General features: G+C 46.0%; 91 protein-coding genes and 7 pseudogenes (2 of these 98 only partly in view). 22 read left to right on the top strand and 76 right to left on the bottom strand.

Features of this window, described 5'->3' with window-relative positions:
• The 8 genes and pseudogenes from L6442_RS15015 to L6442_RS15050 form a co-directional block, all read right to left on the bottom strand.
• Nucleotides 1-137 carry the beginning of a class I SAM-dependent methyltransferase gene (locus L6442_RS15015; protein WP_212977987.1) on the bottom strand. It extends 625 nt beyond the left edge of the window, so the window shows 137 of its 762 coding nt (coding positions 1-137); its start codon is at nucleotides 135-137; its stop codon lies off the left edge, out of view.
• A 315-nt stretch (nucleotides 138-452) separates the two neighbouring features.
• Nucleotides 453-638: pseudogene (locus L6442_RS15020) on the bottom strand (GNAT family N-acetyltransferase); the annotation flags it as partial.
• Between the two features lie 319 nt (nucleotides 639-957).
• Complete coding sequence (locus L6442_RS15025; RefSeq protein ID WP_212977986.1) at nucleotides 958-2,733, bottom strand: glycoside hydrolase family 2 protein; 1,776 nt, start codon at nucleotides 2,731-2,733, stop codon at nucleotides 958-960.
• A gap of 118 nt (nucleotides 2,734-2,851) precedes the next feature.
• Nucleotides 2,852-4,855: an AbfB domain-containing protein gene (locus L6442_RS15030; protein WP_212977985.1), complete on the bottom strand. Its 2,004-nt coding sequence runs from the start codon at nucleotides 4,853-4,855 to the stop codon at nucleotides 2,852-2,854.
• Nucleotides 4,856-4,934: 79 nt separating this feature from the next.
• The gene (locus L6442_RS15035) at nucleotides 4,935-5,891 is read right to left on the bottom strand and encodes a glycoside hydrolase family 43 protein (RefSeq protein WP_212977984.1); all 957 of its coding nucleotides are present in this window, start codon (nucleotides 5,889-5,891) and stop codon (nucleotides 4,935-4,937) included.
• A gap of 44 nt (nucleotides 5,892-5,935) precedes the next feature.
• Nucleotides 5,936-6,178 carry a sugar ABC transporter permease gene (locus L6442_RS15040; protein WP_212977983.1) on the bottom strand — a complete coding sequence of 81 codons (243 nt, stop codon included), beginning with the start codon at nucleotides 6,176-6,178 and terminating at the stop codon, nucleotides 5,936-5,938.
• Between the two features lie 72 nt (nucleotides 6,179-6,250).
• Entirely contained in the window at nucleotides 6,251-7,597 is a 1,347-nt protein-coding gene (locus L6442_RS15045; RefSeq protein ID WP_228101287.1) for an ABC transporter substrate-binding protein, read from the bottom strand.
• A 178-nt stretch (nucleotides 7,598-7,775) separates the two neighbouring features.
• Nucleotides 7,776-8,609: a helix-turn-helix domain-containing protein gene (locus L6442_RS15050; RefSeq protein ID WP_212977982.1), complete on the bottom strand. Its 834-nt coding sequence runs from the start codon at nucleotides 8,607-8,609 to the stop codon at nucleotides 7,776-7,778.
• A 426-nt stretch (nucleotides 8,610-9,035) separates the two neighbouring features.
• Here L6442_RS15050 and L6442_RS15055 point away from each other — a divergent pair, with 426 nt between their 5' ends.
• Nucleotides 9,036-9,215 (top strand): hypothetical protein, encoded by a 180-nt coding sequence (locus L6442_RS15055; RefSeq protein WP_212977981.1) that lies wholly within the window; start codon nucleotides 9,036-9,038, stop codon nucleotides 9,213-9,215.
• Nucleotides 9,216-9,310: 95 nt separating this feature from the next.
• On the opposite strand, the gene L6442_RS15060 is transcribed toward L6442_RS15055, so the two are convergent.
• From L6442_RS15060 to L6442_RS15070, 3 genes are read right to left on the bottom strand one after another with little or no spacing between them, the layout of a single operon-like run.
• The gene (locus tag L6442_RS15060; RefSeq protein WP_212977980.1) at nucleotides 9,311-10,315 is read right to left on the bottom strand and encodes a proline racemase family protein; all 1,005 of its coding nucleotides are present in this window, start codon (nucleotides 10,313-10,315) and stop codon (nucleotides 9,311-9,313) included.
• Nucleotides 10,316-10,339: 24 nt separating this feature from the next.
• On the bottom strand, nucleotides 10,340-11,365 hold the full coding sequence (locus tag L6442_RS15065; RefSeq protein ID WP_212977979.1) for a proline racemase family protein: 1,026 nt from the start codon (nucleotides 11,363-11,365) through the stop codon (nucleotides 10,340-10,342).
• A complete protein-coding gene (locus L6442_RS15070; RefSeq protein WP_237100324.1) occupies nucleotides 11,362-12,579 on the bottom strand; it encodes an NAD(P)/FAD-dependent oxidoreductase in 1,218 nt (405 codons plus the stop codon). Before L6442_RS15070 ends, L6442_RS15065 begins: the two co-directional genes overlap by 4 nt.
• Nucleotides 12,580-12,729: 150 nt before the next feature.
• Between L6442_RS15070 and L6442_RS15075 the strand changes: the two genes are divergently transcribed.
• Nucleotides 12,730-14,478 carry a sigma-54 interaction domain-containing protein gene (locus L6442_RS15075; protein WP_212977978.1) on the top strand — a complete coding sequence of 583 codons (1,749 nt, stop codon included), beginning with the start codon at nucleotides 12,730-12,732 and terminating at the stop codon, nucleotides 14,476-14,478.
• 19 nt (nucleotides 14,479-14,497) lie between these two features.
• Here the strand turns inward: L6442_RS15075 and L6442_RS15080 are convergent, their stop codons facing one another.
• Entirely contained in the window at nucleotides 14,498-15,496 is a 999-nt protein-coding gene (locus L6442_RS15080) for an ornithine cyclodeaminase family protein (RefSeq protein WP_212978070.1), read from the bottom strand.
• A 257-nt stretch (nucleotides 15,497-15,753) separates the two neighbouring features.
• Here L6442_RS15080 and L6442_RS15085 point away from each other — a divergent pair, with 257 nt between their 5' ends.
• Both L6442_RS15085 and L6442_RS15090 read left to right on the top strand, forming a co-directional pair.
• Nucleotides 15,754-16,821, top strand: a complete 1,068-nt coding sequence (locus L6442_RS15085; RefSeq protein ID WP_272880341.1) for a M24 family metallopeptidase — start codon at nucleotides 15,754-15,756, stop codon at nucleotides 16,819-16,821.
• Between the two features lie 76 nt (nucleotides 16,822-16,897).
• Nucleotides 16,898-18,565 (top strand): peptide ABC transporter substrate-binding protein, encoded by a 1,668-nt coding sequence (locus L6442_RS15090; RefSeq protein WP_212977977.1) that lies wholly within the window; start codon nucleotides 16,898-16,900, stop codon nucleotides 18,563-18,565.
• A gap of 79 nt (nucleotides 18,566-18,644) precedes the next feature.
• On the opposite strand, the gene L6442_RS15095 is transcribed toward L6442_RS15090, so the two are convergent.
• From L6442_RS15095 to L6442_RS15125, 6 genes are all read right to left on the bottom strand, one after another.
• Nucleotides 18,645-21,557: a collagenase gene (locus L6442_RS15095; protein ID WP_212977976.1), complete on the bottom strand. Its 2,913-nt coding sequence runs from the start codon at nucleotides 21,555-21,557 to the stop codon at nucleotides 18,645-18,647.
• 540 nt (nucleotides 21,558-22,097) lie between these two features.
• Nucleotides 22,098-22,397 (bottom strand): DUF3899 domain-containing protein, encoded by a 300-nt coding sequence (locus L6442_RS15100; protein ID WP_212977975.1) that lies wholly within the window; start codon nucleotides 22,395-22,397, stop codon nucleotides 22,098-22,100.
• Nucleotides 22,398-22,409: 12 nt separating this feature from the next.
• Entirely contained in the window at nucleotides 22,410-24,404 is a 1,995-nt protein-coding gene (locus tag L6442_RS32845; protein ID WP_212977974.1) for an ABC transporter ATP-binding protein, read from the bottom strand.
• 12 nt (nucleotides 24,405-24,416) lie between these two features.
• Nucleotides 24,417-25,433, bottom strand: a complete 1,017-nt coding sequence (opp3C, locus tag L6442_RS15115) for an oligopeptide ABC transporter permease (protein ID WP_212978068.1) — start codon at nucleotides 25,431-25,433, stop codon at nucleotides 24,417-24,419.
• Nucleotides 25,433-26,359 (bottom strand): oligopeptide ABC transporter permease, encoded by a 927-nt coding sequence (opp3b, locus tag L6442_RS15120; protein WP_212977973.1) that lies wholly within the window; start codon nucleotides 26,357-26,359, stop codon nucleotides 25,433-25,435. The genes opp3C and opp3b overlap by 1 nt, the downstream gene beginning before the upstream one ends.
• A 75-nt stretch (nucleotides 26,360-26,434) precedes the next feature.
• Nucleotides 26,435-27,541, bottom strand: a complete 1,107-nt coding sequence (locus L6442_RS15125; RefSeq protein WP_212977972.1) for a M24 family metallopeptidase — start codon at nucleotides 27,539-27,541, stop codon at nucleotides 26,435-26,437.
• Nucleotides 27,542-27,928: 387 nt separating this feature from the next.
• Between L6442_RS15125 and L6442_RS15130 the strand changes: the two genes are divergently transcribed.
• The 3 genes from L6442_RS15130 to L6442_RS15140 are packed head-to-tail and all read left to right on the top strand — an operon-like array spanning nucleotide 27,929 to nucleotide 29,735.
• The gene (locus tag L6442_RS15130) at nucleotides 27,929-28,201 is read left to right on the top strand and encodes a (2Fe-2S)-binding protein (protein ID WP_160037803.1); all 273 of its coding nucleotides are present in this window, start codon (nucleotides 27,929-27,931) and stop codon (nucleotides 28,199-28,201) included.
• Nucleotides 28,198-28,530 (top strand): (2Fe-2S)-binding protein, encoded by a 333-nt coding sequence (locus L6442_RS15135; protein ID WP_194234282.1) that lies wholly within the window; start codon nucleotides 28,198-28,200, stop codon nucleotides 28,528-28,530. The genes L6442_RS15130 and L6442_RS15135 overlap by 4 nt, the downstream gene beginning before the upstream one ends.
• 2 nt (nucleotides 28,531-28,532) lie before the next feature.
• Nucleotides 28,533-29,735 carry an NAD(P)/FAD-dependent oxidoreductase gene (locus L6442_RS15140; RefSeq protein WP_212977971.1) on the top strand — a complete coding sequence of 401 codons (1,203 nt, stop codon included), beginning with the start codon at nucleotides 28,533-28,535 and terminating at the stop codon, nucleotides 29,733-29,735.
• 334 nt (nucleotides 29,736-30,069) lie between these two features.
• Here the strand turns inward: L6442_RS15140 and L6442_RS15145 are convergent, their stop codons facing one another.
• From L6442_RS15145 to L6442_RS15185, 9 genes and pseudogenes are all read right to left on the bottom strand, one after another.
• A complete protein-coding gene (locus L6442_RS15145) occupies nucleotides 30,070-31,509 on the bottom strand; it encodes an aldehyde dehydrogenase family protein (protein ID WP_212977970.1) in 1,440 nt (479 codons plus the stop codon).
• 21 nt (nucleotides 31,510-31,530) lie between these two features.
• A complete protein-coding gene (locus L6442_RS15150) occupies nucleotides 31,531-32,424 on the bottom strand; it encodes a dihydrodipicolinate synthase family protein (protein WP_212977969.1) in 894 nt (297 codons plus the stop codon).
• Nucleotides 32,425-32,498: 74 nt separating this feature from the next.
• Nucleotides 32,499-33,836 (bottom strand): RNA polymerase factor sigma-54, encoded by a 1,338-nt coding sequence (rpoN, locus tag L6442_RS15155; RefSeq protein ID WP_212977968.1) that lies wholly within the window; start codon nucleotides 33,834-33,836, stop codon nucleotides 32,499-32,501.
• A gap of 320 nt (nucleotides 33,837-34,156) precedes the next feature.
• Nucleotides 34,157-34,486, bottom strand: coding sequence for a hypothetical protein (locus L6442_RS15160; RefSeq protein WP_237100325.1), 330 nt, complete (start codon nucleotides 34,484-34,486; stop codon nucleotides 34,157-34,159).
• 17 nt (nucleotides 34,487-34,503) lie between these two features.
• Nucleotides 34,504-34,608: pseudogene (locus L6442_RS33085) on the bottom strand (anti-sigma factor); the annotation flags it as partial.
• 240 nt (nucleotides 34,609-34,848) lie between these two features.
• Entirely contained in the window at nucleotides 34,849-35,457 is a 609-nt protein-coding gene (locus L6442_RS15170; protein ID WP_212977967.1) for a DUF1989 domain-containing protein, read from the bottom strand.
• A 14-nt stretch (nucleotides 35,458-35,471) separates the two neighbouring features.
• Nucleotides 35,472-36,074 (bottom strand): MFS transporter, encoded by a 603-nt coding sequence (locus L6442_RS15175; RefSeq protein ID WP_212977966.1) that lies wholly within the window; start codon nucleotides 36,072-36,074, stop codon nucleotides 35,472-35,474.
• A 327-nt stretch (nucleotides 36,075-36,401) separates the two neighbouring features.
• A pseudogene (locus L6442_RS33090) lies at nucleotides 36,402-36,488 on the bottom strand (DJ-1/PfpI family protein); the annotation flags it as partial.
• A 163-nt stretch (nucleotides 36,489-36,651) separates the two neighbouring features.
• Nucleotides 36,652-37,071 (bottom strand): SRPBCC family protein, encoded by a 420-nt coding sequence (locus L6442_RS15185; protein WP_212951539.1) that lies wholly within the window; start codon nucleotides 37,069-37,071, stop codon nucleotides 36,652-36,654.
• 291 nt (nucleotides 37,072-37,362) lie between these two features.
• Between L6442_RS15185 and L6442_RS15190 the strand changes: the two genes are divergently transcribed.
• Entirely contained in the window at nucleotides 37,363-38,244 is an 882-nt protein-coding gene (locus tag L6442_RS15190; RefSeq protein WP_420538880.1) for an IS630 family transposase, read from the top strand.
• A gap of 44 nt (nucleotides 38,245-38,288) precedes the next feature.
• On the opposite strand, the gene L6442_RS15195 is transcribed toward L6442_RS15190, so the two are convergent.
• From L6442_RS15195 to L6442_RS15250, 12 genes and pseudogenes are all read right to left on the bottom strand, one after another.
• Entirely contained in the window at nucleotides 38,289-38,696 is a 408-nt protein-coding gene (locus tag L6442_RS15195) for a DUF2000 domain-containing protein (protein WP_212977965.1), read from the bottom strand.
• Nucleotides 38,697-38,752: 56 nt separating this feature from the next.
• Nucleotides 38,753-38,899 (bottom strand): annotated as a pseudogene (locus L6442_RS15200) (MFS transporter); the annotation flags it as partial.
• A gap of 144 nt (nucleotides 38,900-39,043) precedes the next feature.
• Nucleotides 39,044-39,625, bottom strand: coding sequence for a DJ-1/PfpI family protein (locus L6442_RS15205; protein WP_212977964.1), 582 nt, complete (start codon nucleotides 39,623-39,625; stop codon nucleotides 39,044-39,046).
• A 251-nt stretch (nucleotides 39,626-39,876) separates the two neighbouring features.
• A complete protein-coding gene (locus tag L6442_RS15210; protein ID WP_212977963.1) occupies nucleotides 39,877-40,443 on the bottom strand; it encodes a dihydrofolate reductase family protein in 567 nt (188 codons plus the stop codon).
• Nucleotides 40,444-40,639: 196 nt separating this feature from the next.
• Nucleotides 40,640-42,139, bottom strand: coding sequence for an alpha/beta hydrolase family protein (locus L6442_RS15215; protein ID WP_212977962.1), 1,500 nt, complete (start codon nucleotides 42,137-42,139; stop codon nucleotides 40,640-40,642).
• Nucleotides 42,140-42,175: 36 nt separating this feature from the next.
• Nucleotides 42,176-43,024 carry an NmrA family NAD(P)-binding protein gene (locus L6442_RS15220; RefSeq protein ID WP_212977961.1) on the bottom strand — a complete coding sequence of 283 codons (849 nt, stop codon included), beginning with the start codon at nucleotides 43,022-43,024 and terminating at the stop codon, nucleotides 42,176-42,178.
• Nucleotides 43,025-43,452: 428 nt separating this feature from the next.
• Nucleotides 43,453-44,160, bottom strand: coding sequence for a GNAT family N-acetyltransferase (locus L6442_RS15225; RefSeq protein WP_212977960.1), 708 nt, complete (start codon nucleotides 44,158-44,160; stop codon nucleotides 43,453-43,455).
• 315 nt (nucleotides 44,161-44,475) lie between these two features.
• On the bottom strand, nucleotides 44,476-45,000 hold the full coding sequence (locus tag L6442_RS15230) for an AAA family ATPase (protein ID WP_212977959.1): 525 nt from the start codon (nucleotides 44,998-45,000) through the stop codon (nucleotides 44,476-44,478).
• Between the two features lie 217 nt (nucleotides 45,001-45,217).
• Entirely contained in the window at nucleotides 45,218-46,039 is an 822-nt protein-coding gene (locus tag L6442_RS15235) for a nucleotidyltransferase domain-containing protein (RefSeq protein ID WP_212977958.1), read from the bottom strand.
• Between the two features lie 182 nt (nucleotides 46,040-46,221).
• Entirely contained in the window at nucleotides 46,222-46,485 is a 264-nt protein-coding gene (locus tag L6442_RS15240) for a CD3324 family protein (RefSeq protein ID WP_212977957.1), read from the bottom strand.
• A gap of 248 nt (nucleotides 46,486-46,733) precedes the next feature.
• Entirely contained in the window at nucleotides 46,734-47,159 is a 426-nt protein-coding gene (locus L6442_RS15245) for an IS630 family transposase (RefSeq protein ID WP_212977956.1), read from the bottom strand.
• Nucleotides 47,160-47,206: 47 nt separating this feature from the next.
• Nucleotides 47,207-49,573 (bottom strand): helix-turn-helix domain-containing protein, encoded by a 2,367-nt coding sequence (locus L6442_RS15250; protein ID WP_212977955.1) that lies wholly within the window; start codon nucleotides 49,571-49,573, stop codon nucleotides 47,207-47,209.
• Between the two features lie 240 nt (nucleotides 49,574-49,813).
• Between L6442_RS15250 and L6442_RS15255 the strand changes: the two genes are divergently transcribed.
• The 5 genes from L6442_RS15255 to L6442_RS15275 all read left to right on the top strand — a co-directional run bounded on the left by L6442_RS15255 (nucleotide 49,814) and on the right by L6442_RS15275 (nucleotide 57,055).
• Nucleotides 49,814-50,788, top strand: coding sequence for an ABC transporter permease (locus tag L6442_RS15255; RefSeq protein WP_212977954.1), 975 nt, complete (start codon nucleotides 49,814-49,816; stop codon nucleotides 50,786-50,788).
• Between the two features lie 211 nt (nucleotides 50,789-50,999).
• Entirely contained in the window at nucleotides 51,000-51,887 is an 888-nt protein-coding gene (locus L6442_RS15260) for a carbohydrate ABC transporter permease (RefSeq protein ID WP_212977953.1), read from the top strand.
• A gap of 52 nt (nucleotides 51,888-51,939) precedes the next feature.
• Entirely contained in the window at nucleotides 51,940-53,514 is a 1,575-nt protein-coding gene (locus L6442_RS15265) for an ABC transporter substrate-binding protein (protein ID WP_212977952.1), read from the top strand.
• Between the two features lie 88 nt (nucleotides 53,515-53,602).
• On the top strand, nucleotides 53,603-55,825 hold the full coding sequence (locus L6442_RS15270; protein WP_212977951.1) for a hypothetical protein: 2,223 nt from the start codon (nucleotides 53,603-53,605) through the stop codon (nucleotides 55,823-55,825).
• Nucleotides 55,826-55,840: 15 nt separating this feature from the next.
• The gene (locus tag L6442_RS15275) at nucleotides 55,841-57,055 is read left to right on the top strand and encodes a Gfo/Idh/MocA family protein (protein ID WP_212977950.1); all 1,215 of its coding nucleotides are present in this window, start codon (nucleotides 55,841-55,843) and stop codon (nucleotides 57,053-57,055) included.
• A gap of 402 nt (nucleotides 57,056-57,457) precedes the next feature.
• Here L6442_RS15275 and L6442_RS15280 read toward each other — a convergent pair whose 3' ends face one another.
• The 22 genes and pseudogenes from L6442_RS15280 to L6442_RS33100 all read right to left on the bottom strand — a co-directional run.
• On the bottom strand, nucleotides 57,458-58,486 hold the full coding sequence (locus L6442_RS15280; RefSeq protein ID WP_237100326.1) for a LacI family DNA-binding transcriptional regulator: 1,029 nt from the start codon (nucleotides 58,484-58,486) through the stop codon (nucleotides 57,458-57,460).
• 483 nt (nucleotides 58,487-58,969) lie between these two features.
• Nucleotides 58,970-59,353, bottom strand: a complete 384-nt coding sequence (locus L6442_RS15285) for a VOC family protein (protein ID WP_212977949.1) — start codon at nucleotides 59,351-59,353, stop codon at nucleotides 58,970-58,972.
• Nucleotides 59,354-59,452: 99 nt separating this feature from the next.
• On the bottom strand, nucleotides 59,453-59,731 hold the full coding sequence (locus L6442_RS15290) for an ArsR/SmtB family transcription factor (RefSeq protein ID WP_212977948.1): 279 nt from the start codon (nucleotides 59,729-59,731) through the stop codon (nucleotides 59,453-59,455).
• Nucleotides 59,732-60,055: 324 nt separating this feature from the next.
• Nucleotides 60,056-61,087 (bottom strand): LacI family DNA-binding transcriptional regulator, encoded by a 1,032-nt coding sequence (locus L6442_RS15295; RefSeq protein WP_237100327.1) that lies wholly within the window; start codon nucleotides 61,085-61,087, stop codon nucleotides 60,056-60,058.
• 18 nt (nucleotides 61,088-61,105) lie between these two features.
• The gene (locus L6442_RS15300) at nucleotides 61,106-62,467 is read right to left on the bottom strand and encodes a glucosidase family protein (RefSeq protein WP_212977947.1); all 1,362 of its coding nucleotides are present in this window, start codon (nucleotides 62,465-62,467) and stop codon (nucleotides 61,106-61,108) included.
• Between the two features lie 3 nt (nucleotides 62,468-62,470).
• A complete protein-coding gene (locus L6442_RS15305; protein WP_212977946.1) occupies nucleotides 62,471-64,267 on the bottom strand; it encodes a glycoside hydrolase family 36 protein in 1,797 nt (598 codons plus the stop codon).
• Between the two features lie 46 nt (nucleotides 64,268-64,313).
• Nucleotides 64,314-65,210: a carbohydrate ABC transporter permease gene (locus L6442_RS15310; protein WP_237100328.1), complete on the bottom strand. Its 897-nt coding sequence runs from the start codon at nucleotides 65,208-65,210 to the stop codon at nucleotides 64,314-64,316.
• Between the two features lie 14 nt (nucleotides 65,211-65,224).
• Nucleotides 65,225-66,178 (bottom strand): ABC transporter permease, encoded by a 954-nt coding sequence (locus L6442_RS15315; RefSeq protein ID WP_212977945.1) that lies wholly within the window; start codon nucleotides 66,176-66,178, stop codon nucleotides 65,225-65,227.
• Nucleotides 66,179-66,253: 75 nt separating this feature from the next.
• Nucleotides 66,254-67,924: a type 2 periplasmic-binding domain-containing protein gene (locus tag L6442_RS15320; protein WP_212977944.1), complete on the bottom strand. Its 1,671-nt coding sequence runs from the start codon at nucleotides 67,922-67,924 to the stop codon at nucleotides 66,254-66,256.
• Nucleotides 67,925-68,467: 543 nt separating this feature from the next.
• Nucleotides 68,468-68,644 (bottom strand): annotated as a pseudogene (locus L6442_RS33095) (NPCBM/NEW2 domain-containing protein); the annotation flags it as partial.
• A gap of 342 nt (nucleotides 68,645-68,986) precedes the next feature.
• Nucleotides 68,987-71,437 carry a glycoside hydrolase family 2 protein gene (locus L6442_RS15325; RefSeq protein WP_212977943.1) on the bottom strand — a complete coding sequence of 817 codons (2,451 nt, stop codon included), beginning with the start codon at nucleotides 71,435-71,437 and terminating at the stop codon, nucleotides 68,987-68,989.
• Between the two features lie 33 nt (nucleotides 71,438-71,470).
• On the bottom strand, nucleotides 71,471-73,822 hold the full coding sequence (locus L6442_RS15330; protein ID WP_212977942.1) for a M60 family metallopeptidase: 2,352 nt from the start codon (nucleotides 73,820-73,822) through the stop codon (nucleotides 71,471-71,473).
• Nucleotides 73,823-73,908: 86 nt separating this feature from the next.
• A complete protein-coding gene (locus L6442_RS15335) occupies nucleotides 73,909-75,342 on the bottom strand; it encodes an ABC transporter substrate-binding protein (protein ID WP_212977941.1) in 1,434 nt (477 codons plus the stop codon).
• Between the two features lie 108 nt (nucleotides 75,343-75,450).
• Complete coding sequence (locus L6442_RS15340) at nucleotides 75,451-76,452, bottom strand: carbohydrate ABC transporter permease (RefSeq protein WP_212977940.1); 1,002 nt, start codon at nucleotides 76,450-76,452, stop codon at nucleotides 75,451-75,453.
• Nucleotides 76,453-76,456: 4 nt separating this feature from the next.
• Nucleotides 76,457-77,329, bottom strand: a complete 873-nt coding sequence (locus L6442_RS15345; RefSeq protein ID WP_212977939.1) for a carbohydrate ABC transporter permease — start codon at nucleotides 77,327-77,329, stop codon at nucleotides 76,457-76,459.
• Between the two features lie 8 nt (nucleotides 77,330-77,337).
• Nucleotides 77,338-79,701, bottom strand: a complete 2,364-nt coding sequence (locus L6442_RS15350) for a DUF5696 domain-containing protein (RefSeq protein ID WP_212977938.1) — start codon at nucleotides 79,699-79,701, stop codon at nucleotides 77,338-77,340.
• Between the two features lie 17 nt (nucleotides 79,702-79,718).
• A complete protein-coding gene (locus tag L6442_RS15355) occupies nucleotides 79,719-80,327 on the bottom strand; it encodes a YIP1 family protein (protein WP_212977937.1) in 609 nt (202 codons plus the stop codon).
• Nucleotides 80,324-81,802, bottom strand: a complete 1,479-nt coding sequence (locus L6442_RS15360) for an NHL repeat-containing protein (RefSeq protein WP_212977936.1) — start codon at nucleotides 81,800-81,802, stop codon at nucleotides 80,324-80,326. Before L6442_RS15360 ends, L6442_RS15355 begins: the two co-directional genes overlap by 4 nt.
• Nucleotides 81,803-81,822: 20 nt before the next feature.
• Nucleotides 81,823-82,698: a carbohydrate ABC transporter permease gene (locus L6442_RS15365; protein ID WP_237100329.1), complete on the bottom strand. Its 876-nt coding sequence runs from the start codon at nucleotides 82,696-82,698 to the stop codon at nucleotides 81,823-81,825.
• 6 nt (nucleotides 82,699-82,704) lie between these two features.
• Complete coding sequence (locus L6442_RS15370) at nucleotides 82,705-83,667, bottom strand: carbohydrate ABC transporter permease (protein ID WP_212977935.1); 963 nt, start codon at nucleotides 83,665-83,667, stop codon at nucleotides 82,705-82,707.
• A complete protein-coding gene (locus tag L6442_RS15375; protein ID WP_212977934.1) occupies nucleotides 83,667-86,627 on the bottom strand; it encodes an extracellular solute-binding protein in 2,961 nt (986 codons plus the stop codon). The genes L6442_RS15370 and L6442_RS15375 overlap by 1 nt, the downstream gene beginning before the upstream one ends.
• Before the next feature lie 345 nt (nucleotides 86,628-86,972).
• Nucleotides 86,973-87,096: pseudogene (locus L6442_RS33100) on the bottom strand (hypothetical protein); the annotation flags it as partial.
• A 290-nt stretch (nucleotides 87,097-87,386) separates the two neighbouring features.
• Here L6442_RS33100 and L6442_RS15385 point away from each other — a divergent pair.
• Nucleotides 87,387-87,761: a BlaI/MecI/CopY family transcriptional regulator gene (locus tag L6442_RS15385; RefSeq protein ID WP_212977933.1), complete on the top strand. Its 375-nt coding sequence runs from the start codon at nucleotides 87,387-87,389 to the stop codon at nucleotides 87,759-87,761.
• A 9-nt stretch (nucleotides 87,762-87,770) separates the two neighbouring features.
• Nucleotides 87,771-89,231 (top strand): M56 family metallopeptidase, encoded by a 1,461-nt coding sequence (locus tag L6442_RS15390; RefSeq protein WP_212977932.1) that lies wholly within the window; start codon nucleotides 87,771-87,773, stop codon nucleotides 89,229-89,231.
• 325 nt (nucleotides 89,232-89,556) lie between these two features.
• Here L6442_RS15390 and L6442_RS15395 read toward each other — a convergent pair whose 3' ends face one another.
• A complete protein-coding gene (locus L6442_RS15395) occupies nucleotides 89,557-89,838 on the bottom strand; it encodes a ribosomal protein L7/L12 (RefSeq protein ID WP_212977931.1) in 282 nt (93 codons plus the stop codon).
• 263 nt (nucleotides 89,839-90,101) lie between these two features.
• Here L6442_RS15395 and rplK point away from each other — a divergent pair, with 263 nt between their 5' ends.
• Both rplK and L6442_RS15405 read left to right on the top strand, forming a co-directional pair.
• The gene (rplK, locus tag L6442_RS15400; protein WP_212977930.1) at nucleotides 90,102-90,530 is read left to right on the top strand and encodes a 50S ribosomal protein L11; all 429 of its coding nucleotides are present in this window, start codon (nucleotides 90,102-90,104) and stop codon (nucleotides 90,528-90,530) included.
• 13 nt (nucleotides 90,531-90,543) lie between these two features.
• Nucleotides 90,544-90,978 carry a MerR family transcriptional regulator gene (locus L6442_RS15405; RefSeq protein ID WP_212977929.1) on the top strand — a complete coding sequence of 145 codons (435 nt, stop codon included), beginning with the start codon at nucleotides 90,544-90,546 and terminating at the stop codon, nucleotides 90,976-90,978.
• A gap of 263 nt (nucleotides 90,979-91,241) precedes the next feature.
• Here the strand turns inward: L6442_RS15405 and L6442_RS15410 are convergent, their stop codons facing one another.
• Nucleotides 91,242-93,038, bottom strand: a complete 1,797-nt coding sequence (locus tag L6442_RS15410; protein WP_237100330.1) for a M60 family metallopeptidase — start codon at nucleotides 93,036-93,038, stop codon at nucleotides 91,242-91,244.
• A 346-nt stretch (nucleotides 93,039-93,384) separates the two neighbouring features.
• On the opposite strand from L6442_RS15410, the gene L6442_RS15415 reads away from it, so the two are divergent.
• The gene (locus tag L6442_RS15415; RefSeq protein WP_212977928.1) at nucleotides 93,385-94,281 is read left to right on the top strand and encodes a helix-turn-helix domain-containing protein; all 897 of its coding nucleotides are present in this window, start codon (nucleotides 93,385-93,387) and stop codon (nucleotides 94,279-94,281) included.
• A gap of 304 nt (nucleotides 94,282-94,585) precedes the next feature.
• Here L6442_RS15415 and L6442_RS15420 read toward each other — a convergent pair whose 3' ends face one another.
• The 9 genes and pseudogenes from L6442_RS15420 to L6442_RS15460 form a co-directional block, all read right to left on the bottom strand.
• A complete protein-coding gene (locus L6442_RS15420; protein ID WP_212977927.1) occupies nucleotides 94,586-96,340 on the bottom strand; it encodes a glycoside hydrolase family 35 protein in 1,755 nt (584 codons plus the stop codon).
• 113 nt (nucleotides 96,341-96,453) lie between these two features.
• Complete coding sequence (locus L6442_RS15425) at nucleotides 96,454-98,187, bottom strand: sensor histidine kinase (protein ID WP_212977926.1); 1,734 nt, start codon at nucleotides 98,185-98,187, stop codon at nucleotides 96,454-96,456.
• On the bottom strand, nucleotides 98,184-99,770 hold the full coding sequence (locus L6442_RS15430) for a response regulator (RefSeq protein ID WP_212977925.1): 1,587 nt from the start codon (nucleotides 99,768-99,770) through the stop codon (nucleotides 98,184-98,186). Before L6442_RS15430 ends, L6442_RS15425 begins: the two co-directional genes overlap by 4 nt.
• A gap of 127 nt (nucleotides 99,771-99,897) precedes the next feature.
• Nucleotides 99,898-102,225, bottom strand: a complete 2,328-nt coding sequence (locus L6442_RS15435; RefSeq protein ID WP_212977924.1) for a family 43 glycosylhydrolase — start codon at nucleotides 102,223-102,225, stop codon at nucleotides 99,898-99,900.
• A gap of 149 nt (nucleotides 102,226-102,374) precedes the next feature.
• Nucleotides 102,375-102,950 (bottom strand): annotated as a pseudogene (locus L6442_RS15440) (Gfo/Idh/MocA family protein); the annotation flags it as partial.
• Between the two features lie 98 nt (nucleotides 102,951-103,048).
• Complete coding sequence (locus tag L6442_RS15445; RefSeq protein ID WP_212977923.1) at nucleotides 103,049-104,677, bottom strand: extracellular solute-binding protein; 1,629 nt, start codon at nucleotides 104,675-104,677, stop codon at nucleotides 103,049-103,051.
• Nucleotides 104,678-104,741: 64 nt separating this feature from the next.
• A complete protein-coding gene (locus L6442_RS15450) occupies nucleotides 104,742-105,635 on the bottom strand; it encodes a carbohydrate ABC transporter permease (protein WP_212977922.1) in 894 nt (297 codons plus the stop codon).
• 24 nt (nucleotides 105,636-105,659) lie between these two features.
• A complete protein-coding gene (locus L6442_RS15455) occupies nucleotides 105,660-106,535 on the bottom strand; it encodes an ABC transporter permease (RefSeq protein WP_212977921.1) in 876 nt (291 codons plus the stop codon).
• 159 nt (nucleotides 106,536-106,694) lie between these two features.
• The gene (locus tag L6442_RS15460) at nucleotides 106,695-109,154 is read right to left on the bottom strand and encodes a glycoside hydrolase family 2 protein (RefSeq protein WP_212977920.1); all 2,460 of its coding nucleotides are present in this window, start codon (nucleotides 109,152-109,154) and stop codon (nucleotides 106,695-106,697) included.
• Between the two features lie 437 nt (nucleotides 109,155-109,591).
• Here L6442_RS15460 and L6442_RS15465 point away from each other — a divergent pair, with 437 nt between their 5' ends.
• The 4 genes from L6442_RS15465 to L6442_RS15480 all read left to right on the top strand — a co-directional run bounded on the left by L6442_RS15465 (nucleotide 109,592) and on the right by L6442_RS15480 (nucleotide 111,445).
• On the top strand, nucleotides 109,592-110,068 hold the full coding sequence (locus tag L6442_RS15465; protein WP_212977919.1) for a DUF2975 domain-containing protein: 477 nt from the start codon (nucleotides 109,592-109,594) through the stop codon (nucleotides 110,066-110,068).
• 9 nt (nucleotides 110,069-110,077) lie between these two features.
• Nucleotides 110,078-110,299 (top strand): helix-turn-helix domain-containing protein, encoded by a 222-nt coding sequence (locus L6442_RS15470; RefSeq protein WP_212977918.1) that lies wholly within the window; start codon nucleotides 110,078-110,080, stop codon nucleotides 110,297-110,299.
• A gap of 69 nt (nucleotides 110,300-110,368) precedes the next feature.
• Nucleotides 110,369-110,590: a DUF3955 domain-containing protein gene (locus L6442_RS15475; protein WP_212977917.1), complete on the top strand. Its 222-nt coding sequence runs from the start codon at nucleotides 110,369-110,371 to the stop codon at nucleotides 110,588-110,590.
• A 96-nt stretch (nucleotides 110,591-110,686) separates the two neighbouring features.
• Nucleotides 110,687-111,445: a DUF817 domain-containing protein gene (locus L6442_RS15480; protein ID WP_237100331.1), complete on the top strand. Its 759-nt coding sequence runs from the start codon at nucleotides 110,687-110,689 to the stop codon at nucleotides 111,443-111,445.
• Between the two features lie 347 nt (nucleotides 111,446-111,792).
• Here L6442_RS15480 and L6442_RS15485 read toward each other — a convergent pair whose 3' ends face one another.
• From L6442_RS15485 to L6442_RS15500, 4 genes are all read right to left on the bottom strand, one after another.
• Nucleotides 111,793-112,743, bottom strand: coding sequence for a sugar phosphate isomerase/epimerase family protein (locus L6442_RS15485; protein WP_212977915.1), 951 nt, complete (start codon nucleotides 112,741-112,743; stop codon nucleotides 111,793-111,795).
• Nucleotides 112,744-112,843: 100 nt separating this feature from the next.
• Nucleotides 112,844-113,593: an HAD family hydrolase gene (locus L6442_RS15490; protein WP_212977914.1), complete on the bottom strand. Its 750-nt coding sequence runs from the start codon at nucleotides 113,591-113,593 to the stop codon at nucleotides 112,844-112,846.
• Between the two features lie 42 nt (nucleotides 113,594-113,635).
• Nucleotides 113,636-114,427, bottom strand: a complete 792-nt coding sequence (locus L6442_RS15495) for a DeoR/GlpR family DNA-binding transcription regulator (protein ID WP_212977913.1) — start codon at nucleotides 114,425-114,427, stop codon at nucleotides 113,636-113,638.
• A 13-nt stretch (nucleotides 114,428-114,440) separates the two neighbouring features.
• Nucleotides 114,441-115,343, bottom strand: partial view of an ABC transporter ATP-binding protein gene (locus tag L6442_RS15500; protein WP_212977912.1) — the 3' portion only. The gene runs 123 nt beyond the window's last position; only the last 903 of its 1,026 coding nucleotides appear in the window; its start codon lies beyond the right edge, outside the window — the gene reads right to left on this strand; it ends in the stop codon at nucleotides 114,441-114,443.

Genomic DNA, 115,343 nt, shown 5'->3' on the forward strand with positions numbered 1-115,343 from the left:
GCCATACTTCCGAATGACCATGCCAAGCAGTCGCTATTCATTCGCCCCGTTTCCACAATATAAGAAAAATCCCATCCCGAGAACGGCTGGCTCGCTTGTCCGATCCAATGTTCAAATTGCTTGTCTTCTCTTCTCATCTACAAGTCCCTCCAATATCGTGGTCTACAAATCGAGTATTCTTCCATTTACAGATACCCGTCCGGTGGACCACGCGCATAAGGAGATAGGACTTAGTATTCGTGCTCGATCGATCGCATAGAAGTGCTCCTCTCATTTCATACAGTCACTACCTGCCTCCAACAATATGGACGATATTACCCTTCCCAGCCCTCCAACGAAGCATACACTCCGCCCTCGGCAATTTCAGCTTTTTGTGTAACGATTATATCATATTCGTGACCTCTTGCACCTGATAGATGAAAAGGAAACTATTACTTCAAATATTTTATTAATTAAACTCTATCTTGATTTGGTCCGTCATAGTTGGTGTTTAATTCAACACCATCAATTTTCTTATCTCCCTTTTCAATTTCAAAACCCATTTTAATATGGTAAGCAATCGATACTTTGTTAACAGGAGACGTTACACAACGGACAATATTACGGTCATTTTGTTTGACAACATTAAAAATATAGTTTCCCCAATAATCCCCTTCTGTTGATGAACTCCTAAATCTGTATTTGTCATAATGACAGCACCGTTCTCTAAATATGGATACGCCTACGCCCCAACCAGATGAGGAAATTTTGCGTCCACGGAATGCTATAAACAAATCCATGCAAATAATGACCCGTTGCTTCTTCCCGGTATGTTGATGAACCCCTCCATTCCATGGGAATTTTTATCCTCAAAACGGTTTGGAGGAAATAGCATAGGTATGCCCTGAATCATCAGCCTCCCTTTCCTCCTTCATACTTGATTCTCCTCCATCGGAAAGGCAAGTATATTAGGGAATCTCATTTTCCCATCATAATGTTTCGAATGGCCCCAAGCGGTGCTTTGGGTTCTCTATCATAAGTAAGCAAGCCATTGATTTCCTGCTCGACGTCCGTCAGCTGCGTATAGCAATATCCTTTGATCACCGGGGATGATAACATCGGATCAACCACTGCCTTGAGCTTGCGCAGAAAATCCTCTTCATTCTCTGCTCCTGAATAACCCCAGCCCTCCCATTCGCTCTTCTTGAATGCAATACCGCCAAACTCCGATACGAGTATGGGCTGACCTTGATAGGAGGCTCCGCCGACAAAAATTCGGCGGTTGGCAGGCATCGCATGCACCGCAGATTCTGCTGTAGCATATCTGTCTTCCAACACTTCTTGACGACTCTCGTAATCATGAATGGTTACCAGGTCAGTTGTCATCTGCTCCCATCCATCGTTATACACAACCGGTCTTGTCTCATCCAGGGACTTGGTCAGATGATACATGGCTAGTCCATGCTGTTGCTGACGCTTATCGACCTGAACATTCGGAATCCCCCAGCTTTCATTCAGCGGAACCCATGTAACAATACATGGATGGTTATAGTCACGCTCGATGATTTCCAGCCATTCTTTAGTGAAACGACCAACATATTCTTCCGAAAAATCGTATGCATTCGCCGCCTCGCTCCACAGTAGCAGGCCCAGTTTATCGCACCAATATAGAAACCGTGGATCCTCGGTCTTCTGATGCTTTCTCACTCCGTTAAATCCCATGTCCTTCGCCAGTTTAACATCGCGTTTCAATGCATCGTCCGTTGGTGCCGTTAGAATTCCTTCGGGGAAGTATCCTTGGTCCAGCACGAGTCTCTGAAAATATGGACGGTTATTCAGACAGAGCTTACCATCTTCAATCGAAACCTTCCGCATGCCAAAATAACTCACAACATCATCAATTACCTCTTGGTCCCGAATGAGTCGAAATTGAATGTCATACAGATTCGGATGCTCGGGACTCCATAAACGGCCAAGACCATGTTCCGTGAAATCATTCAATCCGATTGTTCGGAGCTCTTCCACATATCTGATCGTAAATTGATCCTTAGCAACCTGTTCACCCTTATACGATACCGTCATTTGCAGCTTAAGATTATCTGAGATCTTGAAGCCCTCTAAATAAGTCCGAATCCGAATTTCATTACGGTCAATATCCGGCGTGAGCGTTACCTTACTTAAATGCACAGTAGCCAGCGGCTCTAGCCAAACGCTCTGCCATATTCCAGTTGTGCGAGTATAGAAAATACTTGCGGAATTCTCAAGCCAATATTGCTTACCCCGCGGCAAGGTCACATCGCGGCTGAAATCTTCCGCCCGAAGTACTATAGTATTGCTGCCTTCTACGAGAGAAGGTGTAATATCTGCCTGGAACGGCGTATGTCCGCCCTCATGCATTGCCACAAGTTGGCCGTTAACCCAAACTTTTGCTGAATAGTCAACTGCGCCAAAATGAATCACAATCCTTTTTCCATTCCACTTCTCCGGGATTTCGAAGGTTCTGCGATACCATACGACATCGTGAAAAGAAGGGTCTTCTATGCCGCTTAATTTACTTTGAAACGTAAAAGGTACATTGATTTTCCGGGTGAATGGAGCGATGATATCCCCAAGATACCAACGTTCGTTTTCACCAACTACCTCATCATCAAAAGAAAAATCCCATTCTCCATTTAAACTTAACCATTCCTGGCGAACAAACTGAGGCCGCGGATATTCCGGACGCGGTGTGGGGATGCTGCTTAGCTCTGTCATATGTCGTTCACTCCTCTAATCGATCGTTGACTAAGTCTGATGCTCAGACCCTTTGACCAATGGAAACCTCATTATCTACTCCAATTACCGAACAAGTAGTGGAACTTTTTCATATATATTACTTTACGTAAAATGTAGCGTCTTTCTGATCCAAATCAGTCGAAACCGGAGAGATTTCTAACATACCGTCCCGGTGTCTAATAAATGTCCCGGTCATGTTAAACGACTCAAAGGAAGCCGCCCATGGGCTCGAGAAACCGGTACGCAATTTCCAAGTCGCATCCTGTTTGAACAAAGTGGTATTATTGTTTGGCTCAAGCCAAATCTTACCGTCACGATGCCTTAGATATTGGCCTGGAAAGGACACGGATTCGATGGAGACTGCGGATGGATCCGCCAGTCCTTTAACGATTCTCCATTGCGATTCGGCGCTGTACTGCCCTCCGTCAATCTTTCCTCGGCCATCATGATAACGAACAAAACTATTCCCGATGTTGAAACTTTCCAACTGATTAACGGGAATATCCACATCCGTACGTACCGTCTTCCAGTTCTGCGTATCCAAACCATTGGCCGTCCATTGGATCACTTGGGTGCCAGCTGGCGATCCGCCTCCCGCATTGTACAGCATCAATCCGCTGTGTTCGTTCATGCTGGTGTAGTATCCGTTGCCCTTGTACACAAATTTCCACCTCTGTGTGTCCAATTCATTATTCGTCCACATAATGACGTTCGCGCCCGGCGTCGTGGACCCGTTGGGATTATCCAGGATCAGGCTATTGTTTACATTCATGGCCCGGAAAAAGCCGCTGTTCCTGTAATCCAATCGCCACCACTGGGTATCCGCTCCGAGATCGTTCCACTGGATGACCTTGGTCCCGGCCGGCGAGCCGCCGCCGGCATTATCCAGAAGGAGCTGGTTGTTCTGATTGATCAGCTTATAGGTCCCACCGGAAACAATGGAGGATTCTTTGTCCACCTGGGCTACATTAGCACGGATTTCATTCCGATTCCCCACTTTTACGGTATTAACTTCCAGGAGCAATGACGGATTAAGCGGCAACAGCGTCCCGCTCCAGGCTGCCGGCGTGCTCTGGTTTGTCCCTTTTACGGTTAGTGGCGCGTCCATTTCTGTCCAGGTCGCTCCGTAATCTCCGCTCGTGAACATTTTGTTAGCAGAAGAAACCACGTCCGTCATGCCCCGAACGTAAAATCTGCCATTGGCTGTTCCATCATCGATGTAGGCAACCTCCGGGGTCTGGGATGCGCGATATATCCCCGTTCCTACAACGTTCCCCAGGTCCGTCGGACTTCCCCAGTTGATGCCGTCGGGTGAGGTTTTGAAGCGAACTGCAAAGTTAGGAGCTGCCCCCAGCATCTCAAAAAACATGAAATAGCTTCCATTCTTCGCTTGTAATACCCGGGGCATCCCCGGACGCCAGTTCCAATCTGCCTGATTTCCCACAATGATGCTGTAGTCCCCCCAAGTCAGACCGCCATCGCTGGAAATTTCCTGCGCGATCGCCTGGTTATAACCTGGCTTGCGTTCATCCGAGTAATAGCAGATCAATCGGCCATCATCTGTTACCGCAAACTCCGGTTCCCACGTACGCTGGGTTCCTGCGGTTCCCCTTGCCGCCAAGTTGCTGTGGAACTGCCATGTGGCGCCATTGTCTGTGCTTCTCCAGATATGAATCGTATACGATGCGGAGTTGTCCCAATCTGTAGATGCGAATAATAAGGTTCCTGCCGGATAATCTCCAACCTGCTGCGGCAATACATACAGTGTTGTCATACCTTGCTGACTCCGGTTCAGACCATAATCATTGGGATCAATTTCACTGAATAGGGACCAGGTTAATCCGCTGTCAGTGCTCTTGTAAAAGGGAAAGGGTTTCATTCCGCTCCATCCTGCGTTTCCGGGAAACCGGGGTGTGAAGGTGGTCAGAATATCGCCATTATCAAGCTTGACCGCTCTTACATAGTAAGGCTCCGGTTCAGCCGGATTACTAAATACGACCGAACCAGTTGCAGCCGCCTGTGCAAGCGGTACTGCCATAGATGACATGAGCAGCATAACGGTTACTGCAAGCAGCCCAATGCGTTTCAACCTATTTTTCATCTCGATCCCCCCAAAAATAAATAATTGGTGACTCGATGCAATCATGCTCATAGAATTCATTGATCACTGAATTCATTGATCACTCTCCTGATGGCACGGGGAGACGATGCGTATCGCTCCAAGGAATTCCGAAATCAGGCGTACCATCAGGATTCCAACCAAATTTCTGTATACGTGTCGAGCGGACGCTCGTATCGGAATCGGGTGCCGGAAGCGCATGGAATACGATCCAATCCTCAGTGTCATCCGGAGATCTCGTAAAGCTGTTGTGGCCGGTCGCATAGACTCCGTTCTCGCTACTTTTGCGAAATACAGGCTGCATCGATTTTTGCCATGAAGACGGATCCATCGGATCGGCATCTTCATCCATCGTCAGCATACCTAGAGCATAATCCTCAGACCAGGTGGTGCTGGCTGAATAAATCAAAAAAATGCGGCCGTTCCTATACAACGTGACGGGACCTTCATTTATTGCCATTCCGCCTTGTTTTTCCCAAGAAAGTGTTGGAGCCGTCAGCAAGTTGTGTTCCCCTGTCAATGTCCAAGGATCAGCCATTTGCGCAATATAGATAGCAGATCCATAATCGGGAAAATGCCCGTAACCGGCATACAGAAAATAAAGTTGGTTCCTTACCGTCATTACAGTGCCGTCCAATCCAGGGACAGGAGTTTTCAGCGCCCCTTTCCAAATCCACTCGCCTTCGAGCGGATCACTATTTTCATTCTCCAATACACATAAACGACGCGAATCGTCTCCTCCGCCGTCGTTAGCGGTATAGTAGATGTACCATTTGTTATTCAAATAATGTATTTCCGGTGCCCACATATTATAGCTGTAGGGACCTCCCGGTTCCGGAGACCAGATTGTCTTCTTTCGGCCCTCAGCAAGTCTGGTCAAGCTGGAAGATTTGGTAAGTTCCAGGAAACCCGGTTGTGTTGACATAAAGTAATAACAGCCATCTGTGTGCTTCAGCACCCAAGGATCGGCTGCGTTTGCTACGATTGGATTGCAAAACGTTGTAGTGTTGTTTAACATGTTCTCTCTCCTTTTATCCCTTCATTCCAGTCAAGGTAATGCCTTCAACGAAGTACTTTTGCGAAAAGAAAAATAACAGTATTCAGAAGCGTTTTCCAGAACAGTTCATCTTTGACGAGTTTCACATAGTTATCCCCGCCGTTAAATACGGGCGCTGTATAGCCGCTGTAATCTGTGAAACTCACATAGACGGAATAACTGAGCGGAATAAGCGCAAACAACATGAATCCGAGAATTGGCGCAGCCACGAATAAATACGCCCAAATATATTCTTTACGTTTCATCATTGTCCTCCGTTACGTAAAAACGAATGAAATGCGCGAGAATACCGGACTCTCCTTCGTCGGTTTCATTCAAGTTTATTTGAATAATTTGGGATTCCCTTCCTTAATGGCAGCATCAATTTTCGGCTTCAGCTCGTTTAATGTTTCCGCAGCGGTTTTTTTACCTTCACGCACAGGTGCCAGTCCTTGAGTGAGCATATCAAACCACTTCGCGTTCGGAAGACTTGTCCATGGACCCGCAACCTGCGTCTCAGCTGCCTTGATAAATACCTTTGCATGCTCCGGTTTTTGGTCAGGCTGCAAGAATACATCGGTGTTGGCCATTGATTTGAAGCTTGGGATGGAGAAGCCCATCAGTGACTGTTCTTTCTGGCCTTCCGGCCCGCCTAAAAATTCAACCAGTTTATAAGCAGCGTCCACCTGCTTGGTCTTGCTGTAAATGCCCAACCCCACAGAGCCGCTCGTTCCTCCCCAATGGTCGGCTGGCAACGGGGCAACGTCCCAATCAAAGCCCAGTTTACGGAATTCCGGCACCATCCACCGTCCGGTAATTATCATGGCCAGCTTGCCGCTTTTGAACATTTGACTGTCATTTAAGTCCTTTAAAGCTGCCGAACTTGGAACGACTCCGTGTTTATTCGTGAGATCTGATATATATTGCAGCGCATCGATCGTCTCCTGACTATTGCCGACAAATTCCTGCTTGTTATCGCTGAGGAACTTACCACCCTTCGCCAAGATGAAGCCCTCCCACCAAATCGGTCCCATGCCGTACTGCGTTGTTTTGCCATTGTTGCTGACGGTCAGTTTCCTTGCGGTGTCAAGCAGCTGCTCCGAATTCATGGGTGTTTCCGAATCAGGAAATGGGACGTTCATTTTCTTGAACAAATCTTTATTGTAAAAAAGCACGGTTGGCCCGATATCCTTAGGCAGTGCATAAAGCGGTCCTTTTCCATTAGCCGCGCCATTGTAACGATACCGGTCAAGACCCGAACTCCACATATCAGCAGTATCGATCTTGCTACTCTTCACGAAATCCTCAATGGGTAGCAGCAGATCCTGACTGACCCATCTTCCAAAATCTCCATCCGGCACATAGAACACATCCGGAGCATTTCCTCCTGCAAGAATGGTATTCATTTTACCGACATAATCACCTGGAATATGTAAGTAGTCGACTTTGATCGTCGGGTTTCTCTCTTCAAATGCTTTGATCAGTTTGGTGAATACTTCTTTTTCAGACGGATCTCCCCATCCTGCAAATTGGATCACGACATCCCTTTCTGACTTCGATTCACTGCCGGATCCTTGCGGCGCAGGTCCTGAGTCTCCTTTGGCGCATCCGATCAAACTGCCCATGAGCAGGGTGAAAGATATGAACATAAGAAAGCTTTTGCCGTATCTACTTTTGAACAGACTCATCTTTTCGACACTCCTTTTGGTTTATTTGTTTCTACCATCTCTAATTATCCGGGACTATTTCATGACAAACAATAATGAAAACGCTTTATCACACACGCGAAATAAAGCGTTATCAAGTCATTTTCGACGGTCGAAAAAAAGAACCGCCCTGTTGGACGGTCCTCATAAATCATTCTATTCATTGATTTTTCTTACGCCATTCGAGTGGTGTGACTCCAGTCGATTTGATAAAGAACTCGTAAAACCGACTGGAAGAGGTAAAGCCCACTTCGGCGGAAATCGATTCAATCGCTTTATTTGTTTGCTGTAATAACCGTTTTGACTCCATCAAACGAAGGCTGATGATATATTGCTTAGGAGAGACACCGAAAGATTCCGAGAACTTTTTGCGAAGGCTGCTTTCGGAAATAAAATGACGTGCTGCGAGTTCGTTTACCGTGATTTGAGTATGATATTTGCTATGAATTTCTTTTAATACCTCTTCTATTACTACATGATCGTTACCTGTTATTGGCATCCACGTTTCCCTATTACGTTGGAATAATAGCAGTGTTGTCTCAAAGGCAATCCTCATAAGGTTGTAGGAGTCGATGTCCTGTCTCTCGGATTTCCATTCTTTCTCCAACTGAAAAAAACTGATTTCCGCCCATCGCATATCGTCATCGTGGAGATGTGCGCTGCGGATCCGATGTGGTTCACACTCTGCTTCATGAAAGAGATATTGGCAATGGGCCGGAAGCTTATCGTGGAAGAAATGAACGGAAATCCCCTGCCAGGGTTTCGTACAAACGAAGCCGTGATGAAGACGGGGAGGTATAAGGATCAGATCGCCAGCAGCTACTTTGATATTCTGTTCAGAAGAGCTATAGTACCCTTCCCCTTCCAAAATAAGAGTCAACTCATCATATTCATGAGAATGTGACATGAAGAGGCCCTCACCCTGCTCTGCCTGAAATGTGTGAGGTTTAAAGCGATCCATACTGATCACAAAGCCCTTTTCACTGTTTTCCATGTTTTACATCCTCTTTCTTGACGATTCTTTCATAGACTCTTGGTGACAACTGACTGTCTCCCATTGAAGCAGTTCAGCAGGATGCGTAAACGCCTCTCTCGTTTCATTTTATGAAACCCTCAACCCTCCGTCAATAAATAACGAGGTCCAATGCTTATTTCGAGCCGAAGCGATCGTTTGGCCAATGTCATATTATATGACCAGCAGGAGTCATGGAAGAAGGAATATGATGTCGCCTGTTTCATACACCGTTTTGGTTTTCCCCAGGACCTGTTTCTCCTTGTCGGTGTTCGACACGTTCTCCTGCCTCCCTTAATTCGAATAGGGGTCCCGCCACATGCCCATCAAGCTAAAATAAATGTATATCCCCAAAACGGAAAAAAGCTATTCATTCTATAGAATCTTAATAAGGAAGGATAACGCTTCTTGACGAAACTTTCGATTTCAGATGATTTAAAGCTCCTGTTTGAAGAATTACTGCAGTGTTTATGTCCTCAGGCTCTTCGCCAGCTTGCCAAAGAAGTAGAAAGAGCGTCTTTGCCGGCAGGCGGAGGCGCTCTTTCTGTTGGTATGTTGTTTCAGTTCCCCGTCCTTGTACCGGTTTAGTCGCAATGTAGGGTAATTCGTTTGAGTACAGGGGGATTATGACCGAAATCTTTTAGGTCTCAATCAAAAATGCCCTGCATCTACTATTATGCTTTTCACCCTAAAAGAAATCCTTCTCCGAGCGGATCAGCAGGATCCACAATAAATTGGTGTGTGCCCGTGATGAAAGCTCTTCCTTTAATTTCGGGAATAACGGCTTCCTTATCGGCCACATACGTCTTCTCTAGGATTCGTCCGGTGAATTGGCTATTCACGATGCTTTCATGGACAAAATCATCGCCGATGTCGAGATCCCCACGGGCATACAATGCCGCCATTCGTGCGCAGGTACCCGTTCCGCAGGGGGACCGGTCGATTTGTGCATCCGCAAAAATCGTCACATTACGCAAATGCGAACCATCCTTACGTGGCGAATCGGAGACGATGACGCCGTAAATACCCTGCAGTTCCGGTTCCAATGGATGCCTTACTGTAAGCGTGCTTTCAATGTATGCTTTAATCACAGAGCCCCAATATTGAAGGTTCGGAAGTTCGGCAATATCGACCGATGTCCCAATGTCTTCCGCTTTGACAATCGCATAGAAGGCGCCTCCAAAGGCAATATCAACCGTAAAGGATTTGCCCGCAATTATAATTGGATAATTCTGAGCGAACACGAAAGAAGGAACGTTTTGGAACGATACCGACTTCACTTCCGTTCCTTCGCGATCTGCATGCGCAATCACTTTGCCGGCAGGGCTGTCGATGACAATTTGAGAGCGTTCTGCGGTTTCCGGGAGAAGCCCCAATTCGAGAGCTGCCGTCACAACGGCAATAATGCCATGGCCGCACATCGTGCTGAAGCCTTCGTTATGCATGAACAAGACGCCAAAATCGGCGTCATGACTCACCGGCGGAGTAACGACGCAACCATACATTCCATGATGTCCTCTCGGTTCATACATGAGCACTTTGCGAATGTAATCGTAATGTTCCCGGAAATACGCTCTTCTGGCAAGAATAGTATCGCCTTTTAATGGTGGAATGCCTCCCGTAATAATGCGCAGTGGTTCTCCGCCAGTATGCGCGTCAATCGTTGTATAGTACTGTTTCAGTTCCATTTTCGATGACCTCCTATGATTTGATTACCCATGGTCTTCCGCTGGCGGAATTAATAAAAATCCTTCCGGATGTTCGTCGTCCTCATGCACAAAAAATGTGTGCATTCCCATCAGCCAGGCGGAGCCTTCAATCTTCGTCGTCACTGCAGGAAAAGGGCCGACTTGCGTTGTGCTCACGATACGAGCCCGGAAGAGCGAGCCGACGATGCTTTCATGAACGAACTCTTCATTGATGCCTATTTCCCCGTTCGCAAACAAAACGGCAAGTTTCGCTGAAGTTCCCGTACCGCAGGGAGATCTATCAATGCCGCCAGGCGGGACAATGACGGTATTTTTTACGTCCGCTTCCGGGTGCGACGGGTCTGAATAAAATTCAACATGCGTTACTCCTTTCATGTACTGCGCTTCGGGATGCATGACCTCGATCGATTGATTGATTGCTTTGCGTATGCTCACCGCTTTGGCCACGATATCGTCCGCATTGGATGGAACCAACTCGATGCCCAATTTTCTGGCATCCGTTATCGCATAAAAATTGCCACCGTAGGCGATATCGCAATCAACGCCCCCTACTCCTTCCACTTCCACATTCAGTCGTTTGTATAAAAAAGCAGGGACATTCTGAAAAGCCACTTTCAGCACTTTTCCATCCTGCACCGAAAGTTCCGCTTCTACCAGTCCGGCTGGGGTGTCGAGTTTCACATACGTTATTGGTTCAGTAACGGTAATCATGCCGGTTTCAACCATCGCCGTGCATACACCAATGGTGTCGTGTCCGCACATCGGCAAATAGCCGCCAGTTTCGATATAGATGACCCCTATATCCGCATCCGGCCGACAAGGCTCCACGAGTACTGCGCCCGACATTACGCCGTGTCCTCTTGGCTCGTACATCAATATTTTTCGAATCCAATCGTGTTCGGTTTTCATATGAAGCATTTTTTCCGACATCGTTGCTCCAGACAGCTTGGGAATGCCGCTGATAATGGTTCTTGTCGGATTTCCTCCGGTATGCGAATCTACGGTCATAAACACTTTCCTGCTTTTCATGCGTGATTCACCTTCTTCCGAAATCTCTCGAATCTTAATGGCTCGGTTGGAATAACCGTATTCGACTGTTCCGTTAAAATTTGGGTCATCAATTTGCCCGTTACCGCAGCTAAACTGATGCCGTCTCCTTCATGACCTGCAGCAATATAAAATCCGGGAACCTCATCGACTGCCGACACGATCGGTAAATGATCCTGCGTCCATGGCCTGAGCCCTGTATAGGTACGGATGATCTGGAAATCGCCGATTTTTGGATAAAAGCGGAGCGCTCTTCTCGCCATCGTACGAATCGCTTCCATATTGACCGTCGTGTCAAAACCGACAAACTCCCTGCTGCTGCCGATCAGGAAATTTTGGCTCTCCGTGGGCTCAAATACGAGAGCTACGCCGTATTTCTCCGTTAATGGATCGACTTTACGCTCACCACCGAACTTGGAGATCAAATAGCCAAACTCCATCACTTTGCGCATACCGACGGGTACTTGGCGGGAAGCTACAATCAAATGTCCTTTACGCGGCACGATCGGGATATCTATGCCAACCATTTGTCCGATAACTGGAGCCCATACCCCCGCTGCGTTCACGATTTTTCGGGCCGAAAAATCACCCTGCGTTGTGCAAATCTTGAATTCTGCCGTCAATGGATTTCTCAAGATCGACTTAACCTCGGTATTTAAACAGACACGAACCCCATATTTCTTTTGCGCATCGTCAAATAGGGCAAAGGTAAGCAGGTACGGGTTAACGGTGGAGTCCGTTCCACACTCTAATCCTCCAGGAAGGTCGTCCGCAAGGTACGGCGATTCCTGCCGTATATCCCCACGATCCAGCATCCGGAATGAAAGCCCCAGCGCCTTCTGCCTGTTTACCCATAACTTAGCCGCCTCCATTTCCTCATCCGATTCACAGACGAGGATGCTGCCGGGCAATCTGTACTCGAACGGACTGCTGAGCTCCCGGCTTAGTTCATCGATAATGCGTTGGCTGGTAAGCGACATTTGGCTGTCAAATCCAGGGTCTTTGTCAATAGCGAGTATATTGCCGTCGCATCGCGATGAGGTTCCGCTGGCGAGTTCTCCTTTTTCAAGCACAATGACGTTCACCCCCTCCCTGCCCAAAAAGTATGCAATAGCTGCACCGATAATCCCGCCACCTATGATGACGACCTCGGTATGGTTCACACCCATAACCACGTTCCTTTCCAGTAGAATCATCAACTTCAAACTCATGTTCAAGTAGCAAGTTTTATGCCACACCAGAATGATCCGGTCTGATGTTTAAAGGAAGATCGCAAATTTACAAGTTATAGGGCGGCGTGTATAATTTAACCAACATGTTAACCCATATAAAGCGAGGTAAGCCCAATGAAGCACAAAGCTCCTGCCGTCACCGAACTTATCCGAACCAATTATTGTTTCATTGAAAATAATGACGATACCAGTCAGCATTTGGAGCGATATTTACCTTCCTTGCAATCGGACCGAGATATGATTCTATTTTTTAGGGATGGAAATCAGCTTTATGTTGATCCAGAAAGTGATGGGTCGAACGGAATGGACCTCGATCGCATCCCTTGGCAAACTGCAAGATCGGTCAGCAAAGAAGCGACGATGAATGACATCATTCCGCTCTTTCAAGAAAGCGATTACATCATGGTGACCGAATTGACAGGCCATCCTGTCGGTTATGTTACCGCCGCGGACGCACTTGCCGCTTGTTATCAGTCACACCAATACTTGGAAGCTTATTTTGAAGCCATGATCGAAACGATGGATGCCTCGGTTTCCATGATCGATGATCAGGAAAATACAGTCGTATGGACACCAGGAGCCGAACGAATTTTTTCAATTAAGGCGAAGGATATCTTAGGGAAACCGATGCCTGAATTTTTCCCCGTCGATATGCTGCAAATCTTAAAGACGCACAAGACCGGAGAAGGCGTCTTCCAAAAACTGCACCAGCCGCGGCCAGACATATATGTTCTGATCAACTCGAATCCGATTCGGCTCAATGGGAAAATTATCGGTTCCGTCGTTGCGGAAACCGACATCACCAGCGAGGTCAGATTGAATCAAGAATTGTTTAACGCAACATCCAAGGTTCATCAGCTCCAGCAGCAAATGGCTCACTTGAATCCCTCATCCGATCCGTTCAGCCAGATCAAAGGAACAAGCAAAGCTATCAAGCGCACAGTCGATATGTGCAGAAAAATCGGATCGACCAAGGCTACCGTGCTTATTCTCGGTGAAAGCGGAGTTGGCAAAGAGCTTTTTGCCAAGGCTATTCATGATATTCGGGAGAAACCTGACGCTCCTTTCATAGCCATCAATTGCGGTGCTATTCCGCCATCCCTGTTTGAAAGCGAGCTTTTCGGTTATGAAAAGGGAGCATTCTCCGGGGCTGATCTTAATGGCAAAAAGGGAAAAATCCAGCTGGCCGCAGGCGGTACCTTATTCTTGGACGAAATCGGTGAAATGCCTCTGGAGATGCAAGTCAAGCTTCTGCGTGTGCTTCAAGAGAAAAAGTTTTATGCGGTAGGCGGAACCAAGCAATTAAATGCCGACTTCCGGGTTATTGCCGCTACCAACCGCGATTTGGAAGAGCAGGTCAAAAAAGGAGACTTCCGCGAAGACTTGTATTATCGGTTGAATGTGGTTACATTAGTTGTCCCCCCGCTTCGGGAAAGAAGAGAGGACATAATCGAACTGACTCATTGTTTCCTTAACGAGTTTGCCTTAAGCTATAACCGATTGATCCAAGACATTCCGCAGGAAGTTCTCCTGGATTTGCTCCATTATCATTGGCCGGGCAATATCCGCGAGTTACGGAATACGATTGAGCGATTAGTCGTGTTTTCATCTGATGGCACGATAGAAAGGGATTATTTACCGTTATCGATCTTATCGAACAGAAACGGCAAGGATCTGCCGCAGGTTGTACCAACTACAGGAGCGTTTCAAACGTTGCAAGAGGAGCTCGAAGCGCATGAAAAGCAAATCATCCTGTATGCACTGAAAATGGAAAACGGAAACAAGCTGGCTGCCGCCAAACGGCTTGGCCTATCGCGGGCAACGCTGTACAACAAAATGAACAAGTTCGGTATATTCGATTAAGGTTCAAACTAACAAGTCCTTATGTCATGGGGATCTGCATGCCAACGCCAGCAGACAACGCCCGATCATAGATCGCTTTGGCAACGACGACATCCATAGCAGCCAGTCCTACTGATTTGAACACCGTTGTTTCGTCATGCCGCTCGCGGCCAGGCTTCAATCCGCAGACGATCTCCCCTAATTCTGCGTAAATAGAGGCCGGATCAAAGAGGCCCTGCTTTTCGGGGATAATGAAGTCGCCCGACTCCTCTAATGCCATTTCCCTGGATTCAACGACGATTTTGTCGGCATGGGCGATCAGATGAGTCGGCAGTTCTTGCATATCCGGACGGAAGGAACCGACCGCATTCACATGGACGCCCGATGGGACCGCTTCTTTGCTGAAAACAGGATGTATGGAGTTCGTAGCGGTGACGATAATATCGGCTTCCCTTATGGCCTGGTCTGCATCACTGGCAACCGTTATCTCCAGCATCCTTTGCTCCGCTTCGGCGGATTCCATCAGTTCGTGCGCCAATTCATAGGCTTTGTGCGCATGCCGATTATACAATCGTATTTCCTCGATGGGACGTACTTCTCTTATTGCTTGAATGATTCCTCTGGATTGCGCCCCGGTTCCAATGACGCTTAGCACTTTCGCATTTTCCTTCGCCATGAGTTTGCTGGCCAGCCCTGATGCGGCACCAGTCCGGATTACCGTCAAATAAGACGCCTCCAGGATGGCTAGCGGCTCCCCCGTTTCTGTGTCTGCAAGTACCATCAAACCGTAAATCGTCTTTTTTCCCATGGCTGTATTGTTCGGAAACACCGAAACGAACTTCACGCCCAAACTGTTTGCCGCTTCAACAAATGACGGCATAAATAACGAAGTTCCCTCCGATTTTTTCAAATAGAGTGCTGTACGGATGGGAGTGATAGCGCGCTGCCCTGAATACTCGGACAAAGCAACGCTGACCGCGTCAATGACTTCCCCCATTTTGATTACTTTGCGTTGATCATGCGAAGATAAAAATAGCATGGACATCTCCTTCCTCTCTGTTTATGAGTAGAGGGCTTTCCCCCTTTCCTTTCCTAATGCAAAGAACATTCCAACTCGTTTCGCGCTAATAAACGACATATCATGTCTAATTCTCTATACAAAACACGGCTGTCATTTCAAATTTTAGACACTGACATTCACAAATAATATTGTTTTGCGTTGGCATAAAGCTGGCATTTTTTTTGCAAGGAAAATAAATGTAGAAATCAATTTGAAACAGATTGGGAGGAATTGATGTGCAAACTAGGATTGAAAAGCTTAGGGAGGTTATGGAAACCCTCGAGCTGGACGGCATGCTGATCGAGAGCGCAAGCAACCGCCGTTATATCACCGGATTTACCGGTACCGCAGGCACTGTGCTGATCTCTAAAAATCAAGCGAAGCTGATCACTGATTTTCGTTACGTCGAGCAGGCCGGTGCTCAAGAAGCCGGATTTGAAATCGTTCGGGGGTCTAAAGCTTCGATGATCCAGCAAATTGCCGATGAAGCATCGAAGATGAACATGACCAAGTTGGGCTTCGAAAAAGAACATCTCACTTTTGGTACTTATCAGAAATTTCAAAATGAGATCGCTGCCGAGTTGGTCCCTGTTGCCGGAGTCTTAGAAAACCTGCGTATGGTTAAATCCGAAACTGAAATCGGCTTGCTGCGCACTGCCGCGCAAATCGCTGACACTTCTTTCGCCGAAATTCTTGAATATATCCGTCCCGGACTTACCGAAAAAGAAATAGCCAATACCTTGGAATCAACTTTGCGCAAGCATGGGGCTGACAGCTCCGCATTCAATTTAATCGTCGTTTCCGGCCACCGCTCCGCCCTTCCCCACGGCTTGGCCAGTGAGAAAATCATTGAAAACGGCGATATGCTTACGCTTGACTTCGGCGCATATTACAAAGGCTACCGCTCCGATATAACGAGAACGATCGCCATCGGTGAGCCCGATGCACAATTGCAAGATATTTATCAGATTGTGCTGGAAGCAGAGATGAAGTGTATCGCCCTACTGAAACCGGGGACATTATGCAGCGAAATAGACATCTTTACGCATCATTACATCGAATCGCTAGGATATGGCGATTACTTTGGTCACGGCACGGGTCATGGAATCGGATTGGATATTCACGAAGAACCATTCTTTTCGACAACTTCAGAAAAAATTCTGGCTCCAGGTATGGTCGTAACAGTCGAACCCGGGATTTACATCCCTAACCTCGGAGGCGTCAGAATCGAGGACGATGTATTGATCACCGACTCGGGACATGAAATAATCACAACCGCTTCAAGAGAGCTTATTGTTTTGTAGACAAAAATTGAAACCGCTGTCATCTTCACGGTCAGGCCCAATATTCATTCACAATGATGAGAAGGGTGATCGATTCATGAAAATAAAAAAATCATTATTGCTGGCTTTAAGCCTTGCAATCTTAATGACAACAGCGTGTACCTACAAGTCTGCTCCAACGACGGAGTCAAAAACAAATCCGCCAGTGAAAGCAACGGAAGATGCCCAAAAGGAGGAACAGACCCTTAATCTGGCGGCGGGACAAGAAATTACGACGCTCAACAGCCTCGGACTCATCGACAATCCTACGATCGCGATTCAGAACAACTTGTTTGAAGGCCTTTATCGGCTGGATAAGACAAGCAAGCCGACTCCAGGTATGGCCGAATCTTACGAAGTAAGTGAAGACGGGAAAGTGTATACCTTTCATCTGCGCGATGCCAAGTGGAGTAACGGAACACCGGTTACGGCCAAAGATTTTGATTATGCCTGGAGAAAAGCCCTCGATCCGGCAAATTTATCCCCCTATGCCTCCTTCTTTGACGATATCGTCAACGGCTTGGATATCCATAACAAAAAGAAGGGAATCGAAGAGCTTGGCGTAAAAGCCATTGACGATCATACGTTTCAAGTCGCGCTTTCCAAGAACGTCCCCTATTTTCTGGATTTGATAACAGCTCCTGTTTTCTTGCCGCAAAACAAAGAGTATGTGGAGGGCCAAGGAAAAGACTACGGACAGGAAGCGGATAAAGCGATTTATAACGGACCGTTCGTGCTGGATTCCTGGAAGCACGAAGAAGGCTACGTTCTCAAGAAAAACCCCGACTATTGGGATGCGCAGACGGTGAAATTGGAAACGATCAATTTTAAAATCGTCAAAGACAACAGCACTAGAATGAACCTTTATGAAGCCGGCCAACTGGATATGACCGGCTTAACATCCGAATATACCGAGCAGTACAAAGGGTCTCCCGAATACGTTGCCTATCCTGATCCTGGCATGCGCTTCTTGCGGATGAGCCAAAAAAATAAATATTTGAAAAACATCAATATACGCAAAGCATTGACGATGGGGTGGAACCGACAGGATATGACCGACGTCATCCTGAACAACGGCTCCACTCCGGCCAACTATCTTGTTCCGAAGAGTTTTGTTATGGGACCGGACGGCAAGGACTTCAGGGCCAAGCATGAAGAGGGTTTCAACACAGGCGGAATGGATGAAGCGAAGAAATATTGGGAGCAGGGTCTTAAAGAACTTGGCGAAACCAGCATCAAACTTGAATTGTTGAACTATGAAGGCGATGTATCCAAGACCATCGGCCAATACCTGAAAAATCAATGGGAGAAAAACCTTCCCGGTCTTACCGTTACGATCAACCAGCAGCCGCAAAAACAAAAACTCGCACTGGAAAAAAAGGCAGATTATGATGTAAGCTCTTCCGGCTGGGGACCGGATTACCCGGATCCAATGACATTCCTGGAGAACTTTACGTCAAACTCGCCCTACAACGAATCGGAGTACAAAAGCGCCAAATACGATCAACTTATTGATGATGTAAGAAATGCAACGGATCCTGCCGCACGCTGGACAACGATGCAAGAAGCAGAGCGCGTTCTCCTTGAAGAAGATGCGGCAATCATCCCGATGTATCAAGAAGCAATCGCCCGCTTGTCCAAATCTTATGTGAAAGATTATGTGACGCATCCCTTTGGCGTGTACTCCAGCTATAAATGGACCTATATCGAAGGCAAAAAGAAATAATAATACGCCGACAAAAAACAGCCATTTCCCTAAACTGAAATCAATTGGGGAAATGGCTGTTTTTCTTTTATGGGACTATTCAGTTGTTTTGCGTTTCAATTGGACTCGCTTCGTCAACGGATACCTTAATATTATATGCTCCGACATTGCTTGGCGTATTTGAATTCTTGTATACAAGCAGATAATATTTACCTGCAGGTGCATCGAATGTGTTCTCCTGAAGATTTCCATTCCTCCGCGAATCTTGCCAGTAGTTTTGAAGATCGCTCTCTTTATACAAAACCCAGGTTAAATCCATGCCGTTCGGTTGGGTGACAACGAGGTGGACCTTTCCGGCGTTCTCCAACTCGAAGTAAAAATAGCTTGCCGTATCGGATTGGTCCATCGTCGCAGGAAAATTGAAGTCAAATGGCAGCGGACCGTTTGCCAATTCAATTCTGTTGTTGGGCTTTATTTCCTTGTCAAGCTGACGAATCACAGCCGTCGTTGTTTGCTCTTCCGTTACTCCATTGCTGTCCGTTACTTTCAAGCTAATGTTGTAGGTACCAGTTTTTTTATAAACATGAGTGGGATTAGGCAGCGAGCTTGTTGTGCCATCGCCGAAATTCCATTCATAATTGGTGATCGTCCCGTTTTGCGAGAATGTTCCTTCACTATTAAATTGCAAAGCGTATCCGGCAGTTCCCTCATAGGGTCCATGGATATCAACCACTGGCGGGAGTGTGGGATTACTTGAGTCATCCGGCGATACACCATGAAATACGACATCAAAAACAAAATGATTATTTTGATCCAATCGGTGGTTTACGAAGTATCCCGTGATGGTTTTATAGCCGCTCCATGGCAAATGATCAAGCGCTTTTAATGAATTGTCAACGATTTCATTCATGGCTTTTCGATCTTCAATGATCCCCTTGCTTATCCCTCCGGTATAAGTTCCCCGGACCACGTAAGTATTAAGCAGTTCCGAAGAATGCTCTTCCGTCCGGATGTCGGTTAAGTTGATGGCCTGATTGATATCATTCAAAACGGTTGAACGCGGTCGAACAGGATGGCGTAGTAAATAGTCCTCTGCGACAAGCGGTATCGTTAATTGCCCCGCATCTGCCCTTTGGCGCAAATCTATAGCCGAGTCGATATAATTCTTATTTAGCTGTTCATCTTGCCCCAAAACGTTCATGTATGCATCATAACCCGTTCCGTCATTGCTGCGGACCAAGTTTGCAATGTTTTCTAATACATCCGGCCGCTTTTCATAAAGATAATATTGAAGCTGATAAGCAAAAGTATAGAATCGAAATCCATTGTATTTCGCGTGGACGACTTCATTCGCATTCATCCATGAAGTGACTGGATCATATAAATACCCCTGGGACATGGACCTGCGAGGCAAAATACCGTTTTCCCTTGTTGAACCTGCTAGCAGTTCCGCACCTCCTTCTTCCACCCATGTAACTCGGTCATTCCGATAAATTTCGCTTTCTCCCCAAAAACCCGGAATGAGGTAACGGCCTTGCAGGAAATGGGTAAATTCATGCCGAAACAGTTCCTCCAAAGTGTAAACGCTTTCGGAAGGGGTTCTTTCCCACGTATAAAAAGTGCCCTGGGATTCAATATAAATTCCGCCATTTTGAGTTTCAAGACCGTTCAAGAGTAGATTGATCTTATATTCTTCTTTGTTGTTGTAAATATAGATGCTGAGAATATCATCAGGATGGCCTTGCTCTAATGGAACATCTCTGCCGGTTATTCGGTAAAACTGCGCTCTAACTTCTTTTGACGCCCAATACAGGCGCTCTATTTTGTCGTCCGTTACGTCTTTTCCAGTGTACATGATCATTTGGCCGTCATCGAAGGTATAGCGTTTTGGAAAATAAAAATGTTTTGCTTCGTTCACAAGCTGGTCATAGTGAATCGCGATTCCTTTTGAATTCATACCGTTAAAAATTTGATTGATGGAGCTTGCCGCTTGCATATAAGCGTAGCTGTACTGGGGGAAAATCTCCATATCTCGCGTCAAGATTTCATTCACTGAGGAAGGGTTACTGCTGAATTTACTGAACAGTCCGGAGTAATAAATAGTGTTATAGAGAAACCATTGGTGGTTTGGCGAGTAATTTGTGTGAAGGGAGAGTTTGCCGATTGCTTCAATAAAGGGGTCAAATGTACCGATATAATCCGGTTGCTTTGGAACATTTTGTTCGTCCAAAACATTGTTTAGAATAAAATTTATTCCTTTTAAAAGTTCATATACAGCGGAGAATTCTCCTCCGTTTGCATGATTGTAAGCATCAAATTTTTGCTCCGCCTGCAATAAAATTTTCGTGGCTCCATTGATCACTTCCGCATTGACAGCGGTATTCCCAATCATTCTGCCAAATGCAGCAATGACGTTATTTTGCTCTGCCGTACCGATTTCGAAATTAGGGTTATCCTCAATGGCGATTAAAGCTGGGATGATCTTCTTCCGATATTCCCACTCATTGATGTAACCCAAGGTATCCCGATTGTAGTAACCAAGATAATAAGCGGATCGGAGCACTTCCACGAGTGTATCGATTCCTTTGCTGTCGTCTTTCGTATAATCTCTTCCGGCATTTGCCAAAGCGGCGATAAGCGCCTCCATCCGGTTTCTGTCGCCATAAAATTCCGCAGTATCGTTATTATACGCGAATAATTCGGGAATATGGGTCCATCGCAGCTTTGGAAGAAGGGCAGTTAAGTCCGCGTAGCTCATTTTATTTAATTCCGCCATTGTATAATTTCTTATCTCGACGGCCTTTAGCTGACTTTGGTTCCCTTGCACGTCTGTATCACGAAACGGCGCGCTTTGGCTTTGATGCGGCGATTGTACTTGTGGCGGAGCTCCTTCAGGAACAATGCCTGCAGGGTCCTTTGGAGAGCGGTCTCCTCCGAGGTCGCAAAGAGGCTCATCCGTTCCCTTGGGCTCCGTCAATTTACCGGGAGGATTTAAACCCTTTGGCGCATGCATTTCTGCCTCCTGACCTCTATTCTGACTTGGTGCCTTACTTGCAGCCTTGCTTTCTGTCCGGTCTGCATTCAGACTTACTGTCTGCAGCATCCGGGACGATACATCTGGTGATTGTGCCAGAATTGTCGTTCCCAAACCATTCATTGCCAAAGCTGTAATCAAGCTAGTAACAATGCAGATTCCAATTTTACGACCCATTAAGCCCATACTGCACACACTTCCTTTCAAAATTGGTAGCAGATCATCTCCAAACGTCTTACAGTCGGATCCTGATCGTTTGAGCGAACCAAAAGCGTTAGCTCACCTTAAATTTACATGACGGTTTTCCCTCCTCTTTTTACCGGATACCTTCCCCAACATGCAAAATGCATTCCAACCTTTACACCGGATTAGCGGCTAAAATGTGTCCATTTTTTGAACAGATCGCAACATGCATCCAACAATTTAGACAGTTCAATGACGCCGAAGGATCAAAATAATTGGAAAAAAACAACAGCCATTCCTTCGCATGCAGCGCAGATAAATGGCCGTGAAATGAATTCAATGCATCAAGATGGAACACACATACGTGAAGATAAACAAAATTCCTCCCGACAGCAATAAAGGATAAGTCAACCTGAACTTGCCCCATTCCTTCCATCGTTTTTCTTCTCGGTGAAAGCGGGACGCATACTCTCCCTGTTTGGTCGAGTGTTGGAAAAACCGCCTGCAGCTGTGCAAAAACCCGTTGAACAACCCGCCTTGCAGCACCAACATGCCGGCCCCCGCCATCAGCAGCAGCAAAGAGATAATCGATAAAAGATTGACAAGTTCCATGAACAAAGAATCTTTTGCTTCCATTGCCTCCCTCCTCTAAGTTCGAGCCTGATGCTGCCGCAGCGCAGGCTCTACACCTTCATCCGTACAAGCAACCCAATGCCCCCGCTCCACTTCCCGGAAGACGCGGCTGGCATCATTTTTTGCGTACATAGCATGATCAAATACGATTCGTTTGCGTTTACGTTCCACGACAGGATCGGGAACGGGGATAGCCGAAAGTAAAGATCGCGTATAGGGATGCAGCGGATTTTCATACAGCTCGGCACTGTCTGCCAATTCCACAATGCGTCCCCGATACATGACGGCTATCCTGTCGCTAATATGCTTCACCATGGACAAGTCGTGTGCGATGAACAAATACGTGAGCCCTTTTTCCTTCTGTAAATGCTTGAGCAGGTTCACGACCTGAGCCTGCACGGATACATCCAGCGCGGAGATGGGCTCGTCAGCGATGATGAATTCCGGACTCACGGCCAATGCGCGGGCGATGCCGATCCGCTGACGCTGACCACCGCTGAACTCGTGAGGATACCTGTTCGCATGATCGCGGTTCAACCCCACCGCCTCCAGCAACTGATACACAAATTCCCGCCGCTGCCCGGCATCTTTGGCAAACCTGTGGATATCCACCCCTTCGGCAATGATATCCGCTACAGTCATCCGCGGATTTAATGTTGAGTAAGGATCCTGGAAAATCATCTGCATACGGCGGCTCATTTGCTGGCGTTTTTCCAGAGAATTCAGCCCGGATATGTTTTCGCCTCCATACAGAACTTTGCCTGACGTGGCTGTGTACAAACCGATGAGGGTTCTTCCGGTCGTTGATTTGCCGCAGCCGGATTCCCCCACAAGCCCAAGTGTCTCGCCTTTGTAGATATCAAAAGTAAGACCGTCGACGGCTTTATGAATTTGACCTTTGCCTAGTGGAAAGTATTTTTTCAGATTCTCCACGGCCACCAATTTCTCCCGGGCAGCCTGCAACGTTTTCGCTTTGTCAGGATCATGAAGATGCAGCTCCCGTTGGCTTGGGGATACATACGGACGGCTAATCTTTGGTGCATGCTCATGCAGCAACCAGGTGGCAGCATAATGCGTGGGGGAAATTTGAAACATTGGCGGTTCTTCCATAAAATCAATCTTGAGCGAATACTTGTTGCGCGGCGCAAAAGCATCCCCTTTCGGCAGCGACATCATATTGGGAGGCGTTCCCGGGATGGAATATAATGTCCCCTCTTCTGCATGGAGCCCCGGCATGGAACCGAGCAGTCCCCAAGTATATGGATGTCTGGGGTCATAAAAAATTTCGTCGACCGTCCCTACCTCCACCGCTTTGCCCGCGTACATGACGATGACACGTTCGGCCAGGCCAGCCACGACACCAAGATCATGTGTGATGAAAATGATCGACATGCCAAGTTTGCTCTGCAAATTCTTAAGCAGCTCCAGAATTTGCGCTTGAACCGTCACATCCAGCGCTGTTGTAGGTTCGTCGGCGATTAATATTTTCGGTTTGCACGCAAGGGCGATCGCTATGGACACCCGCTGGCGCATACCGCCGGAAAATTGATGCGGATACTGCTTGATTCTAAGTTCCGGATTCGGAATCCCGACCATTTCCAGCAGCTCTATCGCTTCCCTTTTGGCTTTGCTCCTGCTGACACGCTGATGCTTTCGGATACACTCCATGATCTGATTGCCGACCGTCATCGTCGGATTTAATGAAGTCATCGGATCTTGCGTAATGATCGAGATGTATGAGCCTCGAATGCCCTGCATCTGCTTCTCGGTTTTTTGAAGCAGATCCTCTCCCTCAAACCATACTTCTCCCTGTTTAATGCTGCCGATAGATTTATCGATCAGTCTCATGATGCTTTTAACCATGACAGATTTACCCGAGCCAGACTCGCCAACAATAGCGAGCGTTTCCCCTTTTTGCAATTGAAACGAGACGCCCCGAACTGCTTGAACCTCTCCCGCATACGTGTTAAAAGTGACGGCCAAATCTTTTATAACCAAATTTTCCACCATTCAGGCTTCCTCCTATCTGCGTATTTTGGGGTCCAGCGCGTCTCTAAGACCGTCACCCAGCAAATTAAAGCTGATCATAATCAAACTAATAATGACGGATGATGAGATCATCATATGCGGATTAATCCGCATCATCTTAAATCCATCATTAACAAGTGTGCCAAGCGATGCGACCGGCGGTTGAAGGCCAAGCCCGATGAAGCTGAGAAAGGCTTCCGTAAAGATGGCGCCGGGAACGGTGAACATGGACGTGACGATGATAGGTCCCAGCGTATTCGGTATAAGATGTTTCCACAAAAGCCGGAAGTCTTTAGCGCCAAGCGTTCTGGCTGCCAGTACATATTCCTGATCCTTCAGCTTGAGAATTTGACCGCGCACGATCCGCGCCATGCCGATCCAACCGGTTAAAACCATCGCGATCGTGAGCGTCATAATGCCCGGTTTTAATACCAGAATCAACAGAATAGTGACAATCAGGTTGGGGATTCCCACCAATACTTCGACAATCCGCTGCATTACATTATCAACCTTTCCGCCGTAAAATGCGGATATGCCGCCGTAGGCCACCCCGATAATCAGATCGATGGCCGCTGCGAGAAGAGCAATATAAAGGGATACCCGGGTGCCTTGCCAGACGCGTGTCCACAGGTCCCTGCCGAGCTCATCCGTGCCGAACCAGAAATAGTCGGTAACGCCTTTTCTGGCATATTGGTCGATTCCGTTCATATCCTTGCCGCTAAAACCAAGCCAGCTTATATTCTCTAAAACCGGCACTTTAGGGGGCAGCTTAGAGCGTACCAGATCCTGATCATCGAATCCGAATTTGCTCATCGAAGGGCCGATAATCGACATAATGACAAGAATCGTAATAATTATTAATCCAATTAAAGCGGCTTTATTTCTAAGAAAACGCTTGCAAGTATCTTGCCAATACGTTAACGTTCGGCCTGCAACTGCCTCCTGCCCTACCATCGAGTTTTCAGCCGCTTCAAACAAATCCTCTGTATACGTTTTGATTTGAGTGCTCATCATTGCTTTCCTCCCGTCAGGCGTATTCTCGGATCAATGACGCCGTACAACAGATCGACGACGAACACGATTCCGATAAACAATGCGGCGTAAAATAAGGTTGTTCCCATGATCATCGGATAGTCGTTCGTCATGATGGATCTGGTAAACTGCTCGCCAAGGCCGGGAATGCTGAATATTTGCTCGATAATCAGCGTTCCCGTCATTAAGTTAATGGTCATCGGTCCGAGCAAAGTGACGATTGGAATCAGGGCGTTCCTCAGTCCATGCCTGAACAAAACGGCAGTACCGCTTAATCCTCTTGCTTTGGCCATCACGATGTAGTCCTGGCTAAGAATCTCGATCATCTCCGTGCGCATGAACCGGGCCATCGTTGCAATGACGCCGACAGCCATTGAGATCGTCGGCAAAATGCTGCTCGCAAACCCGTCCCAAAACGCAATTGGCAGCCATTGAAGTCTGACGCCGACCCAGTACTGAAGCAGACCGGCAAATACGAAAGAAGGAATAGATACGCCAAGTACGGATATGATCATCGAAGAATAATCCAGAGCGCTGTTTTGCTTTAAGGCGGCGAACATCCCGAGGAGCAGTCCCACTACGGTCCCCAGAATGATAGCCTGACCGCCGAGCACTGCAGATGCCCCGATTCTTTCACTTATGACTTTGGTGACGGGCCGACCTTCAAATTGAAACGATTCTCCCAAGTCTCCCTTCAATATATTTGCCATGTATTTGACGTAGCGAAGGGCAACAGGTTTATCCAGCCCATACTTTTCATACAAGGCTTCCTTTTGGGTCTGGGACAGCTTCTCGTCATTAAACGGCGATCCTGGCAGCGTTTGCATGAGCAAGAAAGTAAACGTGGCGATTACAAGAAAGGTGATGATCATATATCCAATTCTTCCTGCAATGTATTTCCCCATAAACCTACCTCCATAAGTTTTCCAAACCGGGAACGCAGGCATTTTGCCCATGATGCCGTTTTGGCGAGAATGACCCTATAATCTGCGTAATTGCTTTGGATATGTTGTCAGAATCTCAACCTTGCCGCCCGAATGTACGCAAATATCGTCCTCGATTCGTACTCCGCCAATGGCAGGCAGATAGATACCCGGTTCAATCGTGAAAACATGGCCCGGCTGAACGACCTGAGTATTTTCCCCGTGAATCGAAGGGATTTCATGGAAGTCCAGACCTAAGCCGTGACCGATCCGGTTGTTGAAATAAGCTCCGTACCCCCGCGCAGCGATGACCTCTCTTCCCGCCCGGTCGATATGTCCATAAGGGGTGCCGATCTTTACTTTTTCAATTGCCGCCAGATTAGACTCAAGCACGATCTCATAAATTTCCTCCTGTTTTTTGGTCCCTTCCCCAATAACAAAGGTGCGGGTGATATCCGAGCAAAATCCGCCCGCATAAACGCCAAAATCAACAAGCAAAAAGTCGTTTTCCATTATCGGATAAGGGCCCGGTTTGCCGTGGGGCAAACATGACCTTTTGCCGGTTAATATGATCGTTTCGAACGCCGGCTTATCGCCGCCGAGTTTCCTGATCCTGTACTCCAGCTCAGCGGTCAGATCGAGCTCCGTCATGCCGACGCGTACCTGCCGTAATGCAGTCTCAAGCGCTTCTTCCGTGATTGCTATCGCGCGGCGGATTTGCACGAGATCATGATCGGACTTGATCAACCGCTCTAAAGCGATGAATTCTTCAATGTCGTTGGTATTGGCGCCGGTAAACAGCTCTTGCAGACGCTCCAGCCTATGAACGCTGAACGTTTTCTTTTCCAAACCGATCGTGCCGATCCGTTTGCCGCCGATTTTGGCGTTCAGCAGAATAAACGGATTATCGGTATCCGAGCAAGGAATCATGTCACGAACGACAGAATGTTGTTCCGCCGCTTCCAGATCCAGACTTGGAACGATCATGAAGGTTTGCTCGCGTTCGGCATCGACGACCAGCGCCATGAACCGTTCATGCGGATCGGAATAGAAGCCGCTAAAGTAATAAATATTCATTGGATTCGTAATGAGGGCAATGTCAATCTGCTCACGCTTCAAATAATCCCGCAATCTGTTTAATCTTTGTTCATACATAGAGTTCATTTTTTCTTAACCTCCTTTTTAACTGAGGATTTTGCAAAAATCCAAGGAGCGACTTTCAATCGGCAATATATAGAGCGAAACGGTTTAGTTCGTCTATATATTGAACCCGGGAGCGGCTGGAATCGAATTTTGCAAAATCCTGAACGATTTTCTCATCCTGCCATTCAGCAAAAATCATGCCAGTTAAACGGTATGATGCATCTGCAATGAAAAAGGCTTCTGTCCAGCTTTCTTAACACAGCGAATGCTGTATGTGTATAAATTAGAGTTCGAATGACGCAAAAAATCGGACTCTTGTTTATTTTTGTCCCGGTTATCGTTGGCGAGATATTTGCTAGAGAAGTATTAAATCTTGACTGAATGAAGAACCGGAAAGGATGGAATCTAATGGAAACGCAATCAGTAATCGTTTGTCGATGTGAAGAAGTGGACTTGAAGCAATTGCTTGAAACGGCCGAACGGTACTCCTGCTCTTCACGCGAATTGAAACTTCGTTCACGGGCAGGCATGGGGTACTGCGGCGGTCGGACCTGTCGTTTGCTTGTCGATTCGATTGTACAGCAGCTTACAGATACGCAGGCATCCAATGAAATACCGCTCAAACATCAGCCGCCTGTTCGACCTGTCACATTTCAAAACTTGGGAGGAGGCCTTTCATGAAATATGGTCGCGTTACGAATCATCCCGTTTTGGGGACTTTAGACGAACGAGAAAGCCTCCGCTTTTTGTTTGATGATCAAGAATTCGAAGCTTTCGAGGGGGAAACAATCGCGGCAGCCTTGCTTGCCAATGGTGTGCGCACACTTCGCCGTCATGAAGAAACCGGCACGCCCCGCGGCATTTATTGCAATATCGGACACTGTTTCGAATGCCGCGTGACAATCGATGGGATAACCGGACAACGAGCTTGCCTTACTGTGCTGAAGGATGGTATGAATATCCGTTCAGGTAAGACGCTTCCTGCCCCGTTAAAGAAAGGAGTCCATTAAGAATGACAGATGTGCTTATCGTCGGCGCTGGTCCTGCTGGCCTATCTGCTGCTATTTCCTGTGCGGAAAGGGGGCTGCAGGTTCAAGTCATCGACGAATTCATGAGACCGGGAGGCAGATTGCTTGGTCAGTTGTATCAGGAACCGGACGGCTCTTGGTGGAACGGGATCGAAGAAGCGGCCAAACTTCAAGATAAGGCTGCATCACTAGGCGTCGAGCTTCAACTTGGCATATCCGTTATCGACTTAAATCATTCGGACGACGGCTGGATGGTTTATACATCGACCGGTATCCTTAAAGCGCCGGCCCTCTTACTTGCGACAGGCGCGGCAGAAACGGCTTGTCCTATTCCGGGTTGGACACTGCCGGGTGTCATGTCCATCGGCGCCGCTCAAGTGATGACGAATGTACACAGAGTCCGCGTAGGTATGCGTGGAGTCATTGTAGGGATCAATGTGCTGTCGATGGCGATTGCGCAAGAACTTGAGCTCGCGGGCATCAGGATCGCCGCCATGGTGCTTCCCGCTAAAAATATGATCAATCATGATGCGGGGGATCCTAGAAAAGTGATGCAGTCCATCGTCCGCCTCGGTCATCTTGCGCCATCTCCCCTACTTCGCCTTGGCAGCGGCTTAATGCGCTATACCCCTCTGCAATCCTTGGGACTTCACTTATACCCCAAAGGAGGTTTTAAGGTTTGGGGGATTCCTGTCCAGCTGCGCAAAGCTGCAGTAGAAATTGAAGGCATTGAGAAAGTGGAGAGCGTACGTGTGGCGAATTTGTCGCCGGACGGCAATATTGTCCCGGGCACTTCTAGAAGCTTGCCGGTCGATTTCGTGTGCATGGCTGGAGGCCTTTATCCTTTAGCCGAACTGGCGGCAGTCGCCGGCTGCCCCTTCCGGTATATCCCTGAATTGGGGGGACATATTCCGCTTCACAATGCTCGAATGCAGACGCCGCTCGCAGGGTTGTTCGTAGCCGGCAATATTACCGGCATTGAAAGCGCCAAGATCGCTGCTGCTCAAGGTACCGTTGCCGGCTTATCGATCGCGGCTTTCCATCAAGTCAGCGGAACTGAAGAAGATCTGCGGGAATCCATTCAAAATCTTCGCATAACTCGCGCGAAGGCTTCGATCCAGTTTCACCCTCAAGTCGCGGAAGGACGGCAGCGCTTGGAGTCGATATACAGCGAAAACTTCAGTTAAAAATTCGGCCGGGAATAACTCATTCCCGGCCGAATTTTTTAGATAATTTATGTGTTTCGGGGTCCCCGCAAAGTATTTGGAATAAGCATCGAAGCATAGGCTCCACTTTGTGGGGTATTGTGTTTCGGGGTCCCCGCAAAGTATTTGGAATAAGCATCGAAGCATAGGCTCCACTTTGTGGGGTATTGTGTTTCGGAGTCCCCGCAAAGTATTTGGAATAAGCATCGAAGCATAGGCTCCACTTTGTGGGGTATTGTGTTTCGGGGTCCCCACAAAGTATTTGGATTAGGCATCGAAGCATAGGCTCCACTTTGTGGGGTTATTTGGTTATGAACTACGTATAACTTATTCCGCAAGTTTTCACATCGCTATAGAAATCCAGCGCCGCTTGCCCTTGCTCTCGCGAGTGCGAACTTGACATTTTCATTCCGCCAAAAGGCGACTGATATTCCACGCCTGCCGTCTCTTGATTGACTCGAACCATACCGGCTTGCGCATCGTCGAGAAAGCGCAGGCCGTTCGATAAATCCCTTGTAAACACTGATGCGCTTAATCCGAATATCGATTGATTGCATAAATCAACCGCATGTTCGTAATTGTCGGCCTCCAGCATGACGGCAAGTGGACCGAAAATTTCCTCTTGAACAAGTGCATGATTGCTCTCGATGCCCCTAACAAGCAGTGGATAAACGTAATGTCCTTGGCTTTCGGTCACTTTTTGGCGGCATTCGGCGATCACTTGTGCTTCTTCGCAGGCCATTTGCACGTATGACATGACGCTTTGAAATTGTGAAGATGAAGCGACAGGCCCTAGATATGCAGCGGGATCTAGCGCCGGCCTAATGTTTAGCGACTGGACCGCTTTCTGCATCGCTTCGGTAAACGCGGGAGCGATTTCACGTTCCACGATGATGCGGCTGGTTGCCGTACACTTTTGCCCTGCCGAACGGAATGCCCCGCTCAGGATCGCCGGGACCGTTTTGTCCAAATCCGCGTCTTTCAGCACAACGGCTGCATTTTTCCCGCCCATTTCCGTCTGGTATTTGATATTGCGTTTCGCGCACGCGGATGCAACACGCAGACCTGTGCCGGTTGATCCGGTAAAGCTGACGGCATTCAGATCGCATTCCTCCAGCAGCGTGTCGCCAATTCGGCTCCCTTTACCGATGACGAGATTCAACACGCCGTCTGGCAGTCCGGCGAAATGGAATATCTCCGCCATTTTGGTTGCCGTTAGAGACGCATATTCCGCCGGCTTCCATACGACCGTGTTTCCGCAAATCAGGGCGGGGGCTAATTTCCAGATCGGTATTGCCACGGGAAAATTCCATGGTGTAATCAGACCGACAACGCCTAACGGAACACGCTTCGTATATTGCAGAATGTTCGTATCATAGGCCGGAATCACGCTTCCGAACGAACGCACACCTTCCGCTGCATAATACTTTAGCAAATTTACGCCCCGTATGACTTCACCTTTCATCTCCGTAATCGGTTTTCCCATTTCACGGCTGGCCAGGGTAGCCAATTCTTCGAGATTAGCTTCGAGCGCCACCGCAAGGCGTAAAAGATGCTCCCCGCGTTTGGGAGCAGGTAGTCCCGCCCAACCTGAAAATGCCATGCGTGCGGCCTGCGCAGCTTGAAGCACATCGGACTTGCCAGAAAGATGAAGAACGCCTACTTGTTCCTGTAGATCTGACGGATTCATGACGATAAGATTTCCTTCCGTCGGTGTATTCCACTCCCCGCCAATCCAGTTTCTGCTTTCTAACATAAAAAAATCTCCCTACCTTATTTATTCTTGAACGATTCTAATGGGCCGATTGACAGCATATTTGTACGCTTCCTGTACTGCAAGCCGGTCTTCTTCAGGAAGCGGCAGTCTAGGAGGACGACTCGGTCCAGCCGGTTGACCGACTAAATCCATTACGTATTTGATCGCCTGAACCAGGCGCGGATTGGCATCAAAATGGAATAAAGGCAATAAATAGCGGTAAAGTTCAAGCGCTTCGTCCACACGGCCCGTTCTTGTCATGTTAAAGACCGTGATGCTTTCTCTCGGAAATGCATTTGCGAATCCGGCAATCCAACCGGTAGCCCCTGCCAAGGCACCTTCAAGTGCAAGATCGTCAACGCCGATCATCACTTCCAAATCGGTCTCTCGAAGAATATCGTAAACCCGGCGCACGTCACCGGAAAATTCTTTGACAGCAACAATGTTTTCGAATTTAGACAGCTTCTGAAGGATGCGAGGCGTCAAATCAACCGGATAATCATAAGGATTGTTATATACGATAACCGGCAATCCCGCATTGGAAACCGCCTCATAGTGGGCTACGACCTCATCTTCAGTAGGTTTATAATTGATCGGCGGCAGCGCCATTACTCCTTCTGCGCCTTTCTCTTTGGAAAACTGGATCAGTTCGACCACTTGTTTGGTGGATGGTGCTGCTCCGCCGATAACTACCGGTACACGTCCCGCGGCTGCGTCCATGGTTGCCGTAATCACCTGAGCTCGTTCTTCGCTTGTCAGAGTGGCATACTCGCCGAGCGATCCTGTCGGAATAATGCCGTCGACGCCCTCCTGAATCAACCAGTCAACATGCTCCTTCAAACGTTTGAAATCAACTTCATAAGAAACTGTAAAAGGTGTTACAGTTGCAACATAAATCCCTGGAAATCTACTCATTTTTCGTTTTCTCCTCTCAATTTTTATGCTGATTCTTGCACAAGTCGCAAAGTATGTTCGAGTACGCATCCCTCCTAACCATAATTCAGGGTCTCATCCGTTTGTCTTCGCAGGGAGGAGCATAAGATATGTTCCTCTTCACGGTATTTGGCAACGGTTCTGCGCGATAAACAGATTCCTTTTTCATTGAGCCTATTCGTAATATCTTGGTCGGATAGCGGTTTCCTCTTGTTTTCCCGGTGAATCATTTCCTTGATCATGCATTTGATATTTTGAGCGGAGATGTCTTCACCTCCGTTGGTTTGAATGCCGATTGAGAAAAAAAACTTCAGTTCAAATATGCCTCTTGGCGTACGAATGTACTTATTTTTAACCGCGCGGCTCACTGTGGACTCGTGTAAATCAAGCTTTTGCGCGATGTTTCTCAAAGTCATCGGTCTAATTCCCGACGCCGTTCCATTCATAAAACCAGCCTGTTCCTCCACAATGGCCGTAATTACTTTTAACAGCGTTTGATTACGTTGGTTCAAGCTGCGCAGCAGCCAATGAGCCTCCTTTATTTTTTCTTCATAAAAGCGAGAAACCGCTATATCGTTAAGACCGCCAACCATGTGAAGATATTCTTTATTAACGCTGACTTTTACGTGATCCCGGTGATTCAGCTCGATGACAAACTGGTTGCTGTTCATATAGACATGGGCATCGACGATGATGTTTTGCTCCTCATCCGCTACAAACGCTAGACCGGGACGTGGATTGAGTGTGCGAATGTATGTTAGGATTCTAGACACTTGCAACGGTTCGATGTTTAACTCTTTGGAAATTTTGTCGGTTCTGCCTTTGGAAAGGTCTTGCAAATAACCTGAAACCACCTCCAATGCCCCTTTTATTGCTTGCGGATCCCTTTCTATTTGAATCGTTAGACATTCCTGCAATGTTCTCCCTCCAACACCAGGGGGGTCCAACGATTGAAGCGTCCTGAGCGCGGTTTCCATAACATCGCTCGGCAAATTCAGCTTTTGAGCAGCTTCCTTCATACTTACTGCCAAATAACCAGCCTCGTTCAAGTTACCGGCCAAATAGGAAAACGCTTTAAATTGTTCCAAGGAATAGTCCGTCATTCGAAATTGGTGCATCACCCAGTTTTCCAGCGTATCCCTTGTTGCAGCCTTTGTACCGTAAGTGTCAAGCGGGTTGAAATTAGATTTTTCCATGTTTTTGACGCCGGAGCCGGAATAGAATGACTCGGATAACCATTCAATCTCTATAAAAGGATTTTCTACGGCCTGCTCCTGAAGGTATGGAGCAAGATCCATTCCAGCTAGCTGAAGAATATGAAGGGACTGTTTCAGCTCGGGGGTTATGAACAGTTTTACGTGCTGCTCCTGATTCAGTCGATATGCCATCTGCATATGATACATCCCTCCCGTGATCCAGGTATTTTTCATCAACAAAGCAATATTCATGCCAACGTAAAGAAATGCAGATGTTCATCCCGAACCTATTTATCTCTCTAAAAAGACAAAGCTCGAGAAATAAATCGTGATGCATAATTTAAAAGGGAGGAACTTATGATCATAAATTAAAAAGCCCGCTATTCATGCGGACTTTTAAACAAATACATTCATGTTACTTGACATTTATTAAGATTCTCTGATCAGGTAAATAACCGTGCCCGACCTCTTTGCAATTTCATTCATTAAATATTCCGCCTGAATCATCTATGATCCGGCTATTTTTCCTCCCCTTGGCTGGCTGCTGTTGGCGTCCGGTTCGACGGTGATGCCGATTTGATCAAAAGTCTGACCTTTGTTCCTGGATAGCTTTGATTGGCTGCTTTTAAGGGAATGGCCGTTAAAATTTCAATGGGGATATTTTCGGCATGGCGATTTTTCCCTTGCACATTCACTATTACAAGACCAATAATCGCGAGCAACAAGACGGCCACGATACTGGCTGAAACAGGAGTGAACTGGCTTTTGAGCATCATGGCAAGCTTGCTTATCTTAGATATGATTGTTTCCGTACCACTTTTCCTTTTGTGATCAAAAAACGGCTGCATCCTTTTATTTCTGGGATTTATTTTATATAAGCATTACTTACCAGCGCATCGGTAATCACAGGGGTTGGAATGATGAATTCAACCACGCCCATATAACCTGGCGAAACTTCATACTCATCAAAACGCCATTGGACGATTCTGTTAGGTTCTAGCCGATCGTTTGCATAATCCGTAAAATAGTGACAAAGTTTAACAGGATTTACGACGGCATCAAAAACTTTGGAAATTGGTTTCGCTATCCGGGTGTCGATCGAGCACTATAATCCATTCTATTCCCTCCCAATTCGTTATCGCCTTCTGGTGATCTGATAAGAGGTTCAGTGTCCATTATTCGGGGGTTAGACCGATGTCCGGCCTCAAACTCAGGTGTCCCTATTTACGCTACTCTCTAGTATTACTTTGACTGGTTTGCATTCCCAATTATTACATGGACCTTCACTAACACTGCAGGCCGATATACATACAATAGCATCCATTTCAGCCTTTAGAATAATTCGATCACCGGGTTTTGACAGCGGCGGTTCTATCATTATCTTTTTCTCTGAAGTAACGCTTGTATTCATAAAAATGTTCATTGGTTGCAAAGTGTTAAAATAGGGAACTCCAAGCTCCTGCAAATTTTGATTGATATTATCGAAGCAATTGCTATGCCTTTTTCCATTATTGAAAAAATATTCGTACGTTTCCGGCCTGCAACAAGGAAACATCATATCATGTACACCGACATCATCTTGTATAATGGTGAACATAGGTCGGTACAAGTTTGTATATAGAGTATCATTTTTCGTAATAAGTAATGACTCTTTACAATCAACAGTTACTCCTGCTGAGAAAAACTCATTATAATTGTTAGCGTTAACTGCAAAAAAATCTGCAACTTGTTTTCCCTCAATATCAATGACTGAAATAGTCTCTCCTTTTTGTACTTCAAAGGCTCGCCCCGTTTGTTTTTCAATTATGTATTCTTTCATCAAATTCACCTTTCTCAATTGGATTTAAACTTTTCCGAAAATGAAAACCGCCTTTTCGATAAGGCAGTAAACATTAGCTTCTTCAGAAATACAGTAATGCCCAGGATCGCTAAGGCACTCATGCCAGCAATCAGCAGAAAAGGAGCCCGCCAGCCATATGCGTTGCCGATTAGCATTCCGATTGGAACTCCCAGAACGAGCGAGCCACTGATGCCAATATAAATAATGCCGAGCGCTCGACCTTTGTGTGAAGGAGACGCAAGCCGAGGGGCTAGCGTAATGGACAAGACAATGATGATCGCTCCACTCATGGCAGACAATACGCGAGCGAATAAGATAAGGTGGTAACTCGAACTAAAAGCAATCATCAAATTAGATAATAAGAATGCTCCCAAGCTGATGAGGTATAACGTCTTTCGTTCCAACTTGGCAGTAAGATTCATAAGAATCGGAGCCGATAATGCGAACGCCATGGAGAACGCAGTAATAAACTGCCCCGCGGCACTAACGGAAATGTGCAAATCCACAGTTATCAGATCCAATACCCCTCCTACGATAAGCTCGACCGTACCGACGACAAAGGCGACAGCGGCTAGCAATAAGACACGCAAATTCATTCAGACACATCCTATATCATTAAATCGTAAGTGACAGTTTACTCATATGTTAACAACTTGTAGCATCAAGATTTGTTATTGAAGGAACACGGTCACTAAAATCCAAAATGATCGCTATTTCCTAAAGATCAGGCTGCAAACCTCTTGATCGCATCCATATAAAAAGAATCAAGAAACTCAGCCTTTGCATGTTCATACCCTGGGTTGACTTCAGACCAAATGCTTGTTAAGACCAAACGAGTTGCATCTACTTTAGGCATAAGCTTAAAAGCATATCGCAGGTTACGGACTCATGATTCTCGTTATAAGCTAGGGCGGGATGTTGTTCATATTCAGGAATTCCTCGCTATAAGCATCCTGATAAAAACCTGCTTCTTCAAATCCTCCCGGAATGGCCAAGGCATCAAATTCATCTTCATCAACCTCATCTATATGGAAGGTCCTCATCTATATGGAAGGTCCTAATCTATTTGACTATCGTTCGCCGTTAGCGCAATGCGGCGGCTGATCTTTGCCGGTAGCAGTGTTTTAGTTTATTTATTAAGCTATCGTGTCCCGTTAGCTGAATACATCTTTATTACTTTTCTGCTAATTGCTTTATTTTGTCTAAAGTCTCTTCCCAGTTTTTATCCGAGTGCTCATACATCGTTGGTGTTGAAAAGTTACGGTGTGTTAAAGTAAGTGATGTACTATCATGATTATCAAATAATTGGAACGAAATAATTGAGTAATTTTCTGGAGTGTCTGGAGTTCCCGAAAACCCACTCCAATAATCATAAGAAAAAGTGTCCAGTTCCTTGAATTTCAATACATGTCCCTTATCGGTAAAGTTTTTTCCATCCCATGAAAATGAAAATGTGATCGGACTCTCTTCTCTCCAATCTGTTTTAATATGTACACCTAGCCAATCTCTAATATAATCAGGATTAGTTAATACGTTCCAAACAACTTCCTTACTTGCACTAATATCTCTGGTTTTTTCAATAATCAAATCCATTGAACTCGTCCTCCTAATACGTTTTTACGAACATTTGTTCTATAATAATTGTAGTCATAGGTGTAAATAATGTCAATTATTTCCTCTGTATTGCTCCGCTATCCTGCCCGTTCGTATTATGAGGTCACCAGAACTTTCTGGTCGACCTCCTTTTTGTGTGGTCATAAGATTGAGGTAGCCGGGGATCGAACGTTTCTGCCCGTGGGACTCAGATCCCGAAAGCTATTCTGTTCATCCCCCCTACTTGTTAAACCATGATTAGGCTATATAGATGGCACTAAAGGATTTACAATTGGCAGCTATGTAAAAGCATACCGTGCAAAGGGTCTGAGTGGTCTGGAACTTGGTGAGTCTCCGAGTCGTCCTTCATTTCTGACGAAGGAACAAGAGGAACAGGTACGTAAACTTCTTGTGGACCATAGGCCTTCCGACGTCGGATTTCCATGCGAGATGAATTGGACAGCTCCTTTGCTTCGGGACTGGATCCAGCGTAAGTTTAACATAAAGTATTCAGAGCACGGAACGCGCAAATTGCTGCATCTGCTTGGCTTCAGCTTTACAAAACCGACGTATACACTAGCTCTTGCTGATTCCGAAAAACAAGAACAATTCAAGCAAGACTTTGAGACGGTAAAAAAATTGATTCAGCGCGAAATTGATCGAATCCTGTTTCAAGATGAGTCAATGATTCGGGACTATCAGGCACTAGCCCATACTTGGTTCCCTAAGGGACAACAAAAGATAGTTCCTACTTACGGCAAGCATCGCGGTGTCAAACTGATAGGTACGCTAGATTATGAAAGCGGCGAAGTATTTTGCATCGAAGAAGAACAGTACGATGCAAATGTATTTCTAGCCTTCCTTAAGCAAGTAGTTGCTCGCTATCCCGGAGAAAAGATTGTGATGGTCCTAGACAACGCCCGAATTCATCACGCCAAATTAATTCAACCTTTCTTAAATGAACACTCTGGTCGCTTACAACTGATGTTCCTCCCGCCTTATAGCCCGCAACTCAATTTAATTGAAGGACTCTGGGGATGGCTAAAGAAATCTGTGATCCACAATGTCTTTTACCACACCGTTGCAGAAATTCGTACAGCCGTCCAAAATTTTATTTCAGAGATTAACAAAACACCAATGGAAACAGTAGACAGGCTTTGTATTCAAATATAAATCTTTAGTGCCGTCTATATAGGAGTCATTTCAAGGAATAACGGTTATTTATGCAAATCAAAACCCTTTAGTAATCTATCTACTTGATTTTTCTTGCCTCGTAATCCTATTCCAACAAGATTCAGTTCATCTGTTTTGAATTTTGCGACCACTGCACGATTATCCTCATCATTATAGGTATTAAACAATTCTTTGGTGTATATTGTAGTAACTACGTCTTTTGTTAGAGCTTTTTGTAATAGCTCATTCATAAGTCCGCCAGTAGAAGAATATATCACAATTGGTTGCTGTGACATGGGTAAATATTGAGCACTATCCTTATCTAAATAGGGTTGTCCAATAATATTTTGAGTTCCCGCAATTCCACTCATTAGGAATGCTGTTACGTTTAATTTTTGCCACATTTCAAGGTCGTCCCTTAAAACAATTTTAATTTTGGTATCAAATTCCATGATTACTCTCCACCTTTCTTTTTTAACGATTGATAAACGATGCTATTCTTTCTCTCAAAGGGAAAAGCTACTACAGTTTTAATGGCACTTTCCGTAAGTAATTTCCCTGCAAAAATGTTTCCAATAATATTAGCCCCACCGTAAACGAATAGCATCAAACTGATGGTATTTGAAGAGATCTTCGTAACGACTTGAAGGTATTTTAAGTACTTTTCCTTTATTCAGGTCTATAATCATATACAATAGGGCTTGAAAAACATACAATGTTGAATACCACGCAAGGTTACACCAATTGCATACAAATATATATCTAAAAATTTTAGGGGGTATAGTATATTATTGCATTTTTAGAATCCCATTATTTTTTTTACATAGTTACAATTTTCTTCGGATGTTAACTGTTCCAGAAGTTTAAATGCTACATCGAATGCTGTAGACGGGTTATAGGAAGTTATAATGTTCTTATCGATTACAATCGGTTGGTTAACTACATGGACACCATACGTCGCTAATTCCTTTTGTCTTATTCCATCTTTCAAATTGTATGAGGTTGCTTTTCTACCATCCAGCACGCCGCTTTTCGCGACGGGAAGGGATGCGACACAGATCGAGGCGATAATCTTATTTGCTTGATCAAATTCCCTAATTATATTCAGGAATTCCTCACTATAAGCATCCTGATAAAACCCGGCTTCTTCAAATCCTCCCGGAATGGCTAAGGCGTCAAATTCATCTACATCAACCTCATCTAGTGTCATTTCGGGAATAACGGTGAAATTAAACGTACATTTTAATGTGTCTCTGGTTCCAACAGTTACCAGCTTAGTTGAACCATCTCCCGATGACAGATTCCAGCCAAAGACATCTGTAAATACGCTTGCCTCCACCGCTTCAAAGCCATTCGCAAGGAGCAATAAAATTTTTTTCATGAATGTAACTCTCCTTTTGTTTTAATCGTGTCCGTATAAGTTAGAAGCATAGTTGTCGCTTCGTAGTAATTCATAGATTGCCAACCTTCGATTGCAAATAACCAATTCCTGTTTCCTGTGGAACGCATCACACTAAGACCTTCGCGTTTCGAAGATCACTTGTAATAAAGCAGGCGCTACACTCTCGCATAGGCCTGCCACCACTTTTACCCAAAACTAATTTTCAACGTTGAGCGGCTGTTCTCAGATGATTACCGCTGAGGCTTATAAGTTAAAACAGTAACACCTGAGCGGAACGTCTTGGTTTCAACATGTTGTAAAATCTTCCGATCATTGTGGTCATTAAAAAGGCGTTTACCCTCCCCTACCACAATAGGGAATACCATGATTCGATACTCATCAATAAGATCATGCTGCATCAGCGTGTTAACTAACTGGCAGCTGCCGGCTACCAAAATATCTCTTCCGGGCATTTGCTTTAACTTCGTAACTTCTTCCACGAGATCTCCCTTAATCAACTGGGAGTTATTCCATGAAACTTCTTGCAAGGTCGTAGAAACAACAAATTTGGGGTAGTTGTTCATTCGATCGGCAAAATCATCTGGAATCACAACGCCTTTGGCTACGGTGTCTTTCACTTTTGGCCACGCCGCTGCAAAACCTTCGTAGGTTACCCGACCCACTAGAAGCGTGTCGCATGCCTTCAGTTCCTCGTATTTAAATTGATTCTGTTCATCCGTATTGAACTGGAATGTCCAATTCGGTTCCTCCATGACACCATCCAATGACACGAATTCAGATGCTATAATTTTTCTCAACTTTTTTACCTCCTAAGTATATTGGTTGAAAGCCGGTACCGGAGCTCCATTTGGCCCAGCTTCTACTAGTACAACGAACGGGAAACGATAGAATCGACAAACTTAAACAGTTATTTTTTTAAAACATGATCTAGTATGAAAATTATCAAGGAGCGGGGTTGAATGACAGGTTATTTTACACTCGGAAAGCAACTGACTAAGGTTGGCGTGTTTCGAAAATTACTTCCGGGAATTGTTTTGACGGTCCGTCGAGCAGTGCGATCGCAGTGTCCTTTAGATGTTTATCGAAAAATGCAACAGTGTAGGCGTTGATAATATCATGCGCTCGTTTTCCGATCGGCCCGCCGAGTCCGAATTTCGAAGAAATCGGGGATATCCGGGTTAGGTCCGTTAAATCGGCGTGAAACATCCCAGGTACCTGCACGAAGTAACCGTCTCCCGGCAAGCTATTATATACCGCGCGCATAGTGGTCTGAGTTACCTCGATATCTTTCTCCGTCCAACCGCCGGCTTTTTGTCTTTCAAGCCGCATCGTGTCGGCGTCCCGGGTAATCCACATGCCTGGTTGCTGCAATCCGTTCTGAACGACATCTGCGGTCATATCAACATCCATCACGAGGCAGGCCTTAAGGCGCGGATCTTTTAAACAGGCTTCGGCACCAACCGTACCGCCGTATGATACGCCAAACACACCCATACGCTGCAGATCAAGCCTCCTAGTCAAAATATTGTTCGGGTCATCGTTATTTATAGATGTTAGCTGATTAAGAACGAAGCTGACATCTTTCGCAAAATACGGGATAACCCCATCCTTGATTTCCTCAGTGTTCACGAGAGTCGTTCCTTCAGGAGGAGTTCCATGTTCCCTTAGATAATCCATCCTTGGTTTTGAAAGTCCTGCTATTTGCCGTCCATCCGGAAATCTCACCGACGCTGCAACACCTGGCTGGTCGATGCCCACAACGATGTAGCCTTGTGAGACCAATTCTTCAACCTGATAGGTATTCATTTGGCGGTAACCCGTGAGTCCTTCCAAAAAAACAAGCACCGGGTAGTTGGGCTTATCATCCGCTATGGGAGCTGACGAAGAAGAATTCGTGGTCACATATTTGAGGTGTTTCAAAAAAAATCCTGGAAAATTGTGCAACCGGGCCAGAGCTGTTGCAACTGCGTCGTAGTCTTGTAAATATGGTACATTCGAATAGGCTGAGTCCTTCTTGGCTGGATACCATACCTGTACCATCAAATCACGATTCGCATGTTTATCTGAACCGAAAACTTCGTGGCGGCTTATGTCAGTCCAATGGTAGGTTACTGTACCGATCTCATAGGGTCCGTTAGGGCGGGGGAAATGAAATACAGGAAAAATACTCGGTAGCGCTGCCGATATTCCCAAACCGATGGTGCCCAGTGTGATTGAAAAAACTGTGACAAAACGCTTCATGACGATCCGTTTAACGCTCCTTCCCGCTTGCGCATAGCTCTGCAGCAACCAAACGAACAAAAAAAGTAATGTCAGCACGTAAGCTGGAGCCATTTGCCATCGCGCGCCCTCTATTAGTACTTGCATAATTGCGATAAATAGGGTGGTGAGCATTACAAGCCCCTTCCAGCGAACGGCATGAAGCCGCGGAACGATGAGCATCAAAAATGCCAGAAGATTGGCAAATAATAAAAATACTTCGAACGGTCTCATACTCTCGTCCCCCAAATATCATTCATTGATTGGCTTTTAAACGAACACTTCTCGATTAGACGCAGCGAAATCACTAAACCTGCGAAGCTCACGGCCTTTATGAGCCACCATGTCGAAAGGCTCGCCCATTGCATGTCCTGACCGATAGTAACGATAAAGATCCAATAAACGATGAGCAGAGCTAATACCCATTTCATTTTGATATTCAGCATCACCGATGGCTTCATATCGTATTTCCATCCCAATGCTTTTCGACAACTTTTGGGCCGCCTGAGAATAGCTAAGAGCCTCAGGGCCGAACATTTCGTATGAGTGGTTTATATAAGCCGGATTGACTAGTGAATCCGCTGCAATGGTAGCGATGTCGCAAGCATCGATGAAGCTGACAGGCGTGTCTCTGCAAGGCAATCGAACAACTCCGGCCGACTTTATCGAAGGTAAGTAGTATGTGGAGAAGTTTTGCATGAAAGCGGTGGGACGTAAAAATGTCCATGTAGCGCCTGACGATTCGATTGCCATCTCCACAGACCGGTGAATACATCCAATCATATAATCTTGCCTTGCGGCGCCAAACGCGGAGACCTTCACGATATGCTCAACACCGGCTTTGACGGCTGCTTCGACAATGCGAAGTTCGGCGCCGAGCTGATCCATCATGTCGGGCGTGATGAGAAACAACTTGCGGATGCCTGCCAATGCATCGACAAGACCTTTACCAGTCATGACATCAACGATAAAATGCTCCATGTTTTCCGAATATTGCGGTTTGGAACGGCTTCCCAAGCGAATAAGTTCATTTATGGGCTCAAGCTCTTTGGCGACCAAACTCCCGATCGTTCCGGTGGCGCCAAGAACGAGGATTTCACGATCTCTTTTTCTCGACAACTCTATCATCCCTTTCACTTTTATGATCTCGGCCTAGTGTTTGCGATTTTTCAGAATGATTACGTTAAAAAAATGAATGAATATTTATTTTGTTCATTCATTCTTGGACATAATAATACCTTCCACCTTTCCTGCATTAACTCCCGAATAGAATTGGATGAGCGGCGGAAAAAACGTGGATCCAAATGTCTTCAATAGATGTATCGATATAGGCTAGTAGAATTTCACCACCTCCTGAATGAATATATTTTTTATTCATTCACATTAAAACATAATCACATTTTACCGTCAAGACACCGAGACTTCTTACTGCTGTAAAAAAATATCCCGGCATTCCTTAGCATGAAGAAGCCGGGACATTAGGTTATCGTACCCACTTATTGCTTTAAAGCCAAAGCACCTAAAACTGAAGATGCTCATACAAGATTCTAGCTAAAATTTAAATCCATACCGTACTGTTTCAGGTTCAACTTTTTCGCTACCGCTTGAGAAGCAAAATTATTCCATGCGGTGCTATATAAAGCGAGGCGCCCCTGGTTTTGGATCTCGGCTGCCCATGCTGCCGTAACCTCCATCCCGTAGGCTCTGCCGCGGAAATCCGGAGCGGTGTGCAGACTCGCTTCAGCAGCAGTCGATGAGCTTCTGGCACTGCAGCACAAGGACACAACAGCTTGATTTTGGACAACGGCGAAAACGGGTTGACCATGGGTAACATCATCGACAAAATCAGAAAAATACGGTTCTATAAGTTCGATATTCATCTGAGTAATTTTTATCGCTTGCGTAGAACGACCTCTCATATCAGGGAATACATAGGCTGGTCCCATGTAGACTTGATCAACGGGTTTCTCCTGACTTAAAATACGTATCATATCAGCCATATTCACTCGATTTGGAGCATCCAGCCAAGGTGCGTTTTCCACAAACCGTTCCAGTTCGTTTTTAATGTCTTCACCCAAAGTTTCATGGTACCTTACAACATTACCTTGCTTGGTGATACCCATGAAAAATCGAGGTGCGCTCTTAGCACTAGGTTCGTTAATTGTAGTCATGCGACCAACCTCATTGAAGTTAAACAGGACGCTTGCTTGGGCTTCCATAAGTTCAAGGTCAGACGGTAGAAATAGATTATTCATCTCCATACCCCTTTTTTGAGGGGAAATACGCTGGTTTTTGGGCTAGAAGGCGCTATCCCCTGTGAATAGTTTTGCCCCATTTGTTGTGTTATTCATCAGACCACCCCCAAAAGAAATGTAAGCACTGTACCTTTGAAAACTCCTCTTGACAGCTATATAAGTTGAACTAATGATTTGCTAATTGACTCGATTCCATCCGAACGTTCAGTCGATCAATGATCTTCATCGGATCTAGCATAATATTGTCCATAAATTCTAGCGGATGTCATCTACAGTGTGATAGAACACATTAGTTTGGCGTGATGGATACGGGCATTATTCATATTTTCGATAGTGCAGTAATATGTCATCAACCGATTGCTCCGGCGACTGTTCTGAGGTGTCCAACCAATATCCGATTTTAGGAGTTTTTTGTAAAAAATCAGAATACAATTGTTCTACCGTAAAGCCAGTGTACCCGACTTTTCCTCGTGATTTTTCCCGCTCTTTTACTACCTCAACCGTTGGACACAGCACAACTAACTGGACCGTATATCCCTTTAACTGTTCCAGCATATAGGATAGTTCCTCTCCATAGTAATTGTCCTGTAAAACAACAGAAAATTCATTGTCATAATAGGTCTTAGCTGCCTGTGCAGTTAAATGATACCGCAAATATAGCTGGCGGATTGCCTCTTCGGACGGCTCAGCGGACATATCTTCACGGCCGGAAACAATCATTCGGCGGAATACATCGCCATGCAGATGAACGCCTTTTCCCAATTTGGAAGCCAGAAGCTCCGCTACCGTTGATTTCCCTGAGGCCATGACGCCTGTAATTAAGTATATCGCTTTTTCCATATCAAGTTAACTCCTCTTTTATAAAAGCTTATTAATTAATTTTTAATTATTTCGGTCATCGAATGACCTTGATGCGCTTCCACTTACCTTGTTTATAGCGGAATAGGAAAAACACAGCCGACTAGGGGAGCGATGAGCCGCAACAGGGCGCTACGAGTAAAGAGCGGCTTAACGCATGTCAAGGTTTCATCTGACATAGATCCGCACCCACGAAAAATTATTTACCATTAACCATTTTTTCAACCTCATTACATAATTGTTCCAATTTGTAAATGGACATTATAATATCCTCAGATGCCAAAGAGAAAATTTCATTTACTCGGTTGCGATAATCTATCGGAGCTATTGTAAAACTGCCAATTCGTAAAGTCGCCTTTTTTTCATTCAAACAGTAAATATCGTTTGCAGCAAATAAGACTTGATTTAATGCGGATATAGATCGGAATAAGTGTCCAATTATATAATATAGATCATTATCCCTCGAATAGTTTTTTGCAAGCGAACAGGAAAATTTAGCTTCGAACAGAAAAAAAGAAATGAGGGCCTCTTTTAAACTGTCTGGATAAATTTCCGCTTGGCTTTTTAACTCTGTAATATCGTGATCTCTCGCATAAAGAATTTTGCCGTACGCCAATTCTCCACGATACATAACATTTATATACGCATGAGGATGACCCGGCTGATAATGAGAAGATATTACCCCTCTGTCTGTTTGAGCAACACATTCTTTCACTCTCTCCACGTCGCGCAGTATAAAATCCACGTGATATCCGTCTATGATGAGCCACCCGCCGCCGTTCACCCAGTTTCCCCATTCTCCCTCGCGACATATCAAGTTTTCTCTATGGGTATCGTCTAACTGTTTTGCTATATTGTTCAATTGATCAAAATCAATCGATCTTTCGTAGTAGATCCCGATATCAATATCGGAAATTTCTGTTGCCGTTCCTGTAGCTCTGGAACCCCCTAAAGCAATGCCTTTTACGAATGGACATTCTTGCAGTTTAGTTGCGACTCTTTTTATTATATGCTCCACCATAGCTGCTCCACCTCCACTGATAAAAACCATATTATTCTCAGATATAAGCGAGAAATTTTAATTATACGATTACATGAGCCTCGTCTAAATGATACTTGTCGTCATTTTTCATTTCAATATCCTAAACACTTCGGTGGTATTTTGTATAAAATAAGGGGTTGCATCTCTGCAACCCCCTGCCATTACTTTTGATATATAATTTTCCGAATAGTATAAACGGATAGACAATATTTATTAGCAAGATCTTCAATAGTAAATCCATTGCTATATTCTTGTAATATCTTACAATTTCTTCGGTGTAATTCTATCCGATAACCGGATAATTCTCCCCAACGTTTTCGCTGCCTGGGACTAGCAGGGACATAGATATATCCTCCTTGGATATAGTCTTGCAACTCTTTAAGTAATGCATCGGGAAGAATTGCTTTTGCATTTACATATTTCATACAGGCTTCCTCCTTGATTATAAAAATCAAGTAGCAAAGCCAGTGTAATTGTTAGCGATTATTATTACTCCATGCAAGCATCGCTAATTACTGGCTTTGCATGGAGCCAAACTTGGCCTTCTATAATCATAATATCCTTCCTTTCAATCGTGAGTTATGATCCAGAACTGAATACATTATAACTCAACTTTCGCGAAGCAAAAACCGGCTTAGAGCATTGACCTCCATCGGCCTGGAATTGACACGGTTCATGAAGGCGGGACATTGATTCGAATGTGATAAAACTTCTTGTAAAACACGTTGTGGACGACATCGCTCTTGAGCCATTTCCATAGGCCTTCAACCAGATTGAGATCAGGTGAATTCGGCAGAAAAATGAACTGCAGCCGCTTATTCTTTTGCAAATAGGCTTGCACCTGTGCGGCATGATGAATTTTGCCGTTATCCAGAACCATCACAATTTTGCCCTTGGGATAAGCCTTCAGAACAGAATCGAGGAACTGAATGAAAGCGTGGGCATCGTACCGTTCACCGTCTCGGTAAAGTACCTGCCCTGTCTCGTAATTTAGAACGCCAAATAACTTCGCGCCTTCATGTCGGCCATAAGTCGGAACCTTTCGCTGCTGACCAACCGGGAACCAGTTGTATTGCAAGGACTGGTACGCCCGAATCATGCATTCGTCTTCGAATAGCAAGGCTGCTTTTTATGCAACATAGCTGGTCAATTAACATCGATTTCTTTTCCAAGCTGCAGTTTGTACTCACTGAGGGACATGCCAAAATGCTTTTTAAATCGCGTGTAAAAATAATTGTTTTTTTCAAGACCAACCTTTTCGATGATCGTCGACAAAGGCAGTTTGGTGTTGCGCATATATTCGTCCAGCTTTTGCATGCGGTAGTCAAAAATGTATTGCGCAATCGACTGCCCGTGTGCTGCTTTGAATAAATGGCCGACATAGTTCGGAGATAAGCGCAATTTTTCGGCAATGGAGCTGAGGCACAATTCGGTGTTGGAATATTCCTGTTCCACCATTTCAATAATGCGCTGCATCAGAAGGTCGTTGCTATTGGATGTGTTTTTGATCGCCGTTATCTTATTGCTGAGCTTTTGTAAAAACGCATTCATCAAAATATCAATTTCTGCTCCCACTTCTGCATGCTGTATATCTTGCAAAAACTCCTGCAAAGTTAAATCCTGATTATCCTTTATGGCAGGCACTTTACTGAGCACGCCCGAATAGATTCTGTATATCAAATGTACAATGCAGAACAAAATATCGTTATAGGTATATTGATACAGCAGTTTACTAATAGAATCGTAGATCGCACTGGCTTCTTCATAGTCACCCTCCAGCACTTTTTCGATAAGTTGTTCTTCCTTTTTGGCTGAAACGTGGAAATCATCGGTATTGATTTCATCCATCATGTAGGGAGTAATGATGCAACCATGTCCATAGCGCATTTTTAAGAGAATCGAGCCTTTCATATTATTATACATGCTGGGTAAATGCTCCAGCCCCTGGAACATTGTGCTGTACGCCATAGACAGCGAAATATGAAGACACTTTTGCGTATTCCATTGTATTTCGCGTAAAAAACGTTCTACTTTATCCTGCAGTAATTTATATTGCGATACAGTGTCACAATCCATAAGCATCACAAATTTATCGGAATCACAGCTGAAAATTTCGCAATTACCGTAATTCTCAGCAATCTCCGTTGCGATATTCACTATCGCATACCGCAATGCCCAACGTTCCTTCTGACTATTTTGGGACATAAACTGACTGTAATTATCAATTTTAAATAGGCACATACACAGCTGATTGGAGACGATATAATCCAGATGCAAGTCATGCAGTTTTTCCCGCACTGTTGCCATTGAGTACGTTGTACTTTCGCTTAACAGAGCATTTAGAAGATCTTGTTTAGCAGCATAACCTGTTTCACGCATGATTTTATCGAGCTGAAAGTTTTGCTCCTTCATGGATTCAAATACAGACAGAATAACTTGAAACTCTTCCGTTCCAGAAACAAGAGGATTACTTTTTTCGGGAACTTCCCCGTTAATAATTTTCGTCATTGCTTGAATAGGACTGTTCAGCCTGCGTGCCAAAAACAGACATATCACCGCACTAAAAATAAATACGGCTACTACTATACCTGTAGCAACGATGGATGCAGTAATGACATCTTTGAAAATCTTTCTGACGGGTGTAACACCCATGATGTACCAGTTGTTTGCATTACTTTTGCTGCTCGAAACAAGGTATCTGATCCCGTCAATTTTTTGCACCTGATTGATGTTTCCGTCCAGTTGCTGTGCTTTCTGGGTTAGTGCGCGCACTTGAGTCATGTCATGACCGAACTCCGGTGAGAGCGCCATACTTAATATAGAACCGTTTGTGTCTACCACAAAAAAAGACGTTTCCGGTACAGGATCATGACCATTGATGGCTTGGATAGAATCAGTAAGCGCTTTCGTTTGAATGTTGACAACAATGGCATTTTTCAAACCAACTGCAGTGGCGCCAGGTTCAAATAATATATATGAGCATACATTTGCTGATTGAGTTGCTTCATTTACAGATGCCACAATGGGGCGACCACGATACTCAGCTACAAAATGTTTGTCTGTTAACAGCTTGGCAATCGTCTGATCTGAAAATGCAGATGCTGACTTACGTTCGCCGCTTCGTGAGGAATAAAACAAATCCAACCCCGCATTGTAAAGATACACACTATCGATGTTATTCAGTGTTAGAAAGTGCTTGTCTATGACCTTACTTGCTAAAAGAGACACACGCTCATCACTTTCATTCATGTTTAAAAATTGGATGATATCTTTGTCGCTATAAAGGGCATTGCCTAATTTTTTTGCGGCCTCATCAAGATAGGTAATACTATAATTCGATTGCGCAATCAATTTGTCGTTATACCGATTAATCATCGTAATCGTGGTCCGCAAATACGTAATCGTCAAAAATAACGTAAGTAAAACAGTAATAATGATGGCGATAATTAAAAAAGAAATAAATGATTTCCGCTGAAAGCTCGTACGATGAGTTTTTTGATTTGAGAGCTTCATTGCGACCTCCTAGCAACGACTTCCTAGTATTAACTTCCTACTCATTTTCTAAATTTTATTATAATGTTATGTAAATTGCGGCTCAACGATTTATAACACTTTGTAGAAATCGTTAGTTTTTAGAGACGCCTTGTGTTGAAAAACAAAAAGAATAACATATTTGTTTGTTGAGCAAGCTTCCCTCTCTTGGCTACAGTGATATCAGACATGCTAACAATGCAAAGAAAGGGGGGGAAACAAATGAAGGCGATTACAAATCTATCTCACAAATCTCACAAGAGTAAATCCTACAGAGCATTGCGCAGCGCGCGTCGTCAGGCACCTTTCTATTTCATGATGGCGCCGGGTTTAATCTTTATAACGATCTTATTTTACATTCCGATGGCTGGCGTTATCATTGCCTTCAAGAATTATAATCCACGCGATGGTATTTTCGGAAGTCCATGGATGGATCCGCTGTTCAAAAATTTTGAGTTTTTCTTTAAATCCGAAGCAGCACGAACCGTTACCTTCAATACGCTTTTTTACAATCTACTAGAGGCTGTTACTGTTACGCTTTGCGCATTGGCACTGGCTATTCTATTAAGTGAAGTAAAAAACAAAGTCGTTTCTGCTACCTATAAAGGTTCGATTTTGCTGCCAACCTTTCTCTCATGGGTTGTTATCCAGTACATTCTGTTCAGCTTGCTGAGCGTTGACCGTGGTATTGTCAACAACATGGTTACCGCAAACGGCGGAGAAGCCATTTACTGGTACAGTGAGCCGTTTTACTGGCGCATCATCATGCCAATTGCCTACCTATGGAAGAATGTTGGTTACTATTCGGTGCTGTATGTAGCGGCGATTGCCGGGATTAACCCTGATTATTATGAAGCTGCCCAGCTAGACGGTGCTTCAAATTGGCAACGAATTAAGCACATCACATTGCCGCTTTTGAAACCGACAATCATTGTTCTTTCACTGCTTTGGGTTGGTAAATTATTCAATGGTGGTCTAGGCGATTGGAATGGATTCTACACGCTTCCGAATGATGCAGGTGCTCTTTACCCAGCAACAGACGTGATCGATACACTTGTATTCCGCTCGCTGAAAAAGGTGAATGATTACGGTATGGCGTCGGCAGTTGGTTTATATCAATCGGTAGTTGGTTTCTTCCTTGTGTTGATCTCTAACTACATCATTAAAAAGAAAGATCCCGACAGTGCACTATTTTAATCGATAAGAAAAACGTCTATCGACGTACCTCTAAGAAGACAGACCGCATTTAGCGGAAGTTTTTCTTGCGACATCAGGAAGCCGACTCCGCGAAGTTTATACTTTCTGATATCTTCAGAAGGGATGGAGTCTGCAGTTTCTGATCGATCTGCAGAAACGGATGATGTCTAAAAAATAGACTTAACGCCGTTTTTACTTGGGAGGGAAATCCATGCTTCTGAGAAAGCTACATTTTTCAAAACTAGCAATTCATCTTATTTTCATTATATTGAGCCTGGCCTGCATTGTTCCACTGCTTCTGGTTGTATCCATATCGTTTACTGGCGAAAAATCGTTGATGCTGGACGGGTATCACTTCTGGCCCAAAGAGTTCAGCGCAGCAGCTTACAAGTATGTATTCAGCGGAGCGAGCTCCATTTTAAATGCATATGCAGTTACGATTTTTGTGACCGTTGTTGGTACGTTTTTGCATCTGCTGATTACTTCCATGTTGTCGTATTCATTGACACGTCCCGAAGTGACTTATCGCAAAGCACTCACTTTTTTTGTATATCTTCCGGTTCTGTTTAACGGTGGTCTCGTTCCGCAGTACATTTTGCTGACGCGCATCCTGCATCTGAAGGATACCATCTGGGTGCTGATTATCGTCTATCTGGTGTCGACGGTTAACGTGCTTATTATGAAAAACTTCTTCCGCACGATTCCGAATTCACTGATTGAGTCGGCGCGTATAGACGGTTCGGGTGAAATCCGCACGTTTTTCAAGATTGCGCTTCCGCTGTCCAAACCGTCGCTGGCGACCATCGGTTTGTTTGTAGCCATTGCATACTGGAATGACTGGATGACCGCCTCATTGTACATCGAATCACCTAAGCTACGCCCCTTGCAATATCTGCTTCAATCTTTAATGAACAATATCGGATATTTACAGTCGAACGCGCAAGCTTCACAGTCGATGGAGTCAGCTCTTGGCATGCTGCCAAGCGAAGGCGCGCGCATGGCAACCTGCGTACTCGCCATCGGTCCGATTATTTTGCTGTATCCTTTATTGCAGAAGTACTTTGAAAAGGGCCTGACCATAGGCGCTGTGAAAGAGTAATTTTACCGGAAACCAACCCGGAAAATTAAATAAATCATAGGGGGAAACGACAATGAAAAGATTTTCCGCGATTTTGTTGTCTGTAACGATGCTGTTTACAGTGATGCTGGCCGGTTGCGGACAGAAAGACTCGGGCTCTTCCAAGAAAGAAACCGACACAGGAGGAGATAAACCGGTTGAGCTCACCTTCTACATGATGAACAGCCCTGTCAATGATTTTGACCGCGTCATGAAGAAAGCTAACGAAATCATTACCAAAGAAATCAACGCAAAACTGAATCTGGTTCTGGTAGACAGCAGTACGTATGCCGAGAAAATGAACCTAATGATCAATTCAGGCGACGATTGGGATCTCTCCTTCACTGCAAACTGGGGTGGCATCAACTTCTTTGAAAACGCCGCCAAAGGAGCTTATGCCGACCTGACTGACCTCCTTCCTAAATATGCACCGCAAACTTATTCACGTATCCCTAAAGGACTGTGGGAAGGCGTTAAAGTAAATGGCAAGATCTATGGACTCGTGAACTATCAACAGTGGGGCACTGCCAAACGAGAGGGCTTTAAATTCCGTTCTGATCTTGTAGATGAAACAGGTTTTGACTGGAAAGCCTTAAAAGGCAAGCCTACAATTGAGGTACTCGAAAAGATCGGACCTTTCCTTGGCGATGCTCTGGCAAAACACCAAGGAATGATCGGGTTTGAAACCAGCTCCGTTGAAAGCTTGTATGCCAGCAATCCGCTGTTATGGAACATGGAATCCGTAGGGGATATTAGCATCCCTGGCTGGATTAATCTTGACAAACCAGACACCGTCATCAACCAGTTTGAGACCCCGGAATTCGCTAAATACTGTGAAATTATGCGCGACTGGTATAACAAAGGTTATGTGCGTAAAGATGGCGCCACGGTAAAAGATACTTCTCCTGACCGTAAAGCAGCCAAATTTGTCGCTGAGAAAACTGGCAGCTGGCCGGACAGTATCGACTATCCAGGTAACCCTGATGCCAGCAATATGTCTATGACTAAAAGCGCAGGTAATGCTCCTGCAGTGTCCGTTTCCACCACTCGCACTATGATTCCTGCGGGCGCTGCTTCTACTGCAGCTATTGCGATCAATTCCAACTCAAAACACATTGAAAAAGCATTGCAGCTGGTTGAGCTGCTCAACACCAACGATGAACTGTACAAACTGATTACGCTCGGTGAAGAAGGCGTTGACTACAAATACGATGAAAATGGCAAGTTCACTATGATTGAAGGAAAATACAATTTCAACTTTAACGAATGGCAAATGGGTCAATCTTACAGCCCTAATTTCAACCGTGCTAATTATGACAAGAACAAAGATGGTGAAACTCAAAAAGAGACCCAAAAATTTGTCTATGAAGCTGACAAAACAGCAGAGATTTCACCAGTAACGGGCTTTGTATTCGACCCTACTCCTGTCAAAACTCAGGTTGCAAACTGCGCTGCAGTTACCAGTGAGATTATTCCGGCACTCAGCTCCGGCTCGGTAGATCCCGCTAAAGCATTACCCGAATTCCTCAAGCGCCTGAAAACTGCCGGCGTGGAGGACATCATCAAAGAGAAGCAGGCTCAATATGACGCCTGGAGAGCAAATAAATAATTTCCCATTTCCTTGTGAAATCCGGTGTGTTGCGTCTTAAAGTACACCGGATTTCTATTCTAATATGACTGATTGAGAGGAATCCGGTATGCGCTATTCTCTAATGTGTAAATCTTTTACTGGCAGTGAAGTGTTAGACTGTGAAAAAGTTTCGGTGAATCTGGAAAACAATCAATATACTTTTTCAAAGGTTCCTTGCAGTGCTTCGATTGTAACGCAACTACTTCCGCATGGGCAACGAGTGGATATTACCTTGTCTTTTCATAAAGATACAACCGATCCGGTGAATTTTTCATTTTCTATGGAAACGGAGCAATGGAAAAAAGACAATTATGTGTTGATGCCCGGCGCGGTTTATAACGGCAATCGCTTTGTAAGCATGCCTCTTCAATATCCGCCTTACTATCAACCTGCGGAAAATTGCTCTTATGCGGATGCCGAAGTCATTACGAGTATCCCCCATCTGGATTTTGAGAAGATGCAATCTCAAATTTCCTTACTCTCTGGTGATATGGCATCTCCTTTATGCGGGTTTTATGATTTTAACCGCCAATCCGGTTCGGTTTTATTGGGAGAACATCAATGCAGCAGTTATTATACGGGCTTTACAGTACATGAAAATCAAACCGATCGTGAGGCCTCTTTTGTGCTTTCTGTTCCGGGGGTACGTGAAACTAAAGCATATTTTTTCGGGGATCAAAATGATGGAAAAGGCTTTCGTCCAGACGCCTCAGCTCCTTCGCATGATACTGGCGCTTTGTTCAAACAAGGTGATACGTTTACTCTGACTGCCTGCATTTTTCATTGGCATCAAATATCTTTATCGGACTTTTTTAAGCTGGTAAACGGCGCAAAAATCACTCTGGAGAACCCGACGAATTTTTATAACGTACCGTTTTATAAGGCATATACAAGTATCAAAGAAAAATACCAAAGAGAGAACTTTACAAAAGAAGGATATTACTCTGTAGGAACCGACTGGAATATACCTCAACAGTGTTGGCAGGCTGGCTGGATTGGCGGAGGCATCAACTGTTATCCGTTTTTAGTGGAAGATACGTCCGAGGCACAGCAGCGTGCCCTTTCAACTCTCCGCTTTATATTTTCACGCTTGCAGCATCCTAGCGGATGGGTATTTGGCATGTATGGAAACGGAAGATTTTATGGCGACGGCGGCGACATTAATCTTGACACTATTTTGCTGGTACGAAAAAATGCCGATTTGCTTTATTTCGTGCTGAAACAACTATTCTGGCTTTCGAATAACGGACATTCCACGATAGAGTTTGGGCAGCCAGTAAAGGCCCTTTGCGATGCATTTGTGCGGCTGTTCCGAAAACACGGCCAGCTCGGACAGTTTATTGATATTGCTGCAGAAAAAATATTGGTGGGCAATTCTGCCGGAGCATCTATGGCTGTTGGCGCACTGGCGCTCGCAAGCGAATATTTTCAATGTACGGAATATCGCGATGTTGCAGAGCAGCTCGGTGAGTATTATTACCGCAACTATGTCAAAAAAGGGATGCTGAACGGCTGTCCCGGCGAAATCTGTCAGGCACCGGACAGCGAGGCGGCGTTCGCAATGCTGGAAAGCTACGTACAGCTGTTTGAAACGACGAAAAAAAGCATTTGGCTCGCTTATGCCGAGGAAACCTGCGAAATTGCCATGACTTGGGTGATGAGCTATGACTTTGTGTTCCCTGTGCACAGTACCGCTGCAAAGCGCGGTGTGCACAGCAGCGGCACGGTGTTTGCCAACGCACAGAATAAACACTCTGCGCCGGGAATCTGCACCCTTTCAGGCAACAGTCTCCTCAAGCTGTACCGCTTTACGGGCAGCGTGAAATATCTGCACCAACTTTGCGCCATTGCCCACAGTTTACCGCAGTTTGTATCTCTGGCTGAAAACCCGGAATATACGCTCGAAAAGAAATATTTGCCTGCAGGCTATATGAACGAGCGCGTGCAGACAAGTGACTGGGAAGGTAAAGAAACCGTTGGGGAGTTCCTCTATGGTTCCAACTGGCCAGAGGTTTCCATGCTGCTTACCTTTGTGGAAGTACCGGGCGTCTATGTGGATTTTACAAGCCGTATATTGCAAGTTTTTGACCATGTCGAATGTTATGTTACAGAGTGGAATTCAGATTCTGTTTTGCTCGAAATGTATAACCCAACGGCATACGCCACAATGGTCACATTGCTTGCTGACGAACGTACAGACACAAAGCATGTAACGCATAACTACTTTGAAAAAATGAAAACCGTTCCACTTTCAGCCGGACAACGGATACAATTTGAACTGAAAAAATAGCAGGAGGATTTTCTTATGTTGAATATTGGTATTATCGGATATGGCGTGCGGATCGACATGTTAATGGACGATTTGTTCGCACTGCCTTATGAAGTCTGCATCAAGGCAGTAACGGATACCAACCACGAACGCGTGCGGGCTTTGATGAAAAAAGACGGCTCACAAGAAACGATGCACAACATGGAAATCGATAAAATCGACGGACTTATGCGAAGCTGCGAAATGAATCCAGATACCATTAACTTTTATACGGATGCAGACGAAATGCTGGATAAAGAGAAGTTGGACGGCGTGATCGTTGGTACGAACTGCAGCACGCATACTTATTTCGCTAAAAAAGTGCTGAATCGCAACCTGCCGCTATTTTTGGAAAAACCGGTGGCTACTTCGATGGAGGATCTGAGAATTCTAGCCGAGTGCGAAGCGAAAGCAACGGTTCCGACGGTTGTTTCTTTTCCGCTGCGTGTCACACCGCTGGTTCAGGAAGTAAAGCGCATTCTCGATGCTGACACGATTGGCAAGGTGGAACATGTACAGGCGTTCAACGATGTAACCTATGGTTTTGTATATTTCCATGACTGGTACCGCGATGAGTCTGTATCGAAGGGACTTTTTCTGCAAAAGGCAACGCATGATATCGATGTCATCAACTATCTGCTCAGTGAAGAACCTGTAAAAGTTTGTGCCATGAAGTCCAAACAGATTTATAAAGGCGATATGCCAGCAGGCCTGCGCTGCAGCGAATGCGACAAATGGGAAACCTGCATGGACAGCACTTACAATATCATAAATCTGCGCAATGACACTCCGCGCAGCGATTATTGCGGCTTTGCAGTAGACACCGGAAACGAAGACTCCGGCAGCATGATTGTAAAATATGCGAGCGGCATGCACGCCATGTATTCGCAGAACTTCTTTGCCCGCAAAGGCGCCGGGCGACGTGGTGCGAGGCTGTACGGCTACAAAGGCACCGTAGAATTCGATTTTGTCACGAATGAAATCAAGGTATTTGACCACATGAGCAACAAAGTAACCGCCGTGCGTCTTGATGATCAAGGTTCGCGTCATGGCGGCGGTGATATTGTACTCATGCGCAATTTTGTACACCTGATGCAAGGCAAAACCACCCAATCCGTTGCCCCTCTGAAAGACGGCATCCGCAGCGCCCTTGTGTGTCTGCAGGCCAAAGCTTCTTCCGAAAGCGATCAATTTTATCCCATCACTTTATAAATCAAACGAAAAAAAGGTGCGACACGTTAATAGCCGAATATGACCAAGAGCTTGGGTTCCCCCAAGCTTTATTCAGTTCCCTTCGATTTCGCGGAATTCCACCTTAGCGACATCTTCTTTTCGTGTGATTAGACGATCAATGGAACATGTTTTAGGCGGCAATACTTCAGCCATATAAATTGCCCCTTTCAAATCAATACAAAATTCTGGACTTGTAAAGACAAACATCATAAGGAAAAATATTATGACTGCGTTGACTGCGTTCCTTCACCAACAGTTGTTGCGAACTTCAAACTTTCCACTACCAGTGTTCGACCATGCCTCATCGATGATGTTAAGGCATCAATGTGATCGGAACATGAACAGAGTATTACAAGACAGGGAATACGCCCATTCCAACAATCAGGAATTAGCCCCGCAACTTTTGCGGATAACAAGCTTGGTAGGAACGGTAACGTGAAGTGCTGCTTCTCTACCACTTTCGATTCTGTCTACTAAAAGCTTTACCGCGGTCGTCCCCATCTCTTCAGACAGGACTTTCACTGTCGTTAAAGGAGGGTTGACATATTGTGCTATATCTATGTCGTCGATACTCACGATTGCGACATCCTCAGGAACTTTTAAACCGAACTCATCCAAAGCTCGAAGCGCTCCGATAGCCATCGGGTCGCTGGCAATTAGAAAGGCTGAAGGAATATCGCCTTGTTCGATGGCATATTTCATTTGCTGATATCCCGCATCCGTCCCCCATCCCCCTGTATGGAGATCTTTGTCCCGAAACCAACCTCTCTCCATCATTAGAAAACGATACGCTTGTTGCCGTTCATCAATATAATGCTGCTTATTATCTTTAGAGAAGACGTAACTTGTTCCTCCGATGTAACCGATTTTTTCATGACCCAGTTCAAAAAGATGTTCCATTGCCTGTTTTGCCGCCTTTTCCAAATCAAACACGACGGCGTCGCATTGATCGGAGCTAATATGATCCACGGAAACCACATGCAAATTCGGGTCCTTGGAATTCGTAATAAACGAAGTGTTTACTTTTCCAATTGCGATCATACCGTTCAAATCGGATAAATCCATATCTTGACTTGAACCTTCGACCCAGCGAAATACTCTGTGAATCTCTATTCCGCGTCTGAGACACTCCCGTTCCACGCCGAGGCGGATAGACAAGTAATACGGATCGGAGTACTCCAACTGCTCCGAACACCAAATAAGGAGACCCACTTTAATATCAGGCTGCTCCTTAGTTTTACGCTTACGCTCTGTTTTGCGGTAATTCAGTTTCTTGGCAATTTCAATAACTTTATTTTTTGTCTCTTCCGGCACATTAAAAGAAAGATCGTTATTGAGCACTCTGGAAACAGTCGCGCTCGATACCTGCGCTAATTCGGCAATGTCCTTAATGGTAGCTATCTCAATCACACACTTTCCATCACTATACTCAAACTGTATCCCCGGAATTGTCTTTCCTGGATATGGACTCCTATGTACATCATTAATTATACCTTTTTAAATTCCAAGTTGCGAACTGAATTGCCGATATTTTCATGTCAGAAAAACATCTACCGACGATCTTGCCAAGAAGCGAAGGCAGCGTTCCAGTAGTTTTTCTTGCGAATATAGAATGTTCAGCTCAATTGAAAACTTTTAGCTTCTATGAATAGAAAAGGCTCTGTTAATAGTTATTGTTGATTTTCTCCAAAGAATGAGCCACCTCAATTGGATGGCTTGAATTTCCGTTTTTTAAACAAATCTCATTTAATTAAAGACCTTATAAATGTATAACCCCATCCTAAAAATAGGACAGGGTTAAGATAAAGTTGTTTGATTTTTGATAAAGAACACTTCGCCGAACTTAAAACTTGCCAATAAAGTCGTTTAGCACGAAGATACTTCATCATGAAGTTACTTCTGCACAATCTGAATAAGGTTGCCGCATGTATCGTCGAAGACAGCTATTGTGAGTTCGCCCATTTTTGTTGGCTCCATTGTAAAATTCACGCCGTTTTCCAATAATCGTTTATGCTCTTTATTAATATCTGCAACGCCAAACATCGTTGCCGGAATGCCATCGGCAAATATCTTCTTTTGATACTCATTGGCTGCAGGATGGTCATTCGGTTCGAGTAAAAGCTCGGTACCGTCTTGCTCACCGGGAGAAACGAGCGCTATCCATCTAAATTCTCCGACGGGAACGTCATGCTTTTTTACAAAGCCCAGCGTTTTTGTATAAAACTCCAATGCCTTGTCTTGATCTTGAACGAATATACTGGTAACAATGATTTTCATAATGTTTTGCCTCCTTTGATATTTGCGACTTTGGTGCTTTGCTAACAATCTGGCTCCAATCAGAAAAACCCATACATTCTTCGGAAATTTTAATTAAAATTACTCTACCCATCCTTTCAGCAAATTTTTAAGTGGTTCGTTGTTGAATATAATCACTCGATATTTTCCCTTTTTTTTTGATTTTACGAGCCCTGCATCTTCCAATGCAGAAAGATGTTTAGCAATCGCCTGTCGCGAAATGGAAAGGTCGTGCTTCATAATGAGTCGTGCCGTAAGTTCATACAACGTCAGCTCGCTGCGTTCGGATAGCTCATCTAACATCAGCCGCCGAGTCGAGTCGCCAAGTGCTTTGAATATAGCGTCTTTGTTTCTATCCATATATCGAGTATAAGCAACTCAAAGGTTGCCTGTCAAGTATAAACAACTTTATGGTTGCATGATAAAGAAACCTTGTCATGCAATCTTAACAAGTTAAAGTCACATAATTGTAGTTTGAACCCCATGTTAAATACCGCCAACTTACATGAACGGATTCTCTATCCAGTTTTTTAATCGGGAATGCAGCGCATTGACGTATTGGAAATATATCTAAATATCAACAACAACGTTAAACAGAGCCAATAAAAAAACCTGTTAATCTAGTTTCTACTAGATCAACAGGTTTTATACTTTCAGATTAGCAGCGGACTAATCCATTCACTATCAAACGAGTTTCCCGCAGCTTTCCCGAACCATCAACTCTGTAGCTACATTCGCATGCAATGAATAGTCCCTGCCAGTCAGGCGGTCAATCATCAGCTTCACGGCCGTGCATCCCATCTCTTCCGTATACACTTTGACTGTTGTAAGTGGAGGATTGACGTACTTGGATACATCAATTCCGTCTATGCTGGTTATCCCTACTTGTTCCGGAATTTTAATATCCGATTCATGCAGTGCCCGCAAAGCGCCGATTGCCATGAGATCGCTGGCCACAAAAAAAGCCCTTGGAAGATTGCTTTTTTCTATGGCTTCCTTCATTAACCTGTACCCTTCTTCTGCTCCCCAACTGCCTATGAACATGCTCTCTTCCTTGAACAGCCCGCGTTCTTCCAACATCATTTGATATGTCTTCTGCCGTTCGTCTTGGTAAAACTCAATCCCGTCCGGTGTTTTGATGTAACTTCTTCCTCCAATGTAACCGATTTCCGTGTACCCTAACTTCAGCAGATGCTCCATCGCCTTACGGGCTGCCTCGGAAATATCAAACCGAACGGAATCATGCTCATCGGAGGACCTGTAATCCACGAAAATGATAGGGAAATTCGGGCGAAGCCGTTTTGGATCCAGGCTAATCTCGACTTTGCCGACAACGATCAACCCGTCTATATCCGAAAATTCGATTTCAGGGCTGGTATCATCAATCCAACGGTATATTCGTTGGATCGTCACGCTTTGTTTGGTGCATTCCTTTTCGATCCCTTGCCGGATGGACATGTAGAAAGGATCGGAAAATTCAAACTGCTCGGAGCACCAGATTAACAAACCGATTTTCCAGTTCTTTTTTATGTTCAATTCGTTTTGTTTTTTGCTTGGTCTTTGACGATAGTTTAATGATTTGGCGATCTCGAGGATGTTTCTTCTGGTTTCTTCCGATACGTTGAAGGAATAATCCTTGCTTAAGACCCGTGAAACGGTGGAACTCGATACCTTTGCTATTTTTGCAATTTCTTTTATGGTGGCGATAAGAATCACACACTTTCCTTGGGGTTACTACACTACCCCTACGACTATTTTCTGGCCCGGTTCCACGCAGAGGCGAATTGAACTGACGGTTCCAGAGCCATAAACATGCTGAACCTCCGCTTGACATTCAGTGCCATCTACGGACAATGCGCCCCATTCGCCCGGAAAACGGGCTTCCCAAACAAATCCCGAACCGGAGGCGTTTACCAAGATGCTTTCCTGGTTGTTTCTATGCGTCAGGTGAATTTCATTTTCCCATAAAGGAACATTCATCGCCGTAGCCCATTCTAAGGGATTTATACGCGGCAAAGTCACCAATACCCGATCAGCCGCATTCGGAGCCATGCCCATCATTCCGGTGATTATAGAAGAGATAACGCTGTAGGACACTTCAGGATATGACCGTCTCGACGTATGTGGCGAGGAGAGATCCAGCAGCATTGAGTATGCGATTTCATGCAATCCATAGTTGTAATAGATTTCCGCTAAATAAGAACGTTCCTCTACATTGTTTCCGCCATGTTTGACTACATCGAGCAGCGCGGAATTCATCCGAACACCTTTCTTCACCAAACTGAAATATAAAGGCAAATAATGGGCTGAAGCGTAATATGCCGTATAAGGCGAACCATCCTGCATTATTGCTCCGTTAAAACGTCCTGCCTTCTCATTCCACCATTCTTGATTATATTTCTCGCGGATATGTGCAGCCTTTTGGGTATATTTATGTGAAAGATCTTGATGGCCGCGCAGCGTCTGGATTTGAGAATACGCGCGGTACCCGGCATAAAGCGCCGCCACGAGATCACCGCCCACAAGCGGATGAAGGCCGTCTTCCACATAAGAAGCAATCCCTCTTCGGCCGTAGTGGACATAATGTTCTGGCAGCCCGTCGCCATCTTTATCCCAACATCTAACATAGTCGGTTACCGAACGGTCATAAAAGTAGAGCATTTCGGGTTTTTCAATATAATCCTTATCTCCAGTCCACTGAAATTGCCGTAAACAACAGTCGACCAAATCGAAGTTAGCAGGCAAATTATACCAAAAGTCACCGTCATTTTCATAATCCACAGGTGCAGGAACTCCATCCTTTGTAATTTCCCAATAGGAGCACCAATCTCTGTCTGCGCTAATATGCCTGGCAAATTGGTATAGCATGTTCTTGTTATGTTCCCGCAATCCCAGCAAATGCGCTCCAGTGCTTTGATGAGCTACGTCACGCATACAAAATGCGTCCCTCCCGGGCAAAGCGGCCTCATACCATGGTCCGACCGGATCATCGGCATGGGCGTACAACAGGGCTTGCTTTTTAGCCCATTCAAAGGTTTCATTTAACTCGGAGCTGGAGGAATCGAAAGTGATATGGCCGATGGGCAGCGTATTCATTTATTACACCTCTCTTTTGATCAAGGCAAGACCGGCACCCGGAATCTGAAGGCTGTGAATGCCTGCGCTGAAGTTCATCTTGTAGGAATCGACCACGTCACCACGGACGTTGCGGATTTCTACTTCGGCCGCTCCCATATCTTCGGCGATCTCAAGAACCAGCCGCGCATGAAACGTGCCGTTCACGACAATAAGACTTTCCGGGACTTGAACTCCGACGCGGATCACCATATCATCATATGCGCATATAATCCGTTTCTCCGCCGTTTCCGCACAGACGGTAGCATACAGCGAGTCCGGTTTGCCCGGTTTAAATTCTCCTTCAATCAAGGCATCGCGGTGCTCATGCCAGAAAGACAACCAAAAGGATACCATTTCCAAATGCTCTGTCGGGATTTGGTCCAGCTTTACGGAAATTTGCGGTACGGAAAACAATATATTAATCAGCTGCAGCGCGGCGCTTTCCAATGGCTCATTCGGATTCCACATGATCATATCCGAATGGACCGCAGTGTCGCCGCTGAGAAGTCTGACATCTATCGTCCGAATACGATTCTCGACGGCATCGTTGGGGCAATCGGTAGCCCGAAGCATATTCCCGTATTTTTTCATCAATGGTCCGACATAGTTCTGGCGGAATTCAATCAGGATATCCGGTTTGATTGCCTTTAACCTTGTAATCACGTCGCTCATCAACCGGTCAACGGCTTCCGGTACGGAAGTAAAGTCCATCTCGGGATCCCTTTTGTCTTTGGTCTCTTCCGTCGCATAAAAGCTGTCCACGAAATCCAACTTAAATCCATCCAGATCCCAATCGCGAACGGCCTTTTCATAAAGTCCGATCGTATATTCGCGAACTTCGGGATATCTTGGATCAAGCACTCCGGCACCAAGATTTTCAAACACGGTCAACATTTTATGTTCAAACCGGTGCCAGGCATCGCTTTTCATTCCAACAAACGGTACGGAATACCATAACATGTATTTCAAGCCGATCGCATGCACGCGTTCGACATGGGCCCGCATATCGGCAATTTTCTCTGCGCAAACAAGCCAATCCCCGCAATACGAATACCCTCTGGCGTTATCGGAGGTTTGCCATCCGTCGTCGACAATGACCATCCTGCATCCAAGATCTTGTGCAAGGCGGCATTGCCTTTCAACTTCCTCGGGATTCAGTTTTTGATGGAAACTGTACCATGTGGAATATACGGGCAGCTTTGCCGCTTCCGGAACGGGTGCCGGTTCAAATCCCGGAAGGGATGCCCACCAGCGCTGTACTTCATTGAGACTTTCATAATAAGGTATATCTCTCGCATCCAGGCGAAGAACGGCTTCATACGTCCGGATCGGAGCCATCGGCTCCGTGAACAGCTTCACCGAACACTTGAATACCGACGTTTCCTCATGCACCCCCGCCAACATTCCAACCGCGTTTAACGCATCGGAATAGGCGAAAGTCAACCGGTTCCGGCCCATCGTATTAAACAGGCAGCCCACAGGAGCAGAATATGTTGCCTTAGAGACAAGCTCACGCTCCCAATCCACATGAAGGCGCCGATTCCGGTATGCGGCTGGATGCCAATAACCATGAATGTCAACAGCGGGAATATGCCATACGATTTCAACGGGCGACGGCTGCACTGGAGCATCCGCTTCCAAACGAATATGCAGCAGCTCGATACCGTCGCTGAAGTTTTGAGATGACAATGAAATTTGAAACGGATGATCCTCGCCAAGAACCGAAAATTGATATGTCCCGGTATTTAACCTGCTTTGTTCTATCTTGATTAGATTCACAGTAGTCCCCTCCATTTTTACACTTTTCTTCTTGATTTGATGTTTACTAGCCTTTCACGGCCCCCAGCGTGATGCCGCCGACAAAATATTTTTGCAAGAATGGATACACGCATGCGATCGGCAGCGTAACGACCATGGTTACGGCAGCACGCAGCGTATTGCTGGATATATTGCGATATTTCGAATAAGCCGCCTGCGCGTCCTGAATTTGCTGCAATGCCTCCACCTCAAGCAGAAGTTTGCGGAGATACGTTTGGAGAGTATCCCACTTCCCGTTCGAATTGTACAAAATTACGTCAAACCATGAATTCCAGTGGCCAACAGAGCTGAAAACGGCAATAGCGGCGAATACCGGCATGGAAATAGGGATCACGACATTGACATAAATGCGCAGTTCGGAAGCGCCGTCAATCCGCGCGGACTCGAACAACGACTCCGGCAAACCTTGCATGTATGATGCCATCAGAAGCATGTAATACGCATTGAGAAGGCCAGGTATCCAATATACGTTAAACGTATTGGTCAGCCCGAGATTAACCATCAGCAAATAAGTAGGAATCAACCCGCCGCCAAAATACATCGTGATCAGGAACAATATGCGCATGAATTTTCTTCCGGAAAAGTTGCGGATCGTAACGATGTACGCAAGAAGTCCGGTCATGAATACACAGGTGACGGTTCCAACAACTACACGTAAGACGGAAACCCATAAGCCTGAAAACAGCTTTTCGTTTTTCAGCAAGAACATATAGGAATCCAGCGAAAAAACCCGCGGAAAAAAGTAGATTCCGCCCCGAGCGGCATCCACTCCGTCATTCAGGGAGATCGCGAGCAAATTTACAAACGGATACAACATCAGAAACATAAACACAATCATAAATGCAATGTTAAACGCATCGAAAATACGACTGCCGATGCCGGGCTTTACTGTTGTCGGATTCACTGTTGTCCGCCTCCCTATAAAATCGAAGTATCCAGCGCTTTTTTACTGATACGGTTCGCAGTGAGCACTAGCACAAGCGAGATGACGCCCTTCAATAATCCGATCGCTGCGCCGTACGAATAATTGCCTAGCTGAATTCCGTACTTATAGGCATACGTATCGATAACTTCGTGATATTCCCTTGTTTGCGAGTTACCTATCAGCAGCTGCTGCTCGAAGCCTGCATTCAAAATGCCGCCGATCCCGAGAATAAACAACAATACGATGGTCGGACGAATGCTTGGCAGTATAATATGCCACACCATACCGAACCGCCCCAGACCGTCCACTTTACCCGCATCAAACAGTTCGGAATCCACGCCGGCGATCGCGGATAAGTATATAATCGTGGACCAACCGACATCCTTCCATATATTGGTTGTGGTCAGCACGCCCCAAAAGTACTTGCCTTCGCCCAGGAAGGCGATCGGTTTGTCGATAAAACCAAGCCTCATCAGCATGTCATTCACGAATCCTTCATTGCCCAACGTGGCAAACAAAATGCTGGCTACAACTACCCACGAAATAAAATGCGGCAAATACGATACCGTCTGAACAAAGCGTTTAAAGATTCTTCCCCGCAGTTCATTGAGCAGCAGGGCCAATACGATGGGCGCCGTAAAACCGAATACGATGCCGAGCCCGCTGATTGCCAGCGTATTGCGGAGCACATGCCAAAAATCGGGAGAGTGGAAAAATGTTTTAAAATGCAAAAAACCTACCCATTCACTCCCGAGTATCGGTTTGCCGGGAAAGTAGTTCATAAAAGCGATGATGATTCCATACATCGGCAGATAACAAAAGATAGCCACCCATATGATCATGGGAATGCTGATCAACCACAACTGGCGCTCCTTATATAAGGTCCGCTTGATAAGATCGAATCGCGATTTTCGTTGTGTTGGTGTATGTACGACTCCGGCGTTCATCCTGGCCACCCTCTTTCTAAAGTCAAAAATTTTCCGAAACGGGAGGAAGGCTTCCTTCCCCCCGGCTCATTTGCGTTATTTCCAGTTCTTCATGCGATCTTTATACACGTCGGATCTGTATTTCTCGATGTCATGCAGTCCAGCGCTATTCAGTTTTTCCTTCATATCATTAAAGTTTTTCGTCATCTCATCCTCCGTTTTGCTCATAACGGCTTTTGCCCACAGCGTTTCTAACTGGTCGTCGATTTGCTGCTTCGTGATGAGAAGCGGATCATTCGCCGGGATCGTAATCGAGCCCATCGAGTTATCGTAGATCGTATCCTTCAAGTTATCGTTCATGATTTTCTTCCACTTGGCTTCGTCGTTAAAGTTCTGGTCGAACCAGAGGGTACTCTTGCCGTCGTCTTTCATGGTCCCTTGGCCTTCAACCAACATCAGGTACACCTGACCCAGCATGTCGGTTTTTTCATAATTCCATGTCGCGTTAATGATCGCTTGCTTAGCTTCCTCTACCCAGCTCCATTTGCCATTTTCGAATTTCCAAACTGAATCAGGCTGGTTCGGGGCGCCCCAACCAATCAGACGTGTCCCCATGTCCGTAATCGAAAAGTTCATCCATTTCACGATATCCTCCGGATGTTTCGCCTTATCCGTAATAATCGTGAATGTACCGCCGCGTGCATTTTTAGGGGATAAGTAGGCTTTTTCTACACCAGCAGCTTTCAAGGCCACCTGCAAGTATCGCTGGTCTTCTTTCCAATCCTTATTCGTTTTCTGCCATACTTCATGCCCCGCGTTCCACGACTGCCACCACCATCCGATGTGTCCCATGATACGTTCAGAAGAGAATTTCGCCTTCCATTCATCGAATTTGTTAACGAACGTATCCGGATCAAGCAAGCCGTCACGGTAAATTTGATTCATGAATTTCGTCAGCTCGAGGCCTTCCTGCGTATTTACCCAATGAGTCATATCTCCTTCCGGACTGACTTTATAACCGTTCTGAAGCCCCCACATGCCGGCAAGCGTCGGTACCATATTCGTTGTAACGGGCGCTATTCCTGAAAGCGCATACGTTTTTTCGCCTTTTGCGTTCTTCGGATGCGCAGCCTGCATTTGCTTCAAAATGTCGTAATATTGCTCGGGCGTTTCAAATTTCGGCGATCCCATGGCCGTATACCAATCATTCCGAATATGGGCCGAAAAATCCGGGATCGGCAGCATTCCCCAAAACTTCGGCAGCATGTAAAGCTTGCCGTCTTGACTAAAATACGATTTGAACCATGGCTCCAGCTGAGACTTGATGTTGCCGCCGTACTTGTCCATATATTGTCCAATTTCCACTGCTTTGCCTTGGTTAACCCACTGCTGAGCCTGTGACTCGGTCAGATTCGTAATCACTTCCGGGTAATCGCCGCTTGCAAGCATGAGGTTCACTTTTTCCTTTTGGTCCACATCGTATACGATATTGTTCAGTTTTACATTAAATTTCTCGAGAATGTACTTCTGAAGCCCCGCCTGGTATTTGTTGACTTTATCCGGATTATCCTGTCCGGAATAGAAATTGATCTCGATCGTTTTTTCGGGAACCTCCCAACCGAATTCATTGACTTTTTTTTCAGTCTTCTGGCCCGTGTCGGTCTGCTTATCTCCATCTGCTTCCTGTTCCGGCTTTGATCCGCCGCATCCGGCAAGCGCTGACAATGAAAAAATAACGGTAAATAACAGCATCAAGGATTTCTTCACAAATGGACCTCCCTCAATTTGAATCCGCTTACAAAACTATTGTTAGAGTAAATATTACAACACAATTCATAGTACTCTGCTGACATCACCTCAGTTTATGAATGATCTAAATATCACTAAATTTACTAAATACAAAACCTTTATGTTGTATTATTTAGTAAATTTATTGAGGTTATTTTACCATCGTCATTTCGCATAATCAATAGAAATTATGGATAAATAAAAATAAAAAATCGTTGCTAAAGTTGGCATTGTTTTTGATAATACTATCGTTCAGATCTGGAAACGGTGCTCGGCATATCAATTTCAATATCTCCGTTTCGCAATATTTACTGAATTTAATGAATTTTATTTACTAAATATTATCGTTTCATTTTTTATTATGAAAGGCTTTATCTTGGCTCGTCGGTTTCTGTTTTCGCTCTCTCCAATTCATTAAAAAAGCAAAAAACCAACAATCGTTGGTTTTTTGTCTTCTTATTTTGTTTGCTTTATACAGGGGAATACCTAACCTCAGGAATTTTGAACCAGAGCTTTACTTTCTTATTGCAGCCTCGCATCGGCCCAATCCGCATGGTCGCTGTTGATGCCGTCGCCTGCGTCGGTTACCGTCAGCACCAATTCGTTCACACCGTTTACGCTGACGTCTATCGCTTGAGGGGAGCTGGCATTATTTATGATGCCGCTGTCGAATATTTTGCTGCCGTCAGCATCCTTTGCTTTGACGGTGAAGCTATAGGGTGTAGCTGAGGCTAGGAAGTAAAAAAACGCCGCTGAAGGTTAGTTCGATATCGTTCAGCATACTTCTCCGGCTATTCATCCATAACAAACCGACCAAAGGGCTGGAGAAATCAAAATACCCTATCACTAGCCACATTCAGAGTTACAACTCTCCTGTTCTTATGCCGCACTAGATGCAAGCACCGCTCTTTCGCTCACCGAATTGGATTGTCAAGAATAGGAAAGCAGTATCGGTGCAAAATGAGCGGCGACATCTTTGCATGATGCCGCCGCTCTAGTTCGAATAAATTATCACGTTATAACCGAAGGACTACGATCAGTTTATACACTGGCGATTCGGCCGACAGTCCATTCAAGCCCTTTGGAAACGACTGTCACGGCAATATTGCCGGGCGCTGAATGGGATTGCAGCAATACCGTTGCGATACCGGCTTCTGCACGAACCGGATTCTCACCAACAACGACTGCAGGGCCTTCAACCTTAAAGAGAACTTCGTTGCTAGCCGAAGGCACCACGGTGCCGTTAGCATCCAAAATCTCGGCATATGCAAAGACAAAATCGGAACCGTCGGCGGCAAGCGCTTTACCACTTATATCGAAACGAATGTTAAGTTTTTTCGGCTCCGTAGGAGTCTGCACCACGCATTCCGTTACTTCCTTACCGCCAATCCGTCCTATTGCTTTCAACTCGCCCGGTTCATACTTTACTTCGGTAAACGTAAACGGCGCACGCTCTAAATTACGGCAATTGCCTCCGTCATACGGGAATACCCTCATGTCACCAACATACGTTTTTCCTTGTACACCGTCATTCTTCCACTTATGCTGTTCTTCGTCAGTAAGCCAGTAATCCACTTCGTACCCCGTAATACGCTCGCCATATTCCGTATCCGGTCCTTGATCGGGCTTTCTTACGCCGACCGAATGCCCGTTTACGAAAAGCTCCACTTCATCGCAGTTAGAGAAAACGACAACCTTGGCCGGGGAGGTCCGTTCAGTCCAACGGTTTGCGATATATACCATCGGGCCACAGTCCACATGCTCATAAGCAATATCCGGTCTTCTTTGGCTCTGGTAAAAATAATAAACATATTTCGGCAAGCGGAACGTATCGAGTGCGCCGCATTCGGCTACCCACGGGTAACAGCCGCGATTATGATCGATACCGAGCCACGAGGCGTCGCCAAGCGACCAGCGGTTTCCGCGATTGCGGTTGAGCGACCATTGATAGTTCCACGCCTGCAGCAGCAGCTTCTCCTCGTCCGCACCGCGCGGTACCCGACTCGTACTCTCATGGCCGCCGAATTCGTAGTCTCCGTATTCCCGGTCGAATCCGCCTTTGTCCGGCAGGACTTCTTCGAGCGGCCGGCTTAAGTTATCATCGTTCCACATGGTATACGGCACGTCGAAATTGACATAAGCGGGATTTACCCGTCCAATCGTATCTCCGGATGTAAACATTTGATCCCCCGGGTATTCTTCGTGAGCAATCAGATGGCATTCGTGAAAAAATTCATCCGTCGCCCCTCTGCGACCAGGGTATGTTTCGTTCAGGCTAACCTCCCACATGATCACGCAGGGGCGATTCCGATCGCGCCGAATCATGTCGCGAATATTTTGCCGGACGATGTCCTGAAACTCCCCCTCCTCACAATATTGCCAGCCGGGAACCGGTTCGACAACCATAAGCCCCAGTTCGTCACACGCGTCAAGAAAAGCCGGCGATTGCGGATAATGACCGAGCCTTACGAAGTTGTACCCGCCTTCCTTCAGCTTCACTGCATCGCGATAATGGGCATTATTCGATGCCGCGTTGCCGATGTAAGGGAATTGCTGATGCCGGTTCGTTCCACGAATGACAAGCCGCTCGCCATTGATCGTAAATCCGCCCGATTTGCTAAACGAGATACTTCGGATGCCGATCCGGGTATACTTTTCGTCAGCGATCCGATCGCCATTCCAGATTTGAGTCCGCAAACTGTATAAATTAGGGCTGTACGGGTGCCAAAGCCGCGGATCCACCACCGTCAGCGATTGGGTGAACGCGTGATCGCAACCGGGGGCAACAGTTTCGGCCTGGCCTTCTGCCGATGCTGCCACCCGACCTTCCTGGTCAAAAAGCGATGTAACCACTTTTACGCGTTTTCCAGTGTCATGTTCGTTTACTACGTGAGTTTGCACTCGGACCGTTGCTGCCTCTTTCGATACATCATCATACCAGACGAAGACACCGCCACCCGCCTTGATTCCGGCATAAACCGCATCGGTGACGTGCAGTTTGTCTGTCACATGCAGATGCACGTTACGGTATAGCCCGACGAAGTAGGAAAAATCTAAGCTGGACAGCGGTTTTCCGGGAGGGATTTTCCCGTTATCCCGGTTGTCCAGCCGGACAGCAATGACATGGTCAACCCCAGTTTTAACGTCGTTGGTAATATCGATCGTAAACGGCAAATAACCGCCCTTATGGTTCATCTTATATTTTCCGTCGATCCATACATCAGCCACGTGCATAGCGGCTTCGAATTCGATAAACAGCTTTTTTTCCGCATCTTCCTCGGATACGGTAAAATGCTTGCGATACCAGCATATCCCTTGAAAATGCAGATCGACGTGAACCGTTTCGATTTGCGGCGTATGCGGTAAACAGACGGTTTCCCAATTTTCATCCGAAACATGCTTTTGCTCGGCTCCTGCCAGGTCATCGCGAATAAACTTCCAGTTGCTGTTAAAATTCAAAGTTTTTCTTCCCTCTGTATAGAAATTCATCATTTCTGCCTCCAAACCATTTTATTCCCTAATCGTTTAGCTCGCTTCCATTGCGTTCCAGATTTCCGTTTCCGGCTGCGGCAGGCCAAGCGCTTCCACCGCGGCTCTTGCCTGCTCTGAAAAATGCAGCCCCCACCGATCGAAAAACTCCAGCAGGTTACGGCCGCTCACCTTGGAAGTCATGAACACGAAAAGATCGACCTTCTGCGGTTCGTCATCTTCTTCGTCCATGGAAACCTGATCAAGCGGAAGCTCGCGGTAAGCGATATGTAAATCTGTGTAAAACTTCCATCCGAAGGCCATTTGCAGCTGCTTAATCATGACAAGTCGTTCGAAAAAGCCGACATCTTCAAAATTTTTGTTCGTATAATCGCTATTCGTAAATTCAAGCGCCCGATCGTAATACGTTTTGCCATCCTTGCCAGTTTCGAACAAACGGGAGCGGTTTCCGTACAACGACTGGATATGAATCGAATGCAGGTTGACGGTTACTTCGATGATCGGATCCCAGAACCAAGGGATTTGTTGGTAATTGTGCCCGAGCTCGTGCCAGAACCCCCAAGCATTCTTCTGAATCACGTCGACGTCGACTGCTTCTTGAGCAGTGACCCCTTCAAAGAACATGATCGGGTAACCGGAATGCATCCATCCCGCGCTAATCTGTATGTCAGCGACAAACCGCTGCGGATTATCCGGACTCCGATGTGGGAACGGCCGATCCGGCGCAACGCCGACAAGTCTGTCGTAGTGATCGGCGATTTCGTCCCATTTACGCATAAGCTGCTCCGGCCGGTCCAACTCGCGGATATTGTCTGCCGGCACAGTTACGATGATGCGATTGCTCTGCAGCTCGGCCCACGGCACTGGATAATGCCTGATCGTTTCGTTCCACTCCTGCTCGGTCGTTTGACCGAGCACGAAATACGGCGCACGTACTGCCCCGTGGATCGTCACATTTACTTTCGCGCCTGCCTTCGGCTTAGCCGGAATCAGGTAAATCAACCCGCCGTAAGGGCTGTTTATTCGATTGGTTCCCGGCTTTAGTCGCTGCCTCAGCGCAACGATCGGGGCTCGGTCCCATTTAGGGGTGTCGCACAAATTGTCCGTATGTACGCCGATTTGCACGTCCAAGTATTCAGTCCCTTCCGGCACATCCACCGTCACGACTTTACCTGCCGCTGCGTACAGTCCGGTGCTGCGCCAATTTAGGGGGGCGCTCAGCATGCGCATATAGCTTAAATCTAAGTAGCCGAAATCAATCTCAACAACTTGATCGTACACCGGCTTGGCCTGCTCTCCAACGCTCCGTGGGAATACGTCCACGTACGGCGATTTGACGTTGTCCGGATCAAGCGTAACTTGCTGGAACATATACGATAACACCGCCGCGGTATAAGGCTGCTTCGCTTTGTCGAACGGCATCGGCATCGGCTTCGCTTTTTTCGCCTCGTCCTGGATGACTTTCAGCAGCGGTGATTCCTCCGAAAGGGAACGAATCGTGCCTTCCACTATGGCAGTGATTACTCTGACTTTGTCCTCTACGCTTGCTCCTGGTTTGCCGACGTTCAGGTCATCGAACGAGAATTCGCCGCGTTCAATCGCCATCGCCTGGTCGAACAACTGCAGTGTGTGGGTAGCTTTTACCTGTTCGAACGTCTGCTCTGGCAGCGTATCGCCTGGCCGCACATACCACTGCGCGACGCTGTCCAGCAAACATAATCCAACCAGGTTCAGCAACTTTTGCAACGGATAATCACCCAAACGCACCGCACGGTCGTGAGCCCTGCTTTGAAAGGCTTCCGCCGGCGGGGAGCAGAGCAACCATCCTCTTTGCGCAACTACAACGCTGCCGCCCTGCTGGATATACGCTTCGAGAACGGGCACGTCGGCATCGTCGATGGATGCATCTACATATGCAACCGGATATTCTTTAGGATCTAGCGTAAAAGACGACCAGCGGTCGACTTTGACCAGCTCCACTGGAAACGAAGCACCTGCCGCAAGCGTGTCGGATGTTGTTGCAAGCTTCAGTGCTCCTTTGCCGTCTAGCGCATCTTGGTAAAGACTATCTGCTGCACCTCCATCTGCCCCCGTGCCTCTTTCCGTCAGCCAAAGCAATATGTTCCGCACAAGCAAACCGCATTCCGATTGCTCCGTTTCGAGCAAATTAAAATACAACTCGTTGCCGACAGCAACAACGCGCCCTTTGCCGTAACGAGCCGCTGCGATAATCGGGTTCGACTCAGGATTTATCCATACCGAAAATGCGGATTCTCCGATCGCAGTTACCCCGCCGCTTCTCACAAATGCGGGAAGTGCTGTAACATCACGATGGAAACGTTCGTAATCCTTTTGCTGGTCTACAAATATTGCGTTGGTTATGGTCATTTTGAACAGCCTCCTAGTTTAGATGAAATAGAGGAAGTGATCATGGTTCCCTTCACTTCCTCTTCATAACAATGATTTCGTTTATGTTATTGCCCGATTGATTTCAACAGGTCCGCTTTTTCCTTGGCAACCGCCTTATCAACATCGTCAGCAATTTGCTGCAGCGCCGCCCTTGAATCCTGGTTCGTTTTCATTGCTTTTTCAATACCCTTGTTCCATATTTTACTTGCTGTACCATCCAGGGCGGACGGGTAGTCCGGCGGAATTTTATCCACTAACGAAGCAAACAGCTCATTCGCTTTTTGCCCGCCTAAAAATGCATCCGTGCTATCGGCTATTTCAGGCAGCTTTAACGCCGGTTTAAACGCGGGAAGCGAGTTATACCTAATAAGTTCTTTTTGACCTTCAAGCGTCAGCAAAGTATATTCGACAAATGCCCACGCAGCCTCTTTGTTTTTGCTTTGCGAAGGAATGGCTAGAGCGGATCCTCCTCCAACCGAATACGTGTTCAGCGGTTGGCGACACGCGCGCCATCTGCCCGAATTGTCTTTGGAGTCGTCCTTAATGTAGTTCACATACCAGGAAGCGCTCCAAGTCATCGCCAGCTTGCCGTTGTTCATCGCCTGATTCCATGCGTCGCCGTTGAAATTGGCGGCAAGGCCGAGCTGCTTCACTTTTTTGGACAAATCCAGCCCTTGAATATACTTGTCGCCCGTACGATTGTAATTCAATTGGTTGTCGAAAAATCTGGAGTCGCTCAACATATCCAAAATTTCGGTATCATACTCAAGAATATATTTGCCCTGAGCCTTTAACGTCTGGGCCATATTCATGAAATTGTCCGGGTTCTCCATATAAGTGGCCAGCTCATCAGGATCGGAAGGGAATCCGTTCTCTTCGAAAATGTCGGCCCGGTAGTACATGACGCCCGGAGGAGCATCAACCGGAATCGCCATCAGCTTTTTGCCGTCTAGCGTGTGGAACTTCTTCCATACGTTCTCCGGAAAATTGCCTTCATACCGTTTTGCGTCGAACGGAGGCTGCAGCAAATCAACAAAAGCGTCGGTCGTATTAAACTTGCTGAAGTAGCTTTGCTCCAGCAAAACGACATCCGGCGCACCCGATCCGGCGGCAATCGCCGTTTTCAATTTGTCAGCGATTTCGTAAGTAGCGCCGTTTCTAAGATTTTTCACTTTAACGTTAGGGTATTTTTTATTAAAGCCTGCAATCACGTTTTCAAACGACTTGTCGGATTCTCCAAGATGATGCCAAAGTGTAATTTCGCCAGACAGTTCCGTATTGACTGTATCTGTTTTGGCTGCATCGCCGGGAGAGTTCGTATTAGCTGTTTTTGCGTCATCATCCTTCGAAGTTTGGTCATTTGTTTTTGCATTATCTACAGTATTTGTTTGCGCGCCCGTATCTTTATTTCCAGATACATTGCTAGTTCCACCGCATCCAGTTAATACGGTGACTAACGTTAAAACGAGAATGATTGTAACGAAAAACATCTTTTTCATTCAGTACCCTCCCATTTTTCAATTGATAACATATGTACCATGTTGAATCAGCAAATTGCTCTAGCCGAGCAGCTATTACCTCCCATTGGCGGTCGTGTAATAGCGGTTTCAATCGCCGGCGATCCCGGTTCGTTCAACACTTTCCACAAAATAACGCTGCGCAAACAGATATAGTGCCAAGATCGGCAATATCGACAGCAGCGCCCCTGCCATAACGCGATTCACCTTCGTCGGCGGTTCTCCGATGACCGATTTGGTTTCTGTGAGTTGTTTAGCCCCTTCGCCTTGTCCTTCTCCGTTCATCTTTGATAATTGCTGCGTCAAGTTAAACTTCTCCGAGTCCATCAAATACATCGTCGGCTCGTATGTATCGGTCCAATGCCATACGATCGAAAACAAAAATACGACAAGCATCGCCGGACGCGCGAGAGGAAACATGATGGAACGAAACGTACGGAATGCTCCCGCCCCGTCGATAAGCGCCGCTTCTTCCAGCTGGATCGGCAGCTTGCGGAAAAATTGGATGAAAATCAGAACGAACAACGCGCCCTTTAACCCGTGGCCGAACACCCCCGGCACTATAAACGGTAAGTAAGTATTCAACCAGCCCAGATTACTGAATTGCAAAAACAGCGGAACAATAATTGTTTGCGGTGGCACAAGGAATGTGAACAGTACGAGTGCAAGCCATAAACCACGGCCTGGAAAACGGAAACGGGCAAAGCCGTAGCCGATAACGGCGCAACTTACGACCTGTACGACGGCGCTGCCAAGCGAGATGATCGTACTGTTCATGAAGCTCCTCCAAAAATCAAGCTGCTGAAAGGCGTAAGCATAATTGGTAAACGACAGCTCCTTCGGAATCCATTTGACGGTCGCATCGGTAACGTCGCCGGCCTGCATAAGTGAGCTGCTGAAAATAAACAAAACCGGATAAATGAATACGAACGCGAGACTAAGCAATACCGAATAAATGAACAGCTGGGATATGAACGTCTTCGCCCGCCGTGCGGCCGCAAGGCGCAGTGGCGCCATGGCCGCCTCTTTGTCCGCCGCGATCCGTTTGAACGTGGCGACGTGCGTCGTGACCGTATCTCTGTTAATCGCCATACCGTTACCTCCTTTCTTCGGCCGAAGCACGACGGAATATCAAAAATACGGCGCCGATCACGAGAAAAATGAATACAAAATAAATCCAGCCGAGCGCGGAAGCGTAACCGTAATCGTTTTTATTGAACACGATGTATTGGATATAATCCATCACACTGTTGTCCACCTTCGTGAACGAGCTTACGATGCTGAACAGCGTATTGACGAGAATCATCGGCATGATCATCGGAAACGTCACCTTCCAGAAACTTTCCCAGGGGGTCGCCCCATCGCATTTCGCCGCTTCATACAACGTTGTGGAGATGCTCTGAAGGCCGGCTAGGAAAATCAGGATTTGGACGCCGGAATCCCACATGATAAGCGTGATTGCATCCATCATTTTCAACAGTGGGAACAAAATTTGCCCCGGCACGTAATCGATCAGCTTGCCGACAAGGTCCACCTGATCGAAGATCGGCAGCCTTGTCGCCCCTTCCCCCATTAGCTTCTTCAACACGGCCCCCGATGCAATGATGACAGGCAGGAAGAAAATACCGCGGAATGCGATACGGCCGAACAACTTGCGGTTTAGCAATAGGGCGCTGAACATCGCAAAGACGAGCGTAAGCGGGACTTGAATGACAATGTTCGTAAATGACGTGATGAGCTTCGGAACAAAGCTCGTATCAACTGTAAACGCGTTATTGTAATGCTTCAGCCCAACTTGGGTCGCTTCCAGACCACCCGACATGATTTTTAAATCCTGAAACGAGTACATCAGCGATTTGAACAGCGGAATAGCCATAAACAGGAAGAAGCCAACGATCCAAATCGATATGAATGAATATCCTTGAACGATATGCCGTGCTCTCATCGTAAGGCCGAGTCGTTTTTTCATCGTAAGCTTCATCCTTTCCGCACCAAGTAGTCATAAGGCTGGATGACATCGTCCCCGACGTGGGCCGTTTCGCTGTCGTAATTTACGGTAATCTGCACACCGTTCCCATACGTTGTCCGATACACGTAGGTGTCCAGCTGCTCATGGTCGGTTATCTCCTGTCCCTCCACCAAACCCAGCACCTCGTTTAGCTTCTTATATTGGTCGATTGACGGCTTCAGCCACTTGCCGTAGTTCGAGCTGAACAAGCCGTCGACCATCGTTCGTTTCAGCAGCGAGCTGTCCTCGTACGTCAGAAGGTAGCTTGGCATCGCTCCGTATTCGAGCAGCCGGAGATTCCATATGCGGGGATCGTCCTGCAAATTGGACGGAGCGCCGGTATAAGGAACAAGGCCGCGTACGGCAATTTGGTAGAAGGGAACGGAACCATCTTCGTAGACGTAATGGCTGGAATCCAGCGGGACACCGTCGATCCGGTCGACGTGGCCGAGCGCATAAGCGAAACCGTAGTCAACCGAGGCACGCCCTGTTTGTAAGCGCATCAAATCCATCGCCTTCGTCCACGTTTCGATTGTTTGCTTCCGGTTGAACGGAGTATCTGAGCTTTGATCCGAATACAGTGTATCGCCCATATACTGTAAATGGATGCCGCCTGCGCCAAGCTCGGCGAGTTTGCCTGCTTCTTTGGCGATATTCTTGTCATACACGCGGTCCGGCTTCAAATAATAAAACAGCTTCGAAGATGGTTGATTCGTCGTCACCCATGGATCTCTGACTTCCATAACTTCCTTGTTGAGTCCGCGAATCGAATCCCGTGAAGGTTTTAATGCATCGCTGCCCTCATAAGGCTTCACGTAATTCGTTTTCAAGTACAGCCGGATTCCTTTCGCCTTGGTGTAATCGGCCAGCGCTTCGAGGCCGCGGTTGCCGCCGAGATTACTTTCGGCCGGGAAATGATCCGGTGCGTTACCGTAAATGCCGTCTTTGGACCAGCCCTCGTAAGTGACCTCAAGCGAATCGATACCCGCTTGGGCATATCCATCCAAAATCTCTTTCGCCTGCTTGAACGTCGTCATCGAAACAAACGTACTGCCGATCATATCCTTGCGCAGCACACCTCCGAGCAGCTGCAGCTGGAAGGCAGGACGCTTGGTCTCAACTGGCTTAACACCTTTGACGCGAACCAAATAGTCACGGTAGGCATGTGCCATGCCGACATAATCCGCCTGCTCGCCCTCAAGTAGCACGAACCGTACGGCCCGGTCTCCGGGAATCATCTCCCGCTGCATGAGTGGAATTTCCCCGGAACTGCCGATAAACACGATGTCGCTGTTGCGATAAATCAATTCCGCCGAAATCCGATACAGCGGAATATTGCGTAGGCCGGTCGGCGTTCCGTTGATTTTGGCGTCCGCGTCGCCATCAGTTACGATTCCAAGAAAGGCGGTATCGTCCTTGTAAATGCCGAATACCGGCAGCGCTGCCGCTTCATGCGGGCCGTAGCTTTCGAGCTCGTTCTTGTTGTAGGTGACCTGCTTATACACGGTCGTCATAAAGGCGTAGTCTCCGCCGTAAATACGCTCGCTGTACGGTTCGAAATAAGTCTGATGGTTCGCTTTGAACTTGACGAGCGCTCCCGAACCGTCAGGAAGGAACATCGCGCCCTTGGACTGCTGAGGTGCTGCCCCGAAAAATGGAGCTGGCTCCAAGCTGATCAGCTTGGCTTTGCCCTGCTCATGGATCAATTGAAACGGAATGCGGACTTCAATCCCTTCGTCAAGCAGTTTATATTCCAGGGCAAAACCAATTTGAAGCTCCTTAAGCTCGTATTGCACCAACACCCCTTGATCGGTCGTTTTCACGGTCGTTTTTGTCCCCTTCTCCTTGGAAGGATACGTCTGGCGCACGTCTCCGCCTTCCGTATAGCGAATGTGAACCGGCGACTCGACAAACTTCTGATTGGCAGGGGGCATCTTTTTGTCGAGCGGCGGCACTCCCCATTCGTTGCCGCTGCGTTTGCCGACGAGACGTATTTGTCCTGTTTTTTCGTCAATATATAGCTTGAAGTTCGAATTTTCGGCAACCTTCTTCTTGGCCATTGTCTGCTTATAGGATATGGGATCAGCCGCAGTCTCTTCCGTCACCGCAACTGATTTCTCCGCTGCCGTCTGCTCTGTTGCTGTACCTGCTGTACCTGCACTTTGCATTGCCGCGGTTGACACAGCCTGGTCTGATCCCTGTCCCGCTGTATCGGAGGACGCCTGCTGCCCAGCCCCGCCGTCTTCCGCTTGCGAGAAATACGGGGAGGTTGACGTAAAGAACAGGATTGCTAAAACTGCGAGAACCGCTATTTTTTTGGCTTTATTCGTCATCGATTGTCCTCTCCTCCCTACAAGCGGTAATTGATTTCTTTATAAAGTCCGATCACGAATTGGATCGATTGGTTGATCAGCCCATACAAGAGCATCCCGATAAACCAAATGATGAACATGCCGATGATCGTCAGCAAAGTAATCCACAGCATTTTGCCGAACGTAAAATCGTGAATGATTTTGACCTGCAGCAGAATTAAGTAGACGACCCAAACGAATATGAACACTTCCAGCCCGTTATACATCATGGCTTCCGATTTGGCGAGAAGATTGCTGACTATCGCCACCGGCACGGACAAGGTGATATATGGTATCAACGTAAATGCGCTGCCTACGAAAATCTGTTTAAACTTGCCCTCTCCGTCCATGATGGAGCTGACACCCCAATTTGTGACCGACCAGGTCAGCCAAGGAACGACGATCCACGTCGATTCGATCAAAATCGAAATTTGGTAAGGCTCCCGCGTCTGGAACAAAAATCCGGAAAACGTCAAGGAGAGATAATGAGCCAAAATCGCCAGACCGATCATGACGAAAGCATAGTGCCATTTCGCCCGCTCCTGGATATCTTCGAAAAATGTGATCGGGTGAAGCAGCGCCAATTTTGCAAGTCGCACCGTATTCATGAAGCACTTCCCCCTTCGGATACCGCGATTTTTGATTTGCTGCGTTTGCTTCTCCATTTCCGGTACAAGCGGAATCCGATTTTGAGCAGGATGTAAAGCGCAACCGCACCGCCCGCGATCCAGGCAAAATGCTGCCGCATATAGTGCTTGCGGTATTCCAGAAACGCAGCTGAATAATCATCACGCGCTTTGGCTAGCTCGAAATAATCCATCGCTTCGCGGTATTGTCCGGATTTGTAAAGTGCCTTACCGATCGCCTTATAAGCCAAATCGTAGTTGCTGTTCATGTCCAGCACTTCCCGCCAAGGTTCGGCCGATTTCTCGTAATCTCCGTCCACGTATAAATTCGTCGCTTCGTGCACCTTGTCCGCGAAAGGCGTCGTACGAAAACGGTCGATCCGTCCGCGCGTCCGGTCTGCGATATAAATCGTGCCGTCCGACGTCTCCGAAATAGCGGATGGCGTCTTGAACAGCCCGTTTTGCTCGCCGATGCCACCGAAAATAAATAACAAATTACCGAGTTTGTCGTATTGGAACGCTCTGCCTGTCGTTTGATCCAACGCGGTAAACACGCCATTATCGTTCACAGTTACGTCAACAAACGTTGGAAACAATCTCTCCCAGTTACGGCGGGCCATATGATGATCCCCGTATTCGATGTCAGTCAGCGTATTGACGCCAACGGCACTCAGCCGCTTTACCTGACTTGTCGGAATGCCGAGCGTCGTCGTGTAGACGAATCCTTCCTGATCCTGGATCAGGTTCGAAAATTCCGGAGGCTTTTCGTTCGATAACTGCTCCTTCTGCTCTTGTGTGGCCATGAACTTGACGATCGTTTTTTCCCAGCTGAAGCCAAGCAGGTTGGCGCCAAAAAAACCTTTGAACGCTCCATTCGGATCGATCTGCAGCAAGCCTTGGTACGCTCCTTCACTAACGACGATCATATAATTCCGTTTATCGATGATGAGCTTGGAAGGCGAATAGACGAAATCCGTGCCAAGCAGCGGGCTTTGCGGGGGCCCAAATTCCTTGACGAACCTGCCCTCCCGGTCGAACGCGACGATCCGGTGATTCAGCGTATCGGCAACGAATACTTCGCCGTCTCCTGTGACATAAACGCCTTTCGGGCCGTTCAGCTGCCCTTTGCCTTCCGAATCGCCGTACATGCCGAGCAAACGCTTGCTCTTGTCGAAATGAACGACCCGATTATTGCCCCCGTCGACCGCATATATCGTATCGTCTTCTGCGACGAACAGATCCTCCGGCTCCTTGAACGGACCGGCGTCCCAGTCATAGCCGTCGATCGAATCCCGATACAAATATCCGTTGATCGAAACCGGCGTTTCCTCAGATTGATTATAGGTATAACCTTTATACGGGCTTTTGGCCGCAGCCTCATTCGGCAGCGCAAACATCGCCAGCATCACCAATATCAGAAGCGCGGCCATCGCTCGTTTCGAAGTCGATCGTTTCATGAAATCCGGCTCCTTACCCGTTAATCTTTTATGCCCGAATGGGCCATCGTCTCGAGAACCATGCGCTGCGAAATGACGAACATGACGATGCTCGGAATCACTGTGAGCAATGCCGCCGCCGCACCGGCTCCAGCTTGGGCGATCACTCCCGTCCCTCCGCTGATCGTAGATAACGCATACGGCAGCGTTTTCATACTTTCCGATGTCGTGAACAGCATCGCCGGCCCGGGATCGTTCCAGGTGCTGATGAAGCTGAGCAACACAACCGTAGACAAGGCGGGCTTCAGCATCGGCATGACGATCCTCCAGAAAATAACCCATTCCCTCGCGCCGTCGATTTTAGCCGCCTCCAGCAGCGCATCCGGGATTTGATCCAGGAACTGCTTCGTCAGGAACAAAAACACGGGCGCCGCCAAGCCGGGAACAATCATGGCCCAATACGTATTCATCAAACCGAGTTTGGTGATAACGAGATATTGAGGGATTTGCGTCACCGCCGGAGCGAACATCAGCGCAAGAATGATCATGGAAAAGATCTGTTTGCGAAACGGCATCTGATGCTTGCTTAGAGGATAAGCCGCCATCGCCGAGATGACGACTCCCAGACTGACAGAGGCGATCGTAATGAATAAGCTGTTAAAAATATACCGCGAAAACGGCACCGTAGACGCGCTCGTGATCATCAGCAGATCATTGAAATTTTTCAACGTCGGGTTGATGACGAAAAACCTAGGTGGGAATAAAAACAGCTCTTCCAGCGGCTTAAACGCGGTCGAAACGAGATAAACGAGTGGAGCCACCATCAGAATCGCGAAGCAAGACAGGAATAAATAAAGAATTACCCCTCCCCAGTCCACTCTTCTGCCTTTCACCATGGAACCCGATAAAATTGTCAACAACGATCACTCCTTGTTTCCAAGCCATTTGAAAATAAATCGGTTCAGACCAACCATCATGCAGAATAAGACAACAGCGATCGCCGATGCGTAGCCCATCTCAAAGCGGATAAACGCGTAATCGTGCAGGTGGGTCAAAATGGTATGTCCGGCATATAACGGGCTCGGCATACCCGCCAGCTCAACGCTGACGCTGAATACGTTGAGCGCTCCGACCACCTGCATGACCGCACCGAACAGGAGCTGCGGCTTCACCGCCGGAACCGTAATGTACCACAGCTCTTGCCATCGGTATTTGACGCCGTCAATGGCGCCTGCTTCGTACATATCGCGCGGTACGTTCTGCAACCCCGCCAGGAAGGCGAGAAAACCGATTCCCATACTCATCCAAAGCGAAACGATCATAATGATCGGCAGAATCGTATTGACGTCCTCCAGCCATTGCCACGGCTCATTGATCAAGCCAAGCTTCAGCAGCCAATAGTTTAGCAAGCCGTAGCGGTCGCCGGAGAACAAATACTGCCAGACGACGGTCATTGCGACTCCGCTTGCAATCGATGGCGTATAATAACACAGCGTATAGAAGAACCGGTATTTCTGTGGAATTTGACTGATCAGCCAAGCAAGCAAGAATGCCATAGCGTAACCAACCGGTCCGGTAACGACTGCGAATTTCAACGTATTCCCAAGCGCCGTCAGGAAGATGTCATCGTCAATGAACAGCAGCCGGTAATTCGATAGGCCAATCCATTTGGGGGGCTCCAAAATATTAAAATAAGTGAAGCTTAACCCAAATGCCGTCAGAACAGGAATGATCGTAAACACCAGAAACAGGATCATGAATGGAGCGAGAAAATAATACGATACCCTGTTTCGCACGATGTCCGTCCAAAGCCCCTTAAGCTTGGAGTCCGCCCTCAAGGGGCGTACCCGTTCGCTCGTTTTTGTCTCTACCGATATTTCACTCATCAGCTGCCGCCCCCTTTCCCGTCTCCTTCTTGTCCCTCTACGTCAAGCCCGAATTCCTCACGTTTCTTCCGCAGCTCTTTGTTAATTTCTTTAATGCCGTCTTCGACGGCTTCACGTACCGTTTTACCGTTCAGCACAATTTCGTTCCACATATTCGTAATATGGCGTGTCGTGAAATAAGCGCCAAGTACGATCTCGCGTTCCTTGAACCAATCCCACTGTTGCAGCACGGAATGAATATCCTGGGAAGACCATGGCAGCCGTTTAAGCGCCTCTACGTTCGCCGTGTTCCAGCGCGCTTCGACGCCGAGAACCGATTCAAGCTCCGAACCGAATTGCTCTTGCACGTCGGCGCTGGTCCACCATTTCAAATATTCCCAAGCTTCGTTTTTCATCTTCGTATCTTTGAATATAACCGCGGTTTGCGCAGCCCCCCCTGTTGAACGGTTGATTGTACCGTCTTTGCCCGGAATGCCTGGCATCGGCTTCATCTCCCACCATCCGGTCAACTCCGGCGCCGCCGTGGACAGCAAAATATACGTCGAGTAGTCCGCTATGCCGATCGGCATTTCACCGGTGCGGAATCGATTGTAAAAGTCCGCTTTTTTGTTGATTTTGTAGTTCGTAAACAAGTCCGTCCACATCTTCATCGCCTTTAGAGCTTCCGGCGTATCGAGCGCAGAATATTTGCCGTTCTCGCGGTAATATTCGCCGCCATTCTGGAACAAGAACGGGGTGAAGTCGTCCGGCGAGTGCCCGTAATAAAAGTCCATGCCGTTCTGTTGCAGGAGCGGAATCAAATCCATAATGTCCTGCCACGTCTCGGGCGCCTTCTTGACGCCAAGCTGCTGCAAAATGTCTTTGCGGTAAAACAGCATGCTGAAGTTTTGATTTTCCGGAAGTGCATAATGCCCGTTATTGAATTGGTACGGAATGAGCGCCCCTGGCCGGAACCGTCCAGCGATTTCGTTATAATCCGGGAACTCACCCAGGTTGACAACGGCGTTTCTGACCGCGTAATCGATCGGAATATCCGCTTGTACTCCAAGCGCAACGTCTGGTGCCATTCCGGCGGTGCTTGACAGCATGAGCAGATGCATCGCTCCGGCCGGAATGACATTGATGTTCACCTTAATTCCGGTTTGCGGCGTAAATTCCTCGTCCGTCATCCGCTTGATGATATTCGCCCATTCCCGTCCGCGGGCTACCCAGACGTTCAGCACTTTGTCTTGTTCGCTGTACCGATTCCCGATACCGCCGTAGTCTTTGCGGAACGAGAGTAGAAAATCGTTCACCGAATTCCAGCTTTGAGCAGCCCAGCCTATGTTCGCATCCGGCCACGGCTGATCCGGCGACTTTACGATAAAATAATCGAGCAGCAGCCCTTGTCCAGTAAGGGAGGTCATCCATGTCCCGAGCTCCGCCTGTTTGTCGGAGAACTGATCGAGCCTTGCCGTAATCGTCTCCGGTTTCTTGGCCAAATCAAGCAGTTGGTCGCATGCCATGCCGAGTGTACTGACCTGGGAGCTGTCCTCTTCAACCCCAAGCGAATAGAGCAGCATCATGCCGTCCTGGAGATCTTTCGCCATCAGATTCAGTCTCGGAATTAAGTTCGGGATGCTTTTCTTAAGCTCGTAATCGCGGTTTGGATCGGGATTCGTTCCTGTCACGAGATAAATTTCCCGCTGCAGCAGCGACATGTGCTGCGTTACCTGCTGGACGATTTCGAACACTTCACCGAGCGAGCCGATCTGCATTTCCATCCGAATGCGGTGCTTTCCCTGCTCCAGATAAAATTCATACGGCTGCTCCTTGCCCCCGAAACCGGCGATTTGCCATCCGCTGCCATAATCGAAGCTGACCGCGTTCATCTCAGCGAACGGAATTTTGCCATCGATCGAAACCTTCCTCTGTACCGGAATGCCATTCAAGTAAGGATTTGAATACCGGGCGCCAATGTTGTACAACCCCGATGCGGGAACGTCGATTTCCCATTCAGCCCATTGACCGCCTTTGCGCCAGCCCGAGCCCCCGAATACGTTCTGAACGCTCTTATTGCTGTCATACGGCTCGGATGCCGGATTGCGGTCCTCTATCCTGCGCAAGGTTGGGTCGGATTTCAGTACCGCTTGCTCCGCTTGAAATTTCAGCAGTTTGTCTTTCGATTCCTGGCGTCCTTGCTGCAAATCTTGCTTATGTACATCTGCATATGAAGGCAGCTTATCCGGAGAAAAGACGTGAATTTCCCCGATCGCCGCCGGCTCGCGAATCACCGTCAGCCGAATCGTATGTTTTCCTTGGGTTAAATAAAACCGCAAAGGTTCAGATACCTTACTCTCGGCATCTTGAAACTCCTGGAATTGCCAGCCCATGACCTCTTCCTGGCGCGGATTGAATTCATTGCCTTGATTGTCTTTCCACGGCTCTCCGGCTTCCTTCCACATCCGTTTGAAATCGATCATTTTGGCCTGGAAAAACGGATATTTGCCGTCGATTTGCAGGCTGCGCAGGATGGACGCCCTCTTGCCAGGGATCGCATAATAGGTCATGCCAATTTGGTAAAACCCATCCCGCGGAATGTCTAAGGTGTATTCAGCCCAGCTGTTTTCGTCATTTTGGACGAGTGCAGTTCCGGCACGGCCACCAATAGAATCCTGCTTGCTCACGCCAAAATCGCTAACTGCCGCGTAATCTGCGCCCTGAATGACGATGTTCACGTTTTCGGCATCCTGTTTTCCTTCACCTTTCATTTGCTTGATGTATTTCAAATAAGAAGGCTCCAGCTTCGACTTGATGTCTTCCCCAGCCAATATCGACTGTGTGTCGACATCGCTGTACTGGGGAATATCCGCGAGTGCCGTATAATCCGCTTTTCTTGAATAAAACCACCAGGTGAACAACGCAACAGCGATTACAACAAGCAATAGCTTCGGTATTTGTTTGCGAAATGTACGAACCACCGGATTCCCCCTCTTTGTGCCATACACAAAATTGTTTCGTAAAGCGCACATTCGTTAGTTTATTTGCACGAAAAATGCGCGCAAACGGCCGAGATGAGCATCAGGACATTAGCCACCTCATATATGTAAGCGGATACATGATATGCGATTATTCTCCCAAAATATCGTTGCTTATGCCATGCAAAAACCGCTCCACTTTTTGACCATTTGTATTCAGGAATGTATATGTGCATGGTTTAATAGGGGTACCGCCAGCAAAACGCAGATTTACAACGTTAAGGACTTGTGGACACAATAATAGCCGGTTTTCACCACGTTAAGGGTGTAACCGGCTTTATGCCACCCTTGGTTCAGCGGCCGCAATGATTCTAAGGTGGTTACTCCTTTAGAATCGAAGCGGATACTCTCCAAGAAAGTTGATATGCTCCCATCCCAATGGAGACATATGTTTTAATAAGTCTTCTCGCAACGCTTCTTTCAACAGGCAGATGGTGATGGCCAAGCCAAGTCATTGCCTCCTGCAACGCCGCTTCTCTGGAGACCTTCTCCACGCTCTCCCAATTGTGAACGACCGGGCTCATCGAGACAAAGACGAGATCGAAGGCTTGGTTATAACTCCATTATATACTACGATACGTAGTAATTGCCTAGGTAAGCCGGCTTGACATTCACTACATAGTGTAGTAACTTCTAATCACTACGTAGTGTAGTAATTAGAATTGTTATGGACGCATAACAAAGAGTAAAGAGGTGTGCACCGTGAAACATGTTCAAAAATTATCGGACACGGAAATGGAACTAATGGAGGTAATATGGGATTGTGAGCATCCAGTAACATCAACCGAATTATTGGGTATTTTCGCTCGTAAGGGTAAGGAATGGAAAGCACAAACGATCTCTACTTTTTTATCCCGGCTAGTTGAAAAAGGCGCTTTAATCGCTACGCGGCATGGCCGGACCAATTCCTATGTCCCCCGTCTTTCATCCGCAGACTACAAACTATGGGAAACACAAAACGTATTAAACGGGTTGTACCAGGGTTCAGTAAAAAATTTGATTTCCGCGCTATATGATGGTGATAAGCTATCGGATGATGACATTGCAGAACTGAAGCAATGGTTCTCGGAGAAGTAGGAGCTGCCTATGGGACATTTTTTCGAACTGCTTGTCACGCTTACGATTGCGGGTAGTACCGTCGTAAGTTGTATACTGTTGCTGCGATTCTTTTCACCAACCATATTTCCTGCAAAATGGCGTTACGTAATTGGAAAAATGGCCGTATGGCTTTATTTATTGCCTGTGGCCTTTGTTTTGAAGAAGCTCATGGAGCTTTTTACTTCAAAACCGATTTTGACCGTTCTTACGCCCGGAATGGCCTCTGCGCCTGTTCAAGAAGTATCGACTGAACGCATAACGGAGTGGGTTTCGGGACAGTCCATCTCCGCTGAAACGGCTTTGGTATTGTTGAGCTTATGGGGTGTTGGGGCTTTATCCTTTATAAGTTGGCAGGTCTATTGTTACTACAGATTCATCAAAAGAATCCAAAGTACAAACGTGCCTGTGCCCAAGGATGGTGAAGAAGCCAAACAACTTGCTTCCAGGAAACAAGCGCTTGGGATAAATGGAACCGTACAGCTTGCATTTAACTCTAATGTCAGAAGCCCCGTTCTTGTCGGGTTGCTGAAACCAACCATATTGATTCCCATGAGTAGTCAGGTGGATATGGACTTAGGCATGGTCATTCAACATGAACTTATTCACCTGAGACGAAAAGATTTATGGATAAAAATGCTCGTCGTGTGGATCAGCGCCTTACATTGGTTTAATCCCTTCGTTCACCTACTACGCAAGGACATCCATACATGGAGCGAGTTTTCCTGTGATGAAGAAGTCGTGAAAGAAATGTCTTATGCAGAACGGAAAAGATACGGTGAAACGATCCTGAACGTCATGATTGGTTCAAGGGGACTACCTGTCAGTTTTTGCTCTACTTTATCCGGTGACGGGAAACAATTGAAAAGGAGATTAATGATGATGCTTAATGTGAAAAAGCCGAAAAAGAAAACATTGTATCTTACGGTAACAGCTGTTTTTTTAGTTGCCGTAGCTAGCACATCAGCAGCGGTTTGGGCTTCCGGCAATGTACCCCCTGTAGCGGAGAGTAAAACTAACGATGCTGCAACTGCACCCCATGAGGAGAGTAAAACTAACGATGCTGCAACTGCACCCCATGAGGAGAGTAAAACTAACGATGCTGCAACTGCACCCCATGAGGAGAGTAAAACTAACGATGCTGCAACTGCGCCCCATGAGGAGAGTAAAACTAACGATACTGCAACTGCGCCCCATGAGGAGAGTAAAACTAACGATGCTGCAACTGCGCCCCATGAGGAGAGTAAAACTAACGATGCTGCAACTGCACCCCATGAGGAGAGTAAAACTAACGATGCTGCAACTGCGCCCCATGAGGAGAGTAAAACTAACGATACTGCAACTGCACCCCATGAGGAGAGTAAAACTAATGATGCTGCAACTGCACCCCATGAGAAGAGTAAAACTAACGATGCTGCAACTGCACCCTATGAAAATAAAACTAAGCGATGATTTCTCCAAGTATCTGGGGTAGTACCATTGTAGCTGTCACCATGGGCAAAGAGGATGTCATTAAATTGGAAATTTATTGATGACCTCGTTATATTCCTGTTGGGCATCGCCGGCTGCTATGTATAACCGAGACGTTGTGCTTTTATCCACATGCGAATGACCTGGGAGAAAGAGTTTTTCTCCCGCGCCCCGGCCGTATCTGATAAATATTTAAATTACTTAAGCTCTTCAAGGGGTCCCGTCATTTGACGGCTCCCCTTTATGGAGTATCATGAATAAAGAAAAAAATAGAGCAAGGTGAGAGTTTGCACCTTTGCTCTATTTTTCATTTGTACTGTTTCTCCATATTGTCGATAAAATCTTTTGCATCCTTTAAGCTCAAATGAGTTGCTACACGCAATTCTTTAATGGCCTTAATCTTTTTTTCTTCGGCGATTAAATTTAACAATCTTGCTTGCAGCTCCGGACTCAGCTCGAGCGGTTCGCTATTCGTGCGCAGATCCTGACGACGATATGGATCAGCACCGTTCTCACGGCTTTTGGAGCGGAGCAGCAGCAGAATAATGATGAGCAGTAAGGTAATGATGAGCAAATAAATCGTTTCCATCACTGTAACACTCCTTTGGTAAGTTGAACTACAAGTATATCAAATTATGCATGCCCTTATAAATGCTTTGATAGTTATGTTCTATACCAATAAGATTGGACGAATTGCTTGTTTTACATGGAGCTTGTTAAAGTTCCCTGCAGTTCAAATCATGGTTTGAAGCCTTATTTTAGATTATATCTTGAGGTTTACGCAACGTGATACTTTATACTTCACGTTGTAAGGCGTTCAATACTCATAATCCAAGGTAAGGGTGAGAAAATATGGCCAAAAATAAAGAAGTTAAACGAATCGTAAAACTGGAATTGGAAGCCGGAAAAGCGAATCCGGCAAGAGTAGGTAAGGATCTGGCGCCAACAGGTATAAATTTATTGCAGTTTTGTACGCAGTACAATGAAATGACCAAAGGCAAGCCGGGACTAGTGATCCCGGCCGAAATCAAGGTGTACGAAGATCGTTCGTTTGAAATTTTGTTGAAAACTCCGCCTGCTTCTTTCCTCCTGAAAAAGTTCGCCGGAGTAGATAAAGGTGCTGCAAAACCCGGAAGAATGGTAGTTGGCTCTATCACGCAGGAGCAACTTCGGCAAATTGCGGAAATTAAATTGCCGGATCTGAACACGACCAGTCTAGAGAGCGCTATGAAAATTATCGCTGGTACGGCCAAAAATATGGGCATCCGTATCGATGGATAAAGGAGAGGTTTGGTTGGTTGAGGAGAATCAACTATTCACGACGCGTCAGTTGTCGGAATGGACAGGCGTTTCTGTCCGTAAGATCAGATGGTTCGATAAAACACAATTATTGAAGCCTTACGAACGCAATTCATCGAACTATCGGTTGTACAGAAAACAGGAACTGATTACCTTGCTGATCATCATTTTCCTGCAGTTTTTCGGTTTTTCCTTTAAGGAAATTCGAACGATACTGAAATCCCCCTCGTTTGACGCGGCCGAAGTCCTGGCTGTCCAAGCCCGTGTAATAGATCGCGGGATTGATCAATTAATCGATGTGTCCGGTATTTTGAACTGTATCTCCTCATCAATTAACAAAAGTCAGCCGGTGGACATCGCAGAAATCGCAAAGCCATTCGCAATTATTACTGAATACGATCCGAAAAGTTGGTTTAAGCTGTTCGTTTGAGGGCTTCGCGGGAAGCTGCACTAACTTGCAGGGGATTTAAGGCGGATTAAAAGCAAAATAGCTCACATCTTGATAACAAGGTGTGGGCTATTTGACGCTTACTATTAAAGTTACAAATTGTCAATCTACCCTAAAACTAAAGAGAGGGAATGACCCCCTCTCTTTTTGACGTGCTTTAACCATGCAATACTATTTGATAAGACGAGCATTTACCCATTCGGGACAGAAAACCAATCAATGTCGCTGAGATACGTTGAAACAGGTTATGGTGTTATTGGATCGGTTTCAAAGATTTTAATCTCACTTGCAGATGCAAAACCATTTGTTCCACCACCTTGAGGTACTTCAAGTCGAACATATTTAGCAAGAGTAGGTGTAAAAGTTGCTGTCTTTTCTGTATTGTCCTTTGCCCAAGTACCTGTAGCAACCTCATTGAAGGATACCCCATCAAGACTAGTTAGGATTCTATAATTTGTAATAATGCCATTTTCTCCACTTTGTCGTGGTAGATAGGTTAGTTTGGTGAATGTTGAGGGATTTAGGTACTTTGCTGTAATATTGTAAGGAAACTGATTTGGTTTACTCCATTCACTGTGCCACATAGTATTTGTATCTCCGTCAAATGCATATGCTGCGGCATTATTACTACTTGATGTCTCTTCGCTATTTGTTGTTGCAGCAATGATACCCCCAATACCTTTTACCGTATCCATTCCATCAGTCGGTTTAATGATGTTATAGTCTGACCCAAACCAGATTGGTGCAGTTAGAAGAGGTAAATTCAATGATTTAATCTTGTTTCGTGTTTCTTCTGTTGCAGTCAAACCCCATTTATCAAAGAAAGGCGTCAAGTCATAGTGAGCTACTTTTGAAGTGCTTAGAATAAATGCCTGTTTTTTCTGATCATCAGTAGTTGGCAGATCAGCTTCTGCCATCTCACGATATAATCGATGTAACTCTGGGTAGAAGTTATCCCCAAAAGCAAGATTAAGTTGCCACAACATTTCTAATTTTGAATTAGAGTCTGCAAAATTCTTGGTTGGCTGATCTACAAACGTGAAAGCAGCTAAGTACTCGCCTTGTGACCTTGCAGGTTCAGTAGGTTTAAGAACCTTCTTAGCGGCTATAGAATATATATTTACATTCACCTCGGTCATCCCATCCCAATTCCAAGGTGCTTGTTGTCTCAAATGACCTGCCTCATGATACTGCCCCCAACCCGTTCTTGTAAGGTCTAAAGTATCGGCACTTGCTCCAGTATCTTTAGGCATAATTGCCCCATCCCAATTTGCATATGCGTACGCTCCTGGTATGGTGTTTTCTGATTCAACAAAGCCAATCAAATGCTTATCTAACCGATGTCTAGGATCAGAATCAGAACTAGATAGTCCAGATATTTGATCCTGTGCTGTAATAAACTTATCATAAGTCTGTAAAACAGGAATTGGGTCTTGATTCAAGATATGATCTTTAGCAGTAGCATAATAGAAGACAAAGAGAGCTCTTTCTGATTGAAGAACAACAGAAGGTGCATTAGGATAAGCATTCATCATTGCCTGCCAATCCTCTTTTGTATTCTTGCCTAATACAAAGAATGGAACCGGACTCCCCCCACTCACTACATTTACATTAATACTACCTTCATTGTTGCTGTTATCAAAAAACAACAAACCGCCATTTGGTGAGGAAATTGTGTTTTTACCTGCTTTTAATGGATAACTAATCGCCCACTCTTTATCATGACGATGTACCCCAATAACCGCTGTAATTGGTTTGTTACCTGAGACTACAATCTCAATTTGTTCATTGGCTTTTGCATATAAACCTGTTGGCTGATATATTTTTCGAGCATTTATGAATCTACGCTCTCGCTCGCCTTCCGCCCATATATCTCCAAGCGCTTTTACTTTAAAATTTCGCTGAACAACAAGGTTACTTTGCTGTGTAATGGCTGTCTCTGAAGTTTGGGCTAGTACCCCGGATGGCGGGACAACTACTACAACTGCTGTTACCACCATTAGAGATAAAACCTGAAGTGACTTCTTAAGTTTTCTCATCATATCCTCCTAAAAAATAGATTTATGCATAGCCAGCATTTAAATGCTGGCATATCCATCTTGGTAAGCATTAAATAGATTTCAGGCTAATATGACACAGGCTTAGTCTAAAACTTGTTTTCAATATCACGCGTCAAATTAACTACTTTGGTCTAACCGCAAACGGCCGAGATGAGCGTCAGGTCATGAACCATCTCATTTTATGTAAGCGGATACATGACATGCGATTATTCTCCCAAAATATCGTTGCTTATGCCATACAAAAATCGCTCCTCTTTTTGACCATTTGTATTCAGGAATGTCAATGCATGGTATAATATCCCAAACCCATCATACAGGAGTTGAGGCGATGAGAATTTTCATCAAGTTTCCTGATCTGACGAGTACGCTATACATACGAAGCTCTCATGTAATTGTCCTGGAGCCTGGATATTTTTACCCTAACGAGCATCATCCCCTCTTTGAGCTCAATTATTGCTGGGCCGGGGAAACAACGGTTTGGATTCAGGAGAAGCCTTGCCGGTTAAAAGCGGGCGATTGGCTGCTGATCAAATCCGGTCTCAATCACCGCACGATGAACCAATCTGGTTCACCTTCAACGCTTGTTGTCATCCACTTCGATATCGACGATCCGATAATCAGGAAAACATTAACTTCCTCCGTCTCGGACATGGTATCGAAGGAGACGGCCGAACGGACCCTGCTCCCCCAATTTCTTGATCAACTTGAAGTGGTCGTCCAAAACATCCTTATACAAGCGCCTAAAACTCAAAGTTCTTTGTCGATACATACATCCAGCAGCGATAACCTCAGCCTTCAAGCGATCGTCCTTCTCATCTTGAAGGAAATCATGAGCATTTTCGAACAGGATAACAAGGAACAGCAAGAGCGGCTTCAGCGGGAGTCAAGCCCATTAGATGTTGAGCTAGCCCACAAAATCGCGGAATGGTTAAACAATTCCGTCTATACTGTCGTCTCCGTTCAAGATATTGCCGACAACGTCGGTTTAAGCAGAGGGCAATGTACAAAAGTGTTTACAAAAATCTATGGCGTCTCTCCCAGACAATACCTCACGTCGCTAAAGCTGACCAAGGCGAAAGAGATGCTCATCGATTCGGATATGACTATCGAGGTCATTGCTGAGAGGCTCGGGTTCTCGTCATTAAGTCATTTCAGCAGGCAGTTCAAGCGTTGGACCGGCACTTCGCCTCAGCAGTTCAGACCTAAATATCGTTTATCGTTGTAAAATTCAGGTCCATTTCATTAGGAAAGGGATTGTCTTGCAACTTCAAACATCTTGTCCGGGGTTTCCCCGAAATTGAATAGGCTCTCGGAAGGTGAAAACTCAAAGCCAAAATTCTCTGTTAAGGAATTTCCCTTTCTTTTAGTAGCATTGGCGCTTTCAAAGTAGCTTTTGTGAAAGCAAAAAGGGCGGAAGCTTGATGCTCACGCCCTTTTTCGCTATTTATCATTATCTCTTTACTTCATTTTTGACCGAAGTCGGACAGCCTTCCACGTGCCCACAAGCCTAGAATTTCAATCAAAATTATTTATCCAAGAATAGCACTTTCGCGAAGAGTAACGACCAGCTCTTTGGCATCATGCAGCTCCAGCAGCACGAGCTCGTTCTCTCCTTTGCGGAGGAGAGGGCCAGGGATGTACAACGTTTTTTGCGGACCTACCGTTTCCCAATATCGGCCAAGGTTGAAGCCGTTGATATACGCAACGCCTTTGTTCCAGCCTTTCAGTTCGAGGAATGTATCGGCTATCTCATCCACTTGGAACGTCCCTTTGTAGAAGGCCGGCTTGTCATCACGTTTCACTGCCGCTAGGGTATATTCCAGTTTCGACAAATCTTCCATTGGCAGCGTATGGATTGTCCAATGGTACAGGAACTGCGCCCCAAAGCGAATTCCTTCCGTAATCCCTTTCATGTCTCGCAAGTGTGGACCGTAGTTGGTCCGTCCCATATTTTCGACGAGCACGCTTAAGGTTACGCCTTCCGGCGGGATACTGAACTTAATTGGCTCCGCGTCTTTGTTCCAACGCTCAACGACGCCTTTAAATTCACCGTTGACAAAGATCTGCGCACGGTCACGCACATGCTGCAGATTCAGCTTCGTTTCTTCCCGTGGTCCTGAGATCCGAGTTGTATACAGGATGAACCCGTAGTTCTGTCCCAGCAGCTCCATAGGGTCTGGGCATGTTCTCTGAACCGGCGTAGAAAGTTTGTCAAGAGAATCGAACAGCAGCGCTTGCTGTGTCATGTTTACCTGTCCATACGCTTTCTTCGCAATGGGTTCCGGAAGCTCGAGCAGACCGAGATCAACGTATTTGGACAAGACCTCGCGCACAGCATGGAACTTGTCCGTCAAATCTCCGGATTCGCTGACTGGTACATCGTAGTCGTAGCTTGTAATTGTCGGCATATATGTACCGTCGTCGTTCGCGCCGCTCCAGAAGCCGAAATTCGTTCCGCCGTGGAACATATAGAAGTTAACCGATGCATTCATCGCCAGCATTTCATCGAATACTTTTGCCACATCGGCAGCATCGCGGGTATGATGCTGCTCGAACCAATGGTCGAACCAGCCGTTCCAATATTCCATACACATGATCGGACCTTCCGGCTGGTAAATACGCAGTTCAGCGAATGCTTCCTGCGGCCGCGAACCAAAATTGACAGTCTCGAGCACCCCCGGCACCATGCCGCCTTGCAGCATAAAGTCTCCTGGTCCATCGGAGGTGAATAGCAGCACGTCGATACCGCGTTTGATTTTGCTCTCTCTTAAATATTCAAGATACTGCGTGTCATTGCCATAGCTACCGTATTCGTTCTCGATTTGCATCGCGATGATCGGTCCGCCGTTTGTACAGAGCAGCGGAACCAGCTTCGGCATCAACACGTCGTAGTAGGCGTCAATTTTGTCAAGAAACGGCCGGTGGTAACAGCGAAGACGCATCCCGGGATCAGCCAGCAGCCAAGCCGGCAATCCGCCGAACTCCCACTCTGCGCAAATGTACGGACTCGGGCGAACGATGACATGCAACCCAAGCTCGCCTGTAGTCTCGATAAACTTGACGATGTCAGCGATACCCTCGAAGTTGAACTGGCCTTCATTTGGTTCGTGCAAGTTCCACGGAACATAAGTTTCGACCGTATTGAAGCCGCAGGCCTTCAGCTTCACCAGACGATCCCGCCAATACTCGGGAACGACGCGAAAATAATGGATTGCGCCTGAAATGATTCTGATCGGTTCGCCATTAAATACAAATTGGTTTCCTTCCACAGCAAAAATAGACATAAAATGATTAACCCTCCGTATATCTATGAATTTAAATTTGTATGAATAGGTCAGATCAAGTGCTCATCGACAGTCATGTTGAACATATTGTTCATTAAACGACAATGAGGCTTTTAACTGACATCACTTTGAACAGACAACTCCCGGTATAAAGGAATGACGATCCGAACCGTCGTCCCCCTACCCAACTCGCTTTCAATTGTTACACCAAACGATTCTCCGAATTGCAGCTTGATCCTCTCATTCACATTCCGGATCCCATAACCAATACTCTGATCCTTAGATCCCAAAATTTTACTCATCGTTTCCTCGCTCATCCCGACTCCGTTATCAATGACTTTCATCACGATGGTCCCTTCCTCCTGATGGGCAACGATCCGGATATGAAGGGGCTCTTCAAACATGGCATGCTTCAAAGCGTTTTCAACAAACGGCTGCAAAATCAGTTTCACTGTATCATATTCCAAGACAGAGAAATGAATATCAAAGCTAACGTCAAGCCTGTCCACATGCTTTATCTTTTGAATGCCAATATAAGATCGGACCTGCTGGATTTCCTCGCGAATCGGGATGATCGACCTCCCCTGATTTAACGTCAGACGGTAGAACGTTGCCAGCTCGCTAACCATTTGGTGCAGCTTCTCCGTTTTTCCTAAGCGGGCTAGCCTGCTTATCGAAGATAACGTATTGTACAGAAAGTGCGGATTAATTTGTGCCTGAAGCGCATCCAGCTCGGCTTCTTTCTTCTGCAAGTTGGTAACATAGACCTCCTGGATGAGGTCTTCTATATTCTCGGCCATCTCATTGAACGCAACAGCAATTTGCGCGAACTCATCCGAGCCGGTATATTGGATTCGCTTCGCGAAATTCCCATCCTGAAATGCTCTGAGGGAACGGGCAATCCTGTAGATTTGCTTCGAAAATGTATTGGAAACAATCGCGCCGATCGCCACGAGTATCAAAAAACTCGCACCACAGATGAGCAATGTCATATTTCTTACTTTCTGCGCAGCATGTTCCAGCTCCTGAAGCGGAACAAGTGCCATAATCCGAAAGTTGATGCCTTCGATGGACTCATGAATCTGCATGTAAGCTTCCGCCTTCGCCTTCCAATCTTGCGGGAGCGGATTGCTCCTTTTCTCGTAAACGGTTTCATTCTGCTCGTTGATTACTGCAAAATACCCGGGAATGCCGTCTTCGCTGTCGCTATAATTCAGGTTTCCGAATAAATCATCCATTTTGACGGTAATCCGCATCGTACCAATTGGCTGAATGGTCCGGAAGTCCATCATTTTCCTAAGCCAAGAAACATTCCCAAACTTCGAATCCGAACCAATCTGCATCCATATGGAGTCTACAGGCATGTCGTCAAATCTCCTCACCCAATCCAACTGCTCGATTTGATGGTAATGAATCAGATTATACCGTTTGCCATTCAAGAGCGGGTCCTCGCCGGTCTCTGTATCATAAATTTCTGGTAAGGTTTCATTATGCAAAAACAATTCAATCACGACGTTATTCGAGGACAAGTTCAATGCTGATTCCAGCTTTGGAATGATCTTTTCCTTAACGGTCTGATAACTTTCCAAGGGCTCATACCGTTTGTTTAATGCCTGCTGCAGCGATTGGTCCAGATAAAGCTGATTATCGACCTGTTCTACCGTTTTCATTCTTCCCTCGATGTTATCGCGAACCTGCTTCAACGTGCTTGTGACATTTTGTATGGTCTGTTCTTTCACATATTGTACGGAAGTATAATACGCATAATAACCGATAGAAATGACAGGAACGATGACCAGCAGTACATAAGAAGCCATTAATTTATATCCGAAGGAGAAACGTTTCATTTGCTGCCCTGACCTTGCTTACGGTAATCGGCCGGCGGAAGGCCGAAACTCTGTTTGAAATGCCTGCTGAACATGGTCAGATTCTGATATCCTACGAGATGGGCCGCTTCAAATATTTTCAACTTCGGATCCTGAAGAAACTGACGAGCTTTTTCCATGCGTTTCCTCGTTACGAAGTCACCGAATTGTTCATCGGTTACCTCTTTAAACAAATATCCCAAATAGTTGGGCGAAAATCCGAACACCTTTGCTACATTCCGCAGTTGCAGTGAAGTCTCAAGATTCGCTTCAACATATCTTTCAATTTCATCAATCAGCTTTCGGTTCGGATTTTTCCTTTTGTTATGCAGATGCTCGGAAACTTCATACACTTGCCTGCGCAGCCATGACTTGATATCGTCAATCGTTTCAAAATCATAAAGCACGTTCAAATTTTTCAAGTCGATGCTGAGTAAATCATACAAACTGACGTTCAGCGACTGCAGGAAAAAATCAGTCTTTGAAATCGCATACAAGGCGAAGTTGTAAGCAGACAGCTTGTCCTTAAGACTTTGCACCAATATGAATAGCTGTTCCAGGCTGTCATGAATGAGGACTGGGTCGTAATTGACGGTGGCCGCGAACATTTTCTCCATGATTTGCTCAAGGTCCAGCGATTGTTTGACGATTTCACCCTCCGTCTGTTCCATCGTAATTACCCGGCATTTGCCGATAAACATTTTCGTTGCAAGCGCCTCACTGGCTTTTAGATAAGAGTGAGGAGCATCTTGCAGGGAATCGACCGTTGAACCAAGTCCAACCGTGATGGTCAAGTTGGAATGGCTGCGGACATGATCAACCAAAGTCTGCATCGTTTCCGCAGGATCGAGTTCGCAGCCTCCCATAACAATAACGATCTTATCATCTCCCGTCTTGCAATAAATCCCCAGTTGCCTTACTTGAATAAAATCGCTGATCAAGCGAAATACATGATCAATAGCAAATCTCCGCTGATCGTCTGAAAACGCCTTCAATTTCCACGCCATATCGTCCAATTCAATAATGCTGACGCAGCATTGTCCGCCATGCCAGAAGAAGCCCCATTGTTCAAGAAAACGGTAGAGCTTACTGTATTCGATCGTTCCCCGCAGCCACTGATACATCATTTCATTTTGCAGCAGCGGAATTGATGAGTCCATTTCCTCTTCCTTTTTCATTTGTTCCCGTTCGTATTTCAATTGTTCTCTGACAAGCTGCAATGTGTTTAGCAGCTCTTGATCATCCACTGGTTTTAGAATGTAGGAACTGGCATTCATTGTGATCGCTTTTTTCGCATATTGAAAATCGTCATAAGCGCTAATAAAAATAATTTTCAGATGGGGAAACAAGCTTCTTGCCTGCTCGGCCAGCTCCAATCCGGACATCATCGGCATTTGAATGTCGGTGATCAGAATATCCACATGCTTTTCCTGCAACAGGTTCAAGGCGGCCCCTCCCCCATGCACGGTTCCAACGATGACCATGTCAAGCTGTTCCCATGGCGTAAAACGTTGCAATACTTCCAAGTCCAACTGTTCATCGTCTACAAGCAATACGTTATTCATAGCAATCAGTCCTTATATGAATGAATGAGTATTCAAATTATAGCATTGCTCTTCCATTCGACAAACCTAAAGTCATTTGTAAATCCTCTTCATTCAGATCTAAATGAACACATACTTTTGTATGGAATTAGTCTTGATCAGAAACGGTTTCAGACTTCACTTCATCACTCCACTCACTATAACCAGCAAAGTTTTTAGCCCTTATCCTTACCGTATGGCTGGAGCGCGGCGCAAGACCTGTTTGCGAGAAATCACTAGTAACATTACTTATCACTCTGTCATCAAACATCATGTCGTATTGTAGTGCTCCTGGTGAATCATCCCATTTAATATTTAGAATGGATGCATTTTCAGCCACAACAGTCAAATTTTCTGGAATGGGAGATATTTGAGGGAATTCTCCTGAACCAAACATAAACCAGTTCAGTTTGCACATATTGTGACATGCACCATGAAACACAAGATATACCTTTTGGATTCCAGCAACTTTTTTAGTAAGGTCACTCTTCACATTGACATACTGATCGATATCACCCGTATTTGGAATATGAAGTGTACTTATTAACTCGCCATTCATGCGATCAAGTCTAACTTCAATCGTGCCTCCTGTTAAGGAACTTGCTACTCGCACATTAAACCATGCTGCATCACCAGCACCGAAATCAACTTGATCATACTGCAGCCAATCTCCGTCTTTAAGATTCGATATACTTAAATTATAGTCACAGTTCGGATCATCACATGTCCATTCTGTTTTTGAGTTGATTTGCAGTTCCTTATCTGAAACAAACTTTTGATCGTCATAGCGCTCAGCATCAATTTTTCTATTTAATCCAAAGAGGTTACCCTGATGTTCTGTCGTTGTCAGTTCAAAGGAATCAACATCTACATATCCACCAAGCTTTATTGTTGCATAATTGAAAATACCAAATCGCATTCCGACATAGGTTCCGTAACGCATATCGTATCTTCCGCCAAGTCTAGTAAAGTGAATACCATCTAGACTATATGAGAACTCCATTCGATATTCATGTCTTGGAGTCTCAGCTCTCAACCACACATCTATAATCCCTGCAGATAGACTCATGGATGCATGTTCTGTCAAATTATCATGAATAACGATCGATTTATGACCATCCACATTTTTGATCCCGATGAAGGTAAAACCTTTTTGTATTAAACATAGACCTGCCGTATCGCCATCGGCCATAAAACTCACATCTAGCTTAACAGTCCCTATACAATCAGGACCCACTACCCTCTGTGTAAGCGTATTTCTTGCGTAGGTTAAGTTATTTGTTACGCTTGAAGTTTTAAGTCTCATATACCCTGGTCTTTCATCGAGACACCATTTCCCATTATCCGGATTGTGATTCCATTGCCATTGCAACCCGAGCTTATTCGTGCTAAAGTCATCCGAAGCTTGCAGCGCTTTGGGTTGGGCAGGCTCTAAATTGGGAATATTAGGCTTTCGATGTGTAACAACAGCCTTCTCCCCATCTACCTGCCCCATGTATGGCCAACCATTCTTCCATGTCACGGGCTGCAGTGTAGGAACTCTTCCCAGTTTGGATCTATCTTGGAATATGATTGCCCACCATTCTGAAGCCCCATTTTCCTGAGGAACATCGACAATCCCTCCCTGATGAATGCCGTTCCCCCAGAAGTTCATGAAGCTTGTCATGATATCTTCCACTTCATAAGGTCCATTGGCTAAGTCCTTTGTTCGAATGGCAACTTCTTTTTTGGAACCATGCTTCCAAATTGGCGTTGTTAGAATATAGTAGAAGCCATTGATTTTATATACATGTGCGCCTTCATTATATCCATTGTAACGATGACCAGGGCATGGATAAGAATAGATCTTCTTACCGTTTCTTCTGGCACCAGGTTCTCTCTTGGATAGGATCGATAGCTGCCCTGTTTCATCGTCTACGATCTCTAACTCACTAAGATAGAGTTCTCCTTGACCATGTACGACATAGATTTTTCCATCATCGTCAAAAAATAACCCTGGATCATAAAGTTCATCTTCCAGTTTAAACAGTGTCCAAGGCCCTTTCGCACAATATGCAATACTTACATATGCGGTATCATCATTGATATTAAACATGAGGTAAAATTTACCGTTGTGATACCGTAAGCTTGTTGCCCATGGACCTTCATCGTACACATCGCCGTTGATAAGGTCGTATCTGTCGCCTTCCATTCGATCTACGGCATAACTTTCATATTCCCAATTCACTAAGTCTTTGGAACTCATAATGGGACACCCCGGAAATAAATGCATGCTTGTTGAAGACATGTAGTATGTGTCACCAACTCTGATAACATCATTATCCGGATAGTCGCCCCACATTATTGGATTAGTATAGGTACCATTTCCATTGTCAGCAATCCATCCATACGTAGATGTACATGTAGGAGTCGTAATATCCGTAACTTTTCTTCTCATCGTTCAAAGTACCTCCAATTTTATAAGGAATCATTACATAGTTCAATAAGAGTTGGCAATCAGTCCTTATAAAAAAATGAAGTTATCTGCTGTTCATTTTATTCTTCGATGCGCAGTCTAATCATCAGATGCATCCCTACAGTTCTCAACTAAACTTGGACAAGTAGCTTCTTATAGAAATCATCAAGCTCGATCGATTGGCCATTATTTAATCGGGACTGTTCCGCTGCAAACGCCATAAGATGGCTGCGGACCGAAGCCGATGCGGACGTTAGGCCCTCGCTACCATTGTAGCCGCACACTTCCTTCAGGAAGCTCCGAACAATGCCGCTGTCTCCGCCCCCATGCCCCGACGTCTGCTCTGGGATTTGAATCTCAGTGTTTTCGTGGGTAACGAAATCCATAACCTTGATTTTGCCTTCCTCGCCGCGAATTTCACCCTTTGTACCCATAATCTGAATGCGCCGTTCCTGATGTCGAGTAAATCCGCACATACTGAATGTTGCAGTTGCACCGCCTGTGAATTCCATGTTGACGACTTGATGGTCCACTACATTGTTATCGCTCTTGTAGACACAACGACCGTAATTTGTTTCCTTTAAGCCCTTCACAATGTTTTCCCGCGTAAGATCTTCGGTAAAATGCCGCGCCCAAGCTTGCCCTTCGCCTAAGTAGAAGCGTGGCGCCGAATATGGACAACTAGCTTCAATTGCACAGCCGATGCAAGTACAAACCAATTTCATAACAGCCGAAATACTTCCAAATCCAAAAATTGAAAGAGTATACTATAAAGGTATATTCTTTCATTTTCACAAACCTGAAGTTATTTGCCGTTCACTTTACTCAGATTATCCTGCCACTTCTTCTTTACAAACTCGAGCACTTTAGGAAAGCCGGCTTTATTCATGTCTTCGTTCGCCTTGTTCAGAATCGATACCACTTCCTCGTCGCTCTTGGCATAAATCATTTTGGAAAAAGCTTCATCAAAAATATCCTTCACCGACTGCTGGATAATGCCTTCATCCGAATCCCCTTGCGGGTCTGTATTCGCAAAAGGCGTAATGTCCATCGACGTCTTCCAAGCGACATTCACCTGAGCCATCGTTTGGAAATCCCGCTCCGCCTCAGGGAGAAGGTTTTCTCTGGCCACTTTGGCATTGTCGACCCATGTCGCATTTCCGGCCATTATATTATCGGCAATTTGCAGCTTGTCCAGTTCGGCTTTGTCCATCGATTTATATTTATCGTTAGGCAACGGAAATCCATTCTCGTCCTTTTTATCCCAAAGGAATCCCGGGGGTCCGAAGAAGAGAACTGCTTGCCCCTCGTCGCTTGTAGCCCAATCGAGGTACGCAAAAATACGTTCAGGATCCTTCGCATTCTTTGTAATGACGATTTTCCCTCCGCCTTCTCTGCCGGTATAGTTAGGATAAATTTTGTTCTTGTCCAAACCTTCTTTGTGTACTGGCCAAATAAATTCGTAACCACCTTCAGGATCTTGGGCGCGGAGGGTCGAATTCGGAACGCGGGCTCTTCCCGATAAGTTCACATTTAGGGCAACAGCTACTCTTCCTTGACTTAGTTTCTCTATCATTTGATCAGACTTTTGTGTAAACACATCCTGTGTCATCAGCTTGTCGCGATATAATCGGCTGGCAAACAGAATGAACTCTTTGAAAGCTGGGTCTTCTGTAATCGGCTTCACCATGTCGCCGTCTGGATAGAACATTCTGCTCACAAAATACGGCGGGGTGTTTTCTTTAAATGCTGAGTACAACATCTTGATATCGTAAGGACCGCCGACTTCAAGTGGAATCACATTCGGATATTTTGCTTTGACTGCTCTCAGGTAGTTCTCTAGATCCGTTGTTGTCTCCAGCTTCGGCGAACCCATCTCTTTGTAGATTTTTCGGTTTACAGCATAACCGCCGTTTCCGTTTAGATGATCACCACCGACATACCAGTCTGGAACCATATACAATTTACCGTCATCCGAACGGTTGACATTAAGGATCATATCGCCAGCAGATTTCTTGAGATTCGGATATTTATCAAGGTACGAATCAAGTTCCACCACTTGGCCTTCGCTGATCAGCCGGTCGAGCTCCGGTCCCGGTCCAAGCGCAATCACGTCAGGCAGCTCACCGCTCGCATACATCGCGTTGAATCGTTGCTTTGCATTGCCGTTTGTCGGAAGATAATCAACCGTTACCTTCTTGTTTTCCTGAATCCACTTGGTGGTTACCGTCTCTCCCCAAGCAGCAGGCTGCCATCCGTCGTCAAAGTTGTACATCGTAAACTTAAGCGGCTGATCCTTGCTTGCAGCTTCCCCTGCATTCCCATTCTGTTCTGCTGCTTTCTTCTCGTCTTTGTCGCTTCCGCAGCCAGCTAGCAGTGTACTGCAAGTTAGAACCGCGGTCAGCATACAGGTCAGCCATTTTTTCTTATTCATTGCATCGATTACCCCTCTCGTACAATCTCTTTATGTTATCGCCTCGCAGGCGCATAACATCTACCTATTCTTTCAATGAGCCGACAAGTACCCCTTTAACAAAATACTTCTGAACGAATGGATATACCATAACAATCGGTATAGTTGCTACCATCGTTGTCGCCATCACGATTGATTTATGCGTGACGCTCTGCGCGTTCTGCAGAAATTCCTGTTTAGTTGCACTGATCGTCGTTGAGGCTTCGAATGACAAGATCGATTGTATCGTTTGATTAAGAATCACTTGTAATGGCAGCAGCTTCTGATTCGAAATATAGATCGATGCGTCAAACCATGCGTTCCAGTGACCTACCGCAGTGAACAGCGATAACGTCGCGATGACTGGTCCCGATACCGGCAAAACGATTCGGAAAAACGTATTCATATGATTGCATCCATCAATTCTGGCCGATTCCTCCAGTCCATCTGGGAGTCCTAGGAAAAAGGTACGAAAGATGATCATATTCCAGACGCTGATGAGACCGGGTATAATCATCACCCAGAACGTGTCCATCAAGTGAATATCCTTGATTAACAGATAACTTGGGATAAGACCGCCGCTGAAGTACATCGTAATGACGCAAAGGATCATATAGAACTTTTTGCCGACCAATCCACGCCTCGACATCCCGTACGCAAACATGGAGGTAAATAGAATGGATAAGACCGTCCCTGTAACTGTTCTAGCAACCGTGACCCATAAAGCGTTAATTAATCGTGCGTCCTTGAAAACATATTTGTAGTTCTGTAGTGTAAATTCTCTTGGCCATAGGGTAACGCCCCCAGTCGCCGTATCATTTCCAGCATTGAAGGAAATAACCAATGAATTCCAGAATGGATACAAAGTGACAACGGCAAGCAACAACAAGATGGTATATACCACGATATCGATTATATTATCTTCGAGTGAACGTTTCACAAGCTGCCTCCTTTCATGATGCCGTTACCATAAGCTGGAGTTCCCCAGTTTTCTGGCGATCCAGTTCGCGATCACAAGCATACCGACACTGATCACGCCCTTGAACAAACCAGCTGCCGTCGCATATGAGAAACGATAGTTTTCGATCCCGACACGATAGACATACGTATCGATCGTTTCCGCCACCGGCCGGAGTACGACGTTCTGGCCCTGATTGGTAAGCAGCAATATTTCTTCAAAGCCCGCATTCAAGATTTGTCCAACCTGCAAAATGAGGAAAATGATGATCACAGGTGCTATTGACGGAATGGTAATGGATATCAACTTCCGCATCCGTCCAGCGCCATCAATCGAAGCCGCCTCATACATGTGGGGATCAACTCCCGTAATGGCCGCCAAATATACGATTGCACCAAAGCCAATTTCTTTCCAGATCCCTGATGAGATCAGAATCCCCCAGAAGTAATCGGGAATGGATAACCAATGAACAGGCTCATCGATGATGCCAAGCTTCTGCAGCAGGATGTTCACACTGCCACTATCTACTGACAACAAAGAGATGACGAATCCTGACACGATGACCCATGAAATGAAATGGGGCAAATAACTGACCGTCTGAACGAATCGCTTGAAGAACGCGTTTTTTACTTCATTCAGCATCAAGGCAAGAATGATTGGTGCAGGGAACGCGATGAACAGCTTCAGAAGGCTGATCACGATCGTATTCCGCATAATCTGCCAAAATTCCGGTGCGTTAAAAAACATCTTGAAGTGCTTGAAACCTACCCACCCGCTTCCGAAAAAACCTTTCGCCGGACTATAGTCCTGGAACGCTGTGAGAATCCCCCACATGGGGATATACGAAAATATGATGATCATAATGATCGCAGGGATAACCATAATCTGTAGATCCCACTGGCGAATAAATCGTTTGGCTAACCGGTTCCCCTCCTAGTTTCCTTCCTGATTGCTCTCTTAAAACGAAATTGCAGCCGTACACAAGGCTGAAAAATACGCATCCTATCAACGAAAAGCGGATTCTATCAATCAAGTTGATGATTACGATGTGATTGTCAACTTGTGGGTAGCAGATTTCAGCCCTCTTGCATGGCAAGTGACGTTCACTTTACCCGGTATCGGACGCGACTTTAGCAATACCGTCGCGATGCCCGCTTCCGCCTGAACCGGATTCTCACCCACGATGACAGCGGGACCTTCAACTTCAAAAGTCACTTCATGATTGGCTGAGACCACGACAGTGCCATTGACATCCTGTATTTCGGCGTAAGCGAAGACAAAATCCGATCCGTCTGCCACAAGTTCCCTGCCGCTTTTATCGATCCGAATAGAGAGCCTTTCAGGTTCAAGCGGGGTACGTACGTTGAACTCGGCCTTATCCACGCCTGCGATTCGTCCGATCGCTTTCAGTTCACCGGGCTCATACACAACTCCTTCGAAAGTAAACGGCGCCCTATCCAGATTACGACAATTCCCACCATCATACGTAGACACCATCAGGCTGCCGGCATCGGTTCTAGACTCCATGGTACCTTCTTTCCACTTATGCTGTTCCTCGTCGGTCAGCCAGTAATCGACTTCATAACCTGTGATGCGCTCACCATATTCCGTGTCGGGTCCTTGATCAGGCTTTTGTAAGCCTACCGATTTACCGTTCACAAACAATTCGACTTCATCACAGTTTGAATAAACGACTATCTTGGCCGGTGAGACTCGTTCCGTCCACTCATTCGCGATGAAGGCCATGGGTCCGCTATCGATTTGCTCGTGAATCACATCGGGCTTTCTCTGACTCTGAAAGAAGTAATATACGTATTTAGGTAAGCGGAAGGTATCCAAGGCTCCGCATTCCGCCACCCAGGGATAACATCCCCGATTATGATCAATACCGACCCACGAGGCGTCCCCTAGTGACCAGCGGTTGCTGCGGTTCCGATTCAACGACCATTGATAATTCCACGCTTGCAGCAGCAGCTTCTTCTCTCCAGCGCCTCGAGGTACGCGGCTAGTACTCTCATGACCGCCAAATTCATAATCCCCGTACTCCCTGTCAAATCCTGCCTTGTCTGGCAGAACATCCTCCAACGGGCGGGACATGGTGCTATCTTCCCAGATCGTATAAGGCACATCGAAATTGACGTAAGCGGGGTTTTCCCTTCCGATCGTATCTCCCGACGTGTTCATTTGGTCTCCCGGATATTCTTCATGGGCAATCAGATGGCATTCGTGGAAAAATTCATCTGTTGCGCCTCCACGTTTGTTGTACGTTTCATTCAAGCTGACCTCCCACATGATCATACACGGATGATTACGGTCGCGGCGGATCATATCCCGAATATTTTGCTTGGCGATCTCTTGAAATTCTCCCAATGCGCAATACTGCCAGCCAGGAACCGGCTCAACGGTCATCAGTCCGAGCTCATCACATGCGTCCAAGAAAGCCGGAGATTGTGGATAATGGCCGAGCCGTACGAAATTGAATCCGCCTTCTTTCAACTTTACCGCATCGCGGTATTGGGCATTGTTCGAAGCAGCATTTCCGATATAAGGATATTGCTGATGGCGATTCGTCCCGCGGATGACCAACCTTTCCCCATTGATCATAAAACCGTTCGCCTTGGTGAACGAAATCGTGCGGATTCCGATGCGGGTGCGAAGTTCATCAACTTTTCTGCATTCACCATCGATAATCTCCGTCAACAAGGTGTACAAATATGGATGATCCGGGTGCCAAAGGTGAGGATCTGTAAGCGTAATCATTTGTGTGAATGTGTAATCACGGCCAGCCTGAACGCTCTCGATCATACTTTCGGTCGTCCCCACGATTGTTCCTTGCTTGTTCAGGATCGTTGATACGACTTTGACATCCTTGACCTGATCGTGATCATTCAGCACATGAGTCTGAACTTCGAGCGTTGCAGATGCTTTCGAGACGTTGGAATATTTGACGAAGATTCCGCCTCCCGCCTGCTTGCCCGCATATACCGCATCCGTCACGTGAAGTTTCTCCATGATATGAAGCTTCACATTGCGATACAATCCGCCGAAATATGAAAAATCGAGGCTCTCCAGCGGCTTGCCAGGCGGTATGGAACCGTTGTTGCGATTATCGAGCCGAATAGCAATCACATTCTCCGCCCCGAACTCTATATCTTCGGAGATGTCGATCATAAACGGCAAATAACCACCTTTATGAACCAGCTTTGATTCCCCATTCATCCATACATGGGCTTCATGCATCGCTGCTTCGAATTCGATGAAAATCTTCTTTCCTTTCCACGTTTCATCCGCAAGGAAGCGCTTGCGATACCAGCAAAAACCTTGATAGTGCAGATCAATATGAAGGGGTTCTATTTGAGGCGTATGCGGCAAATAAACGCATTCCCATTCATCGTCGGGCGTGTGCCTCATTTCAGCCCCCATTGTATCCCCGAGAAGAAACTTCCAGTCTTTGTTAAAATTCAATGTACTTCTACTGAGATTCGAATATTGCATCATCATTAGCCCCCTTAATTAATCCATATTTTATCGTTTATCAACCTGCAAAAATACTTCATTTAGCAACGATTTCTGCACTCTATCAACGAACTCCACGACTAAGAAGCAAGCGGATTTAAATCGCTTAAAAATGCTGATTAGTAACATTCACAGCTATTTACTTGGCTGGTAATACGAAATGAAAGTTTTACATTATAAAAAGCACCTGAGTTTGAATTACAGTCAAGTGCTTGCATTCCTCATGCCAATTGCCGGGACACGGTGCCGTGCCACTCTTCGTTAACCTTTCCGGTAGCGATAAAATCTCTTTCATCCTCGGGGTGTTCTCGGCTGGTCCCTTCACCTTTTCAATATATATTTCGCTAAATACAATAATTATTTATTGATTTACGATAAATTCCGTGATAATCTGTTACCAACATTCAATTGTGAGGTGTTCTATGAAACAAGGCAAAACTACTTTCCTGAAGTTGGCTGTTGTGACTCTTGGCATTATTGCTCTTCTGTCCTGTATATTCTGGTTGCCGGAGTATTCCAGAAATTCAGTAGAGACGAATCCTGATTACACTTATTTGAGATATCCTTTGCTTATTTTCGTGTATATTACAGCGGTACCGTTTTATATGGCTTTATATCAGGCTTTAAAACTATTGCAATATATCGAAAGCAAAAATGCTTTCTCTGAATTGGCGGTAGAGTCTTTGAAACACATAAGATACTGTGCCATTGCGATCATCACGCTATATGTAATAGGTTTAATATTCCTGTGGTTCCTGAACGATTTGCATTCTTCAATCGCAATGATGGGAGCAGTCGTCATCTTCGCAACTTCGGCAGTCGCGGTTTTTGCAGCTGTTCTACAGGAATTATTAAAAAATGCACTTGAAATCAAATCAGAAAATGATTTGACGATCTGAGGTGCTTATATGGCGATCATAATCAATATCGATGTCATGTTGGCTAAAAGGAAAATGAGCGTTACGGAGCTTTCGGAGAAAGTGGGACTGACCATGGCGAATATCTCCATACTGAAAAACGGAAAAGCGAAGGCGATTCGCCTATCTACTTTGGATAAAATATGCGAAGTGCTGGATTGCCAACCCGGGGATATACTGGAGTATTCAAAAGATTCGACAACAAATGAATAACAAAGTAGAGCCAAAGAATTGAAGGTAAAGAAATATTTTCTAAACATTTATATGGAGGTTGTGATCAATATGAAATTAAAATATCTTCCAGCATTATTGTTATTTATTGTAGGAATAGGCTGTTTAATTGCCCATAGTATTATCGGTGCCAAAATCGGTTCAGACGGTATTCTTATCGAACCCTTTTTTCTTCTCCCGGTAGGATACTTACTTGCGGCTCTCGGTATAATAATCGGACTTACAGTCGGTATTGTGTCGTTTTCCCGTAAGACTAAAAAGTCTTTTAAATGATTATGGAATTTAGCTTGGGAGGCGCGAATGCAAATAGAACAACCAAAGAGGATTGGATCAAGCAAGCGGCGCCGAATTCTTTGTGGGGAAGCACTCATGCAATTACTTCATTTCGGGTACCAACAGGCGATGAGCTGCATATTCCCAGTGACGATATTCGGAACGTTGGCTATCTCTAAATGGCTTAACGTCCCGTTTATCTACAGGTACGATCTCATTTTGCTGGTGCTGATTGCCGTGCAGTACTTGATGTACCGCAGCGGATTGGAGACGCTTGACGAAATCAAGGTCATTTGCGTGTTTCATATCATCGGTCTGGCTCTGGAACTTTATAAAGTGCAAATGGGCTCTTGGTCATACCCTGAAGAGGGGTATAGCAAATTGTTCGGGGTTCCTTTATACAGCGGTTTTATGTACGCAAGTGTGGCGAGTTACATGTGCCAAGTGTGGAGGCGGCTCAAGATGGATATGACCGGCTGGCCGGGAATGGTCCCTGCCTCCGCGCTTGGAGCTGCGATATACTTAAACTTTTTCACTCACCACTTTATCCCTGATTTTCGCTGGTGGCTCATGACGCTCGTGGCTATTGTTTTTTGGAAAACTTGGATTCATTACACTGTTCGTACAAAGACTTACCGGATGCCGCTAACGATTGCCTTCTTGCTCGTTGGCTTTTTCATATGGTTGGCAGAAAACATCGCAACATTTTTCGGCGCCTGGAAATATCCCAACCAACAAGAAATATGGCAGCCCGTCGGCTTTGGCAAAATCAGCTCATGGTTCCTGCTCGTCATCATCAGCGTCATTATTGTGGCGCAATTGAAGTTCGTGAAAGCGGGTAAACACAAGACATAGGAATTCGGTTTATGGAACACGAAAACAGTCGTTACGCTTAAAAAACATATGTTACCGAAGCGTGCATGAGAGCAGTTATCTGCTACACGTACTGAGTTCGTATGCGCTGGAATGTTCGCTTCTTGTAACGATTATCATGTCAATCAAACAAAGTTCCTTAGAAGATTTGATGTATTGCGCTTTAAAACTTGGAACGCACTTAATAGCTTTCTTAGTGTTGGTGGCGGACACACATGATTTTGGAAATCTCCACGTGTATCCGCCACCTTTATTACGACAAATGATTCCAACTTGCCAAGAGAAAACATTTGTCGTTTGAACGATGTACGGGTAGCTCCGTGCGAAGGTTACCTGCAAAATTTATCTCTTAAAGCCAGCGTATATTTGACAGATTGCTCGACACCTTTTGCCTGATCTTCAATCATCTCCTCCAAAAGCTCCTGCGGCGGATCATAGTAATCAAGCGGCTTGATGACAGACAAGTCGTACGGAGGTGATTCGACTTTGAACGCACCTTCGCCAACAGCGAACACACCGCCTGTTCCCGGGTCCCTTTTGAAGGAAGTCGCATAAGGAAAGCACATTTCTACATTAATACGTGTCAACGTCGATTGCTCAACAAGAATTTGAAAGATCTTCTCCAAGTCGATGTTGCCAGTCCCTACAGGAACGCCGCATACCCGATAATCGTCCCCGTCATGAACGATAATATGGTCTTTGAAATGGGTTGTGAATGCATAAGGCGCCAATCTTTTGACAGCTTCAACCGGGTCTTCCCATGCCATCATGCTGTTTCCGATATCGCAATGCGCACGTACCCAAGGGCTATCGACTTCCTCAATGATACGAATGACCTCGCTCGTCAGCTCTTCCTCATGATTTTCTACAGCAAGTTTTATTCTGTATTTTTGCAGTAAAGGAATAATTCGCCGGATGTTATCGGGAGCTTGCTTCAGTCTTTCTGGATCATATGTGCCAAGGCAAGTATAGGTTCGGATAACATCGGCACCGATTTGGTGGGCGACCTCAATGACTTGCTTCAAATGCGCCGGATCCGTGCCATTCGTGTCAATTTCAGCGAAGAATCCGTATTTCTGAATTTCCGCCTTCACCTTTTCTAAATATTCTGGTTCAAACGATGCAAGCGTACCCCACCCGGGCAGATCCGGCCATTTCACGATATTGATCATGACTCCGTCCAAGCCCAGCTCTGCCGTTTTTTTGATAAATTGAAAAATATCCATTCTACCTGTCATAAACTGCAGATGATAGCTCTCAGTCTCCAAACCAATCTTCATGTTATTCTCTCCTTCAAGAATCCAATGACATATAGTCTGGCTGCCGTCTTAATAGCAAATTCCTGCTCGTACATACGTTCCAACTGTACTTCACTTTCCGCTAGTCATTTTGCCAGATGAATCGTCCGTCTGCCTGAACGATGTCGGCAACCGTGGGGATCACAAAATCGGCATCCTGCAATTCAGACATGCCGCTCGCGCCTGATAGCACGCCAATCGCAAGACCGGCTGCACTATTTCTGGCAAACCGGATATCCGTCACGGTATCGCCTGCAACCGCTACTTCTTCCGCACTCATACTGCCAACCTCGCAGAAAGCTTGAAGCATGCACGGACTTGGCTTCTTCTCGTAGCAATCCGATGTGCCAATAAAATCGAAATAATCAGCGATTCCCGCAAGTTCCAAGAAAAATTCCGTCGATTCGAGGTCATCCGCTGTTGCAATGCCGAGTTTCAACCCATGGCGGCGAAGCTGCCCTAGCAAAAAGTGCAAATCCGCTGTTGGCTTTAAATTATGCCGATTGGACAACGTCAATTGGTGAAGCTTCCTGGTCAGCCAGTCCTCAAGATGTTCCAGTTTCTCCGGATTCACCTGCTTATCCCGCAGTATGCGAACGAACGCTTCTGACATCTCCTGAGTCGTGCCCGCTGCAAGTATCCCTGCCGGATCGATATTATCTCCATGCAGACCAATGGCTTCAAGCAAACTTGCCTTGGTTGAAGGATCATCTTTTAAGCACACTTCCTCAACCAGTAGATCGGTAATTTGCGTCCCTACCGGGAACCAACCGGAATAGAAGTCCATTAATGTACCATCTTTGTCAAACAAAATGCCTTTGATTTGCTGCAACACTATTCACCCATTCTGTTGATTTCTGTTTGTTAATTATGTTCACTCTGCCGCTTTGTCGTCCGCGTTGATCCAATCGATATTTTCCAGATACGGCTTCCATGATGCCGGCTCCTCCTGATTGCACACAATCGCGTGAACCTGATCCAGCTGCGAAAATTTGCATAATGCTTCTAAGCCGATTTTGGAATGATCCACGAGAATGATGGCTTCTTTGGCGACCTGAATCATCTTCGATGAAATCGAGGACTCTTCCAAGGTATATTCCGTCACGCCGGCAAGCGAAATTCCGCCGGGAGAAATAAATGCTTTATTGACGCAGAACAAATCCAACATGTTCTCGCACGCGGTACCGCGAGACGAATATTGTTCCTCATTTAACTCCCCTCCCAGCAGTATCACTTTACCATGAAATAAACCTTGATTCATCGAATCCAATAATGCATTGGCCGTAGGCAATGAATTAGTCAGCATGGTTACTTTGTTGACGCCTCGAATACAATGAGCCATTTCCAGAATAGTCGTTCCACCACCCATCACAATCGTATCGCCGTCTTTGACCATTTGTGCAGCCCGTTGCGCCACTTCTTTCTTTTCCTTCTGACGAACTTGTCTACGCTGAACGAACGGCGGTTCGCCCAGTTGGAAATTGACTTTCACGGCACCGCCATGTACGCGCTTGAGATACCCTTCCCTTTCCAGGACATCGAGATCCCTCCGGATCGTTTCCATCGATACATCCAGGAGTCGGGCCAAGTCGGCCGCATTTACTTTTCCATTCGCATGCAGCCTATCAAGAATTGCGGTTTTTCTTTCTACGGACAAGAATGACATCAAGAGCCCTCCTCTACGCCAATAAAGTATATGCCTCGTCTGGAATTCGCACACGGATAAACAATCCCTCGTCGAGAACGACTTTATGCGGAACATTCAGCTCATCAATCGTCAAGATCACATCCTGTGTCCGTACCTGGTATCTGCGCACATTGCCGCGGACGGTTATGCTCGAAATAACCCCTTCCAACCATAGTCCTTGTCTTTGCGAAGAGGAATGCTCCTCGCCGTTCGGATACAGCTCCATGACCTCAGGACGGATCGCATACGTTCCTGGCCTAATCGAATGTCCCGTCAAGCGGATCAAATCTCTATCGGTCAAAACGTTATAGCTGCCGATAAAGCGGGCTACAAATTCATTTTTTGGAGAGGCGTAGATATGTTCCGGCTTACCTTGCTGAACAATGTTGCCGCCGTTCATAACCAAGATCCGATCCGAAATCGTCATGGCTTCTTCCTGATCATGCGTGACGAAAATCATCGTCATCTTCAAATCCCGCTGAATGCTGCGAAGATCGGTCTGCAAGCTTTTTCTGATTTTGGCATCCAGTGCGCTTAACGGTTCATCCAGAAGAAGAATATCCGGTTCCGTGACAAGCGCTCTGGCAAGAGCGACGCGCTGCTGCTGCCCCCCGGACAACTGATGCGGATAGGATAACTCTTTGCCGCACAGATGCACCAGTTCAATCGCTTGATTCACTTTTGCTGTGATTTGCTCGCGAGCCAGTTTTTTCATTTTCAAACCAAAAGCGATGTTGTCGAAGACAGTCATATTGGGAAACAAAGCATAGGATTGAAATACCATACCCACATTCCGGCGCTGCGGAGGAAGCTGAGATATATCCTTGCCGTTTACGCGAATCGTACCGCTGTCTATTGTTTCCAATCCAGCTATGCAGCGTAACAGTGTACTCTT

This window comes from Paenibacillus azoreducens (genome assembly GCF_021654775.1).
In the GTDB taxonomy this organism is placed as follows: Bacteria; Bacillota; Bacilli; order Paenibacillales; family Paenibacillaceae; genus Paenibacillus_AQ; species Paenibacillus_AQ azoreducens.

What these genes read in the sequence shown, in the direction of transcription:
- L6442_RS15495 (WP_212977913.1), bottom strand. Translation starts at nt 114,427, where the DNA reads ATGTCATTCTTGTCCGTAGAAAGAAAAACCGCAATTCTTGATAGGCTG.
- opp3C (WP_212978068.1), bottom strand. Translation starts at nt 25,433, where the DNA reads ATGAGCACTCAAATCAAAACGTATACAGAGGATTTGTTTGAAGCGGCT.
- L6442_RS15485 (WP_212977915.1), bottom strand. Translation starts at nt 112,743, where the DNA reads ATGAAGATTGGTTTGGAGACTGAGAGCTATCATCTGCAGTTTATGACA.
- L6442_RS15130 (WP_160037803.1), top strand. Translation starts at nt 27,929, where the DNA reads ATGGAAACGCAATCAGTAATCGTTTGTCGATGTGAAGAAGTGGACTTG.
- L6442_RS15475 (WP_212977917.1), top strand. Translation starts at nt 110,369, where the DNA reads ATGAAATTAAAATATCTTCCAGCATTATTGTTATTTATTGTAGGAATA.
- L6442_RS15230 (WP_212977959.1), bottom strand. Translation starts at nt 45,000, where the DNA reads ATGGAAAAAGCGATATACTTAATTACAGGCGTCATGGCCTCAGGGAAA.
- L6442_RS15355 (WP_212977937.1), bottom strand. Translation starts at nt 80,327, where the DNA reads ATGAATACGGTGCGACTTGCAAAATTGGCGCTGCTTCACCCGATCACA.
- L6442_RS15315 (WP_212977945.1), bottom strand. Translation starts at nt 66,178, where the DNA reads ATGAACGCCGGAGTCGTACATACACCAACACAACGAAAATCGCGATTC.
- L6442_RS15225 (WP_212977960.1), bottom strand. Translation starts at nt 44,160, where the DNA reads ATGAATAATCTATTTCTACCGTCTGACCTTGAACTTATGGAAGCCCAA.
- L6442_RS15075 (WP_212977978.1), top strand. Translation starts at nt 12,730, where the DNA reads ATGAAGCACAAAGCTCCTGCCGTCACCGAACTTATCCGAACCAATTAT.
- L6442_RS15270 (WP_212977951.1), top strand. Translation starts at nt 53,603, where the DNA reads ATGCGCTATTCTCTAATGTGTAAATCTTTTACTGGCAGTGAAGTGTTA.
- L6442_RS15250 (WP_212977955.1), bottom strand. Translation starts at nt 49,573, where the DNA reads ATGAAGCTCTCAAATCAAAAAACTCATCGTACGAGCTTTCAGCGGAAA.
- L6442_RS15360 (WP_212977936.1), bottom strand. Translation starts at nt 81,802, where the DNA reads ATGAAACGATCGACTTCGAAACGAGCGATGGCCGCGCTTCTGATATTG.
- L6442_RS15480 (WP_237100331.1), top strand. Translation starts at nt 110,687, where the DNA reads ATGCAATTACTTCATTTCGGGTACCAACAGGCGATGAGCTGCATATTC.
- L6442_RS15035 (WP_212977984.1), bottom strand. Translation starts at nt 5,891, where the DNA reads ATGTTAAACAACACTACAACGTTTTGCAATCCAATCGTAGCAAACGCA.
- L6442_RS15135 (WP_194234282.1), top strand. Translation starts at nt 28,198, where the DNA reads ATGAAATATGGTCGCGTTACGAATCATCCCGTTTTGGGGACTTTAGAC.
- L6442_RS15415 (WP_212977928.1), top strand. Translation starts at nt 93,385, where the DNA reads ATGAGAATTTTCATCAAGTTTCCTGATCTGACGAGTACGCTATACATA.
- L6442_RS15090 (WP_212977977.1), top strand. Translation starts at nt 16,898, where the DNA reads ATGAAAATAAAAAAATCATTATTGCTGGCTTTAAGCCTTGCAATCTTA.
- L6442_RS15235 (WP_212977958.1), bottom strand. Translation starts at nt 46,039, where the DNA reads ATGGTGGAGCATATAATAAAAAGAGTCGCAACTAAACTGCAAGAATGT.
- L6442_RS15245 (WP_212977956.1), bottom strand. Translation starts at nt 47,159, where the DNA reads ATGATTCGGGCGTACCAGTCCTTGCAATACAACTGGTTCCCGGTTGGT.
- L6442_RS15330 (WP_212977942.1), bottom strand. Translation starts at nt 73,822, where the DNA reads ATGACCATAACCAACGCAATATTTGTAGACCAGCAAAAGGATTACGAA.
- L6442_RS15435 (WP_212977924.1), bottom strand. Translation starts at nt 102,225, where the DNA reads ATGAGAAGAAAAGTTACGGATATTACGACTCCTACATGTACATCTACG.
- L6442_RS15195 (WP_212977965.1), bottom strand. Translation starts at nt 38,696, where the DNA reads ATGGAATTTGATACCAAAATTAAAATTGTTTTAAGGGACGACCTTGAA.
- L6442_RS15030 (WP_212977985.1), bottom strand. Translation starts at nt 4,855, where the DNA reads ATGAAAAATAGGTTGAAACGCATTGGGCTGCTTGCAGTAACCGTTATG.
- L6442_RS15340 (WP_212977940.1), bottom strand. Translation starts at nt 76,452, where the DNA reads ATGGCGATTAACAGAGATACGGTCACGACGCACGTCGCCACGTTCAAA.
- L6442_RS15255 (WP_212977954.1), top strand. Translation starts at nt 49,814, where the DNA reads ATGAAGGCGATTACAAATCTATCTCACAAATCTCACAAGAGTAAATCC.
- L6442_RS15460 (WP_212977920.1), bottom strand. Translation starts at nt 109,154, where the DNA reads ATGATGATGCAATATTCGAATCTCAGTAGAAGTACATTGAATTTTAAC.
- L6442_RS15425 (WP_212977926.1), bottom strand. Translation starts at nt 98,187, where the DNA reads ATGAAACGTTTCTCCTTCGGATATAAATTAATGGCTTCTTATGTACTG.
- L6442_RS15070 (WP_237100324.1), bottom strand. Translation starts at nt 12,579, where the DNA reads ATGATTCTACTGGAAAGGAACGTGGTTATGGGTGTGAACCATACCGAG.
- L6442_RS15300 (WP_212977947.1), bottom strand. Translation starts at nt 62,467, where the DNA reads ATGAATACGCTGCCCATCGGCCATATCACTTTCGATTCCTCCAGCTCC.
- L6442_RS15445 (WP_212977923.1), bottom strand. Translation starts at nt 104,677, where the DNA reads ATGAATAAGAAAAAATGGCTGACCTGTATGCTGACCGCGGTTCTAACT.
- L6442_RS15430 (WP_212977925.1), bottom strand. Translation starts at nt 99,770, where the DNA reads ATGAATAACGTATTGCTTGTAGACGATGAACAGTTGGACTTGGAAGTA.
- L6442_RS15240 (WP_212977957.1), bottom strand. Translation starts at nt 46,485, where the DNA reads ATGAAATATGTAAATGCAAAAGCAATTCTTCCCGATGCATTACTTAAA.
- L6442_RS15100 (WP_212977975.1), bottom strand. Translation starts at nt 22,397, where the DNA reads ATGGAAGCAAAAGATTCTTTGTTCATGGAACTTGTCAATCTTTTATCG.
- L6442_RS15465 (WP_212977919.1), top strand. Translation starts at nt 109,592, where the DNA reads ATGAAACAAGGCAAAACTACTTTCCTGAAGTTGGCTGTTGTGACTCTT.
- L6442_RS15040 (WP_212977983.1), bottom strand. Translation starts at nt 6,178, where the DNA reads ATGATGAAACGTAAAGAATATATTTGGGCGTATTTATTCGTGGCTGCG.
- L6442_RS15335 (WP_212977941.1), bottom strand. Translation starts at nt 75,342, where the DNA reads ATGAAAAAGATGTTTTTCGTTACAATCATTCTCGTTTTAACGTTAGTC.
- L6442_RS15045 (WP_228101287.1), bottom strand. Translation starts at nt 7,597, where the DNA reads ATGAGTCTGTTCAAAAGTAGATACGGCAAAAGCTTTCTTATGTTCATA.
- L6442_RS15095 (WP_212977976.1), bottom strand. Translation starts at nt 21,557, where the DNA reads ATGCATGCGCCAAAGGGTTTAAATCCTCCCGGTAAATTGACGGAGCCC.
- L6442_RS15390 (WP_212977932.1), top strand. Translation starts at nt 87,771, where the DNA reads ATGGGACATTTTTTCGAACTGCTTGTCACGCTTACGATTGCGGGTAGT.
- L6442_RS15170 (WP_212977967.1), bottom strand. Translation starts at nt 35,457, where the DNA reads ATGAAAGAATACATAATTGAAAAACAAACGGGGCGAGCCTTTGAAGTA.
- L6442_RS15345 (WP_212977939.1), bottom strand. Translation starts at nt 77,329, where the DNA reads ATGAAAAAACGACTCGGCCTTACGATGAGAGCACGGCATATCGTTCAA.
- L6442_RS15205 (WP_212977964.1), bottom strand. Translation starts at nt 39,625, where the DNA reads ATGAAAAAAATTTTATTGCTCCTTGCGAATGGCTTTGAAGCGGTGGAG.
- L6442_RS15260 (WP_212977953.1), top strand. Translation starts at nt 51,000, where the DNA reads ATGCTTCTGAGAAAGCTACATTTTTCAAAACTAGCAATTCATCTTATT.
- L6442_RS15175 (WP_212977966.1), bottom strand. Translation starts at nt 36,074, where the DNA reads ATGAATTTGCGTGTCTTATTGCTAGCCGCTGTCGCCTTTGTCGTCGGT.
- rplK (WP_212977930.1), top strand. Translation starts at nt 90,102, where the DNA reads ATGGCCAAAAATAAAGAAGTTAAACGAATCGTAAAACTGGAATTGGAA.
- L6442_RS15420 (WP_212977927.1), bottom strand. Translation starts at nt 96,340, where the DNA reads ATGTCTATTTTTGCTGTGGAAGGAAACCAATTTGTATTTAATGGCGAA.
- L6442_RS15025 (WP_212977986.1), bottom strand. Translation starts at nt 2,733, where the DNA reads ATGACAGAGCTAAGCAGCATCCCCACACCGCGTCCGGAATATCCGCGG.
- L6442_RS15265 (WP_212977952.1), top strand. Translation starts at nt 51,940, where the DNA reads ATGAAAAGATTTTCCGCGATTTTGTTGTCTGTAACGATGCTGTTTACA.
- L6442_RS32845 (WP_212977974.1), bottom strand. Translation starts at nt 24,404, where the DNA reads ATGGTGGAAAATTTGGTTATAAAAGATTTGGCCGTCACTTTTAACACG.
- L6442_RS15285 (WP_212977949.1), bottom strand. Translation starts at nt 59,353, where the DNA reads ATGAAAATCATTGTTACCAGTATATTCGTTCAAGATCAAGACAAGGCA.
- L6442_RS15455 (WP_212977921.1), bottom strand. Translation starts at nt 106,535, where the DNA reads ATGGTTATCCCTGCGATCATTATGATCATCATATTTTCGTATATCCCC.
- rpoN (WP_212977968.1), bottom strand. Translation starts at nt 33,836, where the DNA reads ATGCAGATGGCATATCGACTGAATCAGGAGCAGCACGTAAAACTGTTC.
- L6442_RS15370 (WP_212977935.1), bottom strand. Translation starts at nt 83,667, where the DNA reads ATGAGTGAAATATCGGTAGAGACAAAAACGAGCGAACGGGTACGCCCC.
- L6442_RS15150 (WP_212977969.1), bottom strand. Translation starts at nt 32,424, where the DNA reads ATGAGTAGATTTCCAGGGATTTATGTTGCAACTGTAACACCTTTTACA.
- L6442_RS15185 (WP_212951539.1), bottom strand. Translation starts at nt 37,071, where the DNA reads ATGGATTTGATTATTGAAAAAACCAGAGATATTAGTGCAAGTAAGGAA.
- L6442_RS15060 (WP_212977980.1), bottom strand. Translation starts at nt 10,315, where the DNA reads ATGGAACTGAAACAGTACTATACAACGATTGACGCGCATACTGGCGGA.
- L6442_RS15160 (WP_237100325.1), bottom strand. Translation starts at nt 34,486, where the DNA reads ATGCAGCCGTTTTTTGATCACAAAAGGAAAAGTGGTACGGAAACAATC.
- L6442_RS15325 (WP_212977943.1), bottom strand. Translation starts at nt 71,437, where the DNA reads ATGATGAATTTCTATACAGAGGGAAGAAAAACTTTGAATTTTAACAGC.
- L6442_RS15350 (WP_212977938.1), bottom strand. Translation starts at nt 79,701, where the DNA reads ATGACGAATAAAGCCAAAAAAATAGCGGTTCTCGCAGTTTTAGCAATC.
- L6442_RS15080 (WP_212978070.1), bottom strand. Translation starts at nt 15,496, where the DNA reads ATGCTATTTTTATCTTCGCATGATCAACGCAAAGTAATCAAAATGGGG.
- L6442_RS15065 (WP_212977979.1), bottom strand. Translation starts at nt 11,365, where the DNA reads ATGAAAAGCAGGAAAGTGTTTATGACCGTAGATTCGCATACCGGAGGA.
- L6442_RS15125 (WP_212977972.1), bottom strand. Translation starts at nt 27,541, where the DNA reads ATGAACTCTATGTATGAACAAAGATTAAACAGATTGCGGGATTATTTG.
- L6442_RS15410 (WP_237100330.1), bottom strand. Translation starts at nt 93,038, where the DNA reads ATGATGAGAAAACTTAAGAAGTCACTTCAGGTTTTATCTCTAATGGTG.
- L6442_RS15145 (WP_212977970.1), bottom strand. Translation starts at nt 31,509, where the DNA reads ATGTTAGAAAGCAGAAACTGGATTGGCGGGGAGTGGAATACACCGACG.
- L6442_RS15470 (WP_212977918.1), top strand. Translation starts at nt 110,078, where the DNA reads ATGGCGATCATAATCAATATCGATGTCATGTTGGCTAAAAGGAAAATG.
- L6442_RS15215 (WP_212977962.1), bottom strand. Translation starts at nt 42,139, where the DNA reads ATGAGACCGTTCGAAGTATTTTTATTATTTGCCAATCTTCTGGCATTT.
- L6442_RS15275 (WP_212977950.1), top strand. Translation starts at nt 55,841, where the DNA reads ATGTTGAATATTGGTATTATCGGATATGGCGTGCGGATCGACATGTTA.
- L6442_RS15290 (WP_212977948.1), bottom strand. Translation starts at nt 59,731, where the DNA reads ATGGATAGAAACAAAGACGCTATATTCAAAGCACTTGGCGACTCGACT.
- opp3b (WP_212977973.1), bottom strand. Translation starts at nt 26,359, where the DNA reads ATGGGGAAATACATTGCAGGAAGAATTGGATATATGATCATCACCTTT.
- L6442_RS15140 (WP_212977971.1), top strand. Translation starts at nt 28,533, where the DNA reads ATGACAGATGTGCTTATCGTCGGCGCTGGTCCTGCTGGCCTATCTGCT.
- L6442_RS15395 (WP_212977931.1), bottom strand. Translation starts at nt 89,838, where the DNA reads ATGGAAACGATTTATTTGCTCATCATTACCTTACTGCTCATCATTATT.
- L6442_RS15050 (WP_212977982.1), bottom strand. Translation starts at nt 8,609, where the DNA reads ATGGAAAACAGTGAAAAGGGCTTTGTGATCAGTATGGATCGCTTTAAA.